General features: G+C 62.5%; 116 protein-coding genes and 3 tRNA genes (2 of these 119 running past the window's edge). 56 read left to right on the forward strand and 63 right to left on the reverse strand.

Annotation, left to right across the window (positions count from 1 at the left end; all coding sequences use genetic code 11):
- The 4 genes from AC3YMN_RS11075 to AC3YMN_RS11090 form a co-directional block, all read right to left on the reverse strand.
- Nucleotides 1–97: the start of an ABC transporter ATP-binding protein gene (locus AC3YMN_RS11075; RefSeq protein WP_489890020.1), read on the reverse strand. 989 nt of this gene lie to the left of the window's left edge; 97 of the gene's 1086 nt are visible here — the first part of the coding sequence; the start codon lies at nt 95–97; the stop codon falls past the left edge of the window.
- Between the two features lie 31 nt (nt 98–128).
- Entirely contained in the window at nt 129–1163 is a 1035-nt protein-coding gene (locus AC3YMN_RS11080) for an extracellular solute-binding protein (RefSeq protein WP_489890021.1), read from the reverse strand.
- Between the two features lie 89 nt (nt 1164–1252).
- Nucleotides 1253–2902, reverse strand: a complete 1650-nt coding sequence (locus AC3YMN_RS11085; protein ID WP_489890022.1) for an ABC transporter permease — start codon at nt 2900–2902, stop codon at nt 1253–1255.
- A complete protein-coding gene (locus tag AC3YMN_RS11090) occupies nt 2899–3957 on the reverse strand; it encodes an ABC transporter ATP-binding protein (protein ID WP_489890023.1) in 1059 nt (352 codons plus the stop codon). The genes AC3YMN_RS11085 and AC3YMN_RS11090 overlap by 4 nt, the downstream gene beginning before the upstream one ends.
- Nucleotides 3958–4081: 124 nt before the next feature.
- Between AC3YMN_RS11090 and AC3YMN_RS11095 the strand changes: the two genes are divergently transcribed.
- The 14 genes from AC3YMN_RS11095 to AC3YMN_RS11160 all read left to right on the forward strand — a co-directional run bounded on the left by AC3YMN_RS11095 (nt 4082) and on the right by AC3YMN_RS11160 (nt 17465).
- The gene (locus AC3YMN_RS11095) at nt 4082–5074 is read left to right on the forward strand and encodes an extracellular solute-binding protein (protein ID WP_172123136.1); all 993 of its coding nucleotides are present in this window, start codon (nt 4082–4084) and stop codon (nt 5072–5074) included.
- Nucleotides 5075–5116: 42 nt separating this feature from the next.
- Entirely contained in the window at nt 5117–6133 is a 1017-nt protein-coding gene (locus AC3YMN_RS11100; RefSeq protein ID WP_489890024.1) for a hypothetical protein, read from the forward strand.
- Nucleotides 6130–6954 (forward strand): DeoR/GlpR family DNA-binding transcription regulator, encoded by an 825-nt coding sequence (locus AC3YMN_RS11105; RefSeq protein ID WP_489890025.1) that lies wholly within the window; start codon nt 6130–6132, stop codon nt 6952–6954. Before AC3YMN_RS11100 ends, AC3YMN_RS11105 begins: the two co-directional genes overlap by 4 nt.
- A 59-nt stretch (nt 6955–7013) precedes the next feature.
- On the forward strand, nt 7014–7760 hold the full coding sequence (locus AC3YMN_RS11110; protein WP_489890026.1) for a glucosamine-6-phosphate deaminase: 747 nt from the start codon (nt 7014–7016) through the stop codon (nt 7758–7760).
- The gene (locus AC3YMN_RS11115) at nt 7760–8758 is read left to right on the forward strand and encodes an N-acetylglucosamine-6-phosphate deacetylase (RefSeq protein WP_489890027.1); all 999 of its coding nucleotides are present in this window, start codon (nt 7760–7762) and stop codon (nt 8756–8758) included. Before AC3YMN_RS11110 ends, AC3YMN_RS11115 begins: the two co-directional genes overlap by 1 nt.
- A gap of 207 nt (nt 8759–8965) precedes the next feature.
- Nucleotides 8966–9766, forward strand: a complete 801-nt coding sequence (locus AC3YMN_RS11120; RefSeq protein ID WP_489890028.1) for an ABC transporter permease — start codon at nt 8966–8968, stop codon at nt 9764–9766.
- On the forward strand, nt 9763–10554 hold the full coding sequence (locus AC3YMN_RS11125; RefSeq protein ID WP_489890029.1) for an ABC transporter ATP-binding protein: 792 nt from the start codon (nt 9763–9765) through the stop codon (nt 10552–10554). Before AC3YMN_RS11120 ends, AC3YMN_RS11125 begins: the two co-directional genes overlap by 4 nt.
- Nucleotides 10555–10557: 3 nt before the next feature.
- Nucleotides 10558–11523 (forward strand): aliphatic sulfonate ABC transporter substrate-binding protein, encoded by a 966-nt coding sequence (locus tag AC3YMN_RS11130; protein ID WP_489890030.1) that lies wholly within the window; start codon nt 10558–10560, stop codon nt 11521–11523.
- Between the two features lie 73 nt (nt 11524–11596).
- Nucleotides 11597–13153: a sulfatase family protein gene (locus AC3YMN_RS11135; protein WP_489890031.1), complete on the forward strand. Its 1557-nt coding sequence runs from the start codon at nt 11597–11599 to the stop codon at nt 13151–13153.
- 48 nt (nt 13154–13201) lie between these two features.
- Nucleotides 13202–14095: a formylglycine-generating enzyme family protein gene (locus AC3YMN_RS11140; protein ID WP_489890032.1), complete on the forward strand. Its 894-nt coding sequence runs from the start codon at nt 13202–13204 to the stop codon at nt 14093–14095.
- Between the two features lie 14 nt (nt 14096–14109).
- Nucleotides 14110–16002, forward strand: coding sequence for a chloride channel protein (locus AC3YMN_RS11145; RefSeq protein WP_489890033.1), 1893 nt, complete (start codon nt 14110–14112; stop codon nt 16000–16002).
- Nucleotides 16003–16064: 62 nt separating this feature from the next.
- Nucleotides 16065–16367, forward strand: coding sequence for an ArsR/SmtB family transcription factor (locus AC3YMN_RS11150; protein WP_489890034.1), 303 nt, complete (start codon nt 16065–16067; stop codon nt 16365–16367).
- A gap of 1 nt (nt 16368) precedes the next feature.
- A complete protein-coding gene (locus AC3YMN_RS11155) occupies nt 16369–16884 on the forward strand; it encodes an SRPBCC family protein (protein ID WP_489890035.1) in 516 nt (171 codons plus the stop codon).
- Between the two features lie 101 nt (nt 16885–16985).
- Nucleotides 16986–17465: an SRPBCC family protein gene (locus AC3YMN_RS11160; RefSeq protein ID WP_489890036.1), complete on the forward strand. Its 480-nt coding sequence runs from the start codon at nt 16986–16988 to the stop codon at nt 17463–17465.
- Between the two features lie 44 nt (nt 17466–17509).
- Here the strand turns inward: AC3YMN_RS11160 and AC3YMN_RS11165 are convergent, their stop codons facing one another.
- Nucleotides 17510–18403, reverse strand: a complete 894-nt coding sequence (locus AC3YMN_RS11165; protein ID WP_489890037.1) for an NAD(P)H-hydrate dehydratase — start codon at nt 18401–18403, stop codon at nt 17510–17512.
- On the reverse strand, nt 18400–19158 hold the full coding sequence (locus tag AC3YMN_RS11170; protein ID WP_489890038.1) for a histidine phosphatase family protein: 759 nt from the start codon (nt 19156–19158) through the stop codon (nt 18400–18402). The genes AC3YMN_RS11165 and AC3YMN_RS11170 overlap by 4 nt, the downstream gene beginning before the upstream one ends.
- Nucleotides 19159–19404: 246 nt before the next feature.
- On the opposite strand from AC3YMN_RS11170, the gene AC3YMN_RS11175 reads away from it, so the two are divergent.
- The gene (locus tag AC3YMN_RS11175; RefSeq protein WP_489890039.1) at nt 19405–20151 is read left to right on the forward strand and encodes a FadR/GntR family transcriptional regulator; all 747 of its coding nucleotides are present in this window, start codon (nt 19405–19407) and stop codon (nt 20149–20151) included.
- 15 nt (nt 20152–20166) lie between these two features.
- Nucleotides 20167–20559: a VOC family protein gene (locus tag AC3YMN_RS11180; protein WP_127752859.1), complete on the forward strand. Its 393-nt coding sequence runs from the start codon at nt 20167–20169 to the stop codon at nt 20557–20559.
- Between the two features lie 211 nt (nt 20560–20770).
- On the opposite strand, the gene AC3YMN_RS11185 is transcribed toward AC3YMN_RS11180, so the two are convergent.
- Nucleotides 20771–21853 (reverse strand): Gfo/Idh/MocA family protein, encoded by a 1083-nt coding sequence (locus AC3YMN_RS11185; RefSeq protein WP_489890040.1) that lies wholly within the window; start codon nt 21851–21853, stop codon nt 20771–20773.
- The gene (locus AC3YMN_RS11190) at nt 21850–22869 is read right to left on the reverse strand and encodes a Gfo/Idh/MocA family protein (RefSeq protein WP_489890041.1); all 1020 of its coding nucleotides are present in this window, start codon (nt 22867–22869) and stop codon (nt 21850–21852) included. Before AC3YMN_RS11190 ends, AC3YMN_RS11185 begins: the two co-directional genes overlap by 4 nt.
- Nucleotides 22870–23131: 262 nt before the next feature.
- Between AC3YMN_RS11190 and AC3YMN_RS11195 the strand changes: the two genes are divergently transcribed.
- The 4 genes from AC3YMN_RS11195 to AC3YMN_RS11210 all read left to right on the forward strand — a co-directional run bounded on the left by AC3YMN_RS11195 (nt 23132) and on the right by AC3YMN_RS11210 (nt 27609).
- Nucleotides 23132–24406 (forward strand): ABC transporter substrate-binding protein, encoded by a 1275-nt coding sequence (locus AC3YMN_RS11195; protein WP_172123118.1) that lies wholly within the window; start codon nt 23132–23134, stop codon nt 24404–24406.
- 96 nt (nt 24407–24502) lie between these two features.
- Nucleotides 24503–25426, forward strand: coding sequence for a carbohydrate ABC transporter permease (locus AC3YMN_RS11200; protein WP_489890196.1), 924 nt, complete (start codon nt 24503–24505; stop codon nt 25424–25426).
- On the forward strand, nt 25419–26507 hold the full coding sequence (locus AC3YMN_RS11205; protein ID WP_172123117.1) for a carbohydrate ABC transporter permease: 1089 nt from the start codon (nt 25419–25421) through the stop codon (nt 26505–26507). Before AC3YMN_RS11200 ends, AC3YMN_RS11205 begins: the two co-directional genes overlap by 8 nt.
- 7 nt (nt 26508–26514) lie before the next feature.
- Entirely contained in the window at nt 26515–27609 is a 1095-nt protein-coding gene (locus AC3YMN_RS11210) for an ABC transporter ATP-binding protein (protein WP_489890042.1), read from the forward strand.
- Nucleotides 27610–27781: 172 nt separating this feature from the next.
- Here the strand turns inward: AC3YMN_RS11210 and AC3YMN_RS11215 are convergent.
- Nucleotides 27782–27866: transfer RNA gene (locus AC3YMN_RS11215), tRNA-Tyr, on the reverse strand.
- Nucleotides 27867–28048: 182 nt separating this feature from the next.
- Between AC3YMN_RS11215 and rlmB the strand changes: the two genes are divergently transcribed.
- Both rlmB and AC3YMN_RS11225 read left to right on the forward strand, forming a co-directional pair.
- The gene (gene rlmB / locus AC3YMN_RS11220) at nt 28049–28804 is read left to right on the forward strand and encodes a 23S rRNA (guanosine(2251)-2'-O)-methyltransferase RlmB (protein ID WP_489890043.1); all 756 of its coding nucleotides are present in this window, start codon (nt 28049–28051) and stop codon (nt 28802–28804) included.
- Entirely contained in the window at nt 28801–29190 is a 390-nt protein-coding gene (locus AC3YMN_RS11225) for a hypothetical protein (protein WP_127752852.1), read from the forward strand. Before rlmB ends, AC3YMN_RS11225 begins: the two co-directional genes overlap by 4 nt.
- A gap of 6 nt (nt 29191–29196) precedes the next feature.
- Here the strand turns inward: AC3YMN_RS11225 and AC3YMN_RS11230 are convergent, their stop codons facing one another.
- Nucleotides 29197–29661 (reverse strand): YaiI/YqxD family protein, encoded by a 465-nt coding sequence (locus AC3YMN_RS11230; RefSeq protein ID WP_489890197.1) that lies wholly within the window; start codon nt 29659–29661, stop codon nt 29197–29199.
- 64 nt (nt 29662–29725) lie between these two features.
- A complete protein-coding gene (locus AC3YMN_RS11235) occupies nt 29726–30853 on the reverse strand; it encodes an S-(hydroxymethyl)glutathione dehydrogenase/class III alcohol dehydrogenase (RefSeq protein WP_489890044.1) in 1128 nt (375 codons plus the stop codon).
- A gap of 180 nt (nt 30854–31033) precedes the next feature.
- On the opposite strand from AC3YMN_RS11235, the gene AC3YMN_RS11240 reads away from it, so the two are divergent.
- Nucleotides 31034–32461, forward strand: coding sequence for a mannose-1-phosphate guanylyltransferase/mannose-6-phosphate isomerase (locus AC3YMN_RS11240; RefSeq protein WP_489890045.1), 1428 nt, complete (start codon nt 31034–31036; stop codon nt 32459–32461).
- Nucleotides 32462–32487: 26 nt separating this feature from the next.
- Here the strand turns inward: AC3YMN_RS11240 and AC3YMN_RS11245 are convergent, their stop codons facing one another.
- The gene (locus AC3YMN_RS11245; protein ID WP_489890046.1) at nt 32488–32841 is read right to left on the reverse strand and encodes a DUF1428 domain-containing protein; all 354 of its coding nucleotides are present in this window, start codon (nt 32839–32841) and stop codon (nt 32488–32490) included.
- Between the two features lie 195 nt (nt 32842–33036).
- On the opposite strand from AC3YMN_RS11245, the gene AC3YMN_RS11250 reads away from it, so the two are divergent.
- Nucleotides 33037–33399, forward strand: coding sequence for a response regulator (locus AC3YMN_RS11250; RefSeq protein WP_127752847.1), 363 nt, complete (start codon nt 33037–33039; stop codon nt 33397–33399).
- 46 nt (nt 33400–33445) lie between these two features.
- Here AC3YMN_RS11250 and AC3YMN_RS11255 read toward each other — a convergent pair whose 3' ends face one another.
- The gene (locus AC3YMN_RS11255) at nt 33446–33658 is read right to left on the reverse strand and encodes a hypothetical protein (protein ID WP_127752846.1); all 213 of its coding nucleotides are present in this window, start codon (nt 33656–33658) and stop codon (nt 33446–33448) included.
- Between the two features lie 230 nt (nt 33659–33888).
- Between AC3YMN_RS11255 and AC3YMN_RS11260 the strand changes: the two genes are divergently transcribed.
- The 3 genes from AC3YMN_RS11260 (at nt 33889) to AC3YMN_RS11270 (ending at nt 36479) form a co-directional block, all read left to right on the forward strand.
- The gene (locus AC3YMN_RS11260; RefSeq protein ID WP_127752845.1) at nt 33889–34236 is read left to right on the forward strand and encodes a hypothetical protein; all 348 of its coding nucleotides are present in this window, start codon (nt 33889–33891) and stop codon (nt 34234–34236) included.
- A 383-nt stretch (nt 34237–34619) separates the two neighbouring features.
- A complete protein-coding gene (locus AC3YMN_RS11265; protein WP_489890047.1) occupies nt 34620–35777 on the forward strand; it encodes an alpha/beta fold hydrolase in 1158 nt (385 codons plus the stop codon).
- Nucleotides 35778–35885: 108 nt separating this feature from the next.
- A complete protein-coding gene (locus tag AC3YMN_RS11270) occupies nt 35886–36479 on the forward strand; it encodes a zinc metalloprotease (protein WP_489890048.1) in 594 nt (197 codons plus the stop codon).
- A gap of 44 nt (nt 36480–36523) precedes the next feature.
- Here the strand turns inward: AC3YMN_RS11270 and AC3YMN_RS11275 are convergent, their stop codons facing one another.
- The 6 genes from AC3YMN_RS11275 to AC3YMN_RS11300 form a co-directional block, all read right to left on the reverse strand.
- Nucleotides 36524–37348 carry a substrate-binding periplasmic protein gene (locus AC3YMN_RS11275; protein WP_489890049.1) on the reverse strand — a complete coding sequence of 275 codons (825 nt, stop codon included), beginning with the start codon at nt 37346–37348 and terminating at the stop codon, nt 36524–36526.
- 59 nt (nt 37349–37407) lie between these two features.
- Entirely contained in the window at nt 37408–39165 is a 1758-nt protein-coding gene (locus AC3YMN_RS11280; protein ID WP_172123111.1) for a pyrroloquinoline quinone-dependent dehydrogenase, read from the reverse strand.
- 48 nt (nt 39166–39213) lie between these two features.
- Nucleotides 39214–39828: a c-type cytochrome gene (locus AC3YMN_RS11285; protein ID WP_489890050.1), complete on the reverse strand. Its 615-nt coding sequence runs from the start codon at nt 39826–39828 to the stop codon at nt 39214–39216.
- 161 nt (nt 39829–39989) lie between these two features.
- Nucleotides 39990–40814, reverse strand: a complete 825-nt coding sequence (locus tag AC3YMN_RS11290; RefSeq protein WP_489890051.1) for a substrate-binding periplasmic protein — start codon at nt 40812–40814, stop codon at nt 39990–39992.
- Nucleotides 40811–41623 carry an ABC transporter permease gene (locus tag AC3YMN_RS11295; RefSeq protein ID WP_489890052.1) on the reverse strand — a complete coding sequence of 271 codons (813 nt, stop codon included), beginning with the start codon at nt 41621–41623 and terminating at the stop codon, nt 40811–40813. Before AC3YMN_RS11295 ends, AC3YMN_RS11290 begins: the two co-directional genes overlap by 4 nt.
- A gap of 73 nt (nt 41624–41696) precedes the next feature.
- Nucleotides 41697–42671, reverse strand: a complete 975-nt coding sequence (locus AC3YMN_RS11300; RefSeq protein WP_489890053.1) for an ABC transporter ATP-binding protein — start codon at nt 42669–42671, stop codon at nt 41697–41699.
- 373 nt (nt 42672–43044) lie between these two features.
- Between AC3YMN_RS11300 and AC3YMN_RS11305 the strand changes: the two genes are divergently transcribed.
- On the forward strand, nt 43045–43398 hold the full coding sequence (locus AC3YMN_RS11305; protein ID WP_127752837.1) for a pseudoazurin: 354 nt from the start codon (nt 43045–43047) through the stop codon (nt 43396–43398).
- A 106-nt stretch (nt 43399–43504) separates the two neighbouring features.
- Here the strand turns inward: AC3YMN_RS11305 and AC3YMN_RS11310 are convergent, their stop codons facing one another.
- Nucleotides 43505–44059, reverse strand: coding sequence for a DUF4142 domain-containing protein (locus AC3YMN_RS11310; protein WP_172123108.1), 555 nt, complete (start codon nt 44057–44059; stop codon nt 43505–43507).
- 200 nt (nt 44060–44259) lie between these two features.
- Here AC3YMN_RS11310 and AC3YMN_RS11315 point away from each other — a divergent pair, with 200 nt between their 5' ends.
- On the forward strand, nt 44260–45561 hold the full coding sequence (locus AC3YMN_RS11315; protein WP_489890054.1) for a PQQ-dependent sugar dehydrogenase: 1302 nt from the start codon (nt 44260–44262) through the stop codon (nt 45559–45561).
- 62 nt (nt 45562–45623) lie between these two features.
- Here the strand turns inward: AC3YMN_RS11315 and AC3YMN_RS11320 are convergent, their stop codons facing one another.
- Both AC3YMN_RS11320 and AC3YMN_RS11325 read right to left on the reverse strand, forming a co-directional pair.
- Complete coding sequence (locus AC3YMN_RS11320) at nt 45624–45965, reverse strand: hypothetical protein (protein WP_489890055.1); 342 nt, start codon at nt 45963–45965, stop codon at nt 45624–45626.
- Nucleotides 45966–46061: 96 nt separating this feature from the next.
- Complete coding sequence (locus tag AC3YMN_RS11325) at nt 46062–47036, reverse strand: DMT family transporter (protein ID WP_489890056.1); 975 nt, start codon at nt 47034–47036, stop codon at nt 46062–46064.
- Nucleotides 47037–47275: 239 nt separating this feature from the next.
- On the opposite strand from AC3YMN_RS11325, the gene AC3YMN_RS11330 reads away from it, so the two are divergent.
- Nucleotides 47276–47656 carry a DUF983 domain-containing protein gene (locus AC3YMN_RS11330; RefSeq protein ID WP_489890057.1) on the forward strand — a complete coding sequence of 127 codons (381 nt, stop codon included), beginning with the start codon at nt 47276–47278 and terminating at the stop codon, nt 47654–47656.
- Nucleotides 47657–47742: 86 nt separating this feature from the next.
- Here AC3YMN_RS11330 and AC3YMN_RS11335 read toward each other — a convergent pair whose 3' ends face one another.
- Together AC3YMN_RS11335 and AC3YMN_RS11340 are read right to left on the reverse strand one after the other, a co-directional pair.
- Nucleotides 47743–48147 (reverse strand): hypothetical protein, encoded by a 405-nt coding sequence (locus tag AC3YMN_RS11335; protein WP_489890058.1) that lies wholly within the window; start codon nt 48145–48147, stop codon nt 47743–47745.
- 192 nt (nt 48148–48339) lie between these two features.
- Nucleotides 48340–48415: transfer RNA gene (locus AC3YMN_RS11340), tRNA-Thr, on the reverse strand.
- Between the two features lie 138 nt (nt 48416–48553).
- Between AC3YMN_RS11340 and AC3YMN_RS11345 the strand changes: the two genes are divergently transcribed.
- The gene (locus tag AC3YMN_RS11345) at nt 48554–49330 is read left to right on the forward strand and encodes an NAD kinase (protein WP_489890059.1); all 777 of its coding nucleotides are present in this window, start codon (nt 48554–48556) and stop codon (nt 49328–49330) included.
- A 4-nt stretch (nt 49331–49334) separates the two neighbouring features.
- On the opposite strand, the gene AC3YMN_RS11350 is transcribed toward AC3YMN_RS11345, so the two are convergent.
- The 5 genes from AC3YMN_RS11350 to AC3YMN_RS11370 all read right to left on the reverse strand — a co-directional run bounded on the left by AC3YMN_RS11350 (nt 49335) and on the right by AC3YMN_RS11370 (nt 52595).
- Complete coding sequence (locus tag AC3YMN_RS11350; protein ID WP_489890060.1) at nt 49335–50537, reverse strand: DUF2336 domain-containing protein; 1203 nt, start codon at nt 50535–50537, stop codon at nt 49335–49337.
- A 77-nt stretch (nt 50538–50614) separates the two neighbouring features.
- Complete coding sequence (locus AC3YMN_RS11355; protein ID WP_172123101.1) at nt 50615–50767, reverse strand: hypothetical protein; 153 nt, start codon at nt 50765–50767, stop codon at nt 50615–50617.
- Nucleotides 50768–50838: 71 nt separating this feature from the next.
- Entirely contained in the window at nt 50839–51651 is an 813-nt protein-coding gene (locus tag AC3YMN_RS11360) for a transglycosylase SLT domain-containing protein (protein ID WP_489890061.1), read from the reverse strand.
- A 67-nt stretch (nt 51652–51718) separates the two neighbouring features.
- Nucleotides 51719–51967 (reverse strand): DUF2188 domain-containing protein, encoded by a 249-nt coding sequence (locus AC3YMN_RS11365; RefSeq protein ID WP_489890062.1) that lies wholly within the window; start codon nt 51965–51967, stop codon nt 51719–51721.
- Nucleotides 51968–52007: 40 nt separating this feature from the next.
- Nucleotides 52008–52595: a nitroreductase family protein gene (locus AC3YMN_RS11370; protein ID WP_489890063.1), complete on the reverse strand. Its 588-nt coding sequence runs from the start codon at nt 52593–52595 to the stop codon at nt 52008–52010.
- A gap of 304 nt (nt 52596–52899) precedes the next feature.
- Here AC3YMN_RS11370 and AC3YMN_RS11375 point away from each other — a divergent pair, with 304 nt between their 5' ends.
- Nucleotides 52900–53763 (forward strand): hypothetical protein, encoded by an 864-nt coding sequence (locus tag AC3YMN_RS11375; protein ID WP_489890064.1) that lies wholly within the window; start codon nt 52900–52902, stop codon nt 53761–53763.
- A gap of 88 nt (nt 53764–53851) precedes the next feature.
- A complete protein-coding gene (locus tag AC3YMN_RS11380) occupies nt 53852–55675 on the forward strand; it encodes a hypothetical protein (RefSeq protein WP_489890065.1) in 1824 nt (607 codons plus the stop codon).
- 50 nt (nt 55676–55725) lie between these two features.
- Here the strand turns inward: AC3YMN_RS11380 and arfB are convergent, their stop codons facing one another.
- The 5 genes from arfB to AC3YMN_RS11405 all read right to left on the reverse strand — a co-directional run bounded on the left by arfB (nt 55726) and on the right by AC3YMN_RS11405 (nt 59261).
- The gene (gene arfB / locus AC3YMN_RS11385) at nt 55726–56157 is read right to left on the reverse strand and encodes an alternative ribosome rescue aminoacyl-tRNA hydrolase ArfB (protein ID WP_489890066.1); all 432 of its coding nucleotides are present in this window, start codon (nt 56155–56157) and stop codon (nt 55726–55728) included.
- A 15-nt stretch (nt 56158–56172) separates the two neighbouring features.
- The gene (locus AC3YMN_RS11390) at nt 56173–56403 is read right to left on the reverse strand and encodes a hypothetical protein (protein WP_127752824.1); all 231 of its coding nucleotides are present in this window, start codon (nt 56401–56403) and stop codon (nt 56173–56175) included.
- Between the two features lie 3 nt (nt 56404–56406).
- Nucleotides 56407–58386, reverse strand: coding sequence for a threonine--tRNA ligase (gene thrS / locus AC3YMN_RS11395; protein ID WP_489890067.1), 1980 nt, complete (start codon nt 58384–58386; stop codon nt 56407–56409).
- Between the two features lie 123 nt (nt 58387–58509).
- The gene (gene yidD, locus AC3YMN_RS11400) at nt 58510–58821 is read right to left on the reverse strand and encodes a membrane protein insertion efficiency factor YidD (protein WP_127752822.1); all 312 of its coding nucleotides are present in this window, start codon (nt 58819–58821) and stop codon (nt 58510–58512) included.
- Nucleotides 58818–59261: an iron-sulfur cluster assembly scaffold protein gene (locus AC3YMN_RS11405; RefSeq protein WP_489890068.1), complete on the reverse strand. Its 444-nt coding sequence runs from the start codon at nt 59259–59261 to the stop codon at nt 58818–58820. The genes yidD and AC3YMN_RS11405 overlap by 4 nt, the downstream gene beginning before the upstream one ends.
- Before the next feature lie 142 nt (nt 59262–59403).
- Between AC3YMN_RS11405 and folE the strand changes: the two genes are divergently transcribed.
- Both folE and hisI read left to right on the forward strand, forming a co-directional pair.
- Entirely contained in the window at nt 59404–60027 is a 624-nt protein-coding gene (folE, locus tag AC3YMN_RS11410) for a GTP cyclohydrolase I FolE (protein WP_127752820.1), read from the forward strand.
- A gap of 40 nt (nt 60028–60067) precedes the next feature.
- Entirely contained in the window at nt 60068–60517 is a 450-nt protein-coding gene (hisI, locus tag AC3YMN_RS11415) for a phosphoribosyl-AMP cyclohydrolase (RefSeq protein WP_172123092.1), read from the forward strand.
- Here the strand turns inward: hisI and AC3YMN_RS11420 are convergent.
- The gene (locus AC3YMN_RS11420; RefSeq protein ID WP_489890069.1) at nt 60514–61248 is read right to left on the reverse strand and encodes a rhomboid family intramembrane serine protease; all 735 of its coding nucleotides are present in this window, start codon (nt 61246–61248) and stop codon (nt 60514–60516) included. The two genes, hisI and AC3YMN_RS11420, sit on opposite strands and share 4 nt — an antisense overlap.
- A 179-nt stretch (nt 61249–61427) precedes the next feature.
- On the opposite strand from AC3YMN_RS11420, the gene AC3YMN_RS11425 reads away from it, so the two are divergent.
- The 4 genes from AC3YMN_RS11425 (at nt 61428) to AC3YMN_RS11440 (ending at nt 64391) form a co-directional block, all read left to right on the forward strand.
- Entirely contained in the window at nt 61428–62075 is a 648-nt protein-coding gene (locus AC3YMN_RS11425; RefSeq protein WP_164854785.1) for a PAS domain-containing protein, read from the forward strand.
- Between the two features lie 122 nt (nt 62076–62197).
- Entirely contained in the window at nt 62198–62830 is a 633-nt protein-coding gene (locus AC3YMN_RS11430) for a PilZ domain-containing protein (RefSeq protein ID WP_127752816.1), read from the forward strand.
- Nucleotides 62831–62885: 55 nt separating this feature from the next.
- On the forward strand, nt 62886–63539 hold the full coding sequence (locus AC3YMN_RS11435; RefSeq protein ID WP_489890070.1) for a sulfite oxidase-like oxidoreductase: 654 nt from the start codon (nt 62886–62888) through the stop codon (nt 63537–63539).
- A 51-nt stretch (nt 63540–63590) separates the two neighbouring features.
- The gene (locus AC3YMN_RS11440; protein ID WP_127752814.1) at nt 63591–64391 is read left to right on the forward strand and encodes an ion channel; all 801 of its coding nucleotides are present in this window, start codon (nt 63591–63593) and stop codon (nt 64389–64391) included.
- 1 nt (nt 64392) lies between these two features.
- On the opposite strand, the gene AC3YMN_RS11445 is transcribed toward AC3YMN_RS11440, so the two are convergent.
- The 5 genes from AC3YMN_RS11445 to AC3YMN_RS11465 form a co-directional block, all read right to left on the reverse strand.
- A complete protein-coding gene (locus tag AC3YMN_RS11445; RefSeq protein WP_489890071.1) occupies nt 64393–65154 on the reverse strand; it encodes a LamB/YcsF family protein in 762 nt (253 codons plus the stop codon).
- On the reverse strand, nt 65151–66059 hold the full coding sequence (locus tag AC3YMN_RS11450; protein WP_489890072.1) for a 5-oxoprolinase subunit C family protein: 909 nt from the start codon (nt 66057–66059) through the stop codon (nt 65151–65153). The genes AC3YMN_RS11445 and AC3YMN_RS11450 overlap by 4 nt, the downstream gene beginning before the upstream one ends.
- On the reverse strand, nt 66056–66727 hold the full coding sequence (locus tag AC3YMN_RS11455; protein ID WP_489890073.1) for a 5-oxoprolinase subunit B family protein: 672 nt from the start codon (nt 66725–66727) through the stop codon (nt 66056–66058). The genes AC3YMN_RS11450 and AC3YMN_RS11455 overlap by 4 nt, the downstream gene beginning before the upstream one ends.
- Before the next feature lie 115 nt (nt 66728–66842).
- On the reverse strand, nt 66843–67019 hold the full coding sequence (locus AC3YMN_RS11460) for a hypothetical protein (RefSeq protein WP_164854783.1): 177 nt from the start codon (nt 67017–67019) through the stop codon (nt 66843–66845).
- Between the two features lie 115 nt (nt 67020–67134).
- Entirely contained in the window at nt 67135–67371 is a 237-nt protein-coding gene (locus AC3YMN_RS11465) for a hypothetical protein (RefSeq protein WP_127752810.1), read from the reverse strand.
- Nucleotides 67372–67662: 291 nt separating this feature from the next.
- Here AC3YMN_RS11465 and AC3YMN_RS11470 point away from each other — a divergent pair, with 291 nt between their 5' ends.
- On the forward strand, nt 67663–68676 hold the full coding sequence (locus AC3YMN_RS11470; protein WP_172123087.1) for a glycosyltransferase family 2 protein: 1014 nt from the start codon (nt 67663–67665) through the stop codon (nt 68674–68676).
- A gap of 76 nt (nt 68677–68752) precedes the next feature.
- Nucleotides 68753–69106, forward strand: coding sequence for a hypothetical protein (locus AC3YMN_RS11475; protein ID WP_127752808.1), 354 nt, complete (start codon nt 68753–68755; stop codon nt 69104–69106).
- A 39-nt stretch (nt 69107–69145) separates the two neighbouring features.
- Here AC3YMN_RS11475 and cfa read toward each other — a convergent pair whose 3' ends face one another.
- Together cfa and AC3YMN_RS11485 are read right to left on the reverse strand one after the other, a co-directional pair.
- A complete protein-coding gene (gene cfa / locus AC3YMN_RS11480) occupies nt 69146–70261 on the reverse strand; it encodes a cyclopropane fatty acyl phospholipid synthase (RefSeq protein WP_489890074.1) in 1116 nt (371 codons plus the stop codon).
- A gap of 293 nt (nt 70262–70554) precedes the next feature.
- Nucleotides 70555–70631, reverse strand: a tRNA-His gene (locus tag AC3YMN_RS11485).
- Nucleotides 70632–70884: 253 nt separating this feature from the next.
- Between AC3YMN_RS11485 and AC3YMN_RS11490 the strand changes: the two genes are divergently transcribed.
- The 5 genes from AC3YMN_RS11490 to AC3YMN_RS11510 all read left to right on the forward strand — a co-directional run bounded on the left by AC3YMN_RS11490 (nt 70885) and on the right by AC3YMN_RS11510 (nt 78850).
- Complete coding sequence (locus AC3YMN_RS11490; RefSeq protein WP_489890075.1) at nt 70885–73833, forward strand: histidine kinase dimerization/phospho-acceptor domain-containing protein; 2949 nt, start codon at nt 70885–70887, stop codon at nt 73831–73833.
- 151 nt (nt 73834–73984) lie between these two features.
- Complete coding sequence (locus AC3YMN_RS11495; RefSeq protein WP_489890076.1) at nt 73985–75466, forward strand: ABC transporter substrate-binding protein; 1482 nt, start codon at nt 73985–73987, stop codon at nt 75464–75466.
- 21 nt (nt 75467–75487) lie between these two features.
- On the forward strand, nt 75488–76444 hold the full coding sequence (locus tag AC3YMN_RS11500) for an ABC transporter permease (RefSeq protein ID WP_489890077.1): 957 nt from the start codon (nt 75488–75490) through the stop codon (nt 76442–76444).
- Nucleotides 76441–77286 carry an ABC transporter permease gene (locus tag AC3YMN_RS11505; protein ID WP_489890078.1) on the forward strand — a complete coding sequence of 282 codons (846 nt, stop codon included), beginning with the start codon at nt 76441–76443 and terminating at the stop codon, nt 77284–77286. The genes AC3YMN_RS11500 and AC3YMN_RS11505 overlap by 4 nt, the downstream gene beginning before the upstream one ends.
- Nucleotides 77273–78850, forward strand: a complete 1578-nt coding sequence (locus tag AC3YMN_RS11510) for a dipeptide ABC transporter ATP-binding protein (protein WP_489890079.1) — start codon at nt 77273–77275, stop codon at nt 78848–78850. Before AC3YMN_RS11505 ends, AC3YMN_RS11510 begins: the two co-directional genes overlap by 14 nt.
- On the opposite strand, the gene AC3YMN_RS11515 is transcribed toward AC3YMN_RS11510, so the two are convergent.
- From AC3YMN_RS11515 to AC3YMN_RS11540, 6 genes are all read right to left on the reverse strand, one after another.
- Nucleotides 78847–79068 (reverse strand): DUF3072 domain-containing protein, encoded by a 222-nt coding sequence (locus AC3YMN_RS11515; RefSeq protein WP_489890080.1) that lies wholly within the window; start codon nt 79066–79068, stop codon nt 78847–78849. The two genes, AC3YMN_RS11510 and AC3YMN_RS11515, sit on opposite strands and share 4 nt — an antisense overlap.
- A gap of 85 nt (nt 79069–79153) precedes the next feature.
- A complete protein-coding gene (locus AC3YMN_RS11520; protein ID WP_489890081.1) occupies nt 79154–80230 on the reverse strand; it encodes an Mrp/NBP35 family ATP-binding protein in 1077 nt (358 codons plus the stop codon).
- 124 nt (nt 80231–80354) lie between these two features.
- Nucleotides 80355–81008 carry a fructose-6-phosphate aldolase gene (gene fsa, locus AC3YMN_RS11525; RefSeq protein ID WP_127752799.1) on the reverse strand — a complete coding sequence of 218 codons (654 nt, stop codon included), beginning with the start codon at nt 81006–81008 and terminating at the stop codon, nt 80355–80357.
- Nucleotides 81009–81060: 52 nt separating this feature from the next.
- Nucleotides 81061–82245 carry an amino acid aminotransferase gene (locus AC3YMN_RS11530; protein WP_489890082.1) on the reverse strand — a complete coding sequence of 395 codons (1185 nt, stop codon included), beginning with the start codon at nt 82243–82245 and terminating at the stop codon, nt 81061–81063.
- Nucleotides 82246–82308: 63 nt separating this feature from the next.
- Entirely contained in the window at nt 82309–83253 is a 945-nt protein-coding gene (locus AC3YMN_RS11535; protein ID WP_489890083.1) for an electron transfer flavoprotein subunit alpha/FixB family protein, read from the reverse strand.
- Entirely contained in the window at nt 83253–84011 is a 759-nt protein-coding gene (locus AC3YMN_RS11540; protein WP_489890084.1) for an electron transfer flavoprotein subunit beta/FixA family protein, read from the reverse strand. The genes AC3YMN_RS11535 and AC3YMN_RS11540 overlap by 1 nt, the downstream gene beginning before the upstream one ends.
- A gap of 198 nt (nt 84012–84209) precedes the next feature.
- On the opposite strand from AC3YMN_RS11540, the gene AC3YMN_RS11545 reads away from it, so the two are divergent.
- A complete protein-coding gene (locus AC3YMN_RS11545; protein WP_489890085.1) occupies nt 84210–85379 on the forward strand; it encodes a M20 aminoacylase family protein in 1170 nt (389 codons plus the stop codon).
- A complete protein-coding gene (locus tag AC3YMN_RS11550; protein WP_489890086.1) occupies nt 85340–86470 on the forward strand; it encodes an AbrB family transcriptional regulator in 1131 nt (376 codons plus the stop codon). The genes AC3YMN_RS11545 and AC3YMN_RS11550 overlap by 40 nt, the downstream gene beginning before the upstream one ends.
- A 1-nt stretch (nt 86471) precedes the next feature.
- On the opposite strand, the gene AC3YMN_RS11555 is transcribed toward AC3YMN_RS11550, so the two are convergent.
- The gene (locus tag AC3YMN_RS11555) at nt 86472–87401 is read right to left on the reverse strand and encodes a 2-hydroxyacid dehydrogenase (protein ID WP_489890087.1); all 930 of its coding nucleotides are present in this window, start codon (nt 87399–87401) and stop codon (nt 86472–86474) included.
- A 161-nt stretch (nt 87402–87562) separates the two neighbouring features.
- Here AC3YMN_RS11555 and AC3YMN_RS11560 point away from each other — a divergent pair, with 161 nt between their 5' ends.
- Genes AC3YMN_RS11560 through AC3YMN_RS11570 form a run of 3 tightly spaced genes read left to right on the forward strand, consistent with a single transcriptional unit; the run spans nt 87563 to nt 90866 of the window.
- Nucleotides 87563–88984 (forward strand): circularly permuted type 2 ATP-grasp protein, encoded by a 1422-nt coding sequence (locus AC3YMN_RS11560; RefSeq protein ID WP_172123073.1) that lies wholly within the window; start codon nt 87563–87565, stop codon nt 88982–88984.
- Between the two features lie 4 nt (nt 88985–88988).
- Complete coding sequence (locus AC3YMN_RS11565) at nt 88989–89939, forward strand: alpha-E domain-containing protein (protein ID WP_248305270.1); 951 nt, start codon at nt 88989–88991, stop codon at nt 89937–89939.
- 33 nt (nt 89940–89972) lie between these two features.
- The gene (locus AC3YMN_RS11570) at nt 89973–90866 is read left to right on the forward strand and encodes a transglutaminase family protein (RefSeq protein ID WP_489890088.1); all 894 of its coding nucleotides are present in this window, start codon (nt 89973–89975) and stop codon (nt 90864–90866) included.
- Nucleotides 90867–90873: 7 nt separating this feature from the next.
- On the opposite strand, the gene AC3YMN_RS11575 is transcribed toward AC3YMN_RS11570, so the two are convergent.
- Nucleotides 90874–91809, reverse strand: a complete 936-nt coding sequence (locus AC3YMN_RS11575; RefSeq protein WP_489890089.1) for an AEC family transporter — start codon at nt 91807–91809, stop codon at nt 90874–90876.
- 157 nt (nt 91810–91966) lie between these two features.
- On the opposite strand from AC3YMN_RS11575, the gene glpD reads away from it, so the two are divergent.
- Nucleotides 91967–93463, forward strand: a complete 1497-nt coding sequence (gene glpD, locus AC3YMN_RS11580) for a glycerol-3-phosphate dehydrogenase (protein WP_489890090.1) — start codon at nt 91967–91969, stop codon at nt 93461–93463.
- 13 nt (nt 93464–93476) lie between these two features.
- Nucleotides 93477–94976 (forward strand): glycerol kinase GlpK, encoded by a 1500-nt coding sequence (glpK, locus tag AC3YMN_RS11585; RefSeq protein WP_489890091.1) that lies wholly within the window; start codon nt 93477–93479, stop codon nt 94974–94976.
- 10 nt (nt 94977–94986) lie between these two features.
- Here glpK and AC3YMN_RS11590 read toward each other — a convergent pair whose 3' ends face one another.
- The 3 genes from AC3YMN_RS11590 to uxaC form a co-directional block, all read right to left on the reverse strand.
- Nucleotides 94987–95490, reverse strand: coding sequence for a CAP domain-containing protein (locus AC3YMN_RS11590; protein WP_489890092.1), 504 nt, complete (start codon nt 95488–95490; stop codon nt 94987–94989).
- Between the two features lie 17 nt (nt 95491–95507).
- Nucleotides 95508–96356, reverse strand: coding sequence for an aminoglycoside phosphotransferase family protein (locus tag AC3YMN_RS11595; RefSeq protein ID WP_489890093.1), 849 nt, complete (start codon nt 96354–96356; stop codon nt 95508–95510).
- A gap of 91 nt (nt 96357–96447) precedes the next feature.
- Nucleotides 96448–97863, reverse strand: a complete 1416-nt coding sequence (gene uxaC, locus AC3YMN_RS11600; RefSeq protein ID WP_489890094.1) for a glucuronate isomerase — start codon at nt 97861–97863, stop codon at nt 96448–96450.
- A gap of 209 nt (nt 97864–98072) precedes the next feature.
- Here uxaC and AC3YMN_RS11605 point away from each other — a divergent pair, with 209 nt between their 5' ends.
- Complete coding sequence (locus tag AC3YMN_RS11605) at nt 98073–98228, forward strand: hypothetical protein (protein WP_489890095.1); 156 nt, start codon at nt 98073–98075, stop codon at nt 98226–98228.
- A gap of 10 nt (nt 98229–98238) precedes the next feature.
- Here the strand turns inward: AC3YMN_RS11605 and AC3YMN_RS11610 are convergent, their stop codons facing one another.
- Complete coding sequence (locus tag AC3YMN_RS11610; RefSeq protein WP_489890096.1) at nt 98239–98511, reverse strand: hypothetical protein; 273 nt, start codon at nt 98509–98511, stop codon at nt 98239–98241.
- Between the two features lie 322 nt (nt 98512–98833).
- On the opposite strand from AC3YMN_RS11610, the gene AC3YMN_RS11615 reads away from it, so the two are divergent.
- Nucleotides 98834–99097: a hypothetical protein gene (locus AC3YMN_RS11615; protein WP_489890097.1), complete on the forward strand. Its 264-nt coding sequence runs from the start codon at nt 98834–98836 to the stop codon at nt 99095–99097.
- A gap of 134 nt (nt 99098–99231) precedes the next feature.
- On the opposite strand, the gene AC3YMN_RS11620 is transcribed toward AC3YMN_RS11615, so the two are convergent.
- Nucleotides 99232–100110, reverse strand: coding sequence for a DUF72 domain-containing protein (locus AC3YMN_RS11620; RefSeq protein ID WP_489890098.1), 879 nt, complete (start codon nt 100108–100110; stop codon nt 99232–99234).
- 87 nt (nt 100111–100197) lie between these two features.
- Here AC3YMN_RS11620 and AC3YMN_RS11625 point away from each other — a divergent pair, with 87 nt between their 5' ends.
- Nucleotides 100198–102135, forward strand: coding sequence for a hybrid sensor histidine kinase/response regulator (locus tag AC3YMN_RS11625; protein WP_489890099.1), 1938 nt, complete (start codon nt 100198–100200; stop codon nt 102133–102135).
- Between the two features lie 82 nt (nt 102136–102217).
- On the opposite strand, the gene AC3YMN_RS11630 is transcribed toward AC3YMN_RS11625, so the two are convergent.
- The 8 genes from AC3YMN_RS11630 to AC3YMN_RS11665 all read right to left on the reverse strand — a co-directional run.
- Complete coding sequence (locus AC3YMN_RS11630) at nt 102218–103261, reverse strand: HlyD family secretion protein (protein WP_489890100.1); 1044 nt, start codon at nt 103259–103261, stop codon at nt 102218–102220.
- Between the two features lie 22 nt (nt 103262–103283).
- A complete protein-coding gene (locus AC3YMN_RS11635; protein ID WP_489890101.1) occupies nt 103284–103424 on the reverse strand; it encodes a hypothetical protein in 141 nt (46 codons plus the stop codon).
- Nucleotides 103425–103547: 123 nt separating this feature from the next.
- Nucleotides 103548–105059 carry an MFS transporter gene (locus AC3YMN_RS11640; protein WP_489890102.1) on the reverse strand — a complete coding sequence of 504 codons (1512 nt, stop codon included), beginning with the start codon at nt 105057–105059 and terminating at the stop codon, nt 103548–103550.
- Entirely contained in the window at nt 105056–105535 is a 480-nt protein-coding gene (locus tag AC3YMN_RS11645) for a MarR family winged helix-turn-helix transcriptional regulator (RefSeq protein WP_489890103.1), read from the reverse strand. The genes AC3YMN_RS11640 and AC3YMN_RS11645 overlap by 4 nt, the downstream gene beginning before the upstream one ends.
- A 160-nt stretch (nt 105536–105695) precedes the next feature.
- A complete protein-coding gene (locus AC3YMN_RS11650) occupies nt 105696–106667 on the reverse strand; it encodes an ABC transporter permease (protein WP_489890104.1) in 972 nt (323 codons plus the stop codon).
- Nucleotides 106664–107665 carry an ABC transporter permease gene (locus AC3YMN_RS11655; RefSeq protein WP_489890105.1) on the reverse strand — a complete coding sequence of 334 codons (1002 nt, stop codon included), beginning with the start codon at nt 107663–107665 and terminating at the stop codon, nt 106664–106666. The genes AC3YMN_RS11650 and AC3YMN_RS11655 overlap by 4 nt, the downstream gene beginning before the upstream one ends.
- Nucleotides 107662–109197 (reverse strand): sugar ABC transporter ATP-binding protein, encoded by a 1536-nt coding sequence (locus AC3YMN_RS11660; RefSeq protein ID WP_489890106.1) that lies wholly within the window; start codon nt 109195–109197, stop codon nt 107662–107664. Before AC3YMN_RS11660 ends, AC3YMN_RS11655 begins: the two co-directional genes overlap by 4 nt.
- Nucleotides 109198–109258: 61 nt before the next feature.
- On the reverse strand, nt 109259–109602 hold the 3' end of the coding sequence (locus AC3YMN_RS11665; protein ID WP_489890198.1) for an ABC transporter substrate-binding protein. The gene runs 637 nt beyond the window's last position; 344 of the gene's 981 nt are visible here — the last part of the coding sequence; its start codon lies off the right edge, out of view — the gene reads right to left on this strand; it ends in the stop codon at nt 109259–109261.

Genomic DNA, 109602 nt, shown 5'->3' on the forward strand with positions numbered 1-109602 from the left:
TGAAGAACTCGCCATCGGCAATGTCCAGGTCGAGATCGGGGATCGCGACCTGGTTGTTGTACTCCTTGCGGAGCGAGCGCAGCGCAATACTGGTCACCGCGCTGCCCCCTGGTTGATGCCATCAGGCATTAAAACTGTTCCTCGAGGATGGACTTGTACTTGGCGACGATCTCGTCGCGATGGGCCGCGACATAGGCACCATCTTCCTGCACGGTCGGGATATCAGCGAGCGCCGGCAGGCCTGGCTTGTCGACGCCTTCACGCAGGGGACGGCCGGCGGTCTGCTCGGCAATGATGGTCTGGCCTTCTTCGGTGATCACGAAGTCGATGAAGGCCTGGGCAGCCGCCTCATTGGGGCCGCCCTTGATGACCTGGACGGTCGCGGGCAGGAAGGCCGCGCCTTCTTCGGGGTAGACGATCTCGACGGGAGCGCCGCTCTGGACGAAGTTGAACGAGAGCGGCTCATAGGTCAGGCCGACAATGTATTCGCCATTGGCGACGTCCTGGGCCACCTGGCTCGAGGAGCCGATGGTGATGCCATCGAGCTGGGTCACGAGCGAGCGGACGAAGTCCCAGCCCTTGTCGGATTCATAATCGCCGCCGACGGCCTTGAGCATATTGGTAAGCTGGGCGAAGGCGGAAGAGGAGGCCGTGGGATCGCCAAAGGCGATCTTGCCCTTGAGCTCGGGGGCGAGCAGATCGGCATAGCTGTCGATCTCGACGCCGGCCTTCGCGGCCGCTTCGGTGTTGACCAGCAGGTTCGAGCCATCGGCCTGATAGGGAGTGAAGAAGCCGGTGGTGTTCTTGCCCGCTTCGACCATCTCGGCATCGCCCGGCGAGACATACTCGGCCCAGAGTTCCTGATTGGCATTGGCCTGGGCGGCGCCGCCACCGAACATCACATCGCCCTGCGGATTGCCCGCTTCGCTGCCGATGCGCTGGTAGAGCTCACCGGTGCCGGCGGTGATCAGCTGCACTTCAACGCCGGTCTGGTCCTCGAAGACCGGGATGAGGCTGTCGAGCATGCCTTCTTCATTGGGCGTGTAGACAACCAGGGTCGAGCCCGAGATGTCTTCCTGGGCGAGCACAGGCAGCGCGGCAAGGCTGGATATGCCGAGAGCCAGGGCGAGAGCTGACACGCTGATCATGGAGGTGCGGTTCATAGAGCGATCCTTTGCTTGGATGCGGGGCAAGTAGATGAAGCTGGGGCGCAAAGGCCCCTGCCCGGTGAGATGGTCAAGCTGCACAGATGTCACAGCAGTGCCTGTTCATTGCGGCCCATGAAGCGGAACGCGATGTAAACGGCGCAGCCGCTCAACAGCAGCAACACGGTCGAGAGGGCCGCGGCGGTGCCGAAATCACCGTCGAGGATCAGAAGGTAAATGCGCACCGGCATGGTCATGGTGCTGCCGACATAAAGGACGAGCGAGGACGACAGCTCGTTGATCGCAGTGACGAAGCTGAGCATGCCGCCGGCGATGATGCCGGGGACGATCAGCGGCACGGTGATGCGCAGAAATGCCTGGAAGGGGCTGTAGCCGAGCGATACCGCGGCTTCCTCCATGCTGGGGGAAATTTGTCGCAGCGAGGAAGCGGTGGTGCGGACCGTGTAGGGCAGCCGCCGGATGAAGATCGACAGGATGATGATCGCGGCCGTCCCGGTCAGAACAATGGGGCCAGTGTTGAAGGCGGCGATGAAGGCAATGCCGATGACAATGCCGGGCATCACATAGGGGACCATGAAGGCCCCATCGAGCAGCGCGGTGTTGAGATTGGTGCGCCGCGCCACCAGTACGCCGACCACGGTGCCGACCATGACGATCAGAACAACCGCTGCCACCGAGAAGGTGAGCGAGTTGCGCACGACATCGCCGAGGTTGAACAGGATGCGTTCATAGCTCTGGAGGGCAAAGCCCTGCTGGAACACCGGGCCGTTGGTTTTGCGGAAGGAATAGATCACCGAGATGATGACCGGCATCGCACCGCACAGGCCAATGGAGTAGACGGCAAAATGCGCCAGGACATTGCGCCAGCCCTTGAGCTGTATGCGGGTCGGCTTGTTGATCATGTTGCCATGATAAACATTGCGGCGCGACATGTAGCGCTGGAGCATGACGAAGACCATCGACACCAGAATCAGCACGACGCTGATCGTGGTGGCCATGGACATGTTGGAGCCCACTTCGGCCGAATAGAGGGTGAAGGCTTCGGTAGCGAGAACGTTGTAGCCACGGCCGAGAAGACGCGGCGTGCCGAAATCGGCGATGGCGTGGATGAGGGCGAGCAGCCCACCAGCCGTCAAGGCCGGGAACACCATCGGGAACGAGATCTGCATAGTGCGCTGCCAAGGGGTTAGCCCCAGGCCTTCGGCTGCTTCTTCAAGCGAGCGATTGACGTTGCTGAGCGCGCCCGAGACCATGAGATAAACGTAAGGGTAGAACTTGAGCGAGAAGACGATGAGGATGCCGCCCAGCCCGTAGATGGGCGGCATGGTGATCCCCACTTCGCGCAGCCAGCCGCGCACCACGCCCCCTGCCCCGAACAGCACGATCCAGGAATAGGCGCCGATAAAGGGCGGCGAGACGAGCGCGAGAATGGCCAGGAGCGAGACGAACTTGCCGCCGCGAATAACAAAGCGCGACACGCAAAAGGCCATGATGGAGCCGAGCAGCAGCGCGCCAAAAAGGCCGCCAAAGCCCACCACCAGCGTGTTGACGAAGGCCTGCCGGAATCGCGGTTCCCCAAGGAACTTGAGGTAATTGGCGATGGTCAGATTGCCGGACTGATCATAAAGGCTCGACACCAGGACCGAGCCCACGGGAATGAACAGCAGCACAAACAGCAGGACCCAGGTGAGAATCATCACCACGGACCAGAAATTGAGGCGCTGCAGCAGGGTCATTGCTGGATCCTCGTGCCATCGGCGCGGAACGCCATGAGGGCATCACGCGGCACCAGAACCGAGACCGTTTCGCCCGCCTGCCTGGTCGCCGCCATGCCGGGATCGGCCAGCTGAACGATGACAACGCCAGCCGGGGTTTCCACCTGCACATGAGCCTCGCGCCCGAGATAGGTGTATTTGGTCACGGTGCCGGGCAGCGTAGCGGTTTGGGCAGAGGCCGGCTCGGTGCCGTTCCCAAGGGCGAGACGTTCCGGGCGGATGGTCCAGTTGGCGACGCCTTCGTTGGACAGGCCTAGCTGGGCGACGAGCACATTGATCGCATCGCCCGGGGTGAAGATGTTGAGGGTGCCCACAAACTGGGCGACAAAACTGGTCTGCGGATCGCCATAGATCTGCTGGGGCGTGCCGATCTGCTCGATCTTGCCCGCGCTCATAACGCAGATGCGGTCCGAGATCGCGAGCGCCTCTTCCTGATCATGGGTCACATAGATGGTGGCGATATCGACCTGCTTCTGGATGTCGCGAATCTCCTCGCGCAGCTCGATGCGCAGCTTGGCGTCGAGATTGGACAGGGGCTCATCCATGAGCAGCAGGCGCGGATTGATGACCATGGCGCGCGCCAAGCCGATGCGCTGCTGCTGGCCGCCCGACATGGCGGCGGGAAGGCGCTCCGCCATGGCGCCGAGCCGTACGGCTTCAAGCGCGGTGGTCACACGGGCCTTGATCTCGGCGGCCGGCACCTTCCGGGGCTTGAGGCCGAAAGCGACGTTGTCGAAGACGCTGAGATGGGGGAACACCGCATAGTCCTGGAAGACCATGCCGATATCGCGCTGATGCGGAGGCACGACGCGCAGATTGGCGCCGTCCAGGGTGATCTCGCCTGATGACAGGTCATTGAAGCCGGCGATGGCGCGCAACAGGGTAGTCTTGCCGCAGCCGCTCGGGCCCAGAAGAGTGAAGAACTCGCCGCGTTCAACCGCAATGGAAACGCCGGCCAATGCCGTGAAAGTGGATCCGAACTGCTTGGTAGCGTTGCGGACCTCAAGATAACTCATGCCTGCTCCTCCCGGACTGCGTTGTCACATATGACACCGGCCTAGTTTCGTATTGCAACATCTTTCAGCGTAGTTCAGGATCATCTCACCCGAAAAATGTTTAAGAACGAACCGGAGGATTCGAATGAGCATTCGCAAACGTACATTCCTGGCACTGTCGGCCGCGGCCCTGATCGCCTCGACCAGCATGACCTCGCTGGCGCTGGCCCAGGACGGCTCGGTGGTGATCTACACCGCCCACAAGTCATCGATCGTCGATACGCTGCTGCCGATCTTCGAGCAGGAAACCGGCCTCAAGGCCGAAGTGGTCAAGCTCGGTTCGGGCGATATCGCCAAGCGCGTGCAGGCCGAAGCGGGCGCACCGGCCGCAGACGTAATCTGGTCCATCTCGGGCAGCCAGCTGACCGAGCTCAGCGATCTGCTGGAGCCCTATACGCCCCCCGAGGCTGACCAGATCGATCCGCAGTTCGTCAAGGATCCCGCCTGGACCCCCTACACCGCCGTTGTTTATGTGCTGGCGGTCAACACCGACCTGCAGCCGCTCGAATCGGCACCCAAGACCTGGGCTGAGCTTGCCGATCCCAAATGGTCCGGCCAGATCGCCACGGCCCGCGCCGATGGTTCGGGTTCGGCCATGCAGCAGTTGCAGACCGTCCTCACCGTCTTTGGTGACGAAGGCTGGGACAAGTATGCCGAGATCGCCAAGAACTTCGTGTTCGCCGATAGCTCGGGCGCCGTGCCGCGCTTTGTGGCCGATGGCGAAACCGCAATGGGCCTGACCCTCGAAGACAATGCGCTGGAATATGTGCAGGGCGGCGCACCGATCTCGATCGTGCACCTGACCGATGGCACGGCAGCGACCCCCGATGGCGTGGCGCTGGTCAAGAACAGCCCCAATCCAGAAGGCGGCAAGGCGTTTATCGACTGGGCCATGTCCAAGTCGACCCAGGAAAAGCTCGCCATGGATATCGGCCGCCGCTCGGTGCGCCTTGACGTTGAAGGCCCGGCCGGCACGCCGAACCTGGCCGATCTGACCCTCGTCAATGTCAAGCCGCTCAGCGAGTTCGGCGGCGCCGAGGACGTACTGGCCAAGTGGCGGACGGCCATCGGCGAATAAGCCGGCCCACCACACCGAAAAACACGACTAGAGCAGGATTACATGCGGCAGCTTGAAGCTTTTACGTTGGGCAAGAAATTTGGCCAGCCGGAGACCAATGAAGACAGCCTCGTAATCATGCCGAACCTTGGTTACGCCGTCATCGACGGCGTGACCGATCGCAATGGCACCCGTTTTGGCGGCATGCTGTCGGGGCAGTTTGCCTCGCGCACCGTCAAGCGGGCCATTGAAGTCTTCCTGCTGGCGCAAGGCCAGCCGGACCAGCCGGACCTGCAGTTCCAGGGCGGCGAGCATATCGTCGATTATCTCGGCAAGGCGATCCATGCGGGCTATGCCCAGCACGGGGCGCTCGAGGCCGTGGAAGCGGACTGGAAGCTGCGGGGCGGCTGCACAGTGATGGCCGCGCTGCTCGTTGGCGACCGGCTGGAAGTTGTGGCGGTTGGCGATAGCGGTATTCGCATCAACGGCCACGATACGCTGCAGGTGCTCAAGCCCCTCGACGATGTGACGGCAATCCTCCGGCGCGAGACCTGGCGCTATTTCGAACAGCGGGGCGCTTCCCTCGAGGAGTGCGACAAGCATGCCGCGGCCATGACCTGGCAGGGCACGCGCAACCAGCAGGCGGGCACTGTCACCGCCGCGCCCGAAATCGTGGAGGCAATTGAGCAGAGCGCCCTCAGCGCCTGCCGGCAGCACCTGCCCAGCGTGCCCGAGGCTGAAATCCTGGTGCTGATCCAGCACGGGATTTCCCACGGTCAGGGCCAATTCTCCAATGTCACCGAGCCGGTGCTGGGTTATGGCGGACTGGATGGCTTTGCCGTGCCCAAGCGCTTCATCGAGACGCGCAGCTATCCGCTGGCCGAGGTCGAGACCATCGAGCTGTTCTCGGACGGCTATTTCAAGATGGGCGCCGAGTTCGGCGTGGCATCCTGGGAAGCCGCCTTCGAGGAAGTGGAGGCAGAGGATCTGCACAAGATCGGCCCCTATATGAGCACCAAGGGCACTACGGCCCTGCAGCTGACCGATGACCGCAGCTATCTGGGTGTGCGGCTGAAATGAGCGGCGAGAACGCGCCCCGGCTGCATCCGCAAACCGATGCCGAAGCGGGCGCGGGGGGCAATATCCGGGCGGGCGAGCGGCGGCAGGCGATCCTGGAGGCGGTGCGGGCCAATGGCGCGGCTTCTGTGGCCGAGCTGGCAGCGCGGTTCGACGTGACCTACCAGACGATCCGCCGGGATCTGCGCACGCTCGAAACCGAGGGGCTGCTGCAAAAGGGCTTTGGCGGCGCGTTCGCGTCCCCCGGCGTGGCGCATCATACCCATGACGAGCGTCATGCGGTTGGTGTGGCGGTCAAGCGCCGGCTGGTGCTGGCGCTCGAGGAGTTCCTGACGCCCGGCGCGACCATTTTCGTGGGGCTGGGGACGACGTTCGATTCTCTTCATGAAGTGCTGGCACGCCATCCCGGCGTGCTGATCGCCACACCGAACCTCGAAGTGGCGCATTCCTGCGCGCTCAAGACCGATGCCACGGTTTATGTCTATGGCGGCTATGTGCGCAACAAGGACTCCTCGGTGCTCACGGTGGCCGATGAAAGCCGGCACCGGTTCAAGTTCGACCTGGCGGTGATCGGCGCCAGCGCCATCGATCGTGATGGGGTCGTGCAGGAGTTCGACCCGATGGAGGTCGAGCTGGTGCGGGCCATCCTGCCCCATTCGCGGCAAGTGATCCTGATGGCCCATGACGAAAAGTTCGGCCGCCGCGCGCCGCATGTGGTGACCCAACTGGCCGATGTGGACGTGCTGATCACGAATGGCGATCCCAAGGAGCGCTTTGATGATCCGGCAGTGCTTGCCGGCTTGCGGGTTATCGCGCTTGACTGAGCATTGCCATTGCGCAGGCGTAACCGCTCCCATCCCTGCCCTTTTCGCCGGAGTTTGCAGTGAAGATTTCCATTTGCCCCGATAAGCCCGCGCTGGGTGCGGCTGCCGCCGAACATGGTGCCCGCGTGATCCGCGAGGCGATAGCGCAGCATGGCGAGGCGCATGTGGTGCTGGCGACAGGCGCCAGCCAGTTCGAGATGCTGGAACAGCTGCTGCAGGCCAAAATCGACTGGTCGGCAGTCAGCTTTTATCATCTGGATGAATATGTCGGCCTGCCAGTGACGCATGGGGCGAGCTTCCGGCGTTATCTGCGCGAGCGGCTCCTGGATCGCCTGCCCGGCTACAAGTCGTTCCTCCCCATCAACGCCGATGCCGCTGATCTTGATGCTGAACTGGCGCGCCTCAACGGGGCCCTGGCCGGCCTGCGGATCGATGTATGCTTTGCCGGGATCGGGGAGAATTGCCACCTCGCGTTCAATGACCCACCGGCGAACTTCGATTACGACCAGCCCTATCTCGTGGTGGAGCTCGATCGGGAGTGCCGGCAACAGCAGTTCGGCGAAGGCTGGTTCGAGACCTTGGAGGCCGTGCCCACCCGTGCCATCTCCATGAGCATCAAGCGCATCATGGCGTGCGAAGCACTGATCCTTGCAGTGCCTGATGAGCGCAAGGCCAAGGCGGTGCAGGCCGCGGTGGAGGGGCCGGTCTCGAACCTGTTCCCCGCCTCGATTGTTCAGCAGCATCCCAGTGCCAGCCTTTATCTGGACCCGGCCGCAGCGTCCCTGCTGCGTCCCGTGCATGGCTGATGACGATCACCACGCTCGGGCTGTTTGACCTGCAGGTGAACGGCTATGCCGGGGTCGACTTCAACGATCCCGCGATTACACCGGACGCCCTCGATCATGCCCTGGCGGCGATGCGCAAGGCCGGGGTTACCGGGTGTTTGCCGACGATCATCACGGCGCATCCGGATCAACTGGCCGAGCGGCTCGCAGCGCTTGACGCGGCGACCCGCAGCAGCCGGCTCGGCCCCAGCATGGTTCCTGGCTATCATCTCGAAGGGCCGTTCCTGCGTGCAGAGGCGGGCTACCAGGGGTGTCATCCCGCCGACGCAATGCGCGACCCCGATGCTGCGATGGTTCAGGGCTTGTCGGATCGGCTGGGGCGGCCGATCCTGATGGTGACGCTGGCGCCGGAGCGCCAAGGGAGCGAGGAAGCGATCCGCGCACTCAAGAACGCCGGGGTCGCGGTCAGTATCGGGCACAGTGCGGCCGATTACGCACAGATCGAGATGGCGGTAGCGGCAGGCGCCAGCTGCTCAACCCATCTGGGCAATGGCTTGCCCCAGCACTTGCCCAAGCTCAACAATACGCTGCTGGCACAGCTGGGAGCCGAGGGGCTCTGGGCGTGCTTCATCGCGGATGGGCATCATATTGCACCGGACGCGCTACGCGCTTTGGTTCGCCTGAAGGGCGTCGACAAATCCATCCTGGTGAGCGACGCCGTGCTGGCTGCGGCGGCGGAGCCTGGTCAGTGCGAATTTGCGGGCATGAGCATAGAGCGCGATGTTGATGGGGTGGTGCGGGTCCCCGGGCACGACAATCTCGCCGGTTCGGCTTTGGAGATGGATCAGGCGGTCCGCAATGTTGTTCGCTGGAACATCGCTTCCTTCGATACCGCGATCATCATGGCCGCCGATAATCCAAGACGCGCCATCGCTGCAGCCGCCAGTCATCATGGTATTGCCCTGCCGGCGGACGAGATCGACTGGGACGGGGAAATGCGGGTGCTTGGAAGGTCTTAGAACCATTGTCCGCGTCACCGGATCAAGGCCGGCTCACGCGATAAGCTGCGACTGCGCCGCGCTGGCGTCCTCCAAGCATTCCTGCCACAACAGCTGATGCTGCGGTTCCGATGGTGAGAGTCGGACAGGCACTTCGGCAATCCAAAACGGCGCCTCTTGGAGATGGCCGCGGCGGGTTGAAGGAGTTCGCTATCAGGGATGACTTGGATGACCACGAACAATGAAGCCGCAGCGGAGACGGGGCAACCCGGCGGCCTGCTGCGCTCCAATCTTGCGCTGGGCACCATTTCCTTTGTGGTCGGGATCGGGATCTGGTGGCTGTATTCGGCGAGCGGCTCGACACCCCTGCCGGGCCCAGTTCAGGTGGTGCAGCGCTTTGGCACCGCGATCAGCAGCGGACAGTTATTCAATGACGTCAGAGCTTCCATTGTCCGGGTGCTGACGGGGTTCCTGCTGGGCATCTGCTTTGCCATTCCCGTGGGTTTTCTCATGGGCTGGTATCGGGTAGCGCGCGGCTTGATCGATCCTTGGATCCAGTTCTTCCGGGTGATTCCGCCGCTGGCGATCATCCCCTTGGCGATCGTCACCCTCGGCATCGACGAGCCGCCCAAGATCTTCGTGATCTTTCTCGCCTCCTTCCTGGCCTCCGTGGTCGCGACCTATCAGGGCGTGGTCAATGTCGACAAAACCTTCATCAATGCCGCCCGGGTGCTCGGCGCCAATGACTGGGTGATCTTCACCAAGGTGGTGATCCCGGCCTCGACGCCGTTCATCCTCGTGGGCTTTCGCATTGGTCTTGGCGCGGCATGGGCGACGCTGGTGGCCGCCGAACTGATCGCGGCGCAATCGGGCCTGGGGTTCCGCATGCAGCAAGGGCAGCTTTATTACGACCTGCCGGTCATTTTTGTGTCGCTGATCACGATAGGAATACTGGGCCTGATCATGGATCGGATCGTGCTGTTTCTCGAGCGTCGGCTGACCTCCTGGCAGGAAAGGGTTGAGCATTGAGCGCCGAGGTCAAGATCGATTTCAGCGATGTCGGACGGGTGTTCGGCGTACCTGATGGGCGCTTTGTGGCGCTGGAGAACTTCAACCTCCAGGTGTTCGATGGCGAGTTCGTCACCGTGGTGGGCCCATCCGGCTGCGGCAAGTCGACGGCGATGAACATTGCCGCGGGTCTGCTCAAGCCCAGCAGCGGGCAGTGCCTTGTGGATGGCAAGGCGGTGGAAGGACCGGGGCCCGAGCGCGGGGTGATCTTTCAGCAATATGCGCTGTTTCCCTGGCTAACGGTGCGGCAGAACGTGGAATTCGGGCTCAAGCTCAAGGGCGTGAAGCGGGCCGAGCGCCGGCGGATTTCGGACCATTATATTGGACTGGTGGGCCTTTCGGATTTTGCCGATGCGCTGCCCAAGCAGCTTTCTGGCGGAATGAAGCAGCGCTGCGCTATTGCGCGGGCCTATGCGGTGGATCCGCAGGTGCTGCTGATGGACGAGCCTTTCGGTGCGCTCGACGCCCTGACGCGCGTGCGGATGCAGAACCAGCTGCTCGACACCTGGATGCGCGAGCGGCGCACCGTGATGTTCATCACCCATGATGTGGACGAGGCGGTTTATCTCGCCAATCGGGTGGTGGTCATGGCTTCGCGCCCCGGGCGGCTGCAGGAGATCATCGAGGTCGACCTGCCCTATCCGCGCAACGACGAGATCCGGCTGTCACCGCAATTTGCAGCAATCCGCAACCAAGTTTGGCACGCCGTCTACACACGATCAGGCCAAAGCAACAACCAGGAGGAATAAGCCTTGAACAAACGCAGCTTCATCAAGATCATCGCGGGCATGGCGTTGGCGAGCGCCGCATTGAGCCCTGCTTTGGCCCAGGACCTGACCAAGGTGCGCGTGGGCTATATCGCCGACTATTTCGGCTCGAGCATGGTCGCCATCGCCAATGACCAAGACCTCTGGGCCAAGCACGGGCTCGACCCGCAGCTGAGCGTGTTCACCAATGGGCCGATCCAGGTGCAGGCGCTGGGCGCGGGTTCGCTGGATTTTGCCTATATCGGCCCGGGCGCCCTGTGGCTGCCCGCTTCGGGCAAGGCCAAGGTGATCGCCATCAATGCCCTGGGCTATACCGACCGCGTGATCGCCCAGCCCGGCATCGAGAGCATCGAGGACCTGCGCGGCAAGCGCGTGGCGGTGCCGGAAGGCACGTCGGGCGACATGCTGCTGCGCCTTGCGCTCGACAAGGCCGGCATGAGCATCGAGGACGTCCAGGTCGTCAGCATGGACCCCAGCACCATCGTGACCGCCTTTGCCTCGGGCCAGGTGGATGGCGCGGGCATCTGGTATCCGTTTGTCGACGTGATCCGGAAGCGGGTTAAGGACCTCAAGGAGCTCTCCTCCAACGAGGACTTCTTCCCCGAAGTGGCGTTCCCAAGCTCGTTTATCGTAAGCAACGAGAAAGCCAACGACGAAGACACCGTGAGCAAGATGAATGCGGTGATCAAGGAAGCGCTGGATTATCGCCGCGACAATCTCAACCAGTCGGTGCAGATCACCGCAGCGTTCCTGGGCGTGCCGGTGGAGCCGCTGGCGGCCGAAGCGCCGCAGGCCCGCCTGCCCTCGAGCGCCGAACTTGAAGCACTCAGCGCCGATGGCACGGTCAATGGCTGGCTCGATACGCTGGCCAATCTTTATGTCGACTTCGGCAAGATCACCGATCCGCTGCCCGCCAGCGAGTTCTACCTCTCGAACCTGTATTCGAACTGATCTATGGCCCGATGCTGCGGCTGCCCCCGGGGTGGCCGCAGCTGCCGGCACGCTCAAGACCGCGGAACATTCAATGACCAGCAAGCGCCCCAATATCGTGTTCATCATGTCCGATGACCATGCGGCCAATGCCATCTCCTGCTACGGCTCGGGGCTCAACTCGACGCCCAATCTGGACCGGATCGCCGAAGAGGGCATGCGGCTCGATCATTGCTATGTCACCAATTCCATCTGCACGCCCAGCCGTGCCTCGATCCTGACCGGCACCTATAATCATGTGAATGGGGTGACGACGCTCGCCACCCATCTCGATAACCGCCTGCCCAATGTGGCGAAGCATCTGCGCCATTCCGGCTACCAGACCGCCATGTTCGGTAAGTGGCATCTGGGCGAAGGCCCCGAGCACCAGCCCACGGGCTTTGACGAATGGTCGGTGCTGCCGGGCCAGGGCGATTATTTCGACCCGGTGATGATCGGGCCCGATGGCCCGACGGTTGAAGCGGGTTACGCCACCGACATCGTCACCGACAAATGCATCGACTTTCTCGAGCGGCGCGATCGCGACCGGCCATTCTTCATGATGTGCCACCACAAGGCGCCACACCGGCCCTTTGCGCCCCATCCGCGCCATCGCGGGCTTTACACCGAGGATCTGCCGGTTCCGCCAACCTATGACGATGACTACAGCAATCGCGCCGAGGCGGCCAAGCTGGCCAAGATGCGGATCCGCGAGGACATGACCTATGACGATCTGGGGCTGGTGCAACCCGAAGGCGGCGACGAGATCGGCGAAGCCCAGCGCGCCGAGAACGGCTTTGTCGGTCGCAAGATTCCGTACCCCGAGGATGTCAGCGGTCTCAGGCTGATCGACAAGGACTCCGGCGAGACCTTCACCTTCACCAGCCGGCGCGAGCTGCACCTCTTCAAGTACCAGCGCTATATCAAGCGCTATCTGCGCACAGTTGCGGCGGTGGACGACAATGTGGGGCGGCTGCTCGACTATCTCGATGCCAATGGGCTGACCGAGGACACGATCGTCATCTACACCTCCGACCAGGGCTTCTTCCTGGGCGAGCATGGCTGGTTCGACAAGCGCTTCATGTATGAGGAATCGCTGCAGATGCCGTTCGTGATCCGCTATCCGGCGGCGATCAAGCCGGGCTCGGTGTCCAAGCACATCGCCACCAATGTGGATTTCGCCCCGACCTTCCTTGATTACGCCGGCGCGCCGCTGCCGAGCTATATGCAGGGCGTCAGCATGCGCCCGCTGCTCGAGGACAGTGCGGCGGGCGACTGGCAGGATGTCGCCTATCACCGCTACTGGATGCACAAGGACTATTACCACAACGCCTTTGCCCATTACGGGGTGCGCGACCACCGCTACAAGCTGATCTATTGGTACAATGACGATCTGGGCCAGCTCGGCGCTTTCCCCGGCGATGAACCGCCCGAATGGGAGCTGTTCGACTGCGAGAGCGATCCGCACGAGCTGCAGAACCGTGCCGGCGATCCGGCATATGCCGAGGTGTTCGCGCGGATGCTGAGCAAGCTCGACGCCAAGATGGCCGAGATCGGCGACATTCCCGAGCACAACAGCGCCGAGGTGCTTGCCGGCTTGAGCGTGAGCTGAGCCATGTCCTGTTGCGCCCCTTCTTCGGGCAGGTTAGCGGCGGCGGTTATGGCGACCCCGGGTACGGCCCCGGCCCCAGTGGCGCCGACGCGGTCGGCGGATGCCGTGTTGATCAAGGGTGGGCGCAGCTTTGTGGGGACGAACGATCCGGTGATTGCCGCTGATGGGGAAGGACCGGAGCGACCGGTCAAGCTCAACGATTTCCTGCTGGAAACAACCACAGTGACGGTGGAGCGCTTTGCCGAGTTTGTGGCGGCCACGGGCTATGTGACGGAGGCCGAGCAGTTCGGCTGGTCATCGGTGTTCGTAGGCGGCGGCAAGGGTTTAGGGGAAGCTGTTGGCACGGGCCTGAGTTGGTGGCACCGGGTGGATGGTGCGTATTGGCGCGAGCCAGAAGGGCCCGGCAGTTCAGTGGATGAGCGGCTGGATCATCCGGTGACTCAGGTATCGGTGCGGGATGCGGAAGCCTTTGCACAATGGGCGGGCGGCCGGCTGCCGAGCGAGGCCGAATGGGAGCATGCGGCTCGGGGTGGCGCGCGGCGGCAGCGCTTCCCCTGGGGGGACGAGGAGCCGAGCGATGAGGCGATTTTCTGCAATATCTGGCAGGGCAGCTTTCCCCGGCTGAATACGGCTCGCGATGGGTTTGAAGCCACGGCGCCAGCGCGCAGCTTCGCTCCATCCGAGCTCGGGCTTTACAACATGGTCGGCAATGTCTGGGAGTGGACGGCAGAACCATTCCGCATTCGTTCAGTGTCGCTCAAGGCGCGCGAGCGTAATGAGGCGGCGCGGCTGCTTGGGGAGCGGCTGCTCAAGGGCGGCTCGTTTTTGTGCCACAAGAGCTACTGCTATCGCTACCGGATCGCCGCGCGCATGGCCCTGTCACGGGACAGTGCCGCCAGCAATGTCGGCTTTCGCCTTGCCTTTGATGCCCGGCGGGCGTGAGGAGCGGCGAGCCCATGTCAGAGCCAGAGGCCCAGCAAGCCGAGATCGACAAAGCTCCTGACGGCGCCCCGGATCAAGCTGTCCCCGAAAACGGCGGCGCTCAGGGGCAACCGGGCTGGAGCGCCTCGCAGCTCGGCAGGGGCCTGCGCTGGTTGCAGCATCGGCTAACCGCAGAGGGGATGTCGGCGTGGATGGGCAGCCTGATCCGGCGGCGCGAAACCGGGCTCGTGGTGCTGGCCGTGGTGATCGGCGCGCTGGCCGGGCTCGTCGTGCTGGTGCTGCGCGAGCTAGCCTATGGGATGCAGAGCATTCTCTTTCAGCTATCACCCGGCGAACGCTTGAGCGCCCTGCCTGCGCTGGCCTTTGACCTGGCCTTTGTACCGGCAATCGGCGGCTTGCTGTTGGGGCTGCTCGGCCTGTTGCTGCGCCGGCGCAAGTCGCGTTATGTCGACTTGGTAGAGGCCAATGCGCTTCATGGCGGCAAGCTCTCCATGACGGATAGTCTCATCATCACCGCACAAACGCTGATCTCGAACGGGTTTGGCGCCTCGGTCGGGCTGGAAGCGGCCTATACGCAGATGGGCGGGGCAACCGCATCCAAGCTGGGCGACTTCTTTCACCTGCGGCGCGGTGACTTGCGCAAGCTGGTGGGGTGCGGCGCCGGCGCGGCCATCGCCGCAGCTTTCGGGGCGCCGCTGACCGGCGCCTTTTACGCCTTTGAGCTGATCATCGGCACTTATTCCATCTCGACCCTGGCGCCGGTAATCGCCGCCTGCATTTCGGCGGTGCTGGTAACCTCCGTTTTCGGGCAAGGCCATACGGTGGTGTCGATCAGCCAAGCGCTGTCGTTTGGGGTTCCCCAAGTGCTGCTGATCGTCGTGAGCGGGGTCGCGGCGGGCGGCTTGGGCATTCTGCTGATGCGGCTTGTGGGCGTGGTGGAACGCAGCTTCAGCAAGTCGCATGTGCCCAGCTGGTGCCGACCGGCGGTCGGCGGGTTGATCGTGGGTGGGCTGGCGATGATCTCGCCTTCGGTGCTGTCGGCCGGCCATGGCGCGCTCGAGCGGGCATTTGCCTCGCCGCCCCTGCCCATCGGTGTGGCGGTGAGCCTGCTCGTGCTCAAGGTCCTCGCTTCGGCCGTGTCCCTGGGGTCGGGGTTCCGCGGCGGGCTGTTCTTTGCCTCGCTGTTCCTCGGCGCCTTGTTGGGCCAGGTGTATTTCTGGCTGGCGCAGGCGATCAGCCCGGGTCTGTTTCCCGATCCAAGCATTCCCATGTTGGTGGGCATGGCCGGGCTTGCCGCGGCCGTGGTCGGGGGGCCGCTGACCATGGCGTTCCTTGCGCTCGAGATTTCGGGCAGCTTGCCGCTGACCATTGCGGTGCTGGTGGCGGCGGTCACCTCCTCCATGCTGGTGCGCGAAACCTTCGGCTATTCCTTCACCACCTGGCGCTTCCATCTGCGCGGGGAAACCATCCGGAGCGCGCATGACGTGGGGTGGATGCGCAATCTTACCGTGGGCAAGATGATGCGGCGCGACGTCAAGATGGTTCCGCAAACCATGACGCTCAAAGAGTTTCGTCGCGCTTATCCACTTGGCTCGGCCAACCGGGTGATCGCCACACGCGATGATGGCCGCTATGTCGGCCTTATCGATGTGGCGGACGCCTATGCCCCAGACGGGCTCGACGAAGCGGGCACCGTCAGCCAAATCCTGCGCCAGACCGATGTGATGCTGCATCCTGCCTTGCAGGCGCTGGATGCGGGGGCGCTGTTCGAGAAGCACAATGCCGAAGCCATCGTGGTCGTCAGCGACCTCGGCGATCCCAAGGTGATCGGCATTCTAACCGAAGCGCACCTGCTGCGCCGCTACAGCAATGAACTCGAAAAAGCCCGGGCAGACCTGGCCCAATAACGGCTCCGATATCCCATGCAATATTCCTTGACAGGCATATGCCTATGGTGGAATATGTTTGCATGTCGATTTTCACAGCCATAGCCGATCCCGTTCGGCGCGAAATTCTGGGCCTGCTGCTGGCGGGCGAGCAGCCCGCCGGTATGCTGGTGGATCGGCTGGACCTGCCGCAGCCAAATGTGTCCAAGCATTTGCGGGCCCTGCATGAGGCGGGGCTGGTGCGCTTTCGCGTGGACGGGCCACGGCGGCTCTACAGCCTGGAACCGGAGCCCTTGGCGGAACTCGATCACTGGCTGCAGCCCTATCGCGCGTTCTGGGCGAACAAGCTCGATGCGCTCGATGATCACCTCAAAAGGAGTGATTGAAATGGCGTTCAACGATGAACTGGGCGTCTTTACCCGCCAAACGGATCATATAGATGTGCGCTTCGAGCGGCATTACGACCGACCGGTTGAAACGGTGTGGAGCGCCATCACCGAGCCAGAACGGCTGGCAGACTGGATGGGCGCGGCCTATGTGGAACCCCATGTCGGCGGGCGCTTCGAGCTGATGGTTGGTGGCCCCCACCCAATGACCGGCATTGTACGCGCCTGGGACCCGCCCCACCTACTCGAATTCAGTTGGTCCAACACGCACGCCCCCGACTCCGTTGTGCGCTATGAACTCAGCCGCGAGGGGAACGGCACGAGCCTGATCTTCACCCATCGCGGCATGCCTTATGTCAACAGCGCCCTGATGCTGCCCGGCTGGCACGATTTTCTTGATCACCTGGAATCCCTGCTGAGCGGCGCTACAGGGGGCGTGGATCCGAACGGCTGGCAACGGCGGCAGGAGCTCTACATCCAGCACTACGATTTGCAGGGCGTGAGGCTGCAGCCCTAAGCCAGCCCGCGCGAGGATACTACACGGCCGCTCCTTTTCCATCGACGCGCTGCGGCGCGGCCGACGCAGCACGTCCATGCCTTCAACCAAGGAGACCAGCGATGACTGACCAAAACTTCGAGACCAGCTTTATCGTGCCGCAACCACCTGCTGCCATCTTTGACGCCGTCACCAATGTTCGGGGCTGGTGGTCCGAGGATGTGAAGGGCGCGACTGATATCCTGGGCTCCACCTTCGAGTATGCGTATCGCGACGTGCACCGGGCGCAGATCCGCGTCACCGAGTTGATCCCGGATCGCCGCGTTGCCTGGCATGTGGTCCAGAACCACTTCAGTTTCACCGAGGACAAGTCCGAGTGGACCGGCACCGACATCGTCTTTGATATCCAGCCTGTGGAGGGTGGGACGCAGTTGCGCTTCACCCATATCGGGCTTGTGCCGGAATATGAGTGCTTCGATGTCTGCTCGGACGGCTGGGGCACCTATATCGGCGGGAGCCTTAAGGCCTTGATCACCACCGGGACGGGCAGGCCCAATAAGGGCGAGCCGATGAATGCCAGCGAAACGGTGCTTTCGGCGTGAGATGGTTGGGGCCGGTCAACACCGGTCGGCCCCTTCCCCAGCACTCAATTGGCTGCGGGCTGCAGGTCTCGCATGATCGCAGGGATTTGCGCCGGGATTTCGCGCGCGAGATAGCCAAGCAGGCCATGGACCTGCTTGAGGCGCTCGCCGGCTTCCCCATGCATGAAAACGCCCCATTGCGCCGCGAGCAGCGGGGAGGCGCCGCGCGCCAGCAGGCCGGCGATGATGCCTGCGAGCGTATCGCCCGAACCCGACGTAGCAAGACCGACATTGCCCTGCCGGGCTTCCCAGATCTCGCCCTGTGGGCTCGCGATCCTGGTGTGGCTGCCCTTCATCACCACAACCGCACCCGTTGCCGCAGCGGCACGGCGGGCAGCGGCTGCCGGATCGGCGGCAACTTCCCGAATGTGAACGTCGAGGAAGGTGGCCATTTCGCCAGCATGGGGCGTGATAACAACGCGTCCGGCGTGTTCCTTCATGTGTTCGAGTCGGGTCCGCAATCCGGTCAAAGCCGCGGCATCCAGAACAAAACTTCGGCCATGGAGCGAGGACAGCAGGCTCGCAGCGAGTTCGCCGGCCACTTCATCGTCCAGCATGCCAGGGCCGAGCAGAACTGTATCGTCGTCGTGGATGGCGGCAGCTATGGCTGCGGCATTGGCCGCCTCGATCTCGCCGGTGGTGGTCTCCGACAAGCCCAGCACCCGCGCTTCGGGAATGGCGAGCCCCAGCGCCAACGCGCTGCTGCGCACAGTCGCAATCGCGAGCTTGCCGGCGCCGGCACGCAAGGCAGCCTCGCCGGAAAGCAGCACGGCGCCCGGAACTTCGCGGTGACCGCCGACGGCCATGACCCGACCGCGGGCGTCCTTGTCGACCTCGCCTTGCGGCAGAGGCAGCGGGTTCTCGAGCAGGAACTCACGCGTAATGGAGTGCTCGCTCATGGATTGGCACTGGCGACGGGCGGCTCGGCGGTGATGGTGGTGCCATCCTCTTGCAGGGGCGCGAGGAAATTGTAGCGCTTGAGCACGAGTTCCCCGCCTTTGCGTGTCCCTTCGGCAAAGTGGTATTCAGTGATCGAGCAATTGGCGACATCGCCTTCCCGATCGATGGCGAGGATTTCTTCCTCGCTCAGCCGCTCCAGCAAGTAGCGCAAGCAGAGCACGACGACCTGGTGGCTGACGATCAGCACGTCCTGGCCACCATGATGCAGCCCGATCGTGTCCATGAGGCTGCGCAGGCGCAGCACCACATCACACCAGCTCTCGCCCGCTGGCGGCCGGTGGTAGAACTTGCCCAAGAGGGTGCGGAAGCGCGCCTGATCGGGGAACCGCTCCTGGATCCCCGCCGTCGTCAGGCGATCGAGGATACCGAATTCCTTTTCGCGCAGCCGCTCGTCGGCGATGAATTCGGCATCGGTGAAGCCGCCATGCTCACAGATGAGCTCGGCCGTACGATTGGCGCGGGCATAGGGGGAGGTCAGCACCACTTCGGGCAGGCCCTCGTCCCGGTTGCGGGCGAACCAGCGGCCGAGCGCAATGGCCTGCTCTTCCCCCAGCGGGCTGAGTGGAACGTCGATATCGCGGTGATCGATGTTGATCTCGGACAGGCCGGCATCCATTGCCGCCTGGCGGGCGACATTGCCAGTGCTTTCGCCGTGTCGCACGATCCACAGGCGCCGGGGCCATCTCTGCTGCATGTTGTTGTCCTCAAGCTCTGCTGCACAACTGCTCAGAGGAAACAAAGTTCGACGGGGAAAACGAGTTTGATGGGGGCAAGCGGGCTTGCGAGTACTGCCGCCGGCTCGATCTTGCCATCAAGAGAACGGCTGAGGAACGAGAACTGTGCTAGGAGTGGCATAGGGGATGCAACTGATCGCGCGACTTGCCGCTCGATCATGGATAAAGCTGTTCGCTTAGGGGCGTGCTTGAATAAGGACAGGCGGTTGGACCGAGTAGACGGTGCGAATTATCAGCTCAGCAACAAGCGCCTCTACCAGGTAGTGGCTCAGCGCATCGCCCAGATGATCGAAGCGCATTCGGGCGATCCATCGTGGCGCCTGCCCTCCGAGCGCGAGTTGGCGGAAGAGCTTCAGGTGAGCCGGCCATCGATCCGAGAGGCCGTTATAGCCCTCGAGATGCGCGGCGTGGTCGAGGTCCGGGGCCGCGCGGGGATCGTTATCCTGCCGCGAAAAACCAATGATGTGAACTTCGACATCATCAATACCGATATCGGTCCGGGGCCGTTCGAGTTGCTGCAGGCACGGCTTGCCGTCGAGTCAGGCGCCGCCGCCATCGCGGCACAGCGCGCCAACAGCTATGACATCATGCGGCTCGAAGACAGTATTGCTCGCATGCAGGACGAGGGCAATTCGGCGGTCCACAACGAGAAGAACGACCGCGAATTCCACATGATCATCGCCCATATGACCGGAAACGCAATCGTCGTCTCCATCACCGAGGCCTTGTGGGCACAACGTGATGCCTCGCGCATGTGGAAGAAGATCCACGAGCACATGCATGGCGACGCCGTCCGCCCGACCTGGATCGGCGACCACCATGCGATTGTTGCAGCCTTGAAGCTGCGCAATGCCGATGCGGCCTACAAAGCCATGGCGCGACACATCAACAACGTGTCGGAGGAATTGCTGCAAGCCGACGAACGCCGGCGGCTTACCGGACCTGAGGATTAAGAGGGAGACGCGGCCATGCTGAAGGGTTTTGAGCATGTGGGCATCACCGTGAAGAACATCGACAGAAGCCTGGCCTTTTATGTGGACCTGCTCGGGCTGGAGCTGCGCGTGCGTCGTCGGGTGTTCAATGGCGACGAATTGGCTTTTCTGGATGCCAAGGGGCCGATGCTGGAGATGGTTTGCCCCGCCACGGGCGCGCTGACCGCCGAGGACGTGGCCATCGGGCGGGCGGGCGTGCGGCATCTCACCTTCAATTTCGACAGCGTGGACGAGATCTACAACATTCTGCTGGATGCCGGCGTCGATATCGTCGAGCCGCCCCGCGATGCGCATAACCGCGACATTGCGCGGCGGGTGGCATTTTGCCGAGATCCGGACGGCATCATGATCGAGCTCATCGAACGCTGAAGCGGACCGCCGGGACAAGCCGCCCTGCCCGGCTCGAGGAGGCGCGCTTCCAGCAGCTTGAAAGGACCAGGGCCATCATCAGCGCCGCTCGCGTGGAAGCTGATCCCTCCTGATGCTGGGATCAGCCGCACCGGCTGGGTGCGATCCATCTTGTCCTTTCCGAGCGTGGGAGAAAATGCCCCACGCTCTAGGCTCCTGCATTTCAACTGCGTCAGGCGGCGGCCTCCGTTTCCGGGAGCCAGGAGCGATAAAGGGGATTGCCTGGACCGATCGGCATTGGCGTCGGCAGGCCCGTGCGCTGGGACTGATAGGCCGCGGTGACCAGTTCAAGCGAGTTCCTGGCGTCCTGCAAGGTCACGGGCGGCTCGCCACCACTGATGATCGCTTGATGGAACAGCTCGAACTGTCGGGTGTAGCCATCCTCCTTAGCCTCATAGCCGGCCAGGGCGTCGTCCACCCGTTGCTGGTGCTCGGGCGTTCCGGCGGTGAATTGCCAGGGATCGCGGCCCATCGTGTAGGGCTCGAGTATGCTTTCGGCGACAAGATCGTGGAAGCAGAAGCGCAACCGGGAGATCTCCTTGCGCGAGCCCAAGGTCATCGAAAGCGTGGCAAGCGACCCATTCTGCATTTTTACGGCCAGCGCCATGGTGTCCTCGACCTCGATCTTGTTGACCAGGGTCGCGCCATAGGCAAAGAGTTCGGCGCAGGGCCCGTGCACATAGTTCAGCATGTCGTGGGCGTGAATGGCGTGCCCGAGCAGGCCCCCACCCAACTCCGTCGCCCATTTGCCGCGCCATGGCACTTCGTAATAGGCCGGACCGCGCCACCAGTGCGTTTCGATTGTGGTCATGAACGGCCTGCCCGTGAGGCCCGCATCCATCAGCAACTTGAGCTTTTGCAGGCCGGTCCCATAGCGATACTGAAAGATCGGCATCAGCTTGCGTCCGGAGCGCGCGACGATTTCCGCCATGGCATCCACTTCGGCGATGGAGCCGAACAGCGGCTTTTCGCAGATGACGTGCTTGCCCGCTTCGATGGCGCGGCGCGACAGCTCAAAATGGTTGTGCGGCGGTGTGCACACATCCACCACATCGATGTCACCCCGCGCGAACAGGGTGTCGACGTCCTGGGTGTATTCAGGGATGTTGAAGGTTTCGCAGAGGCGCCGGCCGCGATCTTCATCGAGCGAGCAAAGCACCGCTACATCAAACAGATCCTTGTTCCACTGATAGCCCATGAGATGGCGCTCGGCGATTCCTGCCCCGATAACTGCCACTCGCAACTTTTGGCTCATGCCGACTTCCTCCCGCCAATATGGGTTGCCTGCTGCTGCGCTTCGAGCGAGAGCCGACAGACTTCGAATACGTGATGCTGGGTCATTGCCGTTTGCGTGCGCTCGCGCACGTCGGCGACAAAGCTCGTGAAATAGTCGAGCGGCTCGCTGCTGCAGTCGATGTGACGCACGCCAGATCCGTCGACCAGGAAGAGGTGGTCCTTGCCGTCCCCACCGCCGATATCGATGTATTTGCGCAGTTCGATATAGCCGTCGGTGCCCAGAATGGTGAGGCGACCGTCGCCCCAGGTCGGCAGGCCCGCGGGGGTGAACCAATCAACGCGGATATAGCCGGAACCCTGCTCACTGCGCAGCAAGACCTCTCCGAAATCCTGGAAATCCGGGCTTTGCGGCGTGCCGAAATTGCCGACCGAACTGGCAACGACCTCGCCCGAATTGGAGCCGGTATAAAAGAGAAACTGGTCGATCTGGTGGGATGCGATGTCGACGATAATGCCGCCAAAGGCATCCAGATCGAAGAACCAGGAGGGGCGGCTGGCGGCAGAAAGGCGATGGGGTCCCATGCCGATTGTCTGCACCACCCTGCCAATCGCGCCCTCTGCAACCAGCTTGCCGGCCTTGACCGCCGAGGGAACGCAGAGGCGCTCAGAAAAGCAGACCGAGAACATCCGGCCCGTCTCCATCACCGTGCGCTTGACCTGGTCCAGTTGAGCGAAGGTGGTCACGCCCGGCTTGTCGACGATCACGTCCTTGCCGGCTTTCATGGCGGTGATGGCAAGACCGGCCCGGTCGCGGGGAACCGCAGCGATGCAGACGACATCGATGCTGTTATCGGCAAGAAGCTGGTCCCGACTGACTTCAGGCACGCCAGGATGTTGTTTGCGCACGGTGTCCACCAGAGCGGGAACCGAACTTTCTGGACAATAGCCGACGAACTCTGCGCCGGCATCGAGCAGGCCATCGATGTGGTTGAAGATGTGACCATGATCGATGCCTATCGCGGCAAATCTCAGCATTGACTAACTTTCTCCCGGCGCAATGGCTTCTTGGCCTCCGGGTCATCTGGTAAGACCAAAACCGCTCCAAGACACATCAGGGAAGGGCTTGCTGTCAAGGCGGCCAAGTGGCTGGGCGGTTTGTTCGGTCAGGCGCAGGAACTATTGACAAGCCAATCCGATCGCACCAACCTGCTGGTAAGGCCAGAGCCTGCTGGCTAGACCAAACTCGTTCGAGGGTCGGAGGAGCCGTTGCCTCGAAGCGGATGTGGAGGAGGAACGCATGCAGCTTTCTAGGCTTCGCCTGACTTGTGCCTTGGGCGCCCTGATGCTCGCCAGCGCACCAGCGCTCGCTCAAGAAATCACGGTGGTCTGCGACGATCTCGGCTTTGGCTGCAACACGATGCAGCCCATCGCCGAGAGGTTCATGCAGGAGAACCCGGGAAAGACCGTCAACCTGGAAGTCGTCCCTTATCAGTCGATGCTCGAAAGCCTGCCGGTGCAGTTGGCGTCGGGGCAAGGCCCCGACGCAGCCATCGTCACCGACCTTGGCGGCCTCAGCCGCTATTACCTGGATCTCACGCCCTATGTTGATCCAGCCCTGTTCAACGAGAACTTCGAGCGGACCCTGCAATGGTTGCGCGGTGGCGAGGCGAACAGCACAGCGATCAATGGCATGCCGACTTCGCTGACGGTCAACGGGGGCTATGTCAACCTGACCTTGTTTGAACAGGCCGGGGTCCCGGTGCCTGAAGAAGGCGCCACCTGGGAGGAATGGGCCGAAGCGACACGCCAGGTTGCCGAAGCGACCGGCACCGACTTTGCAATGGAAATGGACCGATCGGGACACCGCTTTTCCAGCCTGGCGATAAGCTATGGGGCCGAACTCGTCGATGAGGCGGGCAATCCGGTGGTCGACGATGGCTTGCGCGCAGCCATCGAGCAGTTCGTAGCCTGGCACCAGGACGGCACCATGCCGATGGATTTGTGGGGCGCCGTGGGTGGCGCCACCCACCGCGAGCTGTTCTCGGACTTCCTCAACGCCAATACCGTGCTTTATTTCGGCGGCTCATGGACGCTGAGCCAGATGGACCAGGAAGTGGGAGACCTGTTCGACTGGAAGGTCATTGCCGCTCCATGCGGCCCCTCCTCCTGCACGGTCATGCCCGGTGGCGGCGCCTTGGTGGCATTCCAGCACACCGACCAGCCTGAACTGGTTGGGGAGTTCATCAACTATCTGGCTCGGCCAGAAAATTTGAGCGAAGTGCTGGCAGCAGCCGTGGAAATCCCGGCTGCCTCCACCCTGATCGAAAGCGGCATCGAATATCCCGGCGCCTCGGAGCGGACCCAGGAAGCGCTTTCTACCTTCATCGCGCAGATTCCCAAGATGGCGCCGGCAGCGTACCGCTTCCAAGGCTGGCGCTACCAACGCGCAATGATGAATGCCCTCACCACCCGCATCAGCCAGGTCCTTAATGGCGAACTCGAGGTGGATGGCGCAATGGACCGGATCAAGCAGGACGTGAACCTCGCGATCGAAGCCGCCAAGGCGCAGTAAAGCTTAATCCGGGAGGGCGGCATGGGTGCTTCATCTCGTATTGCGCACGCTACGGGATCGGTATTTTCCCTGCCGGCGCGGGCAATCGAGCCGCTCATGGCGGGGCTGCAGAGGCTGATCGGCATCAAACGAATGCCGTGGTTCTTCCTGCTGCCCAACCTGGCTGCGGTGATCCTGTTCTCCCTGCTGCCCGTGTTTGTGAACATCTTTTATTCCTTCACGGGCAGCGACCGCCTTTACCCATCCGAACGCCCGTTCATCGGCACCTATAATTACGAGACGCTGCTGGATTGCGGCAATTATTTCGATCCTTCCACCTGTTCGCGTGACCTGTTCTGGCGCGCCCTCGGCAACAGCCTGGTGTTTGTGCCCACCCAGGTTGCAGCCATGATTGGCATCGCGCTGCTGACGGCTATCTGCCTTAACGGGGACATCAGGGGCCGCGGCTTTTTTCGCGGCGTGTTCTTTTTCCCAGTGATGCTGTCGCCAGTGGTGGTCGCCCTAACCTGGCAGTGGATCCTCCAGCGCACCGGCGTGCTGAACGGCATTCTCACCAATCTCGGCATGGAGCCGGTGAACTGGCTGGTCCACGCCAACTCGGCATTCTTCTGGTCGGTGTTCGTCACCGTATGGGCGCATATGGGCTTTTACACCATCATCCTGCTGGCGGGCCTGCAGGCGATCCCCCGCGACGTGTACGAGGCTGCCAAGATGGACTCCGCCAGTCACTGGCGCGTTTTCACCCGCATCACCCTGCCGCTGCTGCGGCCAGTGCTGCTGGTGGTCTTCATCCTGGCGGTGATCCGTTCGGTGCAGACCTTTGATGAGCTTTACGTTCTAACGGGCGGCGGCCCAGGCTCGGCGACCCTGCTGATGGTGCAATATATCTATGAGATTGGCTTTGCCATCCAGCCGCGCAACTTCGGACTGGCCGCTGCCGCGTCCCTGCTGCTGGGGATTGTGCTGCTCGTCTTCACCCTTGTCCAACTGCGCGTCTCGCGAGGATCGAGCAATGGCTGACCTGAGCTTGACGCGATCCGAAGGCGGAGTGAGGGCCATGCTGCTGGGCCGCCGTGGCAGGGGGAAACTGGCGCTTTCCGACTTTCTGACCTACGGCTATCTGCTCCTTGGCGTGCTGATCATGTTCGCGCCCGTGGTTTGGGTCGTGCTGTCCTCGTTCAAAACCCCAGCGGCGCTGCAGGAATTTCCACCGACACTTCTGCCCTATTCAACCGAACAGGTGATGGTGGAAGGCTATGACCAGAGCTTGCCGCTGTTCGACGTCACGACTGAAAGCGGCGAGGTGGTTCAACTCGCGCAGATCCGGCGAGTGGGCCTTAATGCCCAGATGGTCGATCCGGCCAATCCTGAGGCCGGCCGCATCGTTGTACCTGTTGCTAACGCCATGCCCGTGCGCAAGGTGCATTTTGCCGTCGAGAACTATGTCCAGCTGCTCGCCAGTTCGGGCAGCGATATCTGGCGGTTCGTGTTCAACAGCCTGTTCATCACCGTTGCAGCCACAGTGATTACCTTGATCATGAACTCGATGGCGGCGTTTGCCCTGTCCAAGTACCGGTTCCGCGGTGACGGGTTGGCGCTCGTGGCGATCCTTTCAACGCTGATGATTCCGGCTACCGTGGTGCTAGTCCCCACCTATCTGATTGTTGCCCAGCTGGGGCTCGTCAACAATCTGTGGGGCGTCATCCTGCCCACGGTGGCCACGCCTACAGGCGTGTTCCTACTGCGGCAATATATGCTGACCATTCCAGATGAGCTGATCGAGGCGGCGCGGATGGACCATGCCAGCGAGTGGCGCATCTTTTGGCGCATCATCCTGCCCCTGTCTTCGCCCGCTTTGGCGGTGGTGGCGATCTTTTCCATTCTTTCGCGCTGGAACGACTTCCTGCTGCCACTGGTAGTGCTCAATCGGCGCGAAGTGTTTACCCTCCAGCTCGCCCTCGCCTCCTATCAGGACGAGAATGTCGTCCGCTACGAACAGCTGCTGGCGATGACCACCCTGACGGCGTTGCCGCTCGCCTTCGCATTCATTTTCCTGCAGCGCTACATCACCAGTGGCATTGCCTCAACCGGGATCAAGTGAGGTCCGCATGGCAAATCTCGTGCTTGAAAGCCTCAACAAATCCTTTGGCCTCGTGGAAGTGATCCCCAGCGTCGATCTGGAAATCGCCGACGGGGAGTTCGTAGTGTTTGTCGGCCCGTCGGGCTGCGGCAAGTCGACCCTGCTGCGCCTGATTGCCGGTCTCGAAGACGCGACTTCCGGCGACATTCGCATCGATGGGCAGAGCGTGATCAACGTTCCGGCCGCCGACCGGGGCGTGGCCATGGTGTTCCAGTCCTACGCCCTATACCCCCATATGACGGTTCGGGAGAATCTCAGTTTCGGCCTCGAGAATATCCGCATGCCCAAGCAGGAGATCGAACAACGGGTGCTTGGCGCTGCCACGCTCCTGCAGATCGAGCAATTGCTGGAGCGTCGACCCAAGCAGCTTTCCGGCGGACAACGGCAGCGTGTCGCTATCGGGCGAGCCATCACGCGGGACCCGAAAATCTTCCTGTTTGACGAACCGCTGTCCAATCTTGACGCAGAGCTGCGGGTGCTGATGCGGGTCGAGATCACGAGCCTGCACCAGCGGCTGGGCAATACGATGATCTATGTCACCCATGACCAGATCGAGGCCATGACCATGGCCGACAAGATCGTGGTTCTGCGCCAAGGCAAGATCGAGCAGGTTGGGGCTCCCCTCGATCTTTACAACCGGCCGCGCAACAGCTTCGTGGCCGGCTTCATCGGCTCGCCACGGATGAATTTTGTGGAAACGGTGGTGGGGGCCAACAATGATGCAGGACTGACTCTCTCAGGCGAAGGCCTGCCCGACCTGACCTTGCCGGTGCGTCGCGTGCCCTTGCAAACCGGGGCAAGCGCAACGCTCGGAATCCGCCCCGAACATCTGGTCTCCTCCAACACAGGCTGGCCTGTTCAGGTCAAGGTGGCAGAGCAGCATGGCGCCAGCAGCTACCTGCACTGCACCATGCCCAACGGCACGGCGTTACTGGTGCATGAGGCCGGCCAAAGCGGGTTGCGGAGCGGGGACGCACTTCATGTCACCCCAGCTACCGGGCAATGGCACTTGTTCGATGAGCAGGGGTTGCGGGTCGAGGGTGAACTCATCGGCCCGGGTTGAAGACGAGAACTTCGCCGGCTTTGGCCAAGCACTCACGAGCTGGGCACCAGCGGACTGGATGCAAGCCAATGCTCGGCAGCCAAACCCTTGCACACGAACCAAGGTCGCGGCCTGTTCGAAACGATCAAGGAAGGAGAGGGGGCCGGGAACCGGGCGCGTTGCCCGGCGGCGTTGGTGGAGGGGACTGGATTCGAACCAGTGTACGCTAAGCGGTCAGATTTACAGTCTGATGGATTTAACCACTCTCCCACCCCTCCACTGCAACTTCGCCGTTGGGCAGGAAACGATGCACCGAAGCGCGTCGTCGGGGCGGTTTATGGGTGCCCTGCCCGCTCCTGTCAACACCCCTGACCCGGTTGCCCGCAAGAAAACGAAAACGGGGCACTTCCACCATGCCCCTCTGCTTGCCGGAGCGACGCAAAGAGGCTAACGCTCGGCCATGAGCATCAACAAATTTCCCCCCAAGCAGCGCTACAATCCCGATGACGGCCCGGTCTATCTTTATGGCTTTCATACTGTCCGCGCTGCGCTGGATAATCCCGGTCGCGTCAAGAAGGCGCTGCTGGCCACGCCCAATGCCTTGTTGCGGCTGCGCGAAAGCGGCGAGCCAGGCAAGGTCAAGGTGACCGAAACCACGCCCAAGGAGCTTGATCGGCTCCTGGGCGCCGCTGCCGTGCACCAGGGCGTAGCGCTGGAAGTGGATCCGGTCAGCCGGTTCGGGCTCGACGATATCGACCCGCTCAAGCTCGTGGTGGTGCTCGACCAGATCACCGACCCGCATAATGTCGGCGCTATTCTGCGTACCGCCTGCGCCTTTGGCGCCGATGCGGTGATTACCACTGCGCGCCATTCCCCGCGGGAGACCGGGGTGATGGCCAAGTCGGCCTCGGGTGCGCTTGATCTCGTGCCCATGATCGAGGTGCGCAATCTCGGCGATGCGCTGGAAAAGCTTAAAAAGCGCGGCATGCTGGTGCTCGGCTTTGATTCCGAAAGCGAGCAACAACTCAAGCCCCGCACTGACGATCAGCCGCTCGCCATCGTGATGGGAGCGGAAGGCAAGGGCTTGCGGCAGCGCACGCGCGAGCTTTGCGACGAGATGGTCAAGCTCGACATGCCCGGTCCCATCAAGTCCCTCAACGTTTCCAACGCGGCAGCGATCGCGCTGTTTGCTGCAACTGCAGGACGGTCTGCATGAGCCAGTTCGAGCCATTTGCCATTGCCTTGCGGCTTTCGGGCGTCAGCATCACCCAGCGGGATTTGGATACGGCGCTCAAGCAGCTGACCAGTCGTTACGAGCCGGAAGACGCCGACAACAACTGGTATGCGCAAGTGGACCTCGATACGGCCAATCCGGTTCGGGCTGTACTCGAGCTGGCGGAACGCTCGGGCCCCGCCATCGAGGCCATGCTGGAAGATCGGCGGCTGGGCCGGGCGGTGCTGGACCTGGCCTTTGATTTTCCCGAAGCGGGAGAATCCATGTCGGCCCGTCTGCCCGCCCATCTCGCCGCCGCGGTGGCGGTGCATGGGATCGACATCGAAGTGTCGGTTTACCTCACCGATGTCGAAGACGACGAAGAGTAGCTCAGCTTACTCGCTTGCTGCGGCCAAGGCCCGCCGCACCAGTGGATCAAGCGCGCTGAGAAAGGCCGAGCGATCAGCGCGACCAAAACTCGCATTGTAGCCCTTGCTTTCCCCGGTTTCGCGAAGGTGCTGCTTGAGCTCGCGCATGGCGAGCGCCATGCCGATGGAGTTCTGGGTAAAGGGCTTGCCGGTAAAGCCGAGCACATGGCAGCCCTTTTCGAGGGCGCGACTGGCCAGCGGAATGTCGGCGGTCAAAACGATGTCGTTGGCCTGCGCCTGCTCGACGATCCAGTCATCGGCGGCATCGGCGCCGGCGGGTACCACGACCACCCGCACCATCGGATCCCGCGAGGGCCGCACCCCGCCATTGCTAACAAAGACCAGCGCCACCCCCAGCCGTTCGGCAACGCGAAGCGCCTCGTCCTTGACCGGGCAGGCATCGGCATCAACGTAAATGGTGGGTGCCGCCATAAAATCCATGCGTATTTGGAGCAAGGGAGCCTGACCCGGCCGCAGCCGGATCAGGCGCACTGCATCAGTAAACTACAACGCTGCGGATGCTTTCGCCGGAATGCATCATCTCAAAGCCCTTGTTGATGTCTTCGAGGCGCAGCGTATGGGTGATCATGGGATCGATCTCGATCTTGCCATCGAGATACCAGTCAACGATCTTGGGCACATCGGTGCGGCCGCGCGCGCCACCAAAGGCGGTGCCCATCCAGGTGCGGCCGGTGACGAGCTGGAACGGACGGGTGGAGATTTCCTGACCGGCTGCCGCGACGCCGATCACCACCGATTTGCCCCAACCGCGATGGCTGGCTTCGAGGGCCTGGCGCATCACCTTGGTGTTGCCGGTGCAATCAAAGGTGTAATCGGCCCCGCCGATCAGGTCGCCCCGCCGTCTGGTCAGGTTGACGAGATAGGGGACGACGTCGCCTTCGATTTCGGTGGGGTTGACGAAGTGGGTCATGCCGAAGCGTTCGCCCCAGGCCTTCTTGTCGTTGTTGATGTCAACGCCGATGATCATGTCGGCGCCGGCCAGACGCAGGCCCTGGATGACGTTGAGGCCGATGCCGCCGAGACCAAAGACGACGGCAGTGGCGCCGATCTCGACCTTGGCGGTGTTGATCACCGCGCCCACGCCCGTCGTGACGCCGCAGCCGACATAGCAGACCTTGTCGAAGGCCGCGGCCGGGTCGATCTTGGCGACAGCGATTTCGGGCAGGACAGTGTAGTTCGAGAAGGTCGAGCAGCCCATATAATGGTGGATCGGCTTGCCTTCGAACGAGAAGCGCGAGGTGCCGTCGGGCATCAGCCCCTGCCCTTGCGTGGTGCGGATGGCGGTGCACAGATTGGTCTTGCGCGACAGGCAAGACGGGCATTTACGGCATTCGGGCGTATACAGAGGGATGACGTGGTCGCCCTTTTTCACCGAAGTGACGCCGGCGCCGACATCCACAACCACGCCTGCGCCTTCATGGCCGAGAATGGCGGGAAACAGCCCTTCCGGATCGGCGCCAGAAAGGGTGAAATCGTCGGTGTGACAGATACCTGTCGCCTTGATCTCCACGAGAACTTCGCCCGCGCGAGGACCTTCAAGATCGACCTCGACAATCTCGAGCGGCTTGCCGGCCTGAAAGGCAACGGCGGCACGGGTTTTCATGGCTGGGACTCCTTTGGTGGTGCGGGCAAGGTTTGGCACAGCCAAGGGCAGGCGGCAAGTTTGCGGAACTCCCAGCAGAGTTAACTAAACGTCAAGATGTTCTTGCGCTCAGCAGCAACCTTGTTGCTAAGTATTTGTGCAGGCTGCGCCGTGGGCTTGTCTGGGTGGCGGAGACTAAGTATGGCCGGTTTGATCGTTCCTGTAATACTGGCTGGCGGACAGGGTACGCGGCTCTGGCCGATGTCACGCGCGGCGCGGCCCAAACAATTTTTGGAACTCGTCGGATCAACCAGCCTGTTTCAGGCAGCATTACTGCGCGTCAGCGACCGGAGCGTTTATAGCGAGCCGCTGGTCATCACCAATATCGATTACCGCTTCATAGTTGCCGAACAGGCGGTTGAAGTTCAACAATCTCCTGCAGCAATATTGTTAGAGCCGATGAGCCGTAACACGGCCCTGGCGATCGCAATCGCGTGCTTGGAAGCGGTACGCCAGGCTGGGGAAGACGCCATCGTCCACGTACTCCCGTCGGATCACGAGGTACAGATTGACGCGGGCTACGCCGCGGCAGTGCAACTTGCGGCTGAAGCTGCACGTGACGGGAGCCTTGTCACGTTTGGCGTCGCACCTACCGAACCGGAGACCTGCTACGGATACGTCTCCCCAGGCGAGCCGCTGAGGGCCGGCTGCCACAGGGTTGCAAGGTTCGTGGAAAAACCCAATCGCGCTCGTGCCGAGGAAATGCTCTCGAGCGGGAAATTCCTCTGGAACTCGGGCATGTTCATGCTAGGTGCGAGCCTGTTTCTACGGGAATGCGAAAAACTAGCACCGGCGACTTTCCTATCTGCAACGCGTGCGATGGAGCAGCGCCGGATCGATGCCGACTTCGTTCGGCTGGATGAGACTGGCTTCACCGAGGCGCCGAACGTCTCCGTAGATATCGCGATTTTTGAACGGACCAGCTGCGCCGCAGTGGTCCCCGTAAGTTTTGGCTGGTCTGACCTAGGGAGTTGGGCTGCGCTGTGGAAGGTCGCAGACAAGGACGGATCGGATAATGTCAGCCGCGGCGGGGTCACCTTGTCCAATGTGAGCCACTCCCTGGTAGTCACCGATCGTGCTCATGTCGCCGTGGAGGGCCTAGAGGACGTGGCGGTGATCGCCAGCGAAGACGCAATCTATGTCGGGCGGCTGTCCGAAGCGCAGAAGGTCGGCGACATGGTCCAGCAGTTGCGCGGGCGAAGCCATACCGCGGCCTTGACCCAGATACACCGTACCTCGTATCGACCTTGGGGTGGTTATTCTTCGCTGGTGACCGGCGAGCGGTTCCAGGTCAAGCGCCTGTTTGTCAAGCCGGGCAGGAAGCTCTCGCTGCAGCGGCACCATCATCGTTCCGAACACTGGATTGTGGTGCGAGGGACGGCCGAGGTGACGCTCAACAATGAAGTGCAAACCCTCACCGAGAATCAGTCGGTCTATCTCCCGCTGGGGTGTACGCATAGACTGGCTAATCCCGGCAAAATCTTGCTGGAATTGATCGAAGTGCAAACGGGCTCTTACCTCGGTGAAGACGACATCACGCGCTTGGATGATGAGTTCGGCCGGGCTTAGGCGACCCCCCTGCCCGGCCAGCTAGCCTACAGATCGACGAAGGTGGTGAAGCCGCCGAAAATCATGCGCTTCATGTCGATGGGTGCCTTTTCCATCAGCCCCGTGAGCTCGGGGTCGTTCATGACCTTGGCGTTGACGGCATCACGCTGTTCGCGCGATTGATAAAGCACCCAGGAAAAGATCACGACTTCGTCCTCGGTGGCCATCACGGCACGCGGGAAGGATGTCAGCTCCCCGTAGGGCACGTCATCGGCGACGGCTTCCTTGTAGGCCAAGGCGCCGTAGGCCATCCAGGCCTCGCCCGCCCGGCGGGCAATTTCCTTGTATTGCTCCAGAAAGCTCTTCGGCACGGCAAGTACATATCCATCAACATAGGGCATGGTGCACCTCCTTGTTGCTGCTGACGCTTGAAGACGCCACGATCCTACACTTGCCAAGGCACGACTGGGCAATCTTGGGGTTTCGATCGGCGCCAAACGAGTCCGCGCAAATGTCGAGCTTCGCGCCGAATGTGAAGGATCGATTCAAAAGGTGATGACGTTCAGGCCGGAGTATCTCCCAGCCCCTGGTGTCCGATGACCGAGCAGATCTCCGTCCTGATCGTTGAAGACGAACCGCTTATCCGCATGAACATTGTCGCGGTGTTCGAGAATGAGGGTTTCAAGGTGCATGAAGCAGCCGGCGCCGCGGCGGCGCTGGCGCTGCTGTATTCGCACGTGGCGGTGCACGCCATGTTCACCGATGTGGATCTGGACGGGGGAATGGACGGCCTGACGCTGGCCGCGGCAGTGCGGGACGAATGGCCCGACATCAAGATTGTGGTGGCCTCGGGCGTCCGGCGGGTGAGCCCGCGCGAAGTGCCGGACGGGAAATTTTTCGTAAAGCCTTATAACCCCGAGACAATCGTCGCGACTGTGCGCGAACTAGTCGAGGCATGACGCTGTTAAGACTCAGGCCACCCTGTTCAGGGTGGCTCTATTAACGCTAGGTCCGGCTGCGACTGGCTTCGACCGGCTTGCTGTGTTCCAAACGCTCTGCCGCATCAAGCGCATTCATGAGTGCGAGGCCAGATTGCGCCATATGAGCGGGAATACGGGTGAGTTCACGCCCGACATGTCGGGCGTTCCAGCCCGTGAACATGTCGACGATCGAGAACGAACCATCGGCGTCGGAATTGAGGATATATCGGTTTGCCATGGAGAAAACTGTAACAGAGTCGCACAACCTTGGAAGGGCGGCGCCGGGGTTATTCACCAAAAATACACCGGAGTTAACAGGTCCGTATCGCGGACTTAAGCCAGCAAGCGTTTGGTTAAGATTAACCACTGGTTAAGTCACTGCTGGATCGCCACTTTTCGCCGTGCAACAAGCAATTCACGGTTATTCACAACCACACCAACATGGCCACTCAAGCCGGAGGATACACAATGGCAACTGAACTCGACAACAAGGCGGCAGCGGCTGCACTCAACGCAAATGCATCTCCAGAATTCCTGCGCCAGAACCGGGCTCCTACCAAGGACCTTGGCGCAACGCGTTATGTAGACATGCATGGGCGCGATGAATTCGACCACAACATCATGAGCCACCGCACCCAGCTCGAAATGCTGCACACCCAGATCACCAATCTCGACCAGACCATCGAACTCGAGCAGCAGAAGCTGCGCGAAAGCAAGGCCGCGCTCGAGGCGAGCTATCACGCCCGCGCTCGTTTGCTGCACCTGCGTGAAGCCATGCTCCACTTCGTGCTCGAGCTGGAACGCGGCGACCAATAGGCGACGGTGCTGGTTGGTGTGATTGCGGCGGTCGTTGTCCTCGGACAGCGGCCGCCGTTTGCATTTCGGGATTTGGGCTGCAATGGGCCAGTTCCCAGGCGGCCGGTTTGTCCACGCTAACAATACCGGTTAGGGTTACGACGCGATGGGGTTGGACCCCGACAGCTGTGGGTTCTAAGCCCGGGACAAGCCGGAACCCTCCTCATGCGTCGCACGCTACTCCTGACCAGCCTTTTTGTTCTCTCGCTGGCCTTCATGGCCACCGCATATAGCCTCACCCCGGCCTGAGAGTGGCGGGGAAGCCGCACTAGCATAGAACAGGCCGGAACATTCAGGCATCGAGGCGATTACCCCTTGCACAAGGCTTTACCGCAAGGGTTCCCATGCCGCTTCAATTTCTGTTCCGCTTCCTCGCCAACCTCATCTCCCTCGCCATCCTGATTGCGGCTGGCTATCTGCTGTGGTCGTGGTGGGATGGCGATCTCGTCCGCCAAACCGACGGCACGATTGTGCGGGTGCGCGAGGACTGGCTGCTGTGGGTTGGGCTGGCTGGCCTCGCCTTTTCCTTTCTGGGTCGACCGCTGGTGGTTCTGCTGCTGGCGGGCGCCGACAAGGATCGTACTGCTCCGGTCCGTGGCAATGGCACCACCATCGAGGCGCCAAACGGCGCCCAGCTTTATGTGGAGCAGGCAGGCGCACCCGGCGGCGAAACAATCATCCTGACCCATGGCTGGAGCATGGACAGCACGATCTGGAATTACGCCAAACGCGATCTGGGCCAGCAGTTCCGGGTCGTCAGCTGGGATCTGCCCGGGCTGGGGAAATCGCGTGGCGAGATCAGCCTGGAAGCATTCGCGGCTGATCTGGCCGCGGTGATCGCCTGGACCGGTGCAGCTCGCGTCGTGTTGGTTGGGCACAGCATTGGTGGCATGACCATCCAGACCCTGGCGCGTGACCATGCGGGGGTGTTCGACACCAAAGTGGCCGGGGTAGTTCTGGTCAACACCACCTATACCAACCCGCTCAAGACCATGATCTTGCCGCGCTTCATGCAGGCGCTGCGCTTTCCGGTGCTGGAGCCCCTGATGAAGCTGACCAAATGGCTGTTGCCCCTCAGCCAACTGAGTGCATGGCAGAGCTATCTCAGCGGCACCGCGCATATGGCCAACCGTCTGGGTTTTGGCAAATACGTGACGCGCAGCCAGCTTGATCACACCACGCTGCTTAGCACGCGCAATTCCCAGGCCGCGATTGCCGATGGCAATCTGGCGATGTTCCGCTGGGATGCAACCGGCGCAACCGCAAAGCTGCAGGTGCCAGTCCTGGTGCTGGCGGGCGAGGTCGACATCGTGACCAAGCCGGTCGCGAGCGAAACCATCGCCGGGTACACGCCAACCGCCACGCTGCGGAAGATCGAAGGCGTGAACCATATGGGCTTTCTCGAGCGATCGGACGTTTACAATCCGGCCATCGCTAACTTTGCTGCCGCCGCGCTGGCATCGGGGAGCACTGGCTCGCAGACGACACCAAGCTTCGGCTAAGTTTTTCGGCTTGGGCAAACAATCCCGGCGCTCACTTCCCACTTGAAGTGAGCGCCGGCATCGTGTTTCAGCAGCACGAACCTAGACGCGACGAGAGGACAAAGTCAGTTGGGCCTGCTGAACGAACTGACCGTGGGTTTGCTCGCCTCCCGCATGGGGGCTTTCCTGATTTATACGGCGGTGCTGGGTGGCCTGCTGGCGCTGTTTGCGCGGCTGCTCGGTTTCCTGCGCCCCAAGCATGAAGGTCGGCTGACCGCCAATCCCTTTGCCCATCTGTCGGTCTGGGGGCTCGCGATGGGGACGCTGTTTCAGATGGGGTGGATCCGCTCTCTCTGGCTGGACGTAGAGACCAGCGGCAGCAGCCGCCTTCGCGCTGCGGCAGTCGCGATCCTGGGGCTCGCCGCGGTGTTGCTGTTGATCCCGCTGCTGTGGTGGCTACGCCCGCTACTGCAGGTCGCCCTCCCCCGCACCGGCGGCTACGCCGTGCTTGGGGTGGTGCTGGAGTTGCAGCGCATTACCTTGGCTACAACCATCCTGAACATCCTGCCGCTCCCAGGGCTCGTTGGGGGCTTGTTCCTGCAGGCGGCCTTTCCACAGGCGGAAAAGAAGATCCGACGGTGGGAGCCGTTCGTGCTGGCAGGTCTTGTGGTGCTGCTCGTGACGGGCTGGCTGCCTGCTGCGATGGCCCAGCTGCTGGGCTAAGGCAAAAGCTGGCGCGTGAGCCATTGGCTCACGCGCAGGATCAGTTATTGATCGCCGGCCTCGCCGGTATAGCCATATTTGTCCAGCAAGGTCTGGATGGTGCCGTCGGCAACCAGGGCGTCGATGGCCTGGTCAACCTGGGTGCGCAAGAAGGCGTCCCGGCTCGAGACCACGGCGCCGACCTTGATCGCGGTCGCAGGCACCGGGGCAAGTTCAATCACCCGCAAAGCCGCGGCCTCAGGCACCTCGCTCTGGAGCTTGCGCAGCGCGGGCTGCCAGAGCAGCATGCCACCAAGCGTGCCATCGAGCACGCGCTTGGCCATTAGTGAATTGTCCGCATAAGGCAAACGCTTCCAGCGCTCGGCTACGGGCTGCTGCAGCGACCAGGTGATATACACCAGCTCGCCCACGCTTTGCAGCGCGGTGCCGATCTTGCGGTCATGCGGAATGTCGGCCCAGCTATTCCAATTGGCATCCTCCACCGCAAGCACGAACGGAATGGTGGCATAGGGACGGGTCACGGCAGCCCATTCGGGAAAGGGCGAGTTGGTTTGCACCGAAACACCCATGAACATGTCGCAGGTGTTGTTCATGGCCAGCATCAGCTCGTCCATGAAGCCGTCGCCGTTTACCGGAAAGCCGCCAAAGCCTTCCTTGACGTTGACCTGCAGGAACAGCGCATCCCCAATGGCCTGGGCGACGTCGTGGTCGAAAGCGCTGATGACGCTGCTGGTGTCAAAGCAGACATTGATCTGGTCGCCGTTCTGGCGGCGCGAATTGTCGAGCAGTTCACCCGGCACGCTGCTGGTTTGGGCCCAGGCCTGGCCAGACAGCAGCAGCGCCATTGAAAGCGCGAGAGTGCGAAGCATGAGGTTCTCCAAAATAAAGAAAGGGGCCGAAGCCCCTTTCAATTGATCGCGCCGGAAGCTTATTCCTTCGGCAGCTTGTAGACGAAGACCGAGTTGCCCGAACCGGTCGGCAGCGGGATCTCGGGGAAGGCCGAGGAGATCGAGCTCGCCGAATTGCTGTAGCCGGTTGGGATGGCGACATACTGCTCGCCGTCGATCTCGTAGGTCATTGGGTAACCACCGATCGGGGCGTTCAGGCGCTGTTCCCAAAGGACCTCGCCGGTATCCTGATCCCAGGCCTTGACGAAGCGGGCCGCGTCGCCGCCGAACACCAGACCACCGCCGGTTGCCAGAACCGAGCTGGTCATGGACGGACGCTCACGCGCCTGCCACTTTGATTCGGCCTGGGTCGGGTTGATGTCGAGAGCCTGCAGCAGGCCGGCATCGGTGATGCCTTCTGGCAGAACGCGTGGGCCGAACTTGACCGCACCAACGGCATTGCCGGCGGTGAATTCGGTCTGGGTCGGCGCAACGGTGTTGCAAGCCTCGGTCAGGGGCACGAAGAAGGTCTGGGTCAGCGGGCTGTAGGAGCCGGCCTGCCAGAGCTTGCCGCCCGACACCGAAGTACACACCAGGTGTTCCTGGCCAACGGCTTCGGAGATCAGGTCCTCGTTGATGTGCACGGTGCCGTCAGGATCAACGCCGGTGACGACGTTCTGAACAACGGTTTCCTTGTGCCACAGATACTTGCCAGTGTCGCGGTCAAGGCCGAAGGCGATGCCGTTCTTGCCGGGAACGCTGATCAGCAGGTGATGCATCTCGCCGTCGATTTCCTGGTCAACCAGGATACGCTCAAACGGGCTGTCCAGATCCCAGTTATCGCGCGGCAGGTGCTGGTAGTACCACTTCAGCTCGCCCGTATCGGCGTCGAGAGCCAGGGTCGAGTTGGTGTAGAGCACGTTGCCGTCACCCGAACCGCGGATCAGCTCGGCATAGGGGCCGGGCATACCAATGCCCCAGAAGGTGGTGTTGGTGCGAGCGTCATAGGCACCGGTTGCCCAGGGCGTACCGCCCCAACGGTTTTCCGGCGGCACTTCGCCCCAGCTTGCCTGCTGCTCAGGATTGTTGGGGTCATCGATGGTGTTGAAGCGCCACAGCTCTTCGCCAGTGTTGGCGTCGTGAGCCAGGATAAAGCAACCACCGGCGGTGCCGGCGATCGAGCAGCCCGAGATGGCCGAGATGATCTTGTCCTTAACGATCAGCGGCCCAATCGTGTAGGAATAGCCCAGGTTGTAATCGAGAACCTGCTTTTCCCACACAACCTTGCCGTCTGCTGCGTTGAGCATGACGATCTTGGCGTCGGGCGTGGTCAGAACGATCTTGTCCTCATAAAGAGCGATCGAGTTCTTCTGGCGGCGAGCCTGGTTGGCCTGGTAGCTCCACGAGGTCGGGATCTCGGGCATGGCATGGCGGTACTGCCAGATCAGGTCGCCGGTCTTGGCGTCGAGCGCCTCGACGATAGCGTTGCTGGTCTGCAGGAACATCACGCCGTCATGCACCAGGGGAGCGGTTTCCTGGATGCCGGCTTCAGCCATGGGCCAGGCCCAGGCGAGTTCGAGATCCTTGACCGTGTCCTTGTTGACCAGATCGAGCGGGCTGTAGCCCTGGTTGTCGCGGGTGCCACGCCACATCAGCCATTCTTCAGCTGGAGGGTTTTCCAGCATTTCTTCGGTGACGGGCTTGTAGTCTTCGCGCACGCCCTGGGCGAAAGCTGCGCCGGACAATGCCATCATGGCAGTCGTCGCCACCAAGACTGATTTCAAAACACCGATTTTCATCGATTCTCTCCAATGGTGCGCGTCGCGGACGCGCTTAGATGCAGTGAGTTAGTTGGTTGCCCCGGGCAATGGCTTGCCATAGGTGAAAGCCTGCGGGACGGCCGGTTCAGCAGCCGCAGTAGGCTCAGCTGCTGCCGCTGGTGGCGCCCCACCAGGCAATTGCTTGCCCCAGGTGAAGGCCTGCGGCACGGTCGTCTCTGGCGTGGCAGTCGCAGCTTCAGCCGGAGCAGACGGCGTGGCAGCGGCCCCAGCTGCGGTTTCTTCCGGCAGCGAGATGGATGCCAGTAGTTCCGGATCGGCAGTCATGGGCGTGTCACCGGGCTGAGCGCCGTTGAACGACATGATATAGGCGACAATGTTGACATAGACGTCTTCGCCGAGCAGGCCAGGGGCCGAAGGCGGCATGGCGACGCTGATGAAGTCATAAAGACCGGCAGCGGTATACCAATTCTGCATTACGTCGCGTCCGGCCAGGCCGGGGGCATCAGGGCCCTCAAGCTGGAAGCCGTGGCATTGTGCGCAGTTGGAATCGTACGAGGACTTCCCCGCTTCCGCTTGTTCCGCCGTAAAGCCGGCGGCAGTGGCAGCGCCACTCCCAAGCAGCCCGAGGGTCAGCGACAGCAATGTGGCGCTGACAAATAGCCCTTTGGATCTTTCGATCACGATAACCTCCCAAAGGTGGTGAGTTGGATGGCACGCCCGTGAGCGCGCCCGAAGCGATAGTGGTCATATCGTTGCACCGGCACGCCTAAACCTCAAACCCGCCGGCTTCAATAGGTAACTGAGGCGTAACGATGCGAAGTTCAGATTGCTTTCGCGTATAGCTACAATGAGCCTTGTTCAGGAAGAACCCCGCCTAGCCCGTAGCGTTCCCGCAGATTATCGAGGGATCCGCTTTCCTGCAGGTGCTCCATTGCCGCCCGAACGGCGCGCATCAGCGTCTGGTCGCCTTTCCACAAGCCGAGAGCCATCTGGTAGCGCGGCAGATCCTGCGCCGGGAGCCATGACAGCGTGAAGTCAGGCGGTAGGTTCCCGATGGCGCTCGCCGCGAATCGCTCGGCAAATCCCACCTGCGCCCTCCCCTCGCTTAGCGCGCGGGTCAGCTCATCGGGGCCGCTGACCAATACGGGCCGCAGTCCTTGCGCGCGCAGCCAGCTCGACAGGGCCAGGCGGTCAAGACCGCTGGAGCCCGGCAGCACGGCCGCGGCAGCACTTCCAGATGGCAGTTCTCCGCGAGGCGCGATAGCCACCCAGCCGGTTTCGGCCGTGGTGGGGATGGTCTGAAGAAACCCGCGCGTTTGCAGTGTATCGGTCAGGCCACCCGCGATCATGTCACACTGGGCGCGGGAAAGTTGCCAGTTGCGCGGATTGAAGTCGCGGCCCATCGACGGAAGGGCGTTGACGATGAGCCGAACACCGACCGAATCGGCGATATGCTGGGCCAGCTCGATGTCGAACCCAGGCTGCGCGGGATCACCGGTGACCAGAGGCGGATAGCTCGGGGGGACGCAGAGTTTGAGGACCCCCGCCTGCTGCCGCTCCTTGAGCGAAGTGTCGGGCGGCAGGAAGCTCACGGCAAACAGCAGCGCCGCGACCAGCGCGAGGTTGGCCGCTGCCCGCAGCCAGCGATGCGGGCGCCCCGTGCTCATGACCGGCCGAAATCCACGAGGGCCAGCACAAAGAACACGATGGCCATGCCGACCACGATCGCGGGGCCATAGCTGGGCGTGAACTGATTGAAGCCGATCAGCACCCCGCGCAGCGTATCGACCGCATAGGTGATCGGGTTGATCTGCACCAGGAACACCAGCCATTCCGGGTAGCTGGCGGTGGTCTGGGTGCGGCTGAGGGCCGGGTCGAGCGGAAACACCGAGGACGAGGTGAAATAAAGCGGCAAAATCAGCGTATTGGAGAAAACCCCGAACCCTTCAAAACTGCGCACTCGAGCCGCGAGGATCACCCCAAAGCAGGTCAGCCCGAAGGACAGCAGGAACATGAAGGCCAGGGCCGTCACCACCTGTTCTGGCGTCATGGTGACATCGGCAAACCGGGCCAGGATCAGCACCACCGCGCCATGCAAGGTCGCAACGGTGCTGCCTCCCAGCACCTTGCCAAGCAGGACCAGCGGCTTGGGCATGGGCGAAACCAGCACTTCGCGGAGGAAGCCGAATTCACGATCCCAGATCACCGACACCGCGAACTGGATCGAGGTGTACATGATGTTGAGCACGATGACGGCCGGGAACAGAAACTGCAGATAGGTATAGGGGATGACATAGCGCACCTCCCCATAAACCTCGCCGCGGAAATACGGGTTGAGCCCGACGCCCAGGATCAAGAGCCAGATGAGCGGACGGCTGACGCCACCGATCATCTGGCCGCGATCGCGGGTGGCGCGGGTGACTTCGCGCAGCCAGACGCCATAAACGCCGCGCAGCAGGGGCATGATCGCGGTCATGGTGTGCCTCGAAGCTTGGGTGTGCCAGCGCTAGGCCGGGTTGGATGCGGGCAACTGCATGAAATAAGGAAGATCATCGCCGCCCTGCCCTTCTGCCTGCTGCCTGTTCGGCGTCGCGCCGGCCGGCGGCGCGGTCGCGCAGCTCGGTTCCCGTCAGGGCGAGGAACACGCTTTCGAGGCTGGGCTGTTCGAGGCGCATTTCGCTGAGCTGGCTGCCAAAGCTGGCAAGGAAATGATCGACAAAGCCATCGCCGGCAACGGGTACGGCCAAGCGGTTACTGCCCAGATCCCGCGTCTCGGGAAAATGGGCAAGGATCGCCGTCCGCACAGTGTCGTCGCGAGGAACGACATGGATCCAGCTCCGGCCATGGGCAAGCTTGAGTTCGGCGGGACTGCCCTGGTTCACGATGACGCCATTGTTGATGATGCACACCTGATCTGCGGTCTCCACCTCCTCGATATAGTGGGTCGTGGTGAGTACCGTCAGTTCCCGATCACGGCGCAGTTCATCGAGATATTGCCAGATGCGCTCGCGCGTCTGGGCATCAAGGCCAACCGTGGGCTCATCGAGAAACAGGATGGCGGGATTGTGTAGCAGCGCCCGGGCGATCTCGAGGCGTCGGCGCATGCCGCCCGAAAAGCTGCGCACGATGGCATCGCGCCAATCCTCCAGCTCAACCAGGGCCAGCATCTCGCCGATGCGCTGCCGCCGGTCCCGCGCGGCCATGCCGTAAACCAGACCGTGGAAGTTCAGGTTCTCGTAGGCACTCAGGCGATCATCGAGGCTGGAGTCCTGAAACACGACCCCGATGCGCTTGCGCGCTGCCGTTGGACTGCGCCTGACATCAATGCCATCCACCTCGGCGGTGCCGCTGTCGGCCTTCTGCAGCGTACACAATATGCTGATCAGCGTGGTCTTGCCGGCCCCGTTTGGACCCAAGAGGGCAAAGCTGGAACCGCGCGCGATGGTGAGGGAGACCTTATCGAGGGCCAGTTTCCCCGCATAGCTATGCGACAAATTGTCAACGAAAACAGAGGGTACAGTCACTTCCGGGCCCCTCCCGAGGTGGGCAAATCTACGCGAACCGCCCCGCCCAAACCTGTGGTAGCGCTAGGATTTCTGTGAAATCGGATCATGCCTGCTTTTGCGTCATAGAGGGGGCGAGAGCAAGCGCTGAACAAGCTGTTCACAGGTGCGGTCCGGTTGGCAAACCACATTTCATTTCCTATCTGAACCTCAGACGCCGGTGGCATTCACTTTCGATAAGTGACTGACATGCGGGAACACCACGGCGTACTTCCGGTTGTAGTAGTAGTTCCTTCAGGAGGCTAAAATTCGTATTCTCAAAACTCTCGGTCTTGCGGCCGTAGCGGTATCCGCTTTCGCACTCCCCGCTTTCGCTGCTGACCATCAGGTCCAGATGCTCAACAAGGGCGAGGACGGCACGATGGTGTTCGAGCCAGCGCTGACCGAAATTGCCGTTGGCGACACTGTCACCTTCGTGCCCACCGACAAGGGCCACAACGCCGAAACCATTGCCGGCATGCTGCCCGAAGGCGCTACCCCGTTTAAGGGCAAGCTCAACGAAGAAATCACCGTGACCTTCGACACTGAAGGTGTTTACGGCGTCAAGTGCGCTCCGCACTTCGGCATGGGCATGGTGGCCCTGGTTGTTGTCGGCGAGCCGACCAATCTGGAAGAAGCCAAGAGCGTCAAGGTTCCGCCCAAGGCACAGTCGCGTTTCGACGCCATGTATGCTGAGCTGGCCGAATAATCTGTTTGGCTACGCGGCCCTTCCGGGTCGGTTTGCCACTATCTGATAATAAAAGCCTGCCGCTCTTTCGGGAGCGGCAGGCTTTTTTGCAGGGGGCGGAAAGGACCTATTCGGGCTTTGCGTCCTCGGGCAGCATGTCCAGATGCATGTTCAAGGCGGGTAGGCTTGCTGCAGCATATTCCTTGATCGGGCCGGCTTCGCCAGCCTCTGCATAGGACGAGAACAGCGAGATCGCGTCCTGATGGGCCTGATACTGCATCTTGAGATAGTCCATGTCGAAATCGGTCGAGGCTTCAAGCGTGTCCATCATCTGCTGATGCACCGGATCAAGCACGGTTGGCACCGCAATCTCGATGCCGGTCGCGGCTACCGCATCCGTCAGGGCTTCGGAATTGGCGGTGTGCTCATCGATCATGTGCTGGGCGAATTCCTTGACGTCGTCGCGCTCGGCTTTTTCCAGCGCCAGCTTGCTGGACTCGATTTCAAAGGTGCCGGAAAAGCCAGCCTGTTCGATGAACTGGGGCGTTTCCACCGGCGTGCGCGCCGTTGTGCTGGCGGATGGGTTTGCGGCTGGGGCCGCGCCACCGGCGGCAGGAGCGGCGTCCTGGGCAAAAGCCGTGCCGGACATCAGAACAAGGGCAGCTAGGGCTAGAATTCGCATCGTCGTCTCCTCTGTGAGTGTCCTTCAGGAACGACTGGAGATTCCGTTTGTTCCGATGTGCGCGGTTAGGGAGAGCCAGAGGAAGCAACTCGGCGACCAGCCAACACTAAAAGCGTGCAAGATCGCTCCCTGCAGGGGTGTTCGACCCGTCGCAATGGCGTTAGCTTGAGCTAACCTGTTCCGCCAGTTGAGATCCTTCAATGAACACCAGTGCCGTTTTCGCCCGTGTCGTTGCCGCCGTAGGCGCGGTTGCCGTTGCCGTCCGCCACTCGGGCGACGGCCCCCGCCCGCCGGTTTACGGCACTGCCCCCACCATTCCGGCGCCAAAGCCACAGGGCAGCATCCCGACCCTCAAGATGCCGACGGCGAAAGGCTGGGAACCGGGGCACACCCCGACAGCCGCAGCCGGGCTCAAGGTCAATGCCTTTGCGGCCAAGCTCGACCACCCGCGCAACATGCATGTGCTGCCCAATGGCGATGTGCTGGTGGCGGAATCCATGGGCGAATCGGGGGAGCCGAAGTCGCTGTTCGACCATGCGATGTCGAGCACGATGAAGCGCGCCAAGGCTTCGGGCAGGAGCCCCAATCGCATTACCCTCTTGCGCGATGCGGACGAGGATGGGGTGGCCGAAATCCGGCATGTGTTCATCGACAATGTGCGCCAGCCCTATGGCATGGTGCTGATCGGCGACACGCTTTATGTCGGTGCGAGCGACGCGGTGCTGGCCTATCCCTACGAAGCGGGCGCCACCCAGATCACCGCGGCACCCCGCAAGCTCATGAGCACCAAGCCGGGCGGGCACTGGACGCGCAACCTCATCGCCAGCGCCGATGGCTCCAAGCTTTATGTGGCCGTGGGCTCGCTCAGCAATATCGGTGACGCGGGCATGGAAGCCGAAATCGATCGCGCCTGCATCCACGAACTGGACCTCGCGACCGGCCAATCGCGCATCTTTGCCGGTGGTCTGCGCAATCCGGTGGGTCTGGCTTGGCAGCCGAGCAATGGTTCGCTCTGGACCGTGGTCAACGAGCGCGACGGCTTGGGCGATGAGACCCCGCCCGATTACCTGACCTCAGTGCGCGATGGCGGCTTTTATGGCTGGCCCTACAGCTATTGGGGTCAAACCGTAGATGACCGGGTGCCCCAGGACGCGACCAAGGTCGCGACGGCCCTCGCACCCGATTATGCGCTGGGCGGGCATACGGCGTCGCTCGGCCTTTGTTGGTTGCCGGAAGGTACCCTGCCCGGCTTCCCCGCGGGCATGGCCATCGGCCAGCATGGCTCGTGGAACCGCAGCACGCTCAGCGGCTACAAGCTCTGTTTCGTTGCGTTCGAGAATGGCAAGCCTATCGGGCTGCCGCGCGACATTCTCACCGGCTTCCTGTCGGCCGACGAGAAGTTCTCCTTTGGCCGGCCGGTGGGCGTGGCCATTGCTGCCGACAAGTCGGTGCTGATGGCGGACGATGTGGGTGACATGATCTGGCGCATCACCGGCGCCTGAACGTAAAACTGGAGTTCCGCAGGCGCGGAACTCCAGTTCTTTTTGTGTTTTCGATGCGGGGCTTAGTTGGGCGCGAGGCCGAAATTGCCTTCGCTGCACTGCTCGATCGAGAGCTTTTCCAAATCGATGGTGCCGTCTGCAGTCCAAAGCTCGCTTGAGAGTTCCACGGCGGCGTCAGCGGCCGCTTCGCCGCCAGCTTCTTTGTTGGGCTCATCGGCTGCGGCTTCGGCCACGGGGGAAGTGGTTTCGCCCTTGCGCATCTCATCGCACTTTGCCTGGACCCCGGCCACCTGATCGGCGGGAACGGCCTTGCCGGCGATCCGGTGCTCTTCCTGGGCAAAGGCCGCGCCTGGCAGTACCATTACGGCAGCGAGAGTGAGGGACAAAGCTGTTCTGGTGATCATCGCGTTTTCTCCATTGCGCGTGCAGTTTGCTTAAAGCGGCAGCAGGCAGCTTTGGTTGCGGTCACTCAGCACAGGCGGCGATCAAGACTGCGGTAGTTACGACTTCGCCTGCTGCGGACCGGACCCGGCAATCGCGCACTGCGAAATCGCAATGTCGTCAAGCACCTTGTCCTCGCTTGGCTGCTGAGCGGCGCCGCCATGTCTCTTCAGGCTGAGGTGTCGGCCATAGGCCTCGGGCGAAAGCAGGTTCAAGGCCCCCGCGCCGATCATGATGACGAGCCCAACTATGCCAATGCCATCCAGGTACTCGCCGTAGAACAGCGCCCCCAGCCCGAGGGCCCACAGCATCTGGGTATATTGGGCTGGCGCCACCTGGTTGGCTGGCGCCAGCCTGGTGGCCCCAATAAAGGTCAGGTGTCCGAGGCCGCCCATGGTGCCGATCAGGGCCAGCACCGCAAGCTGGGGCAAGGTTGGCAGGCTGCTGCCCCAGATGATCATGCCGATCCCGTTCAATACCAGTGCGTAGAGCGTCACGGTGGCGAAGATGCTCAGCCGATGCTCGCGCGGCGCCAGGGAGCGGAGCACGATCGTATTGGTCGCCGTAAAAAACGCACAGGCCAGCGCCGCCAGGTGGCCAAGCTGCAATTCGCGGAACCCCGGACGCACAACGATCAGCACGCCGACAAAACTAAGCACCAGCAAGAGCCAGCGATAGCGCGGAATGGCTTCCGCGAGGAGCATAGCTGACAGCAGCACCACGAAAATAGGCGCGAGGAAAGCCAGCGAATATACTTCTGCGAGCGGCACATGAGTGAAGGCATAAATCACGCAGCCAGAACCAAGCACGCCGGAAAGGCCGCGAATATTGAGCAGCAAGGGATTGTTGAACTGCAAGACGTCGCGCCAGCGCTCCTTGCGGGCTTTGCTCAGAAGCGCCGGTCCTACGGCAAACAACGAGGTGAAAAAGCCGATCTCGAACACGCTGAGCTCCCCGCCCAGGCTCTTGATCGAGGCATCGGAACAGGAGAACAGGCCATAGGCCAGAAGAGCAAGAATGACACCGGGGGACATGGGGAACCAAGCGTTGAGCGACAGACCAACGGCATGCCGTCTCTGGGGTTTCCTAATGCTAATCAGGATTAGCAAGCATAGCGAGACACTATCGACAGCAAACGGCCAAAACAGCGCCCGGCCCCCAGGCATGACATTTGACGTGATTACTCGGGGCGGCCGGATGTAAGCTCGTGTCGGAAAACCCGGCAGCGAGTAGCGGGGCGGCAAGCTCGCTCGGTCCGAAACGGAGGCCTCCCATGCCTTCCTCAAGCGGCGAAACCAGGAAGACCTGGCCGGCAATATGGAACGGCATCAAGTGCCGCTGCCCTCGATGCGGCGAGGGCTGGCTCTTCCACCATTATCTTGAGCAGGTTGATCAATGCGCCGTGTGCGGCGAGCCGCTCGCCAACTACCGGGTGGGCCTGATCCTGCCCCTCCTCGTCATCACGGTGGTGGGCCATATCATCGGCTTTGTGATGCTGGAGATGGAGCTCAGCGGCGCTGGCAGCCCACTTGTCTACATCTATGTGCTCGTACCGCTCGCCATCATCATCCCGCTCGCCATCCTGCCATCGAGCAAGGGAGCAATCATCGGCCTACTCTGGGCAAATGGCTGGAGCGACGAACAGGATCGGTGAGGGGGTAGTCTCCAATGCCATAGGGAAGGCATCTCGCCCGAGGAGTGGCTGCGGCGGAAGATCGCTGAAGTGCTGTAATGGACCGGCTATTCGCTATCCGTGATGCGGGCTATGGAGCGCGGCGACACCAGCACGAAGATAGGGAACTGCAGCCTCGCCGGCCGGCGTAAGGATCGCCAGCGGATCCCCACTAACGCAAAACGCCGAGCGCCAGAAGGAATAGCTGGATACGACCGGTAATCGCCCGCGTCGATCACGTCGGAAAACTCGGCGTTCAATGCGTCTCTAAGGCCGTCTGTTTTCCACACGGTGAAGCCGCCCCCGATGGTCTTCACGTTCAGCAAGCTAACCCCGCTCTCTGAGGGCGCGGTGACACGTAGCTTTAAGAAGCGCTGACCACCCAAGAACGGCTCACTGTCAAATCTCACAGCCGGCCTGTCGCTATTGAGCCGGTCAAAGATCAGGACCGCCGCTGAAAACCAGCCCGCCAAGGACCCTATCGCCTTCCAGTCTAGCCACTCCATGCTGTCCCCTCATGTTACATGGCATGTCGCACGGATTCGCCGAGGGTGTCGAGAAACGCCCGGAAATGCTGGGGAGAGCAGCGCAACATGAATGCAACAAGAACCGCACGGAAAAATCCCGTGCGCCGCCGATATTACTAGAAAATCAGGGGGACAGACTGGTGCCGGCAGCAGGGTTCGAACCCGCGACCCCCTGATTACAAATCAGGTGCTCTACCAACTGAGCTATACCGGCGCCGAGGGCCCTCTAGCATTGCGGGCGCCTGCGGGCAATGGGCTATTGCAGCGACCCACAGGAGCGGCGGTCCCGCGAGACTGCTGGCACGGGCCTTCTTCGCATGTTAGGCAGGCGCGTTTCCTTTGGAGTGCAGCTTTGGCCGCGTCAGCCCCGCCTCGAATTTGCTTTGTCACCAATGGCACTCCCGACGCGGAGGCCGCTGCGCAGCGGCTGCGGCAGCGCTACGGCGATTACCCGATAGACCAGACCGACTATGTCGTGGCGCTGGGTGGCGATGGCTTGATGCTGCAAACCCTGCATCAGGTGATGCGCCGCGACGTCCCGGTTTACGGCATGAATTTCGGCTCGGTCGGGTTCATGATGAACGTCTTTTCCGAAGACGGGCTCGACGAGCGCCTGGCGGCCGTGCAGCAGACCCGGATCTATCCGCTGTCCATGCAGGTGCTCGATGTGGCGGGCAACACGCAAACAGCCCTGGCGCTCAACGAGGTGTCGCTGTTCCGCTCGTCCTACCAGGCCGCCAAGATCCAGATCATCGTGGACGGCGAGACCCGGCTCGAGGAGCTGATCTGCGATGGGGCGCTGCTGTCAACGCCCGCCGGTTCAACAGCTTACAATCTCTCCGCCCACGGCCCGATCCTGCCGATCGAGGCCCCACTGCTGGCTTTGACGCCGATCTCGCCGTTCCGGCCGCGCCGCTGGCGTGGTGCTATCCTGTCCAACAGGGCGGTGGTGAAATTCGTCACTCGGGAAGCGGCCAAGCGCCCCGTCAGCGCGGTTGCTGACAATGTCGAGTTTCAGAACGTGCTCGAAGTCACCGTGCACGAAGATCGCTCGCATGGGGTGACGCTGTTGTTCGACCCCGGCACCAGCCTTGAAGAGCGGGTGCTGAGCGAGCAGTTCCGCTTCTAGCGGTTCAGGCTGCAGGCAAAGCCATTGGCTCGACCACCGGGGCAGGCAGCGCGCGATCAAGGCTGGCTTCCTCGGCAAAGGCGGCCATGACCCCGCGGGCGGCCTGGCGTGCCAAGGCGATGTTCTGCTCGCTGAGGTATGCAAAAGCTTCTTCGAGCTCGGCTGGGATGACACCGGCATGCTCGGCGATCAACTCTTCGGTGAGCGCCGTAACCACATAATGGCGAGCGGCAGCATCATCGACAAGATCGGTAGCGCGGGCATGCAGCACAAGACGGGCGAGGAGGTTGCCCACCCCCTGCCCCAGCCCACATCGCGACAACAGCGCATGCAGCGCAGGCCGGCTGCCGCGCTCAAGAATGGCGAGCACCTTGGCATGCGGTACGTCACTGAGTTCGGCGAGGCACGCGGCGAAAAACATCACGTGACCGGTGACCATGGCATGCAGCAAAACGCGGGCATTAATCCGCGAGGTCTCCACCAGAGCCGAAACATAGTTGGATGGCCCGGCAACGGCTTCACGTTCCCCGATCGAGGACACCGCAGTGTCCTCGCTGTTGCGCAGCAGGCGGTTGAGCCGCTCGGTGTCAAGCGATCCCTTGACCACGCGGCAATTGCGCAAGGCTGCGCTGATTTTTTGCACCAGCAGCAGGCGCGCATCGGCCGGCAGGCCGTCGCGGGCCAGCAGCGCCCCGCGGAACTCCGCTTCATCCCCATGCGTCGCGGCCAGGTTCGACAGTAGCGGCGCCGGCAAATCAATTTCGGTTCGCCGCAGCAGTCGCAGCGTAATGGGCCGGTCGCCACAGGACACCAGCGCCGCCGCAAGGCGCGGGCTGATGCGGTCGCGCTCGCTGATCGCCAGCAGCAGGCCGGGCTCGGCGGATTGTACCAGGCCGAACAGGTCGGCATCGATCAGTACGGGAGAATATTGGAGCACGGCGCGTGCGATCACGGCGCTGTCGTGCAGCAGTGCCAGGATGATCGGACGGGGCGCGTCGGACGAGTGAAGCAGTCCATAGGCTAGCGCTGCGCGTACCTTGACCGAGGGATCATCCAGAAAACCAATCAAGGCGGCATAAAGCGCGGCCTGTTCATCGGCGGGACCATGGTGGTTGAGATAAGCGATCGCCGACAAATGCGCGGCGCGACCTCGATCCTCGCTATCGGGGGACTGACACAGCGACACGAACTCCTGATAGCCAACCATGACTCACTCCGCACACACGCGCAGAAAGTTCTAAGTCACGGAGACTTAAGGAAACGTTCACCATGATAGCGGTGCAATCAAGTGCCTGTCAGGAGGGCGAAAAGGTGGAGCGCCAGATGCGCCAAGCCGATCACGGCGAGCCAACTCGCCACCAGCAAGCCGACAAACACCCATCCTGGCGGGATGCTCAACTCGTGGCTGGGCGCGAACGGAACAGAGTGATGGCGCATGGCAGGCCTCCCGGCTGCTGTGTCAGCGTTTTGACAGGAACGTCATCACGCCAACCGGGTTCCGATTCTTGTCAGGGGGCGTAGAGCTGGGTGAAAAAGGCCGAGCCTGGCTCCGGGGCAATCTCGGGCGCAGGCGAGGTGCCTTGGTTGGTGAACAGGCCCGTGAACGACATATTGGCCGGGGAAAAGCGTGAGGGCACCACCTCCGGTGCCGGCACCGTGGATGGTGGCGCTACACCCGTCAACTGCTGGGCCGCGAAACTCGCATTGGCGCCGCCGGCTTCATGCTTGGACACCAGCACGCGATAAACGTCACGGATCGTGCGCGGTTGGCCATCGGCATAAAAGATCGCGCGATTGGCCGCGGCCTGGCGGGGAAACAGGTTCGCGGCGATCTGATCGGGGTTCTGCAAACCCGCGGTGAACATGCGCTCGGCGCCCTGGGCCCCGAGGAAATGGGCAATATAGAGCTCGCCCGCGCTGGGCATGCGGCCGAAACGGGATTGCAGGTAGTCGCCGTTGGTCTTGGTGAAGGCCGCGGCGAGATCGGCGGCGATCTGCGGGTCTTCCCGCAATTTCAGAATCTGTTGGCGGGCCTGGGGGTCGGCGATGAAGTAGTCGCCCTCGCTGTTACGCTGGATGTTATTGGCATAATCGCCATAGCCAAGCCGGGGGCCCTGCTCCTTCATGACCTGCATCCAGGTGCTTTCGAGAAACTGGAACAGCCCGGTGGCCGAGGAGGTCTGCGCCTTGGCCTGCGGATTGAGGCTGCTTTCACGAATGGCGGTTTGCAGCAGATAATCAAAATCGACGCCGTTGCGGTCGCCGGCGGCATTGAGCACATAAGCCAGGCTTTGTGGCACTGCGATTGGTTGAACGCCCATGCGCGGCACGGTTCCAGAAACTTGCCCCTGGACTAAGCGACGGATATGGTTAATGCCGCGTTAAGGCTCAAGCCTTGGTGGCCAGGGGAGCGCCCTCGTCCCCGGTATTTCTTGAGGTCCAGGCCGTGTGGAAATTCGATTCAATGTCCTGCACCAGCACTTCCACGTCCTCGCCTTCGTTGTGCTCGGCCTGGGCTGCAGCGATGGCGATCTCGATGGCTTCTTCCTTGCTGGTGAACGGGCCCTGATCGGTGCCGCGATAGCTGACCTTCCATTGGCTTTCCGTGCGCGCAACGATGTAGTGATGCTCGGCCATGGCCATTCCTCCCTTTCCGCAACAACGCGGTGGGGAGGTTCTATGTTGCAGAAGGCGTCCAGCGCGTCACCACATCGGCAAGCGCCGGGCGGGGGCGATCCTCGATCGTTGCGGTAGGGGTGCCGATATGAACGAAGCCGACAAAGCGTTCGCCTGGCCGTGCACCAAGTGCGGCCGCGGCGGTTTCATCATAGCTATACCAGCGCGTAACCCATTGCGCGGCAAAGCCCATGGCATAGGCCGCATGAACAAGGTTGAAGGCGACATTGGCCGCCGACAGCAACTGCTCGAATTCAGGAATCTTGGGGTGTGGCTTGGCGGTGGAGAGCACGCCCACGGTCAGGGGCGCCGGCAAGAACTGGCGCCGCTCCAAATCCATAGCCACCGGCTCGATCGCGGGGTTCTTGGCTGCAGCAATTTCGGCCAGTTTCTCGCCGGCGGCCAGGCGATCTTCGCCTTGGATCAGAATCAGCCGCCAGGGCGCCAGCTTGCCATGATCAGGCACGCGGGTGGCGATTGTCAGCATTTGCTCGAGCTGCTCGGCGGTGGGCCCGGGCTCCTGGAGGAAAGCCATGCCCACCGACCGGCGGGTCAGAAGATAATCGAGCATGGCCTGGTTGGCGGGCATGGAAATTCTCCGTTGTTGGGGCTGCCATAGCAAGTGCGCCGGGGCCGGGCCAGTCCAGAACCACACAAAATGGTAGCTATGCCCATGCCACTGTTTTCAACCGGGATGGTCTGTGACACAGCTTCTCCCCAATCGCTGCCTAGCATCCGCGCCTGAGATCAGCGCGGGGGGCGACTGTCTGCCTGGAGTTAACATGCGTTTGCGACCGATCCTTGCTGTTGGACTGACTCTGGTTTTCGGAGCCCAACTGCCATGGGGGTCACCGGGGCCATTGGCCCAGGAGGAAAGTGCGGAGTCGCCGCCCATGCCCCGCCCGCGGCCACAGCGTGAGGGCGGCAGTGGGCCAGCCGCGCCGGGCAGCACGCCCGCCACGGCCGCCATCAATGCGCTGACATCCGCACCCCAGCCCGTTTCGCTCACTGCCAAGATCACTCAGGACGGGGCAGTCGTTCCCAACGGGCTGGTTTGGCGCATCTTCGAACCCACGCCGGACGCCAGCGGGGAGCTTCCCCTCGTCGCCAAATCCGATGAAGGCACGGCCAAGCTGGAACTGGCGCCCGGAGATTACGTGGTCCACATCGCTTATGGCAGGGCTCAGATCAGCTACACGGTGACGGTGGTTGCCGGTGCCAACGAAAAAAGCTTTGTGCTTGATGCCGGTGCCTTGCGGCTCAATGCTGCAGTGACGGGGGACATCCCGATCCCACCCGACTTGCTGCGCTTCGACATCTTCCTCGAAGAAGCCACCGGCAGCGTGCCCATCGCGGAGGGCCTGACGCCCAACGACATTGTAACGCTCAATTCCGGCACCTACCACGTGGTGTCCCATTTCGGCACGATCAATGCCGAAGTGCGGGCCGATCTTCGGGTGGAGCCCGGCCAACTCACCGACGCAACGCTTTATCATCATGCCAGTCAGGTTGCCTTCAAGCTGGTGTCCGAGCCGGGCGGCGAAGCCATTGCTGACGTGGAATGGACGGTGAAAAGCTCGGATGGCGCCACCCTCTTTACCGATCTGGGTGCCTTTCCCTCGACCGTCCTGTCCGCTGGCGACTACGTCGTGCTCGCAAAGATCGGCGACAAGGTGTTTGATCGCGCCTTCCAGGTGCAACCGGGATCAGCCCAAGACATCGAAGTGCTGACAGCGGTCACCAGCCGCCCAAGCTAGGGTCTTCGGGCGCGACTTGCCGGCACGGGGTTTGTCTGCCGGCCAGCCTATAGTATGCAGTGGGGGCCGAGTGGCGAGGAGATCCCCAATGTTGTTTTGTGACCGACCCCATCGCGGCCTCGCCGCTCTTGTCACCGCCTGCATGCTCACCGTCGCTCTGCCGGTTGGAGCCGCCTGGGCGCAAAAGATCAAGAACCCGGCGCCGGAGGTGTCCCAGCCAGCCCCAGCTCCGGCGGAGGTAACCACGACCCAGCAGGTCGAGATCGATACGATCGAGGCGGTGGACTCCAATCTTGATGAAGCCACGTTGCGCGAGATTTTCAGCGGCAATATCGCCGACAATGCCGAAGCGCTGGCGTCGCTGTCCGCCACCAGCATTACCATCCCGGCCATCAATGTCCGGATCGAAACCACAAGTGGCGACAACGACGCCACGCAAAGCACAGTCGTATTCAATGATCTGGTGCTCACTGATGTCGTGAATGGCGTTGCGGCAACCGTGTCGCTTGGCGGCACAACTGTAGAGAGCGAAGACGAGGGCAGTGCCCAGATGGGCGCCATGACGGCGGCCACGCTCGACATCAGCGCGGTGCTCGGTCTTTACGGACTGGTCCAGACCAATCCTTCAAATGAGCTGACGCCGCTTTACACCAATTTCAACTTTGAGGGCGGCTCGTTTAAAGCCCCCGAAGTCAGCTGCACCATGGGCCCGATCACCATGGCCGAAGTGAAGGGCCGGCCGCTCCGCCATTCCATGGCCGAAGTCATGGCCCTCTCCAGTGCGCTCGACGATCAGGATGAGGACGACGAGACCCCCTCGCCAGAACTGATGGGCGCGGCCTTGCGCATGTATGCCGACATCTTCACCGCCTTTGAAACCTCCCCGGCCCAGTTCGGCGGTTTTGATTGCAACGGCGTCGATGACGAAGACCGCCCGCTTACGGTCGGGGTCAAGAGCATGAGCATGGCCGGGCTGTCCCCCGGCATCTATCCCGAGATCACCATTGAGGGCATGACCATCGCGGTTGAAGGCGATGGCCACTTCGAAATGGGCCGCGCGGTCTTCAAGCAGATCGACCTCGCTGGCCCGATTGCCGCCATCGAAGCGGCGCCCGAGGCGATCGACCAGGCCTGGCTTGATGCCAATGCGCGGGAGCTCGTGCCCGCCTTTACCGGCTTCTCACTTGAACAGATCAGCGTCGATGTGCCTGATCCGGAAGACAGCTCCGTGCGCATCAAGGGCAGCCTGGGCGCGTTCGACCTGACGCTGGCCGAATACCGCAACGGCATTCCCACCGATTTCCTGATGTCGGCGACCAACCTAGCCTTCGCCTTGCCGGAAGACACGAGCGACCCGCAGTTGGCGCAACTGCGCGCGCTGGGTGTCACCGACATCGATGCCGGCTTCAAGATCGCCGCGGCGTGGAACGAAGCCACGAGCAGCATCGACATCAACGAGATCTCGGTGACCGGGGCGGATCTGGCGACTATCGTCATGACCGGCACGCTGACCAATGCTACGGCCGAACTGTTTGACCTTGATGCCGATACGGCGCTCGCTGCCGGCATGGAACTGGCCGTCGGCAAGCTCAATGTCGATGTGAGCGATCAGGGGCTCACCGACATCATCTTTGCCGCCGTTGCCGCTGAGCAGGGCACCCAACCAGAAGCGCTCCGGCCAATCTTTGCCGGGCTGGCCGAGGGCACGATCGTGGGCCTGCTCGCCGGCGCCGCTGATGCGCAAAATGTCGGGCGCGCCATCAACACCTTTGTCAGCGGCCAAGCCAAGAACCTCAATATCGATGTTGTGGCCAAGGAGCCGGGCGGCGTCAGCGTTGTCGACTTCATGGCGGCCGAAGAGGACCCCAAGGTTCTGATCGACAAGGTGACAATCAAGGCCACCGCCCAGTAAGGTCAGGCTCAATCCAGCGCCGCCGGCGAACCACAGCCGGCGGCGTTGCCTTATTCAGCGTCTGGCCGAGTGTTGCGTAGCTGTTTGGTGGCGGAGCGGATCGACTTGCCTTCCAGTCGGCGCCGCTTGGAAGCCAGCGTCGGGCGCGTGGCCACCCGGGGCTTTGGCACATGAGCGCCAGCCACCAACAGCCCAACCAGCCGCTCCAGCGCATCGGCGCGGTTCATCGGTTGGTCGCGATGACTGTTGGCGGTGATGACGATCACGCCGTTCTTGGTCAGGCGCTTGCCCGCCAGCGCCGCTACCCGCCGCTTCATGGCTTCGGGAATGGAGGGGGAGTTGGCCAGGTCAAAGCGCAGCTGCACCGCGCTCGAGACCTTGTTGACGTTCTGTCCGCCCGGCCCGGCCGCCCGCACGAAGGTTTCCTCGATCTCGCCGGGATCGATGGAGATGGAGCGGGTGATGGGGATCGGATCGGCCATGCCCGCTTCCCCGGCTTAGCGTTTCAGCCGACCGGCAAAGATGATTTCCCCCTCGTGGACCGTGAGGCCCTTGATCGTAGCCTTGAAGCGGTTGGGGTGCCCCTCGGCAGGGACCACCCAACCCTTCTTTTCCATGCCGGCAAAGACCTTCTCGCCGATGTCCTTGAAGTCATCGGGGCCAAGAATGTTGTCTTCGCCCAGATGCGTCAGCGCCTTGAGTTCGCGGTTGGACGGACGTTGCGGCACGGTTCAGGCGGCCTTTTGCTGGAGGTCGGGCGGGGTCGCTTCCGCCATCAGCGCCACGATGGCGTCCATGGCCGGCATGACCTTTTGCCCTTCGGTCCCGAGGCGCCGCACGGAGACCGTGCCCTCCTCGGCCTCGCGCTTGCCCACCACGAACATGAGCGGCACCTTGCCGACCGAGTGCTCGCGCACCTTGTAGTTGATCTTCTCGTTGCGGGTATCGAGATCGGCGCGGATGCCGGCTTCGCGCAGCTGGCGCACCAGCTGTTCGGCATATCCGTCCGCTTCCGACACGATGGTCGCGACCACAACCTGGGTCGGGGCCAGCCACATCGGCATCCTGCCGGCATAGTTCTCGATCAGCATGCCGATGAAGCGCTCGAGCGAACCAAGGATCGCCCGGTGCAGCATCACCGCATATTGGCGCGAGCCGTCCTCGGCGATGTAGGTGGCACCCAGCCGCTCGGGCAGCACATAATCGAGCTGCAGCGTGCCTACCTGCCAGGAGCGCCCGATCGCGTCCTTGAGGTGGAATTCGAGCTTGGGCGCATAGAACGCCCCCTCGCCTTCGGCGATCTCGAAATCATAGCCGGTGGCGCGCAGCGCATCGCCCAGCGCCTTTTCGGCCGCATCCCAGCGCTCGATCGTGCCGCCGAACTTTTCGGGGCGCGTGGCGAGTTTGATCACCACATTGTCGAAGCCCATATGCGCATAAACCGAATACAGCAGATGCACGAAGTGCTCGGTTTCGCTCTGAATCTGGTCTTCGCGGCAGAAGATATGGGCGTCGTCCTGCGTCATCTGCCGAACGCGCATCAGGCCATGGAGCGCACCATGGGCCTCGTTGCGGTGACAGCAGCCGAATTCGGCCATGCGCAGCGGCAGATCGCGATAGCTCTTGATGCCCTGGTTGAATATCTGCACGTGGGCCGGGCAGTTCATGGGCTTGAGTGCCATGAGGTCGCCCTTGCCTGACAGCACCGGACCTTCTTCTTCTGTGCCGGGCACCTCATCGGGCACCACGAACATGTTCTCGCGGTACTTGCCCCAGTGCCCCGACATTTCCCAGAACTTCGAGCTCATCAGCTGCGGGGTTTTCACCTCCACATAGCCCGACGAATTGAGGCGCCGGCGGATATAGGCTTCCATCTGGTTGTAAAGGACATAGCCGCGAGGATGCCAGAACACCGAACCCTGCGCTTCGGGCTGGAAATGGTAGAGGTCCATTTCCTGACCGATCTTGCGGTGGTCGCGCTTTTCGGCCTCTTCCATCATGTGCAGATAAGCTGCGAGTTCATCCTTGGTGGCAAAGGCCGTGCCGTAAATGCGGCTCAGCACCGGGTTATTGCTGTCACCACGCCAATAAGCGCCGGCCACCTTGGTCAGCTTGAAGGCGTTGCCGACATCCTTGGTCGTGCGCATATGCGGGCCGCGGCAAAGGTCGATCCACTGGCCCTGCTTGTACATCTTGAGCGTCTGGTCGGCCGGAATGGCATCCACCAGCTCGACCTTGAAGTTCTCGCCGCGCGCATTGAAGAAGGCCTTGGCCTGGTCGCGCGTCCAGATTTCCTTGGTAAAGGCAGCGCCGCGATCGATGATTTCGGCCATCTTCTTTTCAATGGCGGGGAAGTCTTCCTCGCTGAACGGCTCGTCGCGCTTGAAGTCGTAGTAAAAGCCGTTCTCGATCACCGGGCCGATCGTGACCTGGGTGTCGGGCCACAATTCCTGCACGGCTTCGGCCAGCACGTGGGCGGCGTCGTGCCGGATCAGCTCCAGCACATCCTTGGAGCCGCTGTCGCGCGTCACGAACTCGATGCGGCCATCCGCTTCAAGCGGATCGCTGAGATCGCTCAACACGCCGTTCCAGCGCATCGCCACCGTCTTTTTCGCGAGGCTCTTGGAGATGCCCTCGACGATCTCGGTGCCGGTGGTGCCGCGCGCAAAATCGCGAGCTGCACCATCGGGGAACGTCACCTTGATCGTCATTGTTTCTCTCCAGAAATGGGTTCATGCCGCGCTGTTCGCGGCAAGGCGGGCCTATCTAGCACGCTTTACGTTTATTGCCACCTGAGCACACCAAAAACTCGGTGCCGCCTCGACTTCCAGGTGCTAGCGCCAGCGGCCATAGCGCCAGGGCTGCCACCAGCGCCCCTCCTCCGGCAAAGCCTCAGGCACCGGATCATAGCCATGGGTGCCACCGGGCCGGCAGCGGCTCCAGCGCGCCAGTCCCATCCAGCCGCCCGGCCAAAACCCGAAGCGCCAGATCGCCTCGCCGGTATATTCCGAACAGCTCGGCAAATGCCGGCAGGTTCGCCCGACAAAGGCCGACAGCGTGTAGCGATAGATGGTGATCAGCAGCACCGCCACCAGCTTGAACGGCAGGTCGATGGCGCGCCAGAACGCTTGGGCGGACGGCTTCATTTGGGCAGGGTGTCGCCCTGAATGCTATCGAGCGCTTCCACAACCGCATCGAACACCAGCAGGGTCGATTGATGTCGAGCCTTGTAGTCGCGCACCGGCAGCAGATAGCTGAGATCGCTCCACTTGCCGGCGGGACCTGTCCCTTCAGCCTGCAGCATCGCGTACATCTGCGCTCGCAACTCACGAAACGCATTGACATCTGTGCCGACGATTTCGCGCGCGACCACCGCCGCCGAGGTCTGCCCCAAAGCGCAGGCGGAGAGATGATGGCCGTAGCCGGTGATCACCCCGTCCGTCACCTCGATGTCCACCTCGATGAGCGAACCGCAGACTCGGCTGACCTTGCGCGCCGAAGCATGGGGCTGCGCCAGGCGCCCCGGCTGGACAGCATTGGCCGCCAGATCGAGAATACGCTCGGAATAGAGATCGCTAAGTTCCATCAACCACGAAATTCTGTTTCTTGTGAGAGCCCGCCACTCCCTCTATATAGGAGCGCGCATGCCTTGTAACAGGCGCGGTTTCACCTGAACCGGTCACTTTCCCGCTCAGCCCGCCTGCTTGCCGGCCGCTACCGGAGCCGCCATGGACGCTCTATCGAAAACCGCCGTTCCCGTTGCCCCCTTTCCGGCGCCCGTGCGCCGTCCCACCCAGGAGGAAGCGGAAGCGGCCGTCCGCACGCTGATCGCCTGGGCTGGAGATGACCCCAACCGCGAAGGCCTGCTGGAAACGCCTAGCCGCGTGGCCAAGGCCTATCGCGAGTTCTATTCCGGCTACGAGCAGGACGCGGCCGAGATCCTGTCGACGACCTTCCGCGATATCAGCGGCTATGACGACATAGTCCTTCTGCGCGATATCCCGTTCCACTCCCATTGCGAGCACCACATGGTGCCTTTCGTAGGCAAGGCGCATATCGCCTATCTGCCGGTCGATGGCGTGGTGGGACTCTCCAAGTTAGCCCGGCTGGTGGACGTGTTCGCGCGCCGGCTGCAGACGCAGGAAGCGATGACCGCGCAGATCATCGACGCCATCACAGCCAGCCTTACGCCCCGCGGAGCCGCCGTGATGCTCGAGGCCGAGCATATGTGCATGTCCATGCGCGGCGTGCGGGCCCATGATGTCACCACGGTCACTCATCGCTTCACCGGCGTGTTTGCCGAGGACCGGGTGGAGCGTGACCGGTTTTTTGCGATGGTAACGCGACGCTGACCGGTTGGCAAAGCCGCCAGGTGCAGGATAAACCAGCCCCATGAACATTACCTTTGCCGATCCCGCGAGCCTGTCCCCTGCCGAACTGGAGGAAGGCACCGCCTTTGCTCCCCGGTTCGATGCCAATGGCCTCATCACCGTTGTCACCGTCGAAGCGGGCAGCAATGCCGTGCTGATGCTGGCCCATATGAACAAGGAGGCCCTGCGGCTAACGTTGGAAACCGGCATCGCCCATTACTGGTCGCGCTCGCGCAACGCGCTTTGGAAAAAGGGCGAAACCTCGGGCGAGCTGCAGCAGGTCACCGAGCTGCGACTTGATTGCGACCAGGACGCCATCGCCCTTACCGTTGAGCAGACCGGCCGCGGCGCTGCCTGCCATACCGGCCGCCAGAGCTGCTTTTACCGGCGCGTCGTGCTCAACGAAGGCGAGCTGATGCTTGAAGACGACGGCTCGCCGCGCCTCTTTAATCCCGACGAAGTCTACGGCTAAGGCCGCCGCTCAAACAAACCGACCATCAACAGACCCGCAAAAAAGCCACCCAGATGGGCCTGCCAGGCAATGCCCACATTGGTGCCGGTCAGCATGGGCAGGAGCGGCACCGCCGCATTGAGCACCACCCAGATCAGCACGAACATCCGGGCCCGCTTGTCGCGGAACAGCTCGGGCAGGCTCGCCAGCCGGCGCCCGAGAATCACCTGCTCGCCGGTTTCGGGGTCCACCCCCACCAGCACTGGCTGGAAAAAGAATCGCACTGCCGCGCCGGTGAGCCCCGCCACGCCACCCGAAGCCCCGATGAGGTAAGCCCCGTTCCACAGCGTGGTGGCGGCAAAGGCCGCCGCACCGGCGATCGAGGACACGCAAAAGATCAGCAGCATCGGCACGGCGCCATAGCGGCGCGCGACCGGGGTGCCGAAGATCGCGAGCCAGGCCACGTTGACCAGCAAATGGTCCCAGCTGCCATGCAGAAATGCATGGGTCAGCGGGGTCCAGAGCAGCGGCACCCCTAGGCTCGGATCATCAAAGGCGGCAACGATTCGCAGCGGCAGAAACCCACCCCAGAAGATCAGCTGATTCCACCCGTCGGGGTTAAGGATCAAGGTTGACGCCAGGTGAATGGCGACCAGCACGCCACAGAGCGCCGTCACCGAACCTGGCAGCAAGAAAACCGGTTCGCGCCTGGTAGCACCGGCCTCACCGGCTGGGGGGCCTTGTTCGGCCATGTGATCTCTCCGACTCTCAGGCGCACTGCCCGTTTGCGCCTCTTTATCCACAATCGGGTGGGCGCGTTAACCTTAAGCTTTGATTAATGGCGCAATTGTCGAGCCATTTTGCCATGGTTGAGATGCGGCGAAAGCGTTCCATGGGGGGAATGCGCGCCCATTCCGCAACTGGGTCGACCATGCAAAAAACGAGCACCAAAACGCTCTATGATTATTGGAACAAGCTGCGGGGTTCCCGCAGCGCTCCAGACCGCAAGGACATTGACCCGGCCCGCATTCGCGATGCCCTGGGCAACACCTTCATCCTTGAACTCGATGAGAACGACAAATTCTCGTTCCGCCTTGCTGGTTCCCATCTGTGCAACAGCTATTGCCGCGAACTCAAGGGCCGCTCCTTTTCCGCCCTCTGGCATGAACGCGATCAGGATGCGCTCGACACCCTCCTGCGTGCAGTGACCGAAGACCATGCGGTGGCGCTGGTAACCTTCAGCGGCACCACGGCAATCCACACCAAGGCCAGCTTTGAAACTATCCTGATGCCGTTGCGGCACAATGGCTCCACCCATACCCGCCTCTTGGGCGCGATGACGGCGGTCAACGAGCCCTATTGGCTGGGCGTGCAGCCGATCATCGAGCAGCGCATTTCCGGCCTGCGGTTGATCTGGCCCGATGATGTGGCGCTGGAGGAAACCGTCCGGGATGTGTCGGTGCAGGTGGTGGGCGAGCGCAGCTATTCCGCCTCGGCGCCAATGCCCGCCACCGTTTATGGCCGCTCCGCCCGCCGCTACGCCCATCTGGCTGTGATCGACGGCGGTCGTGGTAAGTAAGTCCTTGCCGCAGAACCTGCAGAAACACGCCGATCTGCGCACCTTTGGAGCTCAAATTCTTACAACTGTTTAACCAAAGCTCGATAGGTTTGCGTGGATAACGCTCACCATCGGTCTGGCGCATGCTCAGCGACGCAATACCTTCTCCGCGCTTCATCGCCCCGGCCCGCACGCGTGCCGAGCCCATTCAATTCCAGCGCGTCAAGGTTTCCGTCCTTGGCCGCTATATGCTGGCGGACCGCCGCGAGTTCCCCTGCCAGATTCTTGAGATGTCGCCCGGCGACGCGGTGGTCGTAGCGCCCATCAGTGGCGTTGTGGGGGAAAAGGTGATTGCGTATGTGGACCTTGTTGGTCGCATAGAGGGCACCATCCTCGCCCAGATCGATGGTGGGTTCTGCATGAACATCGCCGCCTCGCCGCGCAAGCGCGACAAGATGGCGGCCCAGCTGACCTGGCTCGCCAACAAGGAACTGCTAAACCTGCCTGAAGATCGCCGCCACGAACGTGTGGTGCCCGATATCCGCCATTCCAGCGTCGTGCTGGATGATGGCCGACGCTATAACTGCAAGATCATCGACATCTCACTCTCGGGCGCCGCGGTGGAGCTGGATGTGCGCCCCGCCCTGGGCACGCCGATTACGCTGGGCCGCATGCGCGCTCGCGTCGTGCGCCATTTCCAGAACGGGGTTGCGGTGGAGTTCGCCTCTGCCCAGGAAATGCTGACGGTGGTACAACAAAACCTGCGGATGAACTGACGCCGAAACTTCGGTGCACCCCGGCGCGTTCGCTTACCCAGAAGCGGAGTGCGCGATGGCAGACGATCTGACACAAGACAGCAAACTGACCCGCACCAAGGCGAAATGGGCCGCCGAGGGTCGCTTCATCACGGGCCGCACCAGCCGCCCCGAGGATAGCCGCTTGCCTCCAGGCCAGCACCTGGTCAAGAACTGGCCGGTGCTTGATCTGGGGATCGAGCCTCCCATCAATCTGACTAACTGGAAGCTTGACGTCACCGGTCTCGTGGATCGGCTGACCACACTGGATTGGAACGGCTTCATGGCCCTGCCCCAGGTGAACCCGGTTTCGGACATCCATTGCGTCACCACCTGGTCACGCTACGACAATCACTGGCAAGGCGTTTCCACTCAGGAGTTGGCGGCGCAGGTCGGGTTGCAGCCCGAGGCGCAGTTCGTTCACCTGTTCAGTAATGACGGCTACACCACCAATCTGCCCGTCGCCGATTTCCTGGTGGAAGATGCGGTTCTGGCCCATAGCTGGGAAGGCACCCCGCTGACCGTCGAGCATGGTGGCCCGATGCGCCTCGTCGTGCCCCATCTTTATTTCTGGAAAAGCGCCAAATGGTTGCGCCGGCTCGAATTTGCGGCCACAGACCAGCCTGGCTTTTGGGAAACGCGCGGCTATCACAACCACGGCGACCCGTGGCGTGAACAACGCTATTCCTGACCAGCTCACTATGGCAACCGCCACCCGTCTCCCTTGATAGGTCACGATGACATGGATCAGCCCGACCGAGCCTCCAAGCGGAGCGGCTTTACACGCCTGCGCTCGACGCTGCGCGTCTTGTATCACGGTCAGTCCCCAGCGGCGGTTCGCTTTCAGTATCTTGTGCTGGTGGTGGACCTGGCGATTATCGGCTTTTTCATCGCCTCTCCCCTGATCCGCGATCAGGATGCCTTTCTGTGGCTGGATTATTCCATCGCCGCCTTGCTGGGGCTGGACATCATCGCCCGCGCGCTGGCCACCAACAACTTTACCCGTTGGCTGCGCCAATTGCCGGTGATTATCGACATCTTCATCCTGCTGACGCTCTTGGCGCCGACCTGGTTCTTCAATCTGGGGTTCCTGCGCATCATGCGCCTGTGGACCTTGACGCGCAGCACCGTCTTCTGGCGGCCGCTCCGCAAGCGGGGATTGGCCCAATATCAGGAAACCATCCAGGCGGTGATCAACCTGCTGGTGTTCCTGTTTGTGGTCACCGGCTTTGTTTATACCGTGTTTGCCGGCCGGGGCGGCGGGATCGCCGGCTATGTGGACGCGCTTTATTTCACCGTCACCACGATCACGACCACGGGCTTTGGCGATATTACCCTGCCGGGCACGACGGGAAAGCTCGTTTCCATCGTCATCATGTTCGTCGGTATCTCATTGTTCGTGCGCCTCGCGCAGGCGATCTTTCGCCCCAACAAGGTGCATTTCCCCTGCCCGCAATGCGGGCTGCAGCGGCACGATCCCGATGCGGTTCACTGCAAGGCTTGCGGCCATATTCTCAACATCCCCGACAGTGGCCACTTCTGACCTAGGCTGGCTGTTGTTCGGGTAGCTGGGCGGCAATGGTGACCCCTGCGGCTTCCAGCGCCAGCCGCACCGCCTTGCCCAGTTCCACCGCCCCGGGCGTGTCGCCATGCAGGCAGATCGAGCGCGCTGACGAGGTCAGCACTGTTCCATCAATGGCGACGATCTCGCCGGCCAGGGCCAGCCGCAGGCAACGCGTGATTACGGCGTCCGGCTCATGGATCACCGCTCCGGTCTCCGAGCGCGACACCAGCATCCCTGCAGGCGTATAGGCACGGTCCGCATAGGCTTCCCGAATCAGAGGCAAACCAAGCTCCTCGGCGGCGCGCACCTGTTGGCTGTTGTCGAGCGCCAGCACTGCCAGTTGAGGGTCCGTTGCTTTGATCGCCCCGAACACCTGCGTTGCAAGCTCAAGGTCTTCCGCGGTCTGGTTGGCCAGGGCGCCATGCAGTTTCACATAGGCCAATTCAGCCCCCACATCCTCGGCAACGGAGCGGATCAGCTGCATCTGCGTGCTGATCTGTGCGAGCAGTTCCTCAGCGGAAATATCCATCCGGAAGCGGCCAAACCGCGCCGGATCAGCATAGCCGGGATGAGCCCCAGCCCTGATTCCCCGCGCCTTGCACAGCTCCAGGACATGGCGGATGGTGGTCGCATCCCCCGCATGGCCGCCACAGGCGATAGAAGCACTCGAGACGATCGCGAGCAGCGCATCATCACCGCCCATGCCTTCGCCAAGATCGGCATTGAGATCAATCGAGATCATGGCGTTTCTCCGCGCAGCAAACGATGGGCATGTTCGACAGTGACTGATTGGAATGCAATTGTGGTTCCGGGGCGCTGTTGCGCGAACCGATCCAGATCGGCCGAGATCACCGTCGCGATGCGGGGATAGCCGCCTGTGGGCTGATGATCGCGCATCAGCACGATCGGCGTGCCATCGCCCAGGATCTGGATATCGCCCGGAACAATCGCGTCAGACACCAGCGATAGCGCGCCCGCACCGGCAAAAACCCTCTCGGCATCGCGCAAGCGCACGCCCATTCGGTCCATTTGTCGGGTGACCTCGAAGCGCCCCCCAACAAAGGCCTGCCGTGTTTGGGGCGAGAACAGGTCGGCATGGATGCCCCAGACCACACGAAAGGCGCTCTCGGCGGGCACTGGCGTTGACCGCTGCAGTCTCGGTGCTCCGCTGGCCCCCACTCCAAGCTCCAAGCGATCACCGGCCTGCAGCGGCCGCCCGGCCAATCCCCCCAATTGCGCCCGGCTGTTGGTAGCTAGGCTACCCAGCACTGCCGGCAGTTGCAGGTCTCCATCGAAGCGAAGATAGCCGTAATTCCCCGCACCACCGGGCGTGATCGCCACTCGATCGCCGGCCTGCAGCAACACCGTTCCCGGCCAATTCACCGGTTCGCCGTTGTGACGCACCGTAAAAGCACCGCCGGCACAGCCGATGCGGCAGGAGCCAGCAGTTACGGCCAGTTCGAGCCCCGCCATGGTGAACTCGATGCCCCCAAGCGCTTGAACGCCCAACATGTCCGCTGCCGACGCAAACCCCGTCGTGTCCATTGGTCCCGACGCACTGATCCCGCTGGCCAGCAAGCCATGGCGCCCCGCATCCTGAATGGTCGTGAGCGGCCCCGCCCGGAGAATCGTAATGGTGGCGCTCACGCTTGGGCCTCGAACTGAACGGCGTCGCCCGGCACAAGCCGCGTTGGCACTGATGCCGTCGGATCGAAATTGCGAAACTCGGTGCGGCCAATCACGTGCCAGCCCGTCGGGATTTCCGTGGCCGCAATGGCGGTCTGCCCGGCCGCAAACAGCACGCTACCGGCGGGCACGGCGCGCCGCACTGCCGTGCGCCGCGGCAGCACCAGTTCGGAGCCGTGAAAACCACAATACACAAAGCCCGGCGCGAAACCGGTCGCCAGCACCCGCAGTGGTGCCCGGTTATGGGCTTGCACAAAGGCGTCCGCCTCCATGCCGAGCAGCGCCGCCACCTCTGGCAGGTCGGGGCCAGCCGCGCCGCCGAAGCGCACCTTGATCTTGTGCTGCTCCCCTGACTCCGCTGCATTGTCCAATCCGGCCAGCCGCAACCGCAGTTCACCGGCCAGCTGCCCCGGGTCGGTGAGCGCGGGATCATACCGCACCAGCACAGACACCAGATTGGGCGTGATTTCGACTACCCCTGGAACAGGCTGCCACCCAAGCAGGCGCGCCAGCGCTACCGCAGCATTGTTGGCGCTTTCGCTTAAGCTCGTGGCAAAGCGCACCAGCACTGCCGCGTCACCGACTGGCAAGATGGTGGGCTTGACCCGTAGCAGGCCTGCGTCAGACATGGCGCACAAAGTCCCTGATTGGCGATGGTCCCGCCTTAGCAGAACCATTCGTCGATCGCTACCTGAGCGCCCGCTCGCGCGGCGTGGTCAGTGATAAGGGCTTAAAGTGGGAGAACTAGTTGGGATCTCGGCCCTCCTGTTCGACAACTGCATCAAAGAGCTGGCGGGCTTGCCCTGCCCCGATGGCCTCGATGGCCACGGCTGCAATAGCGGCAAACAGCTCGGCAATTTCCTGGGGGTCGGTGATTTCCGCGTCGTCGTCCTCTGCGTCGGCGTTTATTAGAGTGAACATACGCGCCTCCAAAGTAGCCAATGAAGGGAGTGTGCTTCGATTCATGTTACAGAATAAATAATGCAAATTCGCCGATGAGGGCGCATAGGCCGGTTGCCAGCAAGGTCAGCCAGACTTACTCTTCGCCCGCATCGAGCTTGTCGAGATAAGCCTCGATATCGGCCAGGGTCGCGGTGAACGGCAGCGGGTCGTGCCCGTAGACCACGTTGAAGCTCTCGTCGTCGCGTAGCGCATGGCCGCCCTTGCCCATTTTGGCGGTGAGCTTTTCGGCCGTCAGAATGGTCAGCCCGTGCCGTCCGGCAACCCGCCGCAGCCGGCGCATGATCGATGCATCAAAGTCGCGTCTGCTCACGTGATCCTCGGCGTGTTGGTTCGCGCCGTCCTACTACTGCAGGCCCCGCCGGGGCAAGACGAGACTTGCCGGCAGGGGGCGCGTCGGCTTGTCCCTGCCCTCAGGACCGACCGTCGCCAGCGCCGCAAGGTTATCCGCTGCGCAGCCTCCGTATGAGCACGGATATCCACCGGCCTAGCGAGGTCTCCGTACGTATTGGGCGATTCTTGTTGCCCGTTAATCTTCCATTTACCCCATCCGGAGGCGCAGCGACGGCTGATCGAGGCGCATCATTTGGGCAGTGGATCCACATTGTTGCGAGAAAGCATCCTCGTTGTTGTTCCCACGCTGAACGAAGCCCTGCACATCGCCGATGTGCTTGCCTCCCTCCTTGCTGACCCTCTCGCCGCGGCAATGACCATTGTGGTGGCCGATGGTGGCAGCACGGACGACACCGAGGCCATTGTCCGGCAGATCGCTCAAGCCGCGCCGCAAGTACACCTGGTCCGCAATGCCCGGCGGCTGCAAAGTGCCGGCGTCAACCTCGCCGCTCGCCTCTTCGGGCACGACTGCCGCTTTCTAGTGCGCATCGATGCCCACGCCGCCTATCCGCGTGATTATGTGAGCCAGCTCGTTGCCATTCAACGGCAGACCCAGGCCAATTCGGTGGTGGTGAGCATGAAGGCGGTAGGGCAAGCGCCCCTGCAGATCGCCATCGCCGAAGCGCAGAACTCGATCTATGGCACTGGCGGCGCCGCGCATCGCAGCATCTCGGGCGGCAAATGGGTGGAGCATGGGCATCATGCCTTGTTCCTGCTGGACGATTTCCTCGCCGTTGGCGGCTACAACGAAATCTTGAGCCACAACGAAGACGCCGAACTCGATCTGCGCCTCACCACCACAGGGCGGCGCCTTTATCTCGCGCCGCTCACCATCGAGTATTTCCCCCGCGATTCCCTTGATCGTCTCTGGCGGCAATACTTCAATTTCGGTCGTGGCCGGGCGCGTACGGCGCTGATGCACCGCCAGCCGCCCAATGCGCGGCGCTGGCTGGTCATTCTGCTGCTGCCCGCCCTTGGCCTGGCGCTATTCACATCGGCCACCCCGCTCGCGGCGCTGCCGCTGTTGGCCTGGGCTGGGGTGATTGTGGTTTTTGCCAGCCGCTGGTCCAGCCACCATGGCGTTTTCCATGGCATCACGGCGGCGCTCGCCGGCGCCATCATGCAACTGGCCTGGTCGGCGGGCTTCCATGCCCAATTGTTGCTGAGCCTGCCCGGCACCATGCTGCCCCGGCAGGGTGCTGCGCCACCAGCCGAGCCGCGCTGACCTTTGCGCCTTGCTATATGGGCCTGCGCGCAGCTAGACTCACCTCGGCTCCAGATGTCCTCGGCGATCCGCTCCCATGAAAGTTCCTTTCAGCATGTTCCAGACCCGCTCGCCCGAGCGCGACAAGGAGCAGGACCGTGCGCGCATCGAGCGGATGCGGCGCGCCGTTGCAGGCGAACTGCAAGCGGCGATCAATGAACGCGATGGCCTGACGCGGCGCCGCGAGCGCGACTACGCCGTCGCGGCGACTTCCTTGTCACAGCTGGGCGAGTTCGGTGAACGCTCCGCCGCCGACGAGCAGTCCATCTCCGAGCTCGAACGCAATGCCGAGCGCGCCAATACCCGCATCAAGAACCTCACCATCCAGATCGAATCGATCCGCAAACTGCTGGCCGGGATCAACGAGCTGGACAATTTGCCCAGCCAGTAAAATTCAAGTCGTTTCACTCGCGAGGCCAGCCTGCCCCGCCTACCTGACGCTGGAATAGCCGCCAACCACGCCCTTGGGTGAATAAACCACCTGCCAGAGTTGAGTGTAGCGCGCCCTGAATGTGGCGGCGAAGCTCAACAGGTAATAGCGCCACATCCGATAGAAGCGGTCGCCATACTTGTCCTTGAGACTGGGCCAGGCTGCCTCGAAGTTTTCGCACCAGGCCAGCAGGGTCCGGTCGTAATCCGCCCCGAAATTGTGCCAGTCTTCCATGATGAAGAGGCCCTCGCTGGCTTCACTGATCTGTTTTTGCGACGGCAGCATGCCATTGGGAAAGATGTACTTTTCGCTCCATGGATCGCCATGCGACTGGGTGAGATTGCCGCCGATAGTGTGCAGCACGAACAGGCCATCATCGGCGAGCAACTGCCGCACCTTTTCCATATAGGGGCGATAGTTCTTGTAGCCCACATGCTCGAACATGCCGATCGAGATGATGCGGTCAAACTTTCCCTCGAGCGCCATATAGTCCATCAGCCGGGTTTCGACCGGCAAGCCATCGGTGTGGCTATTGGCCCAACTCGCCTGCTCCTTGGAGATGGTTACCCCAACACCCTCAACACCGTAGCGCTCGGCGGCGAACTTCAGGAACCCGCCCCAGCCCGAGCCGATATCGAGAATGCGCATACCCGGCTCCAGCCCCGCCTTGCGGCAGATGAGGTCGAGCTTAGCTTCCTGCGCCTCAGCAAGAGTGGTGGCGTTCTTCCAGTAGCCGCAGGAATAGATCATGCGTGGATCGAGCATGGCAGCGTAAAGATCGTTGCCGATGTCATAATGCCGCTCCCCCACTTCTTGCACCTTCAGGCGCTGCAGGTTGAGGATGCGGCCCTTTAGCATGCTCCACATGAGGGCAAAGTCGATCGGCAGCTTGGCTTTGACGTTGTTCACCAGCAGTCGGTAGATGAACTGATCGAGCGCCGCAGCGTCCCACCACCCCTCCATATAAGCCTCGCCCAGGCCGAGCGTGCCTTGCAGCATTACCCGGTCAAACAGCTTTTCGTCGTAAACGGTGACGTCGAAGGGTCGCTGCCCTCCCACCTGAATGTCGTGTTGCTGCAGAAGATCGGAGATGAAGGTTTTGTTCCGCATACCCATTTGGCCACATCGCGCACTTGGACAAAGCAAAAGGGCGCGCCAGGCCGCTGACGGAAGGCCAGAGGCCGTGCGTGCATCATGGGAATGCTATGCCGCTCAATGAGGCGGCGCAATGATATATCGCAAGATACCGATGGTTAAGATTCGGGCACACAAATGGGGACATTGCTGCGGGATTTCCGTCCTCTTCGGTGGCGATGGGAAGGTGTTTGGGATCCCGGCGCCGAAGCGGGCAAGTTCGACGCCGACTTGATCTGTCGGGCGCAACATGCGGCAGCAGGGATGTGAAGGAGTGGTACCACCTCTCGGGATCGAACCGAGGACCTCTAGATCCACAATCTAGCGCTCTAACCAACTGAGCTAAGGCGGCAATGGGCCTGTCCGGGTACATCGCCAAGCGAGTCCCGAAAGCGCGCGATACATAGGTCGACTTGTCGCTGATGACAAGCGCTCTTTTGCAGCTTTCCCCTCTGCACCCCTCCTCTTAACCATGCCCAAGTTTGTTGGGGGGTCTCGGCCCCACGGCTATGGACCGGGTGCGAGGGGCGCTATATTGAAGAACACTTAACGAACAAGAATGAACTGTACCGAAATGGCACAGATGCAACGGGTAGCGGTTATCGATGGATGACGACTGGATCACATCGCCAGCTGGTGCCCGCGTGTTGCAACACGCCGAGGATCCCCGCCCGGCCTGGCTATGGTCCGCCGACGGGCTGCACTTGATCTGGCACAATCGGGCAGCAACGCTCTTTGGCGCCAAGCTCAAGAAAAGCGGCCTCAAGCGCGGCCCCACCCCAGTACCGATCAAGGGCCAGATAGCTCGTAATATCCGACTCGGCTCCACCGGTCGAAGCAGTCTTGCGCGGATCCAGTTCTTGGCTGGGGAAAAGCCGATCTCGGCGACCTGTGCCACAACGCCGCTGCTCGACGGCGCGGGCGCAGCGATGCTGATCGTGGCAGTTGACGCCATCGACGCCGAGATCTTGTTGGCGACCGGTCCGGCACCCGCCCTGGCCCCTGCCGATTCGCTGGCCCCTGCTGATTCCCTGGCCGCACCCTCGGCTATGTCCGTGACGAGTGAGCCGGCTGCTCCGCCGACGACGATAGACTCCGAGACCTCGCCAGACCCGGTCACCGAGTCGCTCGAGCTTTCAGTTGTGGCGCCCGAGCCGGAAGCTGCGCTGATAGAGGCTCACGAGCCCCAACTGCCCGCAGCTGAGTCGCAAGGGCCCGTCTTGCTACCGCGGCCATGGTTGCCGCTGCCGCCCCCCGGCGTGGTCCTGGAAACGGCGCCCTTCCGGCCTGTCGCATTGGTTGATGAAGACGAGGAAACGGTCGAACCAGATCCCCAGATGGGTGAGCTTGCCCCGATTGCCGCGGCGATCGAGGCCAATGATGCGGCCTATCAGCGCGAGCTCGACAACTGGCGGTCGATTGAAAGCGATGCTGCCGCACCGAGCCGCTATGAGGCCGAGGACGAGGACAGCGCCGCCAAGACCTCGGAAGCGGTTCCCGAGTTCGAGAACGAACCAGAGGCAACGCCATCAGACGCCGCCGAGCCGCCTGTCGAAGAAGCGCCAAGCGTTGGCACCCGGCTATCGGCGCTCGTCGACCGGTTGAGTGCAGACGCCGATTTGTTCTCGCCGCTCACCGATTCGGATGATCCGCTGCAAAGCGATCTGGTGGTCACCGACCTTGCACCGCAACTCTGGCTGGTGACAGGCACAGGCTTTGTCGCTGCCGCTTCTGCTCCTGCGGCCGAAGATCAGCAGGACACCCCCGCGACGATTGAGGTCGAACCATCGGCGGCGCCGATGGAGCAACCAACAGCCGCCTTTATCGATGAGCCCGAGCCGGAAGTGGAAGTGGATGAGGACGAGGACGACGCGCAGGAGCAGTTGCCAGCGTCCACCGCCGAGGACGAGCTTGCCGAATTCGACGGCGATGACACTCCCGAGCCCCAATTCGATGCCGCGACTGAGGATGGCCCGGAAATCCTGCCGCCGGGCGCCCCCGATCCTGAGGCGGTGGAACGCGTATCGCGCTACAACTTCGATGAACTCTCGCGCATTCTGAACGACCGCATGGGTGAAACCTCGGGTCAGGCGCAGCGCGCTGTTGCCCAACCACCGAGCAGTTCGGGTGCACTGATCAATCTGGGTGGCGAAACGCTGGTGCTGAACCGGCTGCCGCTCGGCATCCTCGTGTTCCGTGATCAGCAAGTGCTGTTCGCCAACCGTGCCATCACCGAAATGGTGGGCTATGATTCGGTGGAGAACCTGCGCGCCGCCGGCCTGGCCTCGGTGTTCCCGGCGGCCGGACCGGAAGGTCACGAAGCGGGGCCGGTCAACCATCTGGTGCAGCGTGATGGCACGCTGGTACCGGTGACCGCACGCTTGCAATCCATTTCCTGGCAGGGTCGCCCGGCCCTCATGCTGTCGGCGAGCGCCACCGAAGTGCGCACCGGCCATGAAGCGGCGGTGCGCGCCTTCGCGGAAACCTTTGCCAGCTTGCGCGGGGACGGGTTCTTCGAAACCAATCGCGCGGGCGTGCTGAGCGTCGTGTCCCCACGCGCCGCCGCGCTGCTGGGCCAGGAAGGCGCGTCGCTGCAGGGGCGGCCGCTGACGAGCTTTGTCGCCCGCGCCGACACCCCGGATCTACAGTCGTTCCTCGAGCGGCCAGCGCGCTTTGCCGAATCCGCACGTCCCTGCCTGTCGCTGCGCGCCGCCTCCGCGGGTGCCGAATTGATGCTGTTTGCGCAGGGCCAGGCGGGCGTCGTCACCGGTTATTTCGGCTTTGTGCACCAGCGCGAAACCAGCCAGCCGCGCCTCGGAGCGCCCAGCGATATCGATCCAGCGCTGCTGGCTCGGATCAGCCGTGGGATTCGCCGCCCACTCAACACCATCATCGGTTTTTCCGATCTGCTGCGTTCGGAGGCCTTTGGTCGGCTCGGCACCGAGCGCCACGAGACTTATGCGCAGGATATCGTCACCGCCGGCAACGAGATCGCCGCGCTGGTGGATGAACTCGATGATTTCACCCGGCTGCGCGACGGGCGCTACCTGCCCCAACGCGCCAGCATTGATCTGACCGGACTGCTCGAAAGCTGCGTGCTGCGCATCCGCCACCAGGCCGGCATCTCGCGGGTGATCGTGCGCAACGCGATTTCCGAATCCCTGCCCAAGGTCACGGCCGATCGGGCATCGCTGGCCCAAGCGGTGCTGAACCTGCTCGCCAGCGCTATTGATCAAACTCCGGCGGGCGGCGCCGTCATCATCTCCTCCAATAGGGAGGACGATGGCAGCATCGCCATCCATGTGCGCGATAGCTCCAACACAGCAGTCGACATGGCTGAACGTTTCGTGGTGTTCCGCGATGGCGTGGGCCGGGACGGCAAGGCCGTGGCGCCGGTGCGCTCGAGCGTCGGGCTCGCCCTCACCCGCTCGCTGCTGTCGGTCAACGCCTTCTCACTGGCCGTGGACCCAGCTGGCGAGCACGGGCTGCTGTTCACCCTGCGCATTCCCTCTGATCTCGTCGATGCGCCCATCGCCGAAGCCGGCGAGAAGTAAGCGGGCCGCGGCACCGCTCCGGCAGTGGATGATCATGCCATGCGCTGGGGTCACACCAGCAAATCTTCATCCTTTGCCTAGGTGCCATGCCGGGCGCACTGCCTTATAGAAAAGAATGCAAGGCGGCCGAGCCGCAACGGGGAGCGAAAGCATGGGCAAGGGACTACAAATTCTGGGCATGGCGGCAATGCTTGGCATGAGCTGGTCGAGCCTTGCGCTTGCTGCCTCGACGCAGGTCCGGATCGGCGTCGCCCTAGAGCCACCTACCCTTGATCCTACGGCAGGCGCTGCCGAAGCCATCGACAACATCGGCTATCAGAACGTCTTTGAGGGCCTGACGCAGATCGACCAGACCGGCGCGGTGCAGCCCTCCCTCGCCAGCAGCTGGACGATCAGCGATGACGGGCTGACCTATACCTTCATCCTCCAGCCTGACGTCACCTTCCATGACGGCACCAGCTTTGATGCCGATGACGTCAAATACACCTTTGACCGGCTGCTGGCGCCAGAGAGCATCAATGCTCAGAAGGCGCTGTTCTCCCCCATCGCCAGCGTTGTGGTCCAGGATCCCCAAACCATCACCTTTACCCTCAGCCGCCCCGACGGGATGTTCCTGTTCAATCTCGGGCGTGGGGATGCCATCATCGTTGCGCCCGAAAGCGCCGAGAACAATGCCACTGCCCCCATCGGCACCGGCCCCTTTAGCTTTGTGCAGTGGGACAAGGGCAGCCGCGTCGTGCTCGAGCAATATGGCCCCTATTGGGGTGAGCTGCCGGCGATAACCCGCGCAACTTTCGTGTTTATCAGCGACACCGCCACCATGACCAATGCGCTCCTTGCGGGCGACGTCGACGGCACCAATAATTTCGCCGCCGAAGCGCTGCCGATCTTTGAGGGCAATCCGCAGTTCAAGGTGCTGGTGGGCACGACCGAGGGCGAGGCCATCCTCTCCACCAACAATGCCAAGGCTCCGTTCAACGAGCTCAAAGTGCGCCAGGCCATGGCGCATGCCATTGACCGCGCCGCCATCATCGAAGGGGCGACCTATGGCTATGGCGTGGCGATCGGCAGCCACTTCGCCCCGCACAATCCCTATTACGTCGATCTGACCAATACCTATCCCTATGACCCGGAAAAGGCGCGCGCGCTCCTTGCCGAGGCGGGTTATCCCGATGGGTTCAGCGCCACGCTCAAGCTGCCCCCGGTGAACTACGCCAAGGTCAGCGGGCAGATCCTCGCCAGCCAGTTTGCCGAGGTCGGCATCAAGCTCGAACTCATCAACCTCGAATGGGCGCAGTGGCTCGAAGATGTGCTGACCAACAAGGACTTTGATCTCTCCATCATCGCCCATGTGGAGCCCTTCGACATTGGCATCTATGCCGATCCCAACTACTATTTCGGCTACGACAATCCGCAATTCCAGGCGCTGATCGAGACGCTCAATGCCACCACCAACGAGGCGGAACGCAAGTCCCTCGCCATCGAGGCCCAGACCATCCTCGCCAATGATGCGGTCAATGGCTACTTGTTCGAGCTGGCAAAAACCGGCGTGTGGAACGCCAAGCTCGAAGGCATGTGGCCAAACTCGCCGATCGAGGGCGTGGTGCTCCGCTCCATTCACTGGGTGGACTGAGCCGCCCGGGGCGCCCACGGCATGATCGTTTTTCTGCTGCGCCGCTTGGGTGGGTTTGCACTGACGTTGCTGCTGGCGGCGACGGCGATCTTCTTCCTGCTTGACCTGCTGCCCGGCGATCCCGCCCGCTTCATCCTGGGCATCACTGCCAGCCCTGAAGCCGTGGCTAATCTGCGTATACAGATGGGCCTTGAGGCTCCGCCAACGCAGCGTTTCGTCGCCTGGCTCTGGGGCATGCTGCACGGCAATCTCGGGGAGTCTTACACCCAGCAGGCTCCCGTGGCCTCGCTGATTGCTGGGCGACTCGCGGTAACCCTCCCCCTCACCATCGCGGCGATGATCATTTCGGTCGCGGTCGGGCTGCCGCTCGGCATCCTTGCGGCCCGCCACCGTGGCAAGGCCCTCGATTCCGCGCTGATGGTGCTGGCGCAGTTGGGCGTCGCCGTCCCCAATTTCTGGTTTGGCATGTTGCTGACCCTTGTCTTTGCTGTTGCCCTGCGCTGGCTGCCGCCCGGTGGCTTTACGCCCTGGAACGAGAACCCCTTTGCTGCCATGCGCTCGCTGGTTCTGCCGAGCCTGGCGCTGGCGCTGCCCCAGGCCTCGATCCTGGCGCGGGTGATGCGCACGGCGCTGGTGGACATCCAGGAGCAGGATTTTATCCGCACCGCGCGTGCCAAGGGCATGACGCTGGGCGAGGCCGTTTGGCGCCATGGCGTGCGCAATGCCATGCTCCCGGTGTTGACCATTCTGGGTCTGCAATTCGCGTTCCTGATCGCCGGCGCTATTATCGTCGAGAATGTGTTCTATCTGCCCGGTCTGGGCCGCCTGATCTTCACCGCCATCTCGGAGCGTGACCTGATCCTTGTGCGTGGCGCGGTAATGGTGCTGGTGGTGACGGTCAGCCTCACCATGTTGCTGGTCGACCTCGCCTACGGCCTGGTTGACCCGCGCCTGCGCGAGCGAGGCGTGGCGACATGATCGAACGCCTTTTTGCCAACCGGAGCTTTCGCCTCGGCGCAGCCGGCACGCTGCTGTTTGCGCTGCTAGCCCTCGTTTCGATCTGGTGGACGCCCTATTCCATCGCGGAGATCAATATCGGCCGCCGGTTTCTTGGTCCCACGGCTGCCCACTGGCTCGGCACCGACCAGTTGGGCCGGGACATGGCTTCGCTTGTCATGGCGGGAACGCTCACCAGCTTTGTCGTGGCGGCGATGGCTGTGTTGATCGGCGCAAGCATTGGCGTGCCGCTCGGCCTTGCTGCTGCCGCATGGGGTGGCGCCGTCGAATGGCTGGTGCTGCGTCTCAGCGATGTGGTGTTTGCCTTTCCCGCCATCATCACTGCAATTCTGATCACCGCTCTGTTTGGCCCGGGCGCCATCAATGCCACCATTGCCGTTGGTATCTTCAACATTCCGGTGTTCGCCCGCGTCGCCCGTGGCGGCGCCCTGAGCATTGCCACGCTGGATTTCGTCGCCGCTGGCCGCCTCGCTGGCCTTGGCAATGCTGCCATCGCTTGGCGACACTTGCTGCCCAATATTCTCAGCCTCTTGATCGTTCAGGGCACGATCCAGCTATCATTGGGCATCCTGGCGGAAGCAGGCCTGTCCTATGTCGGGCTTGGCATCCAGCCCCCGGCCACCAGCCTTGGCTTGATGCTGCGTGATGCCCAGAGCCTCTTCCTGATTCATCCTTGGCTGACGCTGGTGCCGGGGCTCTCCATTGTGTTGATCGTTGTGTGCATCAATGTCGCCGGCGATGGCCTGCGCGACGTGCTTGATCCGCGCCTGCGCCGCCAGGGAGCTGCGCATGCCCTTGCTTGAGGTGCGGGGGTTATCAATCGCCTTCGGCCAAACCGAGGTGGTCAAGAACCTCAGCTTTGCTCTGGAGCTGGGCGAACGCTTTGGCATCATCGGAGAAAGTGGATCTGGCAAAACCCTGACCGCCCTCGCGATAGCTGGCCTGCTGCCCATAGGCGCCACACCGACAGGCACCATCCACCTCGATGGCGCCCCCTTGCCCACCGCCGAACGCCCGATGGCGCGACTGCGCGGCAAACGCTTCGGCATGGTGTTCCAGGAGCCGATGACCGCGCTCAACCCTTTGATGCGCATCGGTCGCCAGATCGAGGAAGCTGTTGAACTAAACGAGGCCAACACGAGTGCGGCAACTGCCGTGCCCCAGCTTTTGGCCGAGGTCGGCCTCCTCCCCGAGCACGCCCGGCGGTATCCGCATCAGTTGTCGGGTGGACAGCGGCAGCGCGCCATGATCGCCATGGCGCTCGCGAGCGAACCCGATCTGCTGATTGCCGATGAGCCCACTTCCGCGCTCGATCTCGTCACCCAGCGCCGCGTGCTCGAACTGATCGCCCAGATCTGCGAGCGACGGCACATGGCCTTGCTGTTTATCAGCCATGATCTGAAGGCGGTTGCGGCGCTTTGCTCGCGCGTGATGGTGATGCATCGCGGCGTGGTTGTGGAACAGGGAATCACCGGGGCGGTGTTGGGCGCCCCGCAACAAGACTACACCCGTCGCCTGGTGGCTGCGTCACGCCTCGACGTGGTCGGCCCCAACCGTGCCCCGCTCGGTGAAACCCTGCTGGAGGTTGCAGCCGTCAGTCGCGACTACCGCGGCAATGGGCTTTGGCCATGGGCGGCCAAGCCGCTGCGGGCGCTGCACGAGGTTTCCTTCACGCTTCGCAGCGGCGAATGCCTGGCTCTGGTCGGTCCTTCCGGCTGCGGCAAAACCAGCCTCGCCCGCATCATTGCCGGCCTAGATAGTGCCAGCGACGGGGAAGTGCGGCTTGGCGGCAAGCCTTATCACGGCCGCGACCTGCCCCAGGCGTTGCGGGCTGACATTTCGCTGGTGTTCCAGGATCCCTTCGGCAGCTTCAATCCGCATCTCACCATCGGGCAATCCGTTGGTGAGCCGTTGCGGCTGCGGCCTGAACTTGGCCTCGTGCAACGCACTGAACGCCTGCACGAAGCCATCACTGCCGTTGGCCTGTCCCCTGAAATGCTCGAGCGCTACCCGCATGAATTTTCGGGCGGACAGCGCCAGCGCCTCGCCATCGCGCGCGCCCTCGTCACCCGGCCCAAGCTGCTGGTGCTCGATGAACCGGTGTCAGCCCTCGATGTGTCGGTGCGCGGGGAAGTGCTGAACCTGCTTGCGCGGTTGCAGGCCGAGTTCGGGCTGACTTATCTCCTGATCAGCCATGACCTCGATATGGTCCGCGCCATGGCGGACCGGGTCATGGTGATGGAGGCCGGTCGCATCGTTGAACAGGGCGAGCCGAAGGCGATCTTCGAGCACCCCCAGCACCGCCTGACGCAGGAGTTGGTCGGCGCTCGCCTGCCCGAGCTTGGGGCCGGCGCGCTCCTCGCTTAAAGCCCGAGCTTTTCGCGCAACACGTCGATGCGCTTGGAGGCCTCCGCCTTGCTCAGATCCTCGGCAAAGGCATCGGGATCGCTCGCCTGCTCGCTTAGCGTCTTGAGATAGGACGCCTGGGCGCCCGTCATCGGGTCGTCCCCTGTGGTCCAGTCATCAGGGTCCTTCTGAAGATTGGAATTGGGGGCGTCGGCAACTTTGGGATTGGTCGTAGACATGTCGAACTCCATTCCGGTGTTCGCTTAATGTTCTAGCTGGCAACTCGTTCCCGGCGCCGCAACCTAGGGCAAGGATGCGCTCAGTTTAGTGGCGCAGCGACGGCGTAGCGGCAAGAATCCTGCGCGCAATGGCGCGGAAGGCTTCGGCCTCCGGACCATTGGGATCAGCCACGACCGGCGGTGCCCCGCGGTCGGAGGCTTCGCGGATCGACATCACCAGCGGCACGGCGCCGAGGAACGGCATCTCAAGCTCCGCCGCTGCCTGTTCCGCCCCGCCCGAGCCGAAGATATCGTAGCGGTTGCCGGTATCGGGGGCGATGAAATAGCTCATATTCTCGACCAGCCCTAGCAACGGCACACTAAGCCGCCGCAGCATGTCGATGGCCTTGCGCGCGTCGATCAGCGCCAGGTCCTGGGGCGTCGACACGATCACCACGCCATCCACTTCCGCCTGCTGGAACAGCGAGATGTGGATGTCGCCGGTCCCGGGCGGCAGGTCGACCACGAGGATATCGAGTTCGCCCCAATCGGTTTCACGCAGCAACTGCCGCAAGGCCGAAGTGGCCATCGGACCGCGCCAGACCACGGCCTGGCCCGGATTGAGCATGGAGCCGATCGACATGGCCTTGAGCCCAAACGCGTCGTGCGGCGAGAAAATCCCGTCCTCGCGCACCGCCGGCTTGCCCTCGAGGTGCAGGAGCTTGGGGATGGAGGGGCCATAAAGATCGGCATCAAGTATGCCCACCCTCAACCCTTCGGCCTGCAGCGCCAGCGCCAGGTTGACCGCGGTGGTCGATTTGCCCACGCCGCCCTTGCCTGAACCAACGGCAATGATGCGCTTGACGCCAGGCACGGCCTGCTTCGGTGCAGGACCCGGCCGGCCCTGTGCCGCGGCCTGCCCCGTCGCGGGTGCCTTGTCAGAAGTCAGCGAGACCATGATCTTGCGCGTCGGCGCCACCGACTGCGCGGCGCGCTGGGCCGCCTCGCGCACCGGCCCGAAGGCCGCTTCCATGCCGGGTTGCACCGCAATGGCAAAAGCCACGGCGCTGGGCGTCACGATGATTTCCGAAAGGCCGGCATAACCCGCCAGCGTATCGCCGCCGGGGATTTCGACGGCAGCGAGGGCGGATTTCACCGCGGCAGCAAGTTCGGTATCGGCCATGTCAGGCTTTCACGGATGAGGCAGGCGCCGCACCTGCCCTATGGCTGCGGCCGACCCATGAGCCGACCGCCGGTATCGTAGAGGACAAAAAGCGGGCCCCGGAAGCAACCGGAGCCCAGCGCAACTAGAGGATGGACTGGCCGGTGCCGGCCCAATCCTTGAGGAAGCTGTCGATGCCCGACTTGGTCAGCGGGTGATCGGCTAGCTTGCGGATCACGGCGGGCGGGATCGTCGCCACATCGGCACCGATCAGCGCGACCTGGGTCACGTGATTGGGCGTACGGATCGAAGCGGCCAGGATCTGGGTGTCGAACTGGTAGTTGTCATAGATCGTGCGGATATTCTCGATCAGCTCGACGCCATCGAGATTGAGGTCATCGAGGCGCCCGAGGAAGGGCGAGATATAGGTCGCGCCGGCCTTGGCTGCGAGCAGGGCCTGGTTGGCCGAAAAGCACAGGGTCACATTGGTCTTGATGCCCTTTTCCGCGAAGTGCTTGGTGGCCTTGAGGCCATTGAGCGTCAGCGGCAGCTTGACCACGATGTTCTGCGCGATCTTGGCAAGGTGCTCGCCTTCGGCAACCATGCCCTCATATTCGAGCGAAGCCACTTCAGCCGAAACCGGGCCGGGGGTGATCGCAGCGATTTCCTTGATCACTTCCTTGAAGTCGCGGCCGGACTTGGCAATCAGCGAGGGATTGGTGGTCACGCCGTCAACCAGGCCGGCTTCATGCAGTTCACGGATGTCATTGATATCCGCGGTATCGACGAAAAACTTCATCGTTTCCTCCTAGATTCTGGGTTGCCGGCGCGTCAGGGTGACGGGCGCCGCTTTATTTCGTTCCCGCAAGCAGGGCATGGGCGAGATCGCCAACGCGGTCCTCGGGGATGCCGGCGACATTGATGCGGCTGTCCCCTATCATATAGACACCCCGGGCCGCTTTTACATGCTCGACAGTGGCATTATCGAGCCCGAGCAGCGAAAACATGCCGCGGTGGCGGGCGATGAAATCGAAGTCTTCCGAATTGCTCTTCTGGCGGATGGCGTCGGCCAGCTTCTCGCGCAGCCGGATCATGCGGGCGCGCATTTCATTGAGCTCGGTTTCCCATTCCGCGCGCAGCTGCGCATCCTCGAGGATGGTGCGGATGATCTCGGCGCCATGATCGGGCGGCTGGGAATAAGCGCCACGGATGATGTTGAGCAGCTGGGAATTGGCGATATCGGCGTGTGCGGCATCACGGGCCACAAGGATCGCCGCGCCGATGCGCTCGCGGTAAAGGCCAAAGTTCTTGGAGCCGGAAAATGCGACGAGGGCCTCGGGCACTGCTGCCAGCACCTTGCGGGTGCCATAGGCGTCTTCAGCAAGGCCATCGCCAAAGCCGAGATAGGCGAGATCGATAAAGGGCAATGCGCCAGTGCGGGCAAGGCTCGCGGCCACCGCGTCCCACTGCTCGTTGGAAAGGTTGGCGCCGGTCGGGTTGTGGCAGCAGCCATGCAGCAGCACGATATCCTGCGGCCCCAGGCCATCAAGCGTGGCCAGCATGGCATCGAACTTCACGCCGCGCGTCTGCGTATCGAAATAGGGGTACTTCTTGACCGTCAGCCCGGCATTTTCGGCGATGGGGTTGTGGTTGGGCCAGGTCGGGTCCGAGACCCACACCGTGGCACCCGGACGGGCCCGGTTGATCAGCTGCATCAGCACCCAGAGCGAACCGGTGCCGCCAGGGGCCTGCGCGATGCGCACGCGCGAGCGTTCCACCGCATCACCCAGCGCCAGGTCCAGCACCGCGGCGCCAAAGCCCTTGTTGCCGGCAATGCCGAGATAGGTCTTGGTGGTGCCTGCCGCCAGAATGCGCTCTTCGGCTTTGCGCACCGCCGACATGATCGGGGTGGTGCCGGTTTCGTCCTTGTAGACGCCGACGCCGAGGTCGATCTTGTCAGTGCGCGGATCGGCGGCATACTCGCCCATCAGCGCCAAAATCTTGTCGCCAGGGGCCTTGGAAAGGGTCTCGAACATTGCGGGGCTGGGTTCCGTTGGGAGGCGCGGCCTTTATAGAAGCCGGGATGGGATTTGCAACCGTCAGCGCTGGACGCCGAGACGGTCGAGTTCGGCGATGAGCGCGGGCACGATGGTGAAGAGATCGCCCACCAGCACCGCATCGGCCATTTTGCTCAAGGGCGCTTCGGGATCGCTGTTGATGGCGATGATGCGCTTGGCGCCCTGAATCCCAGCCAGGTGCTGCAAGGCCCCCGAAATGCCGACAGCAATATAAAGGTCCGGCGCGATGATCTTGCCAGTTTGACCCACCTGCCAGTCATTGGGTGCGTAGCCGGCATCGACGGCCGCGCGGGTCGCGCCCACGGCAGCGCCCAGCGTTTTGGCGAGCTGCTCGATCAGCTTGAAGCCTTCGGCCGAACCCACCGACACGCCGCCGCCCACCACGATCTGTGCCGTGGACAGATCCGGTGAGTCGCTTTCGGTCCGGTGCGCCGCAATGATCGTTGCCGCCGACGCCACTGGCGCATGGCTCAGCGGCTCGATCGGGGCGGCCTCCCCGAGCCCGGTCGGACGGAATGCGGAAGCGCGCAGCGTCAAAAGGTTCTGCTTCTGGTCGGACACCACCGTTTGAAGCGCGTTGCCGGCATAGATGGGCCGCACAAAGCGGTTGGGCGCCTCGATGGACACCACATCGGTGATCGGCATCAGGTCGAGCTTGGCCGCAAGGCGCGGCATCAGGTCCCGGCCGGCGGCCGCGGCGGCCGCAACGATATAGGTGTATTGTGGGGCGAGGCCCGCCAGGACCGGGACGATGCTGTCGGGCAGGCCCGCTGCCAGATCGGGGCCCTGCCCCACCAGCACGCGATTGACGCCAAGAAGGCGCGCGCCATCCAGCGCCACCTGGTCAACCCCTTCGCCCAAAACCAGCAGGTCCACCGCACCCAACTCGCTCACTGCGCCAACGAGACGCGCCGTAGCGGGTGAGAGCAGTCCGAGATCATGCTCGGCCAGAACCAGAACGGACATCACAGCGCCTCCAGATCGGCAACGTAATCGGCAATGAGCCGGGCGAGGTCGGCAACGTTGCCCAAGGTCTTGCCGGCCGCACGATCGGGCGGGGGCGATACGCTGTCAACGCGCAGGCGCGGCGTCACGTCGACGCCGAAGTCTTCCACAGGGCGCACCGCCAGCGGCTTGCTGCGCGCCTTCATCACCATGGGCAGCGCCGCATTGCGCGGCGTATTGAGGCGCAGATCGGCCGTCACCACCGCCGGCAGCGGCAGCGCCACTGTTTCGCGGCCCCAGTCTACTTCACGCGTCACTTCAAGTCCGTCGCCGGTCGGGTTGATGGCCGAAGCGAAAGTGGCCTGCGGCCAGTCCAGCAGGGCCGCCAGCATCTGGCCGACATGGTTGCTGTCGTCATCCACCGCCTGCTTGCCCAGCAGCACGAGGTCGGGTTGCTCTTCGGCCACGACCTTGGCCAGCAATTTGGCGATGGCCAGGGTTTCGAGTTCGGCATCGGTCTGGATCAGTACGCCGCGATGCGCGCCCATGGCGAGGGCGGTCAGGATCACGTCGGTAGCGGGCTTGGGACCGATCGAGACCACAACGATTTCGCTATCTCCCACCTTCTCCGCCAGTTGCACTGCGGCTTCCACCGCGTGCTTGCAAAAGGGGTTCATCGACATGCGCACGCCAGCGGTTTCCACGCCCGATCCATCGGGGCGGACACGGATACGGACATTGTGATCAACAACACGCTTTACGGCGACAAGGATCTTCATGGCGGCAGGAGGCTCCGGAACACGGGGCATGGTTTGGCAAATCTGGGCGAACGGAACAAGGCGGCGGGCGGAAATAACGGCCCAAGCTGGCGCACGATGTTGAAAAACGCTGCCGTTTGCCGGCACGGACCGACCCCGCGAGGTTGACGCGGAGAGTTATGGCAGCGACACTGACCCAGAACAATTTTCTGGTTTTTCATGCCCGTAATCAATCGCATTGCCGAGTTTCACGACGAGATCGCTGGCTGGCGCCAGGACCTGCATCGCAATCCCGAGATCCTGTTCGAGGTGCATCGCACGGCGGGCAAGGTCGAGGAACTCCTGCGCGCTTTTGGATGCGACGAGGTCGTGACCGGGCTGGGGCGGACCGGCGTTGTCGGCATCATCAATGGCAAGAGCAATACCAGCGGGCGCACACTGGGCCTGCGCGCGGATATGGATGCCCTGCCGATCGCCGAACGCACGGGCAAGCCTTATGCCAGTGCGGTGCCGGGCAGCATGCATGCCTGCGGCCATGATGGTCACACAGCCATGCTGCTGGGCGCAGCCAAGTATCTCGCTGAAACCCGCAACTTCGATGGGCGAGTGGCCCTCATCTTCCAGCCGGCCGAAGAAGGCGGCGCCGGCGGGCGCGAAATGGTCGAGGATGGCGTTCTCGAGCGCTTCGGCATCAACGAAGTCTACGGCATGCACAACTGGCCGGGCATCCCGGCTGGCCATTTCGGCATTCGCGTGGGCGGCATCATGGCGGCGACGGATCGCTTCGTGATCGATATCGAGGGCCGCGGCGGCCATGCCGCGCGCCCGCAATCCACCGTCGATCCCGTGATCATTGCAGCCCAACTTATCACCGCGCTGCAGACCGTGGTGTCGCGCAATGTGGACCCGCTCGGGAGCGCTGTGTTGTCGGTCACGGTGCTGGAAGCCGGCGACGCCGACAATGTCATCCCGCGTACCGCACGCCTTAAGGGCACCGTGCGCACGCTCGACGCCGGGGTGCAGGACTTCATCGAAGCCCGCCTGCAGCAGTTTGTCCCCCAGTTCGCCGCCAGCTTTGGCGGGTCAGCCGAGGTCAACTATATGCGCGGCTATCCGGTAACGGTGAACAGCCCCGCCGAAACCGCCTTTGCCGCCGGCATTGCCGAAGAGGTTGCCGGCGCCGAACGCGTCGACAAGGACGTGGCCCCCTCCATGGGCGGGGAGGACTTTTCCTTCATGCTCGAGCAGCGGCCCGGCGCCTATATCTTCCTTGGCAATGGCAACAGTTCCGAGTTGCACACGGACACCTACGATTTCAACGATGCCATCATTCTGGTGGGGACAAGTTATTGGGTAAAGCTGGCGGAACGAGCCCTGCCGATCCGCTAGAGCTCTGGTGGCGGCCCCGCATCCTGGGGCTGACCCTCCTGACCCTTGGCCTCTCCGCCTTGGGCGGCCTCGGCGCGACCGCGCTGGGCCTGCCCGGAGGCTGGATCATGGGCGGCTCATTGGCGGTCACTGTCGCGGCGATGATCGGCCTGCCCGTGCGCATGCCCGTCCGCTTGCGCGACATCGCCTTTGTGCTGATCGGCATGTCGATGGGCACAACCGTGGCCAGCGACAGCCTGTCGCTGCTCGCCAGCTGGCCGATCAGCCTTATGGGCCTGGTGCTCGAAATGGTGCTGATCATCGCGCTCACCGGCTGGCTGCTCGTGCGCGTGTTCAAGCTCGATCCGGGCACGGCCTATCTCGGTTCCATTCCCGGGCATCTGTCCTTCATCATGGGGATCGCTTCGGCCGGCGTCGGCGACGCCCGGCAGATCGTCATCATACAGGTCATCCGGCTGCTGATGCTGACGATCTGTGTGCCGATCGGCGCCATGTTCCTGCCGGTGGAGCATTTTGGCAGCGTTGCCCCAACAACAATACTCAGTTGGGGCGAGCTGCTGGCTCTCGCCGCCGCTTGCGTGGCGTTGGGGCTCGTCTTCATGCGCCTCGGCGTTCCCGCAGCCATGGTCATAGGGCCGATGGCCCTGGCGACCGCGGCCAAGCTTGGCGGGCTTTATAGCGGCGCCATGCCCGAGCCGCTGGTGATCCTGGCCTTCGTGCTGACCGGAGCGCTGATCGGCTCGCGCTTTGCGGGCATCACCCGGCAAGAATTCATGCAGGCCGCCCTTGGCGGGCTGATCGCCACGGCGATGACCGTCGGCATCGTAACCGTCGTCTCTTTCGGAGTGAGCCGGCTGGTGGACATGCCCTTCGGGCAGATCTGGATCGGCCTCTCACCCGGCGCGCTTGAGGGTATGGGGGCGCTGGGTGTGGCGCTCGGCTTCGACGCCGCCTTTATCGCGGCCCACCACATGATCCGCTTGCTGCTGCTGAGCTTTGTTATCCCGCTGCTCGTCGTGCTGATCCGGCGCCGAGAGGAAGGCAGCGAGGGAGCGGCGACAGCAGCAACGCTGCCGCCGGCTCAAGGCTAGGCTAGACCACTGCGCTCAGCAGCGGCTCGCCGGCAAAATGGGCATCGAGATTGGCAACCAGCAGCGCGCCCATCGCATCGCGCGTCTGGTGCGTGGCGCTGCCCTGATGGGGCGACAGCACGACATTTTCGAGCTGCAGCAGCGCCTCGGGCACCTCAGGTTCGTTCTCGAACACATCCAGCGCTGCACCGCCCAGCTTGCCGTTCGACAGCAGCTCGATCATGGCGGGCTCATCGATGAGGGTGCCGCGCGCGACATTGACCAGCATGCCCTTGGGACCCAGCGCTTCGAGCACTTCGCGCGACACGATCCGGTTGGTGCCCTTGCCGCCCGGCGCGATGATCACCAGCCAGTCGATATCGCGGGCCATCTCCAGCAGGTCGGGATAGAACACATAGGGCTCTTTCTCCTGCCGCTTGCGGCCGTGATAGACCACCCGCATCTTCATCGCCTGCGCCCGGGTGGCAATCTCCTTGCCGATTCGCCCCAGCCCCAGGATGCCTACCGTCTTGCCGGTCAGTTCGGTGAACAGACCCATATTGCCCGCGGGCCACTTGCCGGCCCGCACGAACTGGTCCGCCTGCGGAATACGGCGCGCCAGCGCGATCATCATGCCGATGGTGAGTTCGGCCACGGCGTCATTGAGCACATCGGGCGTATTGGTTACTCGAACTCCGGCCGCCTTGGCTGCCGCCAGATCGATATTGTCGGTGCCAACACCAAAGCCGGCGATGATTTCCAGATTGGGCAGTTTGGCGATGAGGTCGGCATTTACATCGCTGCCGGCGTGGGCCCGAATGCGGGGTCCAACCTCGTTCAGAAAGCGTTCAGGTTCCTGAATTTCGTGCAGTTTATGCACGGTAAATCGTTCAGCAAGCGCCGCTTCGCAGCTGGCCAGCAGCTTCTTGGTTTGCAGAATTTCGATGGTCATGGTCTCGCCCCCCGCTCTTAACCCAGGTGAGAAATAGACAAAGGTTCCCGCCGAGTCGACCAGATTTGGCGAAAATGGCCCCTTGCTCCCGCTGGACGGCGCGTCACAAATATGTAGCAATGTGAATAGGATGGGACCAAGCCCTTTACCCTCGGAGCGAGATGGCCGACACAGCGCCGTTTGACGAAATGAACAATGCGGACGGATCGATCCGCGAACCCTATCGCGTCCTCGCCGAGTGGCTGGCCGAGCAACCCGAACGAGCCCTGCCCCTGATGCAGTCGGACGCCGAAGCGATCTTCCGCAAGCTCGGCATCACCTTCGCCGTCTATGGTTCGAGTGAGGGCACGGAAAAGCTCATCCCCTTTGACGTTATTCCTCGCATCATCTCGGCGGCCGAATGGCGCCGGCTGAGCAAGGGAATAGAGCAACGGGTACGAGCACTTAACGCCTTTCTTTACGACATCTATCATCGTCAGGAGATCATCAAGGCAGGCCGGGTACCGGAGCACCTGATCCTCCAGAACGCCGCCTTTTGTCCCGAAATGATGGGGCTCGAGCCGGCGCAGGGCGTTTATGCCCACATTATCGGCGTCGATATCGTGCGGGTCGGCCCCAATGATTTTTATGTGCTTGAGGACAATCTGCGCACGCCTTCCGGGGTGAGCTATATGCTCGAGGACCGCGAGGCCATGATGCAACTGGCCCCGGACCTCTTCCATCGCTACAAGGTCGCGCCGGTGGAAACCTATCCCGAAAACCTGCGCCGTACGCTCGAAAGCGTGGCGCCTGCAGGGGCCGGCAGTTCGCCCAATATCGTAGTGCTCACGCCGGGCATCTATAACTCGGCCTATTTCGAGCACTCGTTCCTGGCGGACCAGATGGGCGCCCAGCTGTGCGAGGGGCCAGACCTGTTTGTCGATGGCGGCAAGGTCTATATGCGCACCACAACGGGCCCGACGCGGGTAGACGTGATTTATCGACGCATTGACGATGATTACGTGGATCCGCTGACCTTCCGTCCGGACTCCATGCTGGGTGTTCCGGGGCTCTTCAACGCCTATCGGGCGGGCAATGTGACACTGGTCAACGCGCCCGGAACGGGCATTGCCGATGACAAGGCCGTCTACACCTATGTGCCTGATATCATTGAGTTCTATCTAGGCGAAAAGTCCCTGCTAAACAATGTGCCGACGTATAATTGCACCGATCGCGAGCAGCGGGAATGGGTGCTGGCCAATATAGGCGAACTCGTGGTCAAGGAAGTGCATGGCTCGGGCGGCTACGGCATGCTGGTTGGCCCGACCTCTACCAAGGCACAACAGGAGGAGTTCAAGGCCAAGATCCTGGCTAGACCGGACAATTACATCGTCCAACCCACGCTCGCCCTCTCCACCTGCCCCACTTACGTCAACAATGGCGTGGCGCCGCGCCATGTGGATTTGCGGCCCTATGTTCTGGTGGGTGACAAGGTGCGGATCACACCGGGCGGCTTGACCCGCGTGGCGCTCAAGGAGGGATCGCTCGTCGTCAATTCGAGCCAGGGTGGCGGCACCAAGGACACCTGGGTGCTGGAGGACTGATGCCATGACCATGCTGGGGCGCACAGCGCAGAACCTCTTCTGGATGAGCCGCTATGTGGAGCGGGCCGAGAACATCGCCCGCCTGCTGGAAGTGGGCTATCGCATGAGCCTTACCTCGCGGCGAGAAGGTGGCGCCAGCGAGCATCTTGTCTCGATGATGCAGGCCGCCGAAGTCGACGAAGCCTTCGCCGCCAAGCACGATCAGGCCGATGTCGACAGCGTCGCGCACTTCATGATGTTCGACCCGGATAACCCGTCATCCGTTCATTCATGTTTGCAAGCGGCCCGCACCAACGCCCGCTCCGTCCGCACCGCCATCACCAGCGACATGTGGCAGAGCCTCAACGCCGCCTGGCTCGAGTTCTCCCAGATCAAGCCCAGCGATGTGCGCGGCGCCAAGCTGCTCGGCCTCTTGCAGTGGGTCAAGCAACGCAGCCACGAATTCCGCGGCGCCATGCTCGGCACTATCTTGCGCGATGACGGTTTTGCGTTTTCGCAGGCGGGCAGTTTTGTCGAGCGGGCCGATAACACGGCGCGCATTCTCGACATGAAGTATTACGTGCTGCTGCCACGCGCGACGATGGTGGGGGGCGAGCTCGACATCCAGCAATGGACACTGATCCTGCGGGCGGCATCGGCGCACCGCTCGTATCAGCACTTCTATCGGGACCGCTTCAAGGCCCACAACATTGCCGACTATCTGATCCTGCGCCCTGAAATGCCGCGGTCACTGGTCTATTGCGCACGATCAATGTCGGACACGCTTGACACGCTGGCGGATGTCTACGGGCAACGCATGATCTGCCACGAAGCGGCTGAACAGCTCTGTGCCATGGTGGAGGACACAACCATGGACACGATCTTCGCTCACGGCTTGCACGAGTTCCTCAACGAATTCATCGGCCGCAACAATCATGTCACCGAGTGCATGTCGGTCAGCTACAATTTCTACTGACACCCGGGATCGCTCGGCACAAAAGGCTTCCAGATGCGCATCGCCATCCATCATCGCTTGAGCATTACACCCCCGCCCGGCACCGTGCATGCGCTGATGCAATTGCTGCTCACGCCGCAATCAGGCGTCGGGCAGAAGGTCGAGAGCTGGACTGTGGACATGCCGGGCCTCGACAGTGCGGCACGGTTTACCGACGCCTATGGGAACATCATGCATCTGGTTAACCAAAGCCGCCCGGAAGGCGAGATCGTGGTCACGGTGGACGGCGTGGTTGAAACCGTTGACAAGCATGGTGTTCTGGGGCGCGTGGGGGGAGAACCAGTCCCAGGTCTTTTCAAGCGCAAAACGTCATCTACGCAGGGCAGCGAAGAAATCTTCGGTCGCTTCAAAGGCAGCAGCAATAATCGACTGGAGGTGCTGCATGGCCTGATGGCGGCGGTCGGCGAAGCTCTTATTCCTCAAGAGGTGGAGGATGCGGCGGCTCCCCCGAACGGGGGCAGCGAGGCGGCCCAGTCCATGTCCGCGGCAGGCATGACGCAATCCATCGGTGGGGTGACGCAGTCGATGAGCGAGAGCCTGACCGAGGTGACTGAAAGTGAGGGAGCGTCAATCAAGTCATTGCCGCTGGCGAGCGAGTTTGCCCACCAATTTATCGGCGCGGCCCGAGCGCTCAACATCCCGGCGCGCTATGTCACCGGTTATCTTGCGGATGACGAGGGCGGAAGCACTGCGCTGCACGCCTGGGCGGAAGCTTTTGACGATCGGCTTGGCTGGATCGGCTTCGATCCCACGCTGCAAGTTTGCCCCACTGAACAGCATGTGCGACTGGCTGCGGGGTTGGATGCCCACACGACCCAGCCCTTACGGGCAGTGCCACTGGGCGATGGCGTGCGGGTACTGGGCTTCTCGGTAGCGCCCGCCACCTAGGCCAGCGCTAAGGACCGAGGATCAACAACCAGGCCGAAATGGAAGCCGCCGAGGCAAGTGTTGCGATCAAAATCGTGTTCGCCGCGACGCTGGTGCCGCGATTGTAGTAGGTCGCGAACACGTAAACATTGACGCCGGGCGGCATAGCGGCCAGCAGAATGCCATATCGGGCAATCTCCATATCAACCCGCATCACCCAAACCATAAGCACATAGGCGATGGCGGGGTGCAGGACGAGCTTGATCAGCGAAGCCACAACGGCCTGCTTCCAATTGTCGGACAAGCGGTACTCGTTCAGGGCGCCGCCGATGCCGAACAAGGCGGCGGGCACCACCGCCTGGCTCATCATCAAGAAGAATGCATCGGCCGGCTCGATCAGTTGCAGCCCGGCAAAAGATCCGATCATCCCGCCGGCAATCCCCCAGATCAGTGGGTTGGAGAGGACCCGCTTGGCTGCTAGCAGCAGCGTTCTACCCAAGGAGCGACCATCCCGCTTGACCAGTTCCATGGTCACCATGCCGATGCTCAGCAAAATGGCCCCGTGCAGGCCGATGATGGAGAGCGTGACCGGCAGCGAGTCCAGACCATAAGCGCGCTGCATGATGGGGAGCCCCACCAGGACCGTATTGGTGAAGGTGCCGGAAAAGCCAACCGAGACGCTTTCGCCGGGTGTGTTCGCAAAAAATTTTCGGGCGATGAATATGCCGACCACAAAGCAGATCAGTGCGCCGAGGTAAAACGGGCCGATAATCGCAAGGTTGAAGGCGGAACGAAAGTCGCTGGTGAGAATGGAGTGGAACAGCAGGCAAGGGGTCGCAAAGTTGTTCACAAATGCGATCAGGCTTTTGATGCCTTCGGCGGGAAAAAGGCGGAAGCGCACGGCACAGTAGCCTAGCGCCATCAGCGCGAATATTGGCGCGATGACATTGAATATGGCGAGCATGGCCGGGCAACCTGGAAACTGGTCCCCTGCACTAGACTGCCGTCGCGGTCGGGTCAATCCGAGGGAGTGAGACGGGCGGCTCCAAGACGCACATGAAGTTCATTTTCATGAGCGAACATAAGGCGTAGAAGCGGCGGGAATCTCCCGGGAGCCCAGCATGACCCAAACAGAGCAAGTCGATATTTTTGTGATCGGTGGAGGCGTTAACGGCACTTCCATTGCTCGTGATGCCGTCGGCCGCGGCTTTTCCGTGATGCTGGCCGAGATGAATGATCTAGCGTCCGGTACATCGTCGGCCGCGACCAAGCTGGTCCATGGCGGGCTGCGTTATCTGGAGCACTATGAGTTTCGCCTCGTTGCCGAAGCCTTGGCCGAACGCGAAGTCCTTTGGGCGGCCGCACCGCACATCATCTGGCCGCTCCGGTTCGTCTTGCCTCACCACAAGGGGCTGAGGCCTAAGGTGGTGCTGCGCGCGGGTCTGGCGATGTATGACTATATGGGCGGACGGCGCCTGCTTCCCCCGACCAAGACGCTGGACCTTAGCAAGGATGAAGCCGGCAAGCCGCTCAAGCCGGGCTTCAAGACGGGCTTTGAGTATTCGGACTGCTGGGTGGACGACGCCCGTTTTGTCGTTCTCAACGCTCGGGACGCTGCGAACAAAGGTGCGGCGGTCTACACCCGCACCAAGGTCACCAGCGCGCGCCGGGATAACGGGGGCTGGACGCTGACGCTGTCGGGGCCGGATGGCGAGCAGACGGTGCACGCCAAGTTCGTGGTCAATGCCGCTGGTCCCTGGGTGGACGAAGTGGTCGGCAATACGATGGGCAACAACGGCGCCCACAATGTGCGCCTTGTGAAGGGCAGCCACATCGTGGTGCGCAAGCTGTTCGACCATGATCGTTGCTACATCTTCCAGAACACCGACGGGCGCATCATTTTTGCCATTCCCTACGAGCAGGATTTCACTCTGATCGGCACCACCGACCAGGACTACACGGGCGATCCCAAGGACGTCGCTATTTCTGATAGCGAGATCGACTATCTCTGCCGGGCCGCCAGCGAGTATTTCGCGCTGCCTGTCCTTAAAGCAGATATCGTCTGGACCTATTCCGGCGTACGCCCATTGTTCGACGACGGCGCTAGCGCCGCCCAGGAAGCCACCCGGGATTACGTCCTCAAGCTCGATGGCGATCTGGCCAGCGGAGCGGCCTTGCACGTCTTTGGCGGTAAACTCACGACGTCCCGGCGCTTAGCCGAGTCGGCCATGGAAAAGATCGAAAGCCTGCTGGGCCAACGCGGCCCACGTTGGACCAAGGAGTCCAAACTGCCGGGCGGTGAGTTCGAGCCGCTGCAGTTTGAATCGGAAGTGCGGCGCCTGGCTATGGACTATAGCCGCCTGCCCGCCACCATGATCCGGCGGCTGATGCGCCTTTACGGAACCAAGGCCCGGGTAATCCTTGGGGACAGCAAGGAGTTGCAGGAACTTGGGGCTCACTTCGGTGCTGACCTATACCAAAGCGAGGTGGATTACCTCATCGCCAATGAATGGGCTGTGAGTTCTGCGGATATCTTGTGGCGCCGCACCAAGCTGGGGCTGCATACCGGGGCTGAAGACAAGGCGCGCCTGGACGCTTATCTGGCACAACGGCGCTAAGGGGGAGAGCGGAATGACTGAGGGTTTTGTGCTGGCGATCGACCAGGGCACCACATCGAGCCGAGCCATCGTTTTTGATGCCAGCTGCCAGGTGCGGGGCGTCGGCCAGCAGGAATTTGCGCAAATCTTCCCGCAGGATGGCTGGGTCGAACATGATCCAGAGGCCATTTGGGAAAGCGTCCTTGCCACAGCACAAACCGCCATTGCAGCGGCCGGGATCGAGGCGGCGGCATTAGCTGGCATCGGCATCACCAACCAGCGTGAAACAGTGGTTTGCTGGGATCGCGATACCGGCAAACCCATCGCCAACGCCATTGTCTGGCAAGACAGGCGCACAGCACCAGTCTGTGCTCAACTGCGGCGGGACGGCGTCGAGGCGCTGGTAACAGAGCGAACCGGATTGCTGCTCGACCCGTATTTCTCTGGAACCAAGATTGGGTGGCTGCTTGACCATGTTCCTGGCGCCCGTGACCGCGCCGAACGTGGCGAAGTGCTGTTCGGTACTGTTGATAGCTTTCTGATCTGGCGGCTGACGGGCGGCCGAGTGCATGCTACCGACGCTACCAACGCGGCCCGTACGCTACTGTTTGACATTGTCGCCAATCGCTGGGACCCCGAACTGCTGGAGTTGTTCGGGGTTCCCGCAGCGATGCTTCCCGAGGTCAAGGACTGCGCCGACGACTTCGGGAGCACCGATGCGGTGCTGTTTGGCGCGGCTGTGCCGATCCTTGGCGTTGCCGGCGACCAGCATGCCGCGACGATCGGCCAAGCCTGCTTCAAGCCTGGGATGCTGAAATCGACTTATGGCACTGGCTGCTTTGCGCTGCTCAATACTGGCACCGAACTGGTACGGTCGCATAACCGGTTGCTGTCCACTCTTGCCTATCGGCTGGACGGCAAGACCACCTATGCGCTGGAGGGGTCAATCTTTGTGGCCGGTGCAGCCGTGCAGTGGATCCGGGACGGGCTGAAGCTTGTGAACAAGGCGAGCGAAACTGGCCCCCTGGCGCAGTCGGCAGATCCCAACCAGCATGTTTACATGGTGCCCGCATTCGTGGGCTTGGGCGCACCGTGGTGGGATGCCGAGGCGCGCGGCGCCATCTATGGCTTGACCCGCAATACTGGCCCAGCCGAGATCGCGCGGGCAGCACTGGAAGCGGTATGCTACCAGACCCGCGATTTGCTTGATGCGATGCGCAAGGATTGGAAAAGCACTGGCGGCGAGACCGTGCTGCGGGTGGATGGCGGCATGGTCGCGTCTGATTGGACCATGCAGTTTCTGGCGGATGTGCTCGATGCGCCGGTTGATCGGCCAACGATCCTTGAAACCACTGCATTGGGCGCCGCTTGGCTCGCTGGCTCGCGCGCCGGGGCCTGGCCCGACATGGAAGCCTTTGCCGCTGGCTGGTTATGTGACCAGCGGTTCGAGCCCGCAATGGACCCCTCAACGAGGGAGAGCAAGCTCAGCGGTTGGGGCGCAGCAGTGCGGCGCACGCTTAGCACAGCGGCTTAGGCCTACGCGACTAGACGAGCCAAGCCTCGAATGAGCCGCCGGCGATCATGGCCCAATACAGCCGGCCCTTGTCGGTGCGCGCCACAGCCAAGCCGAACTCAGTGAATTTCGGGCTGAGCAAGGTGGACCGGTGCCCAGGCGAATTCATCCATCCCTGGATGGCGCTTTCGAGATTGGGGTGGCCGCCGGCAACGTTCTCGCCCACTGCGCCGAGATAGCCAGCCTGGGTTACACGTTCGCGCAAGGTAACGCCCAGATCGTGGCTGAGCTTGTTCTTGGCTGCCATTAACTGGGCTTGCGAACGGGCTGCCGTTTCAAGCCGCTGATTATAGCTCCAGGGCGGCGCGCCATTGGTTTTGCGCACCGCGTTGATGGCGGCAAGGATTTGATCGTCAGACAAGATTTCGGGAGCGGTACCACCGCTGGCGGGAACAATTGGCGCGGTCGTGGCGCAGGCCGAAAGCAGCGCCGCGCCCGCAAGCACCAGCGCCCCGCGGCGGGTCAGGTTAGCCATGAAGAGAACCCTTGAAGTCATGCCTGATCATAGGCGCTGAGCAGATTGGGAAGGCAGGCGAGTTGGATCGTGATGGGCTTGCCATCCGCCAGGTTCAGGGAAGCCGACAAAGCTGCATGGGCCGCGGCCCAGCCCAAAACCCGTTTGCGGGGAAGATCGAGTCGCGCCTCGAAGGTGTCCAGCAATGCCGAAATGCGGCGCGGGTCGGCAACCAGCGCTTCGGCGCCGGAGGGGCTAACAAATGCGGGTGCTACTTCATAAGCCGGATCACCGAAGAGGCCCACCGGATCAATGGCGAGCCATCCGCGCCCCGACGAGATGATGTTGTCGTAGTGCAGATCGCCGTGCAGCGGGAGTTGTGCACTGGGTTTGTCGAACAGCTTGAGCGCGATGCCGCTGGCACGGGCGTAGAGATCCCGGGCGGTGTGCGGCCAGACCCGCACATCGGTATCGAATAGCATCTGAAAGCGTTCGCGTAGCGAAAGTAAGTCCGGGGGAGACTGCGGACGCGGCCGATGAAGACTGGCGATCACGGTCGCAAGCGCAACAGTCGCCTCTTCGTCGTGGCCGCGCCGAACAGCGTCCCCCAGCGGAATGCCGTCGAGCCATTCCATGAACAGTGTGTCGCCATGCGAGTCGAACACGGTCGCGGCCCCCTCCCCGCCATACCAGGCCATCAGCGCCGCTCCGCGGCGCTCCGCATCTGGGGGCGCCGCCTTCAGGATCTTGAGCACCGCAAAGTTGCGTCCATTCTGATCAACGCGAAAAATCCAGCTGGTTGCCGTGTCGGCAAGCGGCTGCGAGCGGGTCAGGGACCAGCGGATCATGGCGCGGCTGAGCGCTGTTTCGACGGGCGACTGATTCATCATGGACGCATTAGAGCAGAACAATGGTCGTGATTCGACCTCCCAGCGCTCTTTACGCCAAAACTTGATAAGCGCCCACCCGAAGCGGCCATCAGTTCAGGCGATAAGCATCCTTAGCTGCAGTGTAGCTCAAATGCTTGGCCAAGTCCTGCGCAGTTGCGGCCGAGAGCCGGTGCTCGCCCACCCAACGCCCAAGAAAGCCGCTGACTTCACGGCGCCAGACATCATGCCGGGCGGGGATCGAGAGCAGCGCACGCGTATCGTCATTGAAGCCGGCGAGATTGTAGAAGCCGGCTGTCTCCACCACCTGGTCAAGATAGCGCCGGATACCTTGCGGGCTGTCGTGGAACCACCACGGCGGGCCGATCATCAGGCTGGGCCAATAGCCAGCCATGGGCGCCAGCTCCCGAGCATAGGTGGTTTCATCGAGCACGAACATGATGATCCGCAAGTTCGGCTCATTGCCGCAGCGGCCCAGGAGCGCCCGCAAGCCGGCGACATAATCGGTCGTGCCAGGAATGTCGGCGCCAAGATCGGTGCCACGCTCGGCCATCAGCAACGGATCGGTGTTGCGGCGCGATCCGGCATGGATCTGCATGACCATGCCGTCTTCCACCGACAACAGCGCCATTTCCGTAAGCATCTGTGCCCGAAAGAGTTCGGCATCGGCAGCATCGTGGCGACCGGCCAAGACCTTATCGAGCAGGGCCTGCTTTTCGATGGAGGGAAGATCGGCCGTATTGGCAGTCGGAACGCCATGATCGGTGGCGACCGCACCAAAGCTGCGGAAGACCTCACGCCGGCGGCGATGAGCATTGATAAGACCGGACCAGTTGGTGATGTCCTCTCCGGTCAACTCCCCCAGGCGCTGCAGGTTTTCGACGATGGCGGGACGGCTGGGGTCGGTGACATCGTCGGGGCGATAAGTCGTGCGCACGCGCCCGATCAAACCCTGCTCGGCCATGCGAGCATGGTGGTGGAGGGGATCGAGGGCGAACTCTGTGGTGGCGATGGTTTCGACCCTGGCACGATCGAGAATGGCGAGCGGCAGCAGATCCGGGTCACCGAGACGGTTGTCGATCGTGTCGTAGATGGCGTCGGCTGTGTCGGGTCCCAGTTCTTCGTTGATGCCGAAGGTGAGCTGGAGCGAGTGATCGACCCAGATCTTGGATGGAGTACCTGCGAACAAATAGTAGTTCGCGGCGAAGAGGCGCCAGGCATCGCGCCCGGCAGCAATTGGCTTTCCGTCCTTACGGGGCACGCCGAGATCGTCATAGCTCAGCCCACGGCTGCGCAGCATGCGCAACACGTAATGGTCTGGGGTGAGAAACAGCGCCGCGGGGTCCGAAAACCGATCATTGGCCGCAAACCAGGACGGGTCCGTGTGCCCATGGGGGCAGATCAGCGGCAAATCTTTGACAGCAGCATAAAGGTCCCGCGCGACGGACCGTGCTGGTTCGGCCAAAGGGAAAAAGCGATCGGGATGAAGGTGCGGAGCATTGGTCATGATCAGGTTTTGCCATGATCCGGACCCAAGATCAACGACTACCATACAAGATCGGCCAGTGAGCGGATTAGATTAAAATTAACGGCGTTCCGGAAAGGCTTTTCCCCCTGCCGCCATGCTGGACTACGCTTGCGACGTGGGCGAAACGACTAAACAAAGGCCGCCCCGAGTTACTGGCGACTGCCACGCATTGTCTCAAGGGGTAAGCGATGACACAGGTTGAATTGCAGGGAACTGGCCACGACGTCCACGCATCCACCTCAGCTATTCGCCGGCTGCCCCGCGTTCATGCCATGGTCCTCGCTGCCGGGATGGCGGCCTTCGGGATTGTGGCCGTTGCGGCCGCGATGACCATGACCCTGTGACAGCCCAAGCTCACGCGACCTCGCCAAGACTTTCGCGTTCTTGCGGCGTGGTTTTGCGGAAGTGCTCTTCAATTGCTTCGATGCCGATCTCATCCAAGCAGTGCCGGATCGGTGCCCATAGGGCCCATTTCGGCTTGACTGCCCTCATCGTCAGCCGATCATCCACCAGGTCGAAATTGACGTTGGCAGCCTTGGCCAGCGCAAGAAACTGCGCCACTGCCACAGCGGTATCGCGCCGGTCATCACCGATCTGATCTACAGTATTGTGCAACGCTTGATCCATTGCCGTACTCCACACATCCGTGCAGAAGCAACGGAACTCTGCGCAATTCGATGCAATTGCAAGCGGAACGTGGTTTACGGTTCGTTACCGCGACAATTCTGTAGTTAATCCAAGAAGCCGGAGTTGTGCGGCCGGTGATCCTTGACCGGCAGCAACGCGTCACTGTTCCGGCAATGGGCGCGAAAGAAAGCATACAAGAAACCACTTAGATGGCGTTTCCCATATGTCGCAGGTGCCAGGCGCATGGTTGGGGCGACGCTTTGGCGGTGGCCATAGCCGCCTCGTCGCGCTATGGGAGCGCACCGAACAATGGAGAGCAATGATGAGCGACGAAGATCAGGATATTGAGCTTTCCGAGCAGAGCTGCGAATTCACCCAGGACGGGATCACCGTCCAGGTCGGGATCTACCGCCTCAAGGACAGCAATGATGGCTGGACCCTGGAAGTGGTGGACGATGACGACAATTCGCTGATCTGGGAAGACACCTTCCCCACCGAGCTGGACGCCTGGAACGAGTTCCAGCGTGCGCTTGAGGAAGAAGGCATTGCCCAGCTGATCGGACCGCCCGACGAGGCCGTTCACTAAGCGAGTGACCGCTGCGGCCATGACCTGCCAGTACGACCCAGACCCATACGCCGAGCTCGACTACCGAGCCGACGCCGATGAACTCTCTGAAGAGAGAAAGCCGACGCGCGTGCGTATGCATCCGAGGCGGGCCCTTAACGGTCCGCCCCGGCGGCACCATCGCACATTGTAGCGGCGACGGTGCTTGCGGGGCTTTCCTCCGCGATAAGATCGCGCAGTTTGAGGGCGTCGCGCAGCGCCGCGCCTGATGCGGTGTTGTCAAAGATGCACCAGCCCGGACCACTCCCCGCCCTCAGCAGTGCGGCGAAAAGCTCAATGGCTGCAGGGTCGTACTCTGAATAGTAGATTTTCGGCGAACCGTGCAGCCGCAGGTAGGTTGCGCCGTCGGCAAGCGCCGCCGCGCGCAAGCCTTCTTGCTGTGGATCGGCATAGACGCGGGCGATCTTGAATGCCTGCAGCAGTTCGGAAGCTTCCGCGTTGGCCCAGGTGGCGTGGCGGGGCTCCAGATAAACAGGCACCGGGCTGCGCGCCTGGAGGGCGGAGAAGAATGCCAATGCGGGCTGGGGCTGAAATGCCAGCTTGGGAGGCAGTTGTACGAGGATTGCCGCGAGCTTGCTGCCGAGAGGAGCGATGTCGGCGAAGAACTGATCGAGGTCAGTTTCGGGGTCGAGAAGTTGACTTTGGTGAGTGATGGTCTTGGGCAGCTTGACGGAGAACTTGAAGTTTTGCGGGACTGAATCGTGCCAGCGCTGCCAGGTGGATGGGCGGTGACGGCGGTGAAAGCTGGAGTTTACCTCGGTGGCGGAGAATACGGCGGCGTAGCGCTCCAGGGCGGTTCCTTCCCCCTGGAACTCGGAAAAGTCCCGATTTAGACTCCATCCTGCCGTACCGATGAACGCATTATGAACCACTGCAAAGCCTTTATGAATGGGCCAAAATCCAACTCCCATGGCGTCGAGCTGTTCCCGCGGGAAGTGGCCAGTTGCATCACCTGCTGTGTCGAGGGAACGCATTTGATCGTGCGACGCTCTCAAGACGTTTGGACATCGGCGGCAAATGGGTAGATGAGAGAGACGATTGATGCGAAGGTGCGGGCAGACATGATCGAAACCGAAAGCCAGGTCACGACACCCGGCAGTGACCACTATCAGCTGCTGGTGAGCAGCATCGTGGACTATGCCATTTATATGCTGGATCGTAACGGCACGGTGGTGAGCTGGAATGCTGGCGCGCAGCGCTTCAAGGGCTACGAAGCTTCCGAGATCATCGGGCACCATTTCTCGAGATTTTATACCGAAGAAGACAAGGCAACGAATCTGCCCGCGCGAGCCCTGCGCACGGCCGCCGAAGAGGGCAAGTTCGAGCAGGAAGGGTGGCGCGTTCGCAAGGACGGCACCCGGATGTGGGCGCATGTGGTGATCGATCCGATCCGCAGCCCGACGGGTGAGCTGATCGGGTTTGCCAAAGTCACCCGGGATCTATCGGAACGAAAAGCGGCGGAAACAGCCCTGCGCGAAAGCGAAGAACAGTTTCGCCTGCTGGTGCAAAGCGTTACGGACTATGCGCTGTACCAGCTCTCGCCCGAGGGCACGGTCAGCAGCTGGAATGCCGGGGCCCAGCGCATCAAGGGCTACAGCGCCGAGGAGATCATCGGCGAGCACTTCAGCCGCTTCTACACGCCCGAAGACCAGGAAATCGAGCTGCCCAGGATCGCGCTTGAGACCGCCACTCGTGAAGGGCGGTTCGAGAAGGAAGGCTGGCGCGTGCGCAGGGACGGCAGCCGCTTCTGGGCGCATGTGGTGATCGACCCGATCCGCAACGCGTCCGGCGAACTGATCGGCTTTGCAAAGGTTACCCGCGACAATACCGAACGGCGCGAAGCGCAACGGGCACTCGATGAGGCACGCGAGGCGTTCTTTCAGTCACAGAAGTCCGAGGCCCTGGGCCAGCTTACCGGCGGCGTGGCGCATGACTTCAATAATCTGCTGATGGTGATCCAGAGCAGCCTCGAGCTCGCGCAAAAGCGGCTGCCGGACGACCCCAAGCTGCGCCGCTTGATCGGCAATGCCTTGCAGGGGGCCCAGCGGGGTGCCTCGCTGACCCAGCGCATGCTGGCTTTTGCCCGCAAGCAGGAACTCAATCCCGAGTCCGTCGACGTTCCCCAACTGGTGCGCGGTATTCTGGACCTGCTGGAGCGCTCGCTTGGTCCTTCCCTGGACCTTGTGACCGAATTTGCCGCGACCTTGCGACCGGCACGTGCAGATGCCAACCAGCTCGAGCTGGCCATCCTCAACCTCGTGGTCAATGCGCGGGACGCGATGCCCGGCGGCGGCATTATCCGGATCTCGGCCAAATCGATTGATGTCGTGGGAGCCGGCAAGCCGATGCCGCCCGGCCGCTATGTGCGGATCACCGTGGAAGACAGTGGCGAGGGCATGGATGCGGCGACATTGGCCCGCGCTACCGAGCCGTTCTTTACCACCAAAGGCGTGGGAAAAGGCACCGGGCTCGGCCTGTCCATGGTCAAGGGCATGGTCGAGCAATCCGGCGGAAGGTTAGTGATCACCAGCGAAAAAGGCACGGGTACCACGGCGCAGATCTGGCTGCCCGAAGCTGCAGCAGAAACGACCCTCGACACCGCCACTGCCGATGAACAGCAAACACACCAGAACGAGCCGGCCAAAAAACCAGTCGTACTGGTGGTGGACGATGATGCACTGGTGCTGGGCAATGTCGCAGATATGCTTGAGGACCTCGGCTATAGCCCGATATTGGCGGGCTCGGGCGCCGAGGCGCTCAAGGTGCTGGCGACCGGTGAGCCGATCGACATGATGCTGACCGATTATGCCATGCCCAATATGACGGGCTTGCAACTGGTGAGGGAAGCGCGCTCGCGACGGCCTGACTTGCCGGTGGTTCTTGCCAGCGGCTTTGTGGACCTAGCCGGCGAGGAAAGCATGGAGCTGCCCCGGCTCGCCAAGCCGTTCCGCCAGACCGAACTGGCCAAGGCCGTGTCAGCGGTTATCGAGGCGAGCTGACGAAAAAGCTAGCGGCGGGCGCGAAGCCCGCCAGCTGGTGAGCATAGCGGCACTGAAGTGCTCGTGCAGCCCTCCCCTGCTCCTAGAGTTGCGTGTCGACCCACACTTCCACCGACATGCCCGGCCGAAGCTGAGTGACCAGTTCGGGCTCGGCATCGAGTTCGATTCGCACCGGAATACGCTGGGCGATCTTGGTGAAGTTGCCCGTGGCGTTGTCGGGCTTGATGACGCTGAACTCCGAGCCGGTCGCCGGCGAAATTTCCGAGATATGGCCCCTGACCTGCTGGTGATTGAGCGCGTCGACCGAAAACGTGACCTCCTGCCCGATATGGACGCTGGCGAGCTGCGTTTCCTTGAAATTGGCGACGACCCAACGATCCGGCGGGGTGACGGAGGTTAGCTGGCTGCCGGTGGACACATACTGGCCCACGCGCGCCGTCACTTCCCCGAGCACACCATCAACAGGCGCGGTGATGCTCGTATTGGCCAGATTGATCTTGGCCAGTTCCACCGCAGCTTCAGCGGAGTGAACCGCCCCCTGCAATGCGGGTACGCTCCCCTCGACCAGCGACAGGTTCTGTTCGGCCACGCTGATATTGGCCTGGGCCTGGGCGACGCTGGATTGCGCTTGCAGCAATGCGGCGCGGACCTGGTCGTTGCTCGATTGCGGCGACAGGCCCGAAGCCAACAATGACTCGCTGCGCGCGGCATCGGCCTGGGCGCGCTCAAGCGAGGCCTCGGCCGCTTCAAGCTGGGCGTTGGCATAATCAACGCTCGCCTGCTTGGATGCCCGGTTCTGCTCATAGTTGTCGAGCGCGTTGCGCTGCTGGGCCAAGGCCCCTTCGGCCTGCGCCAATTGCTGCTGATAGATGCGGTCATCGAGCTTGATCAGCAGATCGCCCTTCCTGACCTGCTGGTAGTCGCTGACCGGCACTTGCGTGACATAGCCGGCAAGCTGAGGCGCGATCATGGTCACCCGGCCACGCACAAAGGCATTGTTGGTGGACTGGATCGTGGAGGTGAAAGGCGGCAGCTGCCAGGCATAGAGCACGACGCCAACGCCGATGAGGCCGATCAGCAAGGCAGCCCAGGTGCCCTTGGATTTAAGCAGTTTGAGGAAAGGCATATTCAATTCTCCAGAGAGGCAATCAGGCCGGGCTGGCGGCGCTGGCAGTTTTGGCGGCGTTGAGGGCGGCGAGCTTGGTGAGGCTCATGTGAATGACCAGCGCTGCAGTGGATGCCAGCGCCCCGTAGAAGACCACGAGGAAGAGGTCGTTATAGGCGAGCACCCAGGATTGCTGGGTAAGCGATGGGTCAACAGGTTCAGCCCTTGCGTGCTGAGCTGGGTGGGATCGGTCAGGACGCGCGCGTAAGCGCCGCCATAGGCCTGGATGCGCTGGGCCACGAGTGGATCAAGCAGGGTGATCCCTTGCGACAGCATGTTGGAATGAAACTGCTCGCGCAGGGCGACGAAGGTGGTGAAGATGGCGCTGCCCAACAAGCCACCCAGGCTTTGCGTGGTGAGAAACACGGCAAGGAACGACAGAATATATTGCGGGCCTCGTGCCAGCGCCTTCATGAAGCCATTGAGCATGGCTGGCGGCAGGAACAAGCCACCAGCGGCGCCAATCAGCGCCTGGCTGAGGTAGAAATTGCTCGGGCCGGCTGAGCGTGGTGCTGTGCGCATCCATCCAGCTGCCAGCCGCAATCAGGACCAGCGCCACGAGGTGGATGATCTCGGTGCGCTGCGGCTTGATCACTGCGCTAAGGACAGCGGTGGCGATGAAGGTCACAACGCCGATGACGCCAAAGAGCGGGATCAGTTGATCGTTCTGCAGATTAAGCACGGTGAAGAGGCCAAACACCCCCACCGACTGCTCTGACAGCAGCAGGCGGAACACGACGAGGGCCCCGGCAAAGATCAGCATGTCGCGACCCGTGAGCCAGCGCAGGTCGATAATCGGATTGCTGCGATGCAGCTCGACCATGCAGAACAGCGCCATGGAGGCAATGCCGAGGGCCAGGAGTTCGCCGATCCAGGGGGTTTCGAACCACCAGAAGGCCCGACCCATGCCGAGCACGATGGCAAGGCAAGCAAAGCCGACCGTCATCAGCGGAAAGCTAAGGATATCGGCACGATCAAAGACCTTCATGCGCGGCGGGGCGGTCAAGGGCACGAGGAACACAATCGCGAGCGAGACCAGCGCCATGCCCACTTCAACGGCGTAAAGGCCCACCCAATCGCCCATCTGCAGCAGATCGGGCGAGATGACCCGGGCCAAGGGCAAGGCGAGGGTTGAGCCGAGCATGCCAAAGCAGATGCCAATGCTCATCTTCTTTTGCGGGGGCAGCCATTCCAGCATGTAGTAAAAACCGAGCGTGCTGAGGGGGGCCGCGGCCACGCCCATGATGGCGCGCACGACAATGGCCGAGTGCAGATCATGGGCAAACAGGTGGGCGATGACCACCACCACATAGGCAGCGATCCCCAACTCGGCGAAGCGCCGCAGCCCGAACTGGGTGCGCGCCTTGAAGAGGAGAATAGTGCCCGCAAGATTGGTGGCGAAATAAGCGGCGGCGAGCCAGCCCATTTCGGTTTGGGTGGCCCCAAACGAGGCCTGCAGGCCCGGCAGATTGGCGGTGATGAGGTTGAGCCCGAGCCCCTGCGTCAGCCCGAGGATCAGCGAACTCAGGATATAAACCAGGTTCATGATCGGCGATTTGGGCACGAAGGGCGGCATGGCGGGCATGCCCGAGGCCGGCGCCGCCGCTGGCGGCGCGCTTGGCTGCGCCTCCGGTTCAGCCTGCGTGTCCGTTGTTGCTGCGGACGCGAGGGCGGCCTGCTGTTCGGGCGGAGTCGAGTTCTCAGCGGCGCGATCCTCAACGGGATCAGCGACCGCTATTACCGTGCTGCGCGTACTCATGACGGGGCGTGCTCCCGATTCTTGGTGAGAGAACCGGCAATGTCCGACTTGACCCTTTGCAGCCCGTCGAGGAGCTGGAGCAGGACACGATTGGCGATCTCGGCTTCGGCGGGATCAAGCTGGGACATCAGGTGATCATTGAGACAGGAAACGATAGCCGAGACCTTTTTGGCCACAGCACGGCCTTGCGGCGTCAAAACGATCATGCGGGCGCGGCGATCGTCGGGGCTGGGCACGCGATGGGTATAGCCAAGGCTCTCCAGCCCATCGAGGATGCGCACGGCGGTGGGATGCTCAACGCGCAAATGTTCGGTTACGGCGGCCTGACTGACGCCATCCGTGCTGGGCAGCAACAGCAGCAGAACGCGCGCGCGCGCCGTGGTCAGGTTGAGATCCTTGAGATGGACATCAAAGCCCACGCTCAGTTCCCGCCCAGCTTTGGCGACATTGCGAAGCAGTTCGGATGTCTCGGCCATGTTCGTGCTCACCTACAGTGTAGGGAGCTACATATGTGCTGCAGCGGGGGAGCGCCACAAGAGCGGACGCATAACAGACCTGCATTTTTTCACAGGAGCAATGCGCCCGAGACTCAAGTGTTGAGTCCGGTTAACGCGCTAAGTGGTTCCGACGGCGAGACTAAGCGGGGGCGTTCGGGTGCGTCACCATGCGGGCCTGGATGATCACGACGACGAGGAGGAAAGCGCCGCGGATTACCGATTGCCAATAGGCGGAAAGGGAAATCCAGCCCATGCCGTTCTCGAAATTGAGCACGTTGAAGAGGATGCCGAGGAGAAGCACGCCGGCCAAAGTGGTGCCAACGGAGCCGACGCCGCCGGTCAGCAGCGTACCGCCGACCACGACCGAGGCGATGGCGAAGAGCTCCCAGCCCACGCCCTCGATGGGCTGGCCAGCGCCGAACTGGGCGGCGAGGATCACGCCGGCGAGGCCGGCGAGGCCCCCGCTCGCCAGATAGGTCAGGAACTTGATGGCGTCGGTGCGCAGGCCCATGAGGCGCGAGGCTTCCTCATTGCCGCCAATGGCGAGGACGGTGCGGCCGGTGCTGGTGAAGTTGAGGACCACCGAGCCGAGGAGATAGGCGAGTGCGGCGATCACGGCGGGGATGGGCAGGATCCAGAAATTGCCCTGGCCCAGCGCGGTGAAGCCGCTTTCATAGGAAACGGAGACGGACTGGTTGTTGGCCAGCAGCAGCGCCGAGCCGCTGGCCGCGAGCATGGTCGCGAGAGTGGCAATAAAGGGCATGATGTTGGCGCGGGTGACGAGAAGGCCGTTGATGGCGCCGACGAGGAGGCCGACGCCGATGCCAGCCGCGGCGCCGGGGAGGATGCCATAGGGACTCGCAAGGGCCGCCGCGACGCTGCCGAGGGCGGCGGTGGAGCCGACGGAGAGATCAATGCCGCCGGTCATGATGACGAAGCACATGCCGAGCGAGACCAGCGCGAACATGGAATTGTAGCGCAAAACGCTGGTGATGTTGAAAAAGCCGAGGAAGTTGTCGTAGCGCCACCAGCCAAAGGCGATGAGCGCGAGGAGGGCGATGACGACGCCATAGGTGCCGAGGAGAATGCGGAGATCGGGCTTGCGGGTCATCGCGCCCTCCCCTGTTGCTGGAGCCAGACGGCGAGGACGATGATGGCGGCCTTGACCACGAGCGCGGCGGCGTCGGGGACGCCATTGGCGAGCAGCGTGTAGCGCACGAGCTGGATGGTGAGGGCGCCGATCAGGGTGCCGATGATGGTGGCCTTGCCGCCGCTCAGCAGCGTGCCGCCGACGGCAACGGCGGCGATGGCGTCGAGCTCCATGCCGAGGCCGACGAGATTGGCGTCGCTGGCGGAGTTGATGGCGATGACGACGAGCCCGGCCACGCCCGCGCAAAAGCCGGAAATGGCGTAGACGGCGAGTTTGACGCGGCTGACGGGGACGCCCGAGAGTTCGGCGGCGCGCTCATTGCCGCCGGTGGCGAGGATGGCGCGGCCAAAGACAGTGCGGCGCAGAACCCAGGCGGCAAGGAGGACGATGGCGGCCATGATCAGCACCTGGACGGGGATGCCGAAGGGGCGGCCGAGGCCGATCCACTGGAATTCGGGGGTGCGGAAGACCTGGAGGTTGCCGTTGGTGAGGACCTGGGCAATGCCGCGGCCGGCGATGAAGAGGACGAGGGTCGCGACAATGGGCTGGATGCGGAAATAGGCGACGAGCCAGCCATTGAAGAGCCCAAGGAGCGTCGCGGCAAGAAGAGCGACGCAGATGGCGAGGGCGACGGCCGGGCCGATGGGGCCGACGGGGAAGATGGTGCCGAGAAAGATCATCGGCGCCAGCGCACCGGAGATGGCCATGATGGAGCCGACGGAGAGGTCGATGCCGCCGGTGCCGATGACCATGGTCATGCCGACGGCGACGATGACAATGGTGCAGACCTGGGTGAGGTTGACGTTGAGGGTTTGGACGGTGGCGAAGTTGCGAGTGAAGATGAGGTTGAAGACGAGCAACAGCGCGAGCGCGATCAGCGTGCCATAGCGCGAAAGGAAATCGAAGACGTCAAAGGGGCGGCGCTCGGCGGCGCGCGGCGCGGGAAGAGTTGCGGTCACGCCTGCACCTGCTCGGTTCGGGTGGAATGGCCATGGGCCATGGCGTCGAGCACGCGCTCTTCGGTGATCTCGCTGCCGGTGAGTTCGGCGACGGTGCGGCCCTCGCGCAGCACGAAGACGCGGTCGGCGCCTTCGACGACCTCCTCGAGTTCGGAGGAGATCATGAGGACGGCCAGGCCCTGATCGGCGAGGGAGCGGATGAGGCGCTGGATCTCGCCCTTGGCGCCCACATCGATGCCGCGGGTGGGTTCATCAAGGATCAGGAGCTTGGGATTGGTGGCGAGCCAGCGGGCCAGCAGCACTTTTTGCTGATTGCCGCCGGAGAGTTCGCGGATCTTCTGGTTGGGGCCGGAGCATTTGATACCGAGCTGGGCGATGAAGCGCTCGACCAGTTCGCGCTGCTCGGTTTCGGAAACGACGCCGTTCCTGCTGATGCGCGGCAGAAGGGCGAGGGTCATGTTTTCGGCGACGCTGAGTTCGGGCACGATACCCTCGGCCTTACGGTCCTCGGTGACAAAGCCCATGCCGGCGGCAATGGCGTCCTTGGCGCGGCCGGGGGCATAGGGCTGGTGGCCCATCTGCATGGCGCCGGCGCGCGCGCGATCGATGCCGAAGACGAGGCGGGCGGTTTCGGTGCGCCCTGCCCCCAACAAGCCGGCAAAACCGACAATCTCACCCCGCGCGACATCGAAGCTGACATCCTGCACCGCCTGCCGCGCGGCCAGGTTGCGGGCGGCAAAGACGGTTTCCCCCGCCTCCCGGTGCCTTTCGGTGAAGGCGGTGGCGTGGCCTTCGACCTTGCTGATGTCGCGCCCGAGCATGGCGGAGACGAGGTCGAGCTTGTCGATCTCGTGCATGTCGGCGGTGCGCACGGTGCGGCCATCGCGCATGATGGTGACGCGGTCGCAGACCTCGTAGAGCTCATCGAGCTTGTGGCTGACAAAGATGACGGAAACGCCGTCGGCTTTGAGTTGGCGGATGACCTTGAACAGCATGGCGACCTCCCCTTCGTCGAGTGACGAGGTGGGCTCGTCCATGATGACGAGGCGGGCGGAAAAGCCGATGGCGCGGGCAATGGCCACCATCTGCTGGGTGGCGGTATTGAAATCCATCAAGGGGCGGCGAACATCGACGGTGATGCCGAAGCTGGCGAGCAGGCGCTGCGCTTCGGCGTGCATGGCGTTCCAGTCAAGCATGCCAAAGCGGCGCGCTTCACGACCGAGACAAATGTTCTCGGTGAGCGAGCGGAAGGGGACCAGGTTGATTTCCTGGTAGATGGTGCTGATGCCGCGCGACTGGGCTTCATGGGGAGAGCCCACTTCAAAGAGCTGGCCGGCAAAGAAGACCTCGCCGCCATCGCGCTTATGATAGCCGGTCAGCACCTTGATCATGGTGGATTTGCCGGCGCCGTTCTGGCCGATCAGGGCGTGCACTTCGCCGGGGCGAACCTCAAGCGATGCGCCGGAGAGGGCCGGGATGCCGGCGAAGCGCTTGTCGATGCCGGTCATCGAGAGCAGCAAATCATCGGCCATGCTGGAACTCCCAAAAAAACGGGGGCACCCGCCGCAAGGGCGGATGCCCGTCACCTTGCGATCAGTAGGCAGTGTCGAGCAGTTCTGCGGCGTTTTCGGGCGTGTACATCTCGTCGGGATTGATGATCACCGGCGGGATGGTTTCGCCAGCGGCATAAGCCACGGCGGTATCGAAAGCCTTGGGGCCAAAGCGCGGGTTGCACTCGACCACGGCTTCGATCTTGCCATCGACCACGAGTTGCACGGCTTCCTTGCCGCCATCGATGGAGAAGACGAGGCAATCGTCACGCCCGGCGGTGCGGCCAGCCGCTTCAAGGGCGGCAATGGCGCCGATGGCCATCTCGTCGTTGTGGGCATAGATGACATTGGCGTCGGGATGGGCCTGCAGCAGGGTTTCGGCCACCT

This window comes from Devosia sp. Z11_6, from assembly GCF_058133665.1.

What these genes read in the sequence shown, in the direction of transcription:
- AC3YMN_RS11080 (WP_489890021.1), bottom strand. Translation starts at nt 1,163, where the DNA reads ATGAACCGCACCTCCATGATCAGCGTGTCAGCTCTCGCCCTGGCTCTC.
- AC3YMN_RS11085 (WP_489890022.1), bottom strand. Translation starts at nt 2,902, where the DNA reads ATGACCCTGCTGCAGCGCCTCAATTTCTGGTCCGTGGTGATGATTCTC.
- AC3YMN_RS11090 (WP_489890023.1), bottom strand. Translation starts at nt 3,957, where the DNA reads ATGAGTTATCTTGAGGTCCGCAACGCTACCAAGCAGTTCGGATCCACT.
- AC3YMN_RS11095 (WP_172123136.1), top strand. Translation starts at nt 4,082, where the DNA reads ATGAGCATTCGCAAACGTACATTCCTGGCACTGTCGGCCGCGGCCCTG.
- AC3YMN_RS11100 (WP_489890024.1), top strand. Translation starts at nt 5,117, where the DNA reads ATGCGGCAGCTTGAAGCTTTTACGTTGGGCAAGAAATTTGGCCAGCCG.
- AC3YMN_RS11105 (WP_489890025.1), top strand. Translation starts at nt 6,130, where the DNA reads ATGAGCGGCGAGAACGCGCCCCGGCTGCATCCGCAAACCGATGCCGAA.
- AC3YMN_RS11115 (WP_489890027.1), top strand. Translation starts at nt 7,760, where the DNA reads ATGACGATCACCACGCTCGGGCTGTTTGACCTGCAGGTGAACGGCTAT.
- AC3YMN_RS11120 (WP_489890028.1), top strand. Translation starts at nt 8,966, where the DNA reads ATGACCACGAACAATGAAGCCGCAGCGGAGACGGGGCAACCCGGCGGC.
- AC3YMN_RS11135 (WP_489890031.1), top strand. Translation starts at nt 11,597, where the DNA reads ATGACCAGCAAGCGCCCCAATATCGTGTTCATCATGTCCGATGACCAT.
- AC3YMN_RS11140 (WP_489890032.1), top strand. Translation starts at nt 13,202, where the DNA reads ATGGCGACCCCGGGTACGGCCCCGGCCCCAGTGGCGCCGACGCGGTCG.
- AC3YMN_RS11145 (WP_489890033.1), top strand. Translation starts at nt 14,110, where the DNA reads ATGTCAGAGCCAGAGGCCCAGCAAGCCGAGATCGACAAAGCTCCTGAC.
- AC3YMN_RS11150 (WP_489890034.1), top strand. Translation starts at nt 16,065, where the DNA reads ATGTCGATTTTCACAGCCATAGCCGATCCCGTTCGGCGCGAAATTCTG.
- AC3YMN_RS11155 (WP_489890035.1), top strand. Translation starts at nt 16,369, where the DNA reads ATGGCGTTCAACGATGAACTGGGCGTCTTTACCCGCCAAACGGATCAT.
- AC3YMN_RS11160 (WP_489890036.1), top strand. Translation starts at nt 16,986, where the DNA reads ATGACTGACCAAAACTTCGAGACCAGCTTTATCGTGCCGCAACCACCT.
- AC3YMN_RS11165 (WP_489890037.1), bottom strand. Translation starts at nt 18,403, where the DNA reads ATGAGCGAGCACTCCATTACGCGTGAGTTCCTGCTCGAGAACCCGCTG.
- AC3YMN_RS11170 (WP_489890038.1), bottom strand. Translation starts at nt 19,158, where the DNA reads ATGCAGCAGAGATGGCCCCGGCGCCTGTGGATCGTGCGACACGGCGAA.
- AC3YMN_RS11180 (WP_127752859.1), top strand. Translation starts at nt 20,167, where the DNA reads ATGCTGAAGGGTTTTGAGCATGTGGGCATCACCGTGAAGAACATCGAC.
- AC3YMN_RS11185 (WP_489890040.1), bottom strand. Translation starts at nt 21,853, where the DNA reads ATGAGCCAAAAGTTGCGAGTGGCAGTTATCGGGGCAGGAATCGCCGAG.
- AC3YMN_RS11190 (WP_489890041.1), bottom strand. Translation starts at nt 22,869, where the DNA reads ATGCTGAGATTTGCCGCGATAGGCATCGATCATGGTCACATCTTCAAC.
- AC3YMN_RS11195 (WP_172123118.1), top strand. Translation starts at nt 23,132, where the DNA reads ATGCAGCTTTCTAGGCTTCGCCTGACTTGTGCCTTGGGCGCCCTGATG.
- AC3YMN_RS11200 (WP_489890196.1), top strand. Translation starts at nt 24,503, where the DNA reads ATGGCGGGGCTGCAGAGGCTGATCGGCATCAAACGAATGCCGTGGTTC.
- AC3YMN_RS11205 (WP_172123117.1), top strand. Translation starts at nt 25,419, where the DNA reads ATGGCTGACCTGAGCTTGACGCGATCCGAAGGCGGAGTGAGGGCCATG.
- AC3YMN_RS11210 (WP_489890042.1), top strand. Translation starts at nt 26,515, where the DNA reads ATGGCAAATCTCGTGCTTGAAAGCCTCAACAAATCCTTTGGCCTCGTG.
- rlmB (WP_489890043.1), top strand. Translation starts at nt 28,049, where the DNA reads ATGAGCATCAACAAATTTCCCCCCAAGCAGCGCTACAATCCCGATGAC.
- AC3YMN_RS11225 (WP_127752852.1), top strand. Translation starts at nt 28,801, where the DNA reads ATGAGCCAGTTCGAGCCATTTGCCATTGCCTTGCGGCTTTCGGGCGTC.
- AC3YMN_RS11230 (WP_489890197.1), bottom strand. Translation starts at nt 29,661, where the DNA reads ATGGCGGCACCCACCATTTACGTTGATGCCGATGCCTGCCCGGTCAAG.
- AC3YMN_RS11235 (WP_489890044.1), bottom strand. Translation starts at nt 30,853, where the DNA reads ATGAAAACCCGTGCCGCCGTTGCCTTTCAGGCCGGCAAGCCGCTCGAG.
- AC3YMN_RS11240 (WP_489890045.1), top strand. Translation starts at nt 31,034, where the DNA reads ATGGCCGGTTTGATCGTTCCTGTAATACTGGCTGGCGGACAGGGTACG.
- AC3YMN_RS11245 (WP_489890046.1), bottom strand. Translation starts at nt 32,841, where the DNA reads ATGCCCTATGTTGATGGATATGTACTTGCCGTGCCGAAGAGCTTTCTG.
- AC3YMN_RS11250 (WP_127752847.1), top strand. Translation starts at nt 33,037, where the DNA reads ATGACCGAGCAGATCTCCGTCCTGATCGTTGAAGACGAACCGCTTATC.
- AC3YMN_RS11255 (WP_127752846.1), bottom strand. Translation starts at nt 33,658, where the DNA reads ATGGCAAACCGATATATCCTCAATTCCGACGCCGATGGTTCGTTCTCG.
- AC3YMN_RS11260 (WP_127752845.1), top strand. Translation starts at nt 33,889, where the DNA reads ATGGCAACTGAACTCGACAACAAGGCGGCAGCGGCTGCACTCAACGCA.
- AC3YMN_RS11265 (WP_489890047.1), top strand. Translation starts at nt 34,620, where the DNA reads ATGCCGCTTCAATTTCTGTTCCGCTTCCTCGCCAACCTCATCTCCCTC.
- AC3YMN_RS11275 (WP_489890049.1), bottom strand. Translation starts at nt 37,348, where the DNA reads ATGCTTCGCACTCTCGCGCTTTCAATGGCGCTGCTGCTGTCTGGCCAG.
- AC3YMN_RS11280 (WP_172123111.1), bottom strand. Translation starts at nt 39,165, where the DNA reads ATGAAAATCGGTGTTTTGAAATCAGTCTTGGTGGCGACGACTGCCATG.
- AC3YMN_RS11290 (WP_489890051.1), bottom strand. Translation starts at nt 40,814, where the DNA reads ATGAGCACGGGGCGCCCGCATCGCTGGCTGCGGGCAGCGGCCAACCTC.
- AC3YMN_RS11295 (WP_489890052.1), bottom strand. Translation starts at nt 41,623, where the DNA reads ATGACCGCGATCATGCCCCTGCTGCGCGGCGTTTATGGCGTCTGGCTG.
- AC3YMN_RS11305 (WP_127752837.1), top strand. Translation starts at nt 43,045, where the DNA reads ATGCTCAACAAGGGCGAGGACGGCACGATGGTGTTCGAGCCAGCGCTG.
- AC3YMN_RS11310 (WP_172123108.1), bottom strand. Translation starts at nt 44,059, where the DNA reads ATGCGAATTCTAGCCCTAGCTGCCCTTGTTCTGATGTCCGGCACGGCT.
- AC3YMN_RS11315 (WP_489890054.1), top strand. Translation starts at nt 44,260, where the DNA reads ATGAACACCAGTGCCGTTTTCGCCCGTGTCGTTGCCGCCGTAGGCGCG.
- AC3YMN_RS11320 (WP_489890055.1), bottom strand. Translation starts at nt 45,965, where the DNA reads ATGATCACCAGAACAGCTTTGTCCCTCACTCTCGCTGCCGTAATGGTA.
- AC3YMN_RS11325 (WP_489890056.1), bottom strand. Translation starts at nt 47,036, where the DNA reads ATGTCCCCCGGTGTCATTCTTGCTCTTCTGGCCTATGGCCTGTTCTCC.
- AC3YMN_RS11330 (WP_489890057.1), top strand. Translation starts at nt 47,276, where the DNA reads ATGCCTTCCTCAAGCGGCGAAACCAGGAAGACCTGGCCGGCAATATGG.
- AC3YMN_RS11350 (WP_489890060.1), bottom strand. Translation starts at nt 50,537, where the DNA reads ATGGTTGGCTATCAGGAGTTCGTGTCGCTGTGTCAGTCCCCCGATAGC.
- AC3YMN_RS11355 (WP_172123101.1), bottom strand. Translation starts at nt 50,767, where the DNA reads ATGCGCCATCACTCTGTTCCGTTCGCGCCCAGCCACGAGTTGAGCATC.
- AC3YMN_RS11360 (WP_489890061.1), bottom strand. Translation starts at nt 51,651, where the DNA reads ATGGGCGTTCAACCAATCGCAGTGCCACAAAGCCTGGCTTATGTGCTC.
- AC3YMN_RS11365 (WP_489890062.1), bottom strand. Translation starts at nt 51,967, where the DNA reads ATGGCCGAGCATCACTACATCGTTGCGCGCACGGAAAGCCAATGGAAG.
- AC3YMN_RS11370 (WP_489890063.1), bottom strand. Translation starts at nt 52,595, where the DNA reads ATGCCCGCCAACCAGGCCATGCTCGATTATCTTCTGACCCGCCGGTCG.
- AC3YMN_RS11375 (WP_489890064.1), top strand. Translation starts at nt 52,900, where the DNA reads ATGCCCCGCCCGCGGCCACAGCGTGAGGGCGGCAGTGGGCCAGCCGCG.
- AC3YMN_RS11380 (WP_489890065.1), top strand. Translation starts at nt 53,852, where the DNA reads ATGTTGTTTTGTGACCGACCCCATCGCGGCCTCGCCGCTCTTGTCACC.
- arfB (WP_489890066.1), bottom strand. Translation starts at nt 56,157, where the DNA reads ATGGCCGATCCGATCCCCATCACCCGCTCCATCTCCATCGATCCCGGC.
- thrS (WP_489890067.1), bottom strand. Translation starts at nt 58,386, where the DNA reads ATGACGATCAAGGTGACGTTCCCCGATGGTGCAGCTCGCGATTTTGCG.
- yidD (WP_127752822.1), bottom strand. Translation starts at nt 58,821, where the DNA reads ATGAAGCCGTCCGCCCAAGCGTTCTGGCGCGCCATCGACCTGCCGTTC.
- AC3YMN_RS11405 (WP_489890068.1), bottom strand. Translation starts at nt 59,261, where the DNA reads ATGGAACTTAGCGATCTCTATTCCGAGCGTATTCTCGATCTGGCGGCC.
- folE (WP_127752820.1), top strand. Translation starts at nt 59,404, where the DNA reads ATGGACGCTCTATCGAAAACCGCCGTTCCCGTTGCCCCCTTTCCGGCG.
- hisI (WP_172123092.1), top strand. Translation starts at nt 60,068, where the DNA reads ATGAACATTACCTTTGCCGATCCCGCGAGCCTGTCCCCTGCCGAACTG.
- AC3YMN_RS11420 (WP_489890069.1), bottom strand. Translation starts at nt 61,248, where the DNA reads ATGGCCGAACAAGGCCCCCCAGCCGGTGAGGCCGGTGCTACCAGGCGC.
- AC3YMN_RS11425 (WP_164854785.1), top strand. Translation starts at nt 61,428, where the DNA reads ATGCAAAAAACGAGCACCAAAACGCTCTATGATTATTGGAACAAGCTG.
- AC3YMN_RS11430 (WP_127752816.1), top strand. Translation starts at nt 62,198, where the DNA reads ATGCTCAGCGACGCAATACCTTCTCCGCGCTTCATCGCCCCGGCCCGC.
- AC3YMN_RS11435 (WP_489890070.1), top strand. Translation starts at nt 62,886, where the DNA reads ATGGCAGACGATCTGACACAAGACAGCAAACTGACCCGCACCAAGGCG.
- AC3YMN_RS11440 (WP_127752814.1), top strand. Translation starts at nt 63,591, where the DNA reads ATGGATCAGCCCGACCGAGCCTCCAAGCGGAGCGGCTTTACACGCCTG.
- AC3YMN_RS11445 (WP_489890071.1), bottom strand. Translation starts at nt 65,154, where the DNA reads ATGATCTCGATTGATCTCAATGCCGATCTTGGCGAAGGCATGGGCGGT.
- AC3YMN_RS11455 (WP_489890073.1), bottom strand. Translation starts at nt 66,727, where the DNA reads ATGTCTGACGCAGGCCTGCTACGGGTCAAGCCCACCATCTTGCCAGTC.
- AC3YMN_RS11460 (WP_164854783.1), bottom strand. Translation starts at nt 67,019, where the DNA reads ATGTTCACTCTAATAAACGCCGACGCAGAGGACGACGACGCGGAAATC.
- AC3YMN_RS11475 (WP_127752808.1), top strand. Translation starts at nt 68,753, where the DNA reads ATGAAAGTTCCTTTCAGCATGTTCCAGACCCGCTCGCCCGAGCGCGAC.
- cfa (WP_489890074.1), bottom strand. Translation starts at nt 70,261, where the DNA reads ATGGGTATGCGGAACAAAACCTTCATCTCCGATCTTCTGCAGCAACAC.
- AC3YMN_RS11490 (WP_489890075.1), top strand. Translation starts at nt 70,885, where the DNA reads ATGGATGACGACTGGATCACATCGCCAGCTGGTGCCCGCGTGTTGCAA.
- AC3YMN_RS11495 (WP_489890076.1), top strand. Translation starts at nt 73,985, where the DNA reads ATGGGCAAGGGACTACAAATTCTGGGCATGGCGGCAATGCTTGGCATG.
- AC3YMN_RS11500 (WP_489890077.1), top strand. Translation starts at nt 75,488, where the DNA reads ATGATCGTTTTTCTGCTGCGCCGCTTGGGTGGGTTTGCACTGACGTTG.
- AC3YMN_RS11505 (WP_489890078.1), top strand. Translation starts at nt 76,441, where the DNA reads ATGATCGAACGCCTTTTTGCCAACCGGAGCTTTCGCCTCGGCGCAGCC.
- AC3YMN_RS11510 (WP_489890079.1), top strand. Translation starts at nt 77,273, where the DNA reads ATGCCCTTGCTTGAGGTGCGGGGGTTATCAATCGCCTTCGGCCAAACC.
- AC3YMN_RS11515 (WP_489890080.1), bottom strand. Translation starts at nt 79,068, where the DNA reads ATGTCTACGACCAATCCCAAAGTTGCCGACGCCCCCAATTCCAATCTT.
- AC3YMN_RS11520 (WP_489890081.1), bottom strand. Translation starts at nt 80,230, where the DNA reads ATGGCCGATACCGAACTTGCTGCCGCGGTGAAATCCGCCCTCGCTGCC.
- fsa (WP_127752799.1), bottom strand. Translation starts at nt 81,008, where the DNA reads ATGAAGTTTTTCGTCGATACCGCGGATATCAATGACATCCGTGAACTG.
- AC3YMN_RS11530 (WP_489890082.1), bottom strand. Translation starts at nt 82,245, where the DNA reads ATGTTCGAGACCCTTTCCAAGGCCCCTGGCGACAAGATTTTGGCGCTG.
- AC3YMN_RS11535 (WP_489890083.1), bottom strand. Translation starts at nt 83,253, where the DNA reads ATGTCCGTTCTGGTTCTGGCCGAGCATGATCTCGGACTGCTCTCACCC.
- AC3YMN_RS11540 (WP_489890084.1), bottom strand. Translation starts at nt 84,011, where the DNA reads ATGAAGATCCTTGTCGCCGTAAAGCGTGTTGTTGATCACAATGTCCGT.
- AC3YMN_RS11545 (WP_489890085.1), top strand. Translation starts at nt 84,210, where the DNA reads ATGCCCGTAATCAATCGCATTGCCGAGTTTCACGACGAGATCGCTGGC.
- AC3YMN_RS11555 (WP_489890087.1), bottom strand. Translation starts at nt 87,401, where the DNA reads ATGACCATCGAAATTCTGCAAACCAAGAAGCTGCTGGCCAGCTGCGAA.
- AC3YMN_RS11560 (WP_172123073.1), top strand. Translation starts at nt 87,563, where the DNA reads ATGGCCGACACAGCGCCGTTTGACGAAATGAACAATGCGGACGGATCG.
- AC3YMN_RS11565 (WP_248305270.1), top strand. Translation starts at nt 88,989, where the DNA reads ATGACCATGCTGGGGCGCACAGCGCAGAACCTCTTCTGGATGAGCCGC.
- AC3YMN_RS11570 (WP_489890088.1), top strand. Translation starts at nt 89,973, where the DNA reads ATGCGCATCGCCATCCATCATCGCTTGAGCATTACACCCCCGCCCGGC.
- AC3YMN_RS11575 (WP_489890089.1), bottom strand. Translation starts at nt 91,809, where the DNA reads ATGCTCGCCATATTCAATGTCATCGCGCCAATATTCGCGCTGATGGCG.
- glpD (WP_489890090.1), top strand. Translation starts at nt 91,967, where the DNA reads ATGACCCAAACAGAGCAAGTCGATATTTTTGTGATCGGTGGAGGCGTT.
- glpK (WP_489890091.1), top strand. Translation starts at nt 93,477, where the DNA reads ATGACTGAGGGTTTTGTGCTGGCGATCGACCAGGGCACCACATCGAGC.
- AC3YMN_RS11590 (WP_489890092.1), bottom strand. Translation starts at nt 95,490, where the DNA reads ATGGCTAACCTGACCCGCCGCGGGGCGCTGGTGCTTGCGGGCGCGGCG.
- AC3YMN_RS11595 (WP_489890093.1), bottom strand. Translation starts at nt 96,356, where the DNA reads ATGAATCAGTCGCCCGTCGAAACAGCGCTCAGCCGCGCCATGATCCGC.
- uxaC (WP_489890094.1), bottom strand. Translation starts at nt 97,863, where the DNA reads ATGACCAATGCTCCGCACCTTCATCCCGATCGCTTTTTCCCTTTGGCC.
- AC3YMN_RS11605 (WP_489890095.1), top strand. Translation starts at nt 98,073, where the DNA reads ATGACACAGGTTGAATTGCAGGGAACTGGCCACGACGTCCACGCATCC.
- AC3YMN_RS11610 (WP_489890096.1), bottom strand. Translation starts at nt 98,511, where the DNA reads ATGGATCAAGCGTTGCACAATACTGTAGATCAGATCGGTGATGACCGG.
- AC3YMN_RS11615 (WP_489890097.1), top strand. Translation starts at nt 98,834, where the DNA reads ATGAGCGACGAAGATCAGGATATTGAGCTTTCCGAGCAGAGCTGCGAA.
- AC3YMN_RS11620 (WP_489890098.1), bottom strand. Translation starts at nt 100,110, where the DNA reads ATGCGTTCCCTCGACACAGCAGGTGATGCAACTGGCCACTTCCCGCGG.
- AC3YMN_RS11625 (WP_489890099.1), top strand. Translation starts at nt 100,198, where the DNA reads ATGATCGAAACCGAAAGCCAGGTCACGACACCCGGCAGTGACCACTAT.
- AC3YMN_RS11630 (WP_489890100.1), bottom strand. Translation starts at nt 103,261, where the DNA reads ATGCCTTTCCTCAAACTGCTTAAATCCAAGGGCACCTGGGCTGCCTTG.
- AC3YMN_RS11640 (WP_489890102.1), bottom strand. Translation starts at nt 105,059, where the DNA reads ATGAGTACGCGCAGCACGGTAATAGCGGTCGCTGATCCCGTTGAGGAT.
- AC3YMN_RS11645 (WP_489890103.1), bottom strand. Translation starts at nt 105,535, where the DNA reads ATGGCCGAGACATCCGAACTGCTTCGCAATGTCGCCAAAGCTGGGCGG.
- AC3YMN_RS11650 (WP_489890104.1), bottom strand. Translation starts at nt 106,667, where the DNA reads ATGACCCGCAAGCCCGATCTCCGCATTCTCCTCGGCACCTATGGCGTC.
- AC3YMN_RS11660 (WP_489890106.1), bottom strand. Translation starts at nt 109,197, where the DNA reads ATGGCCGATGATTTGCTGCTCTCGATGACCGGCATCGACAAGCGCTTC.